Raw genomic sequence first — 111,969 nt, forward strand, 5'->3', positions numbered from 1 at the left:
ATAGCGTCCGGGCGCTCCGTCGAGGCTGCGATACCAGGTCGCGCCCTGCAGCCGCCGAGCGGCGATGGCGGCCTCGAACGCGGCGGGATCGTCCGCGGCAATCGCATAGACGTGCAGATATGCTCCCGGTCGCCGCTGTTCGAGCGGAGTCGTGCGGCTCGCTTCGCGCCACAATTCCCAACCTTCGTCGCCGATCGCGGAGACATAGGGCCCGGCATTGGCGCGGAAGTCGGCGCCGTCGCCCTCGGGATCGGGACGACCCGCCAGCCCGTCGGGTGTCGTCCCGAACGTCCCATCGACAAAGGCGCCGGCGCGATCGCCGTTCGTCACATACCAGGCGAACCAGGCGAGCTTGTCGGTATGAGCCGCATGCCAGCGCAAATGCTGACGATAGCCGGCTTCGAACGCGGCTCGGTCCTTGACCGTGTAAGCGTAGAGATGGGCGGTGCCGCCCGATTGCGCGGCCGCGACGGCGGGGACGGCAATCGGCAGACAGGCGAGCGACAGTCGGACGAGCATCGGATTTCTCCTTCACTCGCAATGTAGACTTGTCCCGGTAATTCCGTAATTCGAAAGCTAGGAGATAATCGTTAGGTTAGACAGAATGTTTGAGGGTGCGGACTTGCGGCGGGCGGCAATATTCCACGCGGTCGCGCGGGCCGGCGGGATCGCCGCAGCGGCACGGGCGATCGGGAAATCGGCGCCCGCGGTCCATGCCGACCTTCGCCGATTCGAGCGCGATGTCGGCGTGACGCTGATGGAGCGATCGGGCCGAGCACTTCGGCTGACTCCACAGGGAAGGGTGCTGTTCGATACGATTGGCCGCGCGCTCGACGAGATCGACAGGGTGCGCGTCTATCTCAACCGCGACGACGGGTTCGTCACACCGCTCAGGGTCGGTGCGGTGACTGGGTTCGGCCGCTACCGGCTCGCGCCACTTCTGTTCGCGAGCATGCCGGATGCGCGGCCGATCCTGTTTCGCACCGGATCGCACGAAGACCTGCTCGCGGTGTTGCTGGCAGGGGAGATCGATCTGGCCGTGACCTATCGCGCGGTGACTGCGGTACCGGTCGAATCGGTCGAATTGGCGGGCGAAGAAGCGGTGCTGGTGGGCGCCATCGGCGATGTCGGCAGTCTCCATGCGATCGAGCGGCTGCGTTTCATCACCTATGACGAATATGACTATGTGTTCGGCCATTGGTTCGACCGCGTGTTCGGCCGCCAACCGGCGTCGCTGATCCGTCACGACCATTGCACCGAACTCGAAGAGGCGCTGATCAGCGTCCGCGCCGGGCGCGGTGCGACGATCGCGCCGCTCGATGCCTGCCTTGCGGCCGGGCTTGAGCCGGCAAAAGCGGGACGGGCGCCCAACACGCTATACCTTTGCGGGATCGGAGGCGCGCTGACTTCGCCTGAGGCAGCGCAGATCCGGGAATTGCTCGCCTAACGGCGTTTCTTGCGCCTAACGGGTTCTTGCGTGCGGACTGGCGGTGCCGGCGGTCGTAGCGCGATGCCTTCGACCGGCGCGCAGCGCGCCATCACTGTGCCGATCATCGCCAGCAGCCGCGACCGCGCATTGCCGAGCCCGATGGGGTCGGTGCCGCGATCCTGCGTCTCCAGATTCACGTAAGGCAGGCCGCGGAACAGCGCATAATTCGACAGCGATCCGTCGCTGGTCACGACGTGCTCGTACATGATGTTCATGTCGGCGTCGGACAGCGGCCGCGCGCAGAACCCGCTCGCCGGGCTGCGGTCGCCAAGATAGGAGACGATCGCCACGCTGTCGGTGTCATCATACGGCCAAGCCGCACGGATCGATGGACGCGGCGAATAGAGGTCGCTGCACAACAGCACCGAAATCTCGCCCTTGCCGGTGTAGCCCGCATCGGGTGGCGTGCAGGTCGACTCCGAGGCGCTATAGCCGGGCTCGTTGGTGTGCAGCGCCACGATCAGCCGCGTCGGACTGCCGAGATCCGCCAGCACCGTCGCGGCGTAACTGGGCGTATCGTCGCGGAAATTGCGGTTGGGGTCGATCGACCGGCCATAAGCGACGTCGGGATTCATCCGGCTGTCCGGCCCATCGATCGAGCGCGCTTCTTCGATCGCAATCACCACGCCGCCATAGGATCGCACGGCAAAGACCGCAGCCTGGAACGCGGCATTCTCGTTATCGTGCGGTACGAACCATAATGGCCCGCCGGGATGGCGCAGATTGACGATACGATAGAGCCGCCAAAAGGCGCGATCCTCACGGAATTCGATCCGATTGACCGACAGCCCGTCCCAGATCGCCGGATTGGCGAGCCGGGTGAAATCGTCGGTCGCCATCGTCATCGGATCGACCGGGGTGACGATCTTCTGCAGCGGTGCGGATACAATTTGCGCCGATGCGGCAGGCGCGATCAGCGCCACGACCAGCCCCAGAACGATCGCCCACATCTTCATGACGCCACTCTGTTAGGTGGCGCGCGGCGTCTGGCAATAGTGCTGTCCGAGATCGGGACAGATCAGGCGGGGACACCGAACAAATCGTGCTCGTCGGCGTCTTCGATGAGCACCGGCGTGATGTCGCCGACTGTCAGGTGACCGGCATCGCGCAGGAATACCTCTCCGTCGATCTCCGGCGCGTCGGCCTGGCTGCGCCCTGTGGCGCCGCCGTCCTCGTCGACCGCGTCGATGATCACCGGCAGTGTGCGGCCGATCTTGGCCTGAAGCTTGGCCGCGCTGATCGCCGCGGTCTTCTCCATGATTCGGGCGTAACGCTCTTCCTTGACCTCTTCCGGAACATGGTTTGGCAGGGCATTCGCCGCCGCGCCTTCGACCGGTTCGAAGCGGAACGCGCCGACGCGTTCGAGCTGGGCCTCGTCGAGCCAGTCGAGCAGATAGTCGAAATCTTCTTCGGTCTCGCCGGGAAAACCGACCACAAAGGTCGAGCGGATCGCGATGTCGGGCGCGATCTCCCTCCACGACTTGATCCGCTCGAGCACCTTCGCCTCGTTGGCCGGACGGCGCATCAGCTTGAGCACGTTGCGGCTGGCATGCTGGAACGGGATGTCGAGATAGGGGAGCACCAGTCCCTCGGCCATCAGCGGGATGACCTGGTCGACATGCGGATAGGGGTAGACATAGTGGAGCCGCACCCAGGGCGCGATCTTGCCGAGTTCGCGCGCCAGGTCGGTCATATGCGCACGGACTTCGTTGCCGTGCCACATCCGCGGATGGTGCTTGATGTCGACGCCATAGGCCGACGTATCCTGGCTAATGACCAGCAGCTCTTTGGTGCCTGCCTCGACCAGTTTCTCGGCCTCGCGCAGGATCGCGTCGGGGCGGCGGCTGACCAGGTCGCCGCGCAAGCTCGGGATGATACAGAAAGCGCAGCGGTGGTTGCAGCCCTCCGAAATCTTCAGATAGCTGTAATGGCGCGGGGTCAGCTTGAGCCCGCTTTCGGGCACAAGGTTGAGGAACGCGTTGGGCGGCATCGGCGCCGCCTCGTGCACCGCGCCGACGACCTGCTCATATTCATGCGCGCCGGTGATCGCGAGCACGGCCGGGAAGCGGTCGCGGATGACCTGGGCTTCCTTGCCCATGCAGCCAGTGACGATGACCCGGCCATTCTCGGCGATCGCCTCGCCGATAGCCTCCAGGCTTTCCTCCTTGGCGGAGTCGAGAAAGCCGCAGGTATTGACCAGCACGACGTCCGCGCCGGCATAATCGGGCGACAGCTGATAGCCGTCCGACCGCAGCTTGGTCAGGATGCGCTCGCTGTCGACCAGGTTCTTGGGACAGCCCAAGGACACCATACCCACGCGGGGCGGTTCGGGAAGTTTGGTTGCCATGATTGCGCGCGCACATAAGCGTTTTGACGCCGCTTGAACAGGGTAGGGCTGCGCGCCTATCCTTCGCCGTCGAGCGCTACTGAGCGAGAGAGGTCGATTTGCCCGATTATTGGCTGCGGCCGCATCCCGATTTCAAGAGCACGGCAGTCATCGCGATCAACGTCGCGATCGCCCGTGATGGCGCTCGTCTGTCCTTGCGCTACTCGGTTGAAGGTGCGCTGGATCGCGTCCTCTGGCCCGAGCCGATGGCATCGGCTCGGACCGATGAATTATGGACGCACACCTGTTTAGAAGCGTTCGTCCAGCCGACGGGGGAGGCGGGCTATACCGAGCTCAACCTGTCGCCCTCGGGGCGCTGGGCGACCTATCACTTCGATGGGCACCGCGTCGGCATGCGCAACGCTGCGGCGGTTCCCGATCTGTCATGGCGATCGCCCGCGCTCACCGCCAGGATTGACCTGGGCGATATCGCCGACATGGACTGGCGGCTCGGCCTTACCGCCGTGATCGAAGCGGTCGACGGGTCGAAGAGCTTTTGGGCGCTGGAACACCCCGCCGGGCCGCCCGATTTTCACAACGCGGATTGCTTTGTCGCGCGGCTCCCGGCACCTGATCGCGCATGAAATTCGGTATCGACCGGCTCCTCGACGAGCCAGACCTGAGGAAACCGCTCGAAGGCAAGCGCGTCGCGTTGCTCGCACACCCGGCCTCGGTCACCGCGGACCTGACGCATTCGATCGACGCATTGGTCGCGACGGGGCTCAACGTCTCTGCGGTGTTCGGTCCGCAGCACGGTGTGCGCGGCGATCTGCAGGATAATATGATGGAGTCGCCCGACTTCACCGATCCGAGCTACGGCATGCCGGTGTTCAGTCTGTACGGCGAAGTGCGGCGTCCGACCGGCCAGTCGATGGGCACGTTCGACACGATTCTGATCGACCTTCAGGACGTCGGCTGCCGCATCTATACCTTCGTCACGACATTGCTCTACGTGCTCGAAGCGGCGGCGGCGCACGGCAAGTCGGTGTGGGTGCTCGATCGACCCAACCCCGCGGGACGGCCGATCGAAGGGCTAACCTTGCGCCCCGGTTGGGAAAGCTTTGTCGGCGCGGGGCCGATGCCGATGCGGCACGGCATGACCCTGGGCGAGATGGGGCATTGGTTCATCGATCATTACAAGCTCGACGTCGATTATCGGGTGATCGCGATGGAGGGATGGCAACCCGACGCGGCGCCCGGCTTCGGCTGGCCGCCCGAACGCCCCTGGATCAATCCCAGTCCCAATGCCGCCAACATCAATATGGCGCGCGCTTATGCCGGGACGGTGATGCTCGAAGGCACGAATTTGAGCGAGGGACGCGGGACGACGCGCCCGCTCGAACTGTTCGGCGCCCCCGATATCGACGCGCGCGCGGTCATCGCCGAGATGAGGCGGATCGCGCCGCGATGGCTCGACGGCTGCACGCTGCGCGATCTCTGGTTCCAGCCGACCTTTCACAAGCATGTCGGGCGGTTGTGCAACGGCGTGTTCATCCATGCCGAGGGCGCTGCCTATGACCATGACGCGTTTCGCCCGTGGCGGCTTCAGGCGCTGGCGTTCAAGGCGGTTCGCACGATTTATGGCGACTACGACCTATGGCGCGATTTCGCCTATGAATATGTCTTCGACAAACTGGCGATCGACGTCATCAATGGCGGCACGGACCTGCGTGAATGGGTCGACGATGCGGCCGCCCTGCCGGGCGATCTCGATTCGCTGACCGTTCCCGATGAGGCTGTTTGGGCGGAGGTACGGCGGCCGCATTTGCTCTATTGACCGTTGGATTGGCCGAAAACGACGCGAAACCCGCATTCTATCGCGAGTCGCTCCCCTTTGATCCCAAAAGGGATGCATCGCGTCATCAGCGTGACATGGTCTGTGGATAACCGAATCGCGGGGATCGGGATCGCAGCTATGGAATCAGATATTCGTTTTTATGCGCGCCGGGTCGCCCAGGAGCGCATCGCCGCGAAGAACGCCGTGACAGCGGAAGCGCGCGCACGACGGCTCGAACTCGCCGAGAAGTTTCAGGAAAAACTCACGCAGTTAGAGGCGTGCTGAAGCTCGACTTCTTCTAGAGCTTGACCCTCACCTTTTGCGCGTCAGCTCGCGCATCGCGTCATCAAGCCCCGCCAGCGTCAGCGGGTACATGCGGTCGTTCATCAGCTCGCGGACGATCTTGATCGATTGCGAATAGCCCCATTGCTCTTCCTTGATCGGGTTGAGCCAGACCGCGGCGGGGTAAGTGGTCGTCATCCGGTGCAGCCACACCGCCCCCGATTCCTCGTTGAAATGTTCGACCGAACCGCCCGGGTGCGTGATCTCGTAGGGGCTCATCGATCCGTCACCGACGATCACCAGCTTATAATCGTGGCCAAACTTATGAAGCACGTCCCAGGTGGGCGTGCGCTCGGTGAAGCGGCGGCGATTGTCCTTCCACACGCCTTCATACGGGCAGTTGTGGAAATAGAAGAACTCCATGTTCTTGAACTCTGACGTCGCCGCCGAGAACAATTCTTCGCAGAGCTTGACCCAGGGATCCATCGATCCGCCGACGTCGAGGAACAGCAGCAATTTGACCGCATTATGCCGCTCGGGGCGCATATGGATGTCGAGCCAGCCCTGGCGCGCCGTGCCCTCGATCGTCGCGTCGAGATCGAGTTCGTCGGCCGAGCCTTCGCGCGCGAAGCGGCGCAGGCGGCGGAGCGCGATCTTGATGTTGCGGGTACCGAGCTCGCGCGTGCTGTCGAGATTCTTGAACTCGCGCTGATCCCACACCTTGATCGCGCGGCCATGCTTGGATTCGCCGCCGATCCGCACACCTTCGGGATTGTAGCCCGAATTGCCGTACGGACTCGTGCCGCCCGTGCCGATCCACTTGTTGCCGCCCTGATGGCGCTTTTCCTGCTCCTCCAGACGCTTCTTGAGCGTTTCCATGATCTCGTCCCACGAGCCGAGCGACTTGATCTGCTCCATTTCCTCGGGCGAGAGATATTTCTCGGCGATCGCCTTCAGCCAGTCTGCGGGGATTTCCGCAGGCTGGGTGCCATAAGTTGTGGCGATCCCCTTGAAGACCTTGGCGAACACCTGGTCGAAGCGATCGAGCAGGCCTTCGTCCTTCACGTACACGGCGCGGCTGAGATAATAGAAATCCTCCGGCGTGCGATCGATCACGTTCTTGTCGAGCGCCTCGAGCAGGATGAGATGCTCCTTCATGCTCGCAGGAATGCCAGCGGCACGAAGCTCGTCGAGGAAGTTCAGAAACATGGGTATGGTCTTAACGCAGCCAAGGGTCTGTACTCAATAGCACCGGGCCGTGACCAGGTTTCAGCGATAGGCGTCGATCAGCGCGCCGACATAATCCGGATCGCGGCCGGTCAATTCGGGCGCGGGCTTCGCCTTATGGCCGTCCAGCGCCAAGGGATAGATGAAGCCGTAAAGTGGGAAAGTGGTCGATCCGAGCCCTTCGGCGTCGCGATACCAGACGCGCACTTCACTCCAGTCATTGTCGGGGCTGACATCGGTCAGCGTGACGTCCTGCTCGGCATGGCCGCGCTCGCCGTTCATCCGCGACCAATTGGCGTGGGTGACCATCGCCACCCGGCTGTCGACCACCCGGCTGATCACCGCGACATGGCCGAGCGGCAGCCGCGCGGTCTTGCGGAAGACGACGACCGCTCCAGCGCGCGGGGTCTGGCCGCGGCGATATCGACCCTCGGCTTGATCCCACCAGGTCCAGGCGTCGCCATAGATCTGGATGCCGGACGCCGCTCGTGCGAACGGCACGCACTGCCCGACATAGTCGAGCAATGTTCCGGCGCGCGCTGGGGCGGCTATTCCCGCCAACAGGGAAAGAGCAGCCGCCAGCACGCGGAGATGGGGGGGATATCTCCTCATGCCCGCCTGCCATAGGGAGTGTGGACTGACCGGATGGTTGGCGGACGGGGTTAATTAGCTGGTGACCGTAAATTCATTTCGCGATCGTCGTGATGGATCAGCGACACCATCACGACCGAGATGATCATCAGCAGATACCAGGAACCGAGCTTGGCGGGGCTCACCATCGCCCAGCCGTGACGCTGGTTGGGGTAGGACCAGGCATGGGCGAAGGTAGCCAGATTCTCGGCAAACCAGATGAACAGGGCGACCAGAAAGAAGCCGAGCAGCACCGGCATCCAGCGTTCGCGGCGGAACGGCGTGAAATAGAAGCGCGAGCGCCAGAACATCAGCGCGATGATCGCAAACAAGAGCCAGCGGATATCGGGAAGCCAGTGATGGGAGAAGAAATTGACGTAGATCGCGACGGCAAGCGCGATCAGCGCGCGCCGGGACGGCCAATGATCGAAATGAATCCCGAAGATGCGCCAGATGCGCGCGATATAGCTGCCCACCGCGGCGTACATGAATCCGGAATAGAGCGGGACCAGCCCGATATGGAGCACGCCGCCGGCCGGATAATTCCACGAGCCGGCCTGTGTCTTAAACTGCTCCATGATCGTACCGGTGACGTGGAACGCCAGGATAACCCTAGCCTCTTCCCAATTCTCCAGCCGGAAGGCGAGCATGCCGATTTGGATCGCGATCGCCGTCAAGGTCACGAAGTCGTTACGAGCGAGTGGCGCGTCATCGGGGTAGAAGAGGTGCGCGCCGAGCAGCAGCACGAGCATCAGCGCGCCGAACAGACACGCCCAGCCTTGCTTGAAGCCGAACAGCAGGAATTCGTAGACCCACGACTTCCACCCGCTGCTCGGCTGCGCCGCCTCGAGCTTGGCGCGGACGCGGGCGAAGCGGGTGGCGCCGGGCTGCAAGGGATGATCGCTCATCTACCCGTCATGCCAGCGAAAGAGCATCAGGTTAAGCATGCCCCGCATGCTTAAGGATCGTCCGGGGGACGATCCGACCAGATGCTCATCTCAAGAGGCTTGAGACCCCAGCTTGCGCTGGGGTGACGGTATTTGATCTGAGGCGCTTGTCGTTCAGAGCGGTAGGCGGGCCGCCATCTGCTGCCGCAATCAGCGCGGGGTGCCGCCTTGCTGGCGTTTAGCCATGAACGCCAGCCGTTCGAACAGCATCACGTCCTGTTCGTTCTTGAGCAATGCGCCATGGAGCGGGGGGATCGCCTTGGTCGGGTCGCGATTCTGCAGCACGTCGAGCGGCATGTCCTCGTGGAGCAGCAGCTTCAGCCAATCGAGCAATTCGCTGGTCGACGGCTTCTTCTTGAGGCCGGGGACGTCGCGGACGTCGTAGAAAATGTCCATCGCTTTCGACACCAGGATCTTCTGGATGCCGGGGAAGTGGACGTCGACGATCGCCTGCATCGTGTCGCGGTCGGGGAATTTGATATAATGGAAAAAGCAGCGGCGCAGGAATGCGTCGGGCAATTCCTTCTCGTTGTTCGAGGTGATGACGACGATCGGCCGCTCGGCCGCGCGCACCGTCTCCTTGGTCTCGTAGACATGGAATTCCATGCGATCGAGTTCCTGGAGCAGGTCGTTGGGGAATTCGATATCGGCCTTGTCGATCTCGTCGATCAGCAGGACGGGGACCTCGGGCGCTGTGAACGCCTCCCACAATTTGCCCTTGCGGATATAGTTGGAGATGTCGTGGACGCGCTCGTCGCCCAACTGGCCGTCGCGCAGGCGGGCGACTGCGTCATATTCGTACAAGCCCTGCTGCGCCTTGGTGGTCGATTTGACGTTCCACTCGATCAGCGGCGCGTTGACCGCCTTGGCGATCTCATAGGCCAGAACGGTCTTGCCGGTACCGGGCTCGCCCTTGACCAGTAGCGGACGGCGAAGGGTCACCGCGGCATTGACCGCGACCTTCAGGTCATCGGTCGCGACATAGCTCTGGGTGCCTTCGAAGCGAATCATTGCTGTCCCCGAATTTTTTCGAAACTCGGGTTTGCTTAGAACTGCCCAAAGGGAAAACGCAAGCTCAGCTCCGGTCGCGCGCGCTCTTGCGGGCTTCGGCCAGATCCCAAAGTGCGCGATGCTGGGCGAGCAGCTGTWGGGCGCCAAAGCTCATCGCGCGCTCGACCGGCGCTTCGGAGGCCAATGTCACCGCGATCGTCTGCGTCTCGGCATCGATCGGCAGGTTGGACGGCAGCGGCGCGAACCCCGCGCGATCGGCGGCGGCACTCATCAGCGCGCGCACCGCGTGCCAGTCGAGCACCAGGGCGATCGAGGCGCCTACCGCGCACCCGGCGCGGTCGGACTGCGCCAGCATGTCGAGCGCGTGGCGCTGCGCATTGACGGCGGCTTCCGATTCGGCCTGGCCCGGCGTGGAGGGGATCGGTCCGGCCGCGGCGGTCAGGCGCGCGAGCAAGGCGCGTTCGTCGGCGAATGATTCGGCCGCGGCTTCCAGCCACGGCTGGGCCGTCTGGCTGTGCCCATGGCCGACCGCATGATCGATTACCCCGGGATGGCGCCCGTGCAATGCGCACAGCAAGTGGATCGCGTCAGCGAGGTCGCGCGTCGCGGCACCCGGCGCACATATGGCGCGAATGAACGGGTGGCGCGCGCTGCCGTCGGCATCGGCGAGCGCGGCGAGCACGCTCCACCCGCCACCGCGACGATCAAATGATAGTGTTTCGACTGACATGGTTCCCCAATGCAATGTGGCTCCGCGCACTCTTGGGGCAGAGGGATATACCGAACCACGTAAAGACGCGGTTTATGTGCCCTTAAGTATGTCGCAACCGCCGCAGGAGCGGGGCACTTCGGCGCAGCCCCTTGGCAGCCCCTTTGCCGGCGCGCATTCTTGCCGGTCCCGCCGGTCGCCTGTAGCAATTGCATCGAGACGGGGGAGGAACGCCATGACGAGATGGTGGGCGGCGGTGATCGCGCTGGCCGGTGCGGTGATCCTGGCGATCGTGGCGACAACGCCGCCGAGGCCGGTGCCCGCCGATGCGCCCACCACACTTTTCTCGGCGATTCGGGCAATGACGGACGTTCGCGTGATCGGCCGCGCGCCGCATCCGACTGGCAGCGCCGAGGACGCGCAAGTCCGTGCCTATTTGGTCGCACGTCTCAAAGGCATGGGCCTGGAAGTCGCCACCGCCACCGGCACGATGAGCACCGCGGCCAAAAAGCGCCTCGATGGTTGGAGCAAGGCAGTCGCGCCCGCGCCGCCGCTTACCAATATCATCGCGATCCTGCCCGGTCGCGATCGCGCGCAACCCGCGGTCCTGTTGATGGCCCATCACGACAGCGTCTGGGGATCGCCCGCCGCTGCCGATGACGGCGCGGGCGTGGCATCGGTGCTGGAGACGATTCGTGCGATCAAGGCGGGCGGCCAGCCGCGCCGAGACGTGATGGTGCTGCTGACCGACGGCGAGGAACTCGGGCTGGAAGGCGCGAAAGCGTTCTTCGCCACCGATTCGCGCCGCGCGCATGTCGGCGTGATCGTCAATCTCGAGACGCGCGGAGGCGGCGGGCGCGCATCGATGTTCGAGACGGGCAGCGACAATGGCGCGATGATGGACCTGTTCGGACAGGCTGTGCGCCGGCCGGTGGCGACGTCGCTCAGCGTGTTCATCTACAAGAAACTGCCCAATTCGACCGACCTGACCGTGGCCAAGAAACTCGGCTATCCGGGATTCAATTTCGCGTTCATCGGCCGCGCGGGTCTCTATCATTCGCCGCTGGCAACTCCCGACGCGCTTGACCAGGGTGCGTTGCAGGACATGGGACGCCAGACGCTCGATTTGACGCGCGCGCTGGCCGATGCGCCGGTGCTGCCGGGCAGGGCGGCCGACCGCACGTTCTTCGACGCTTACGGCCTGTTCTTCGTCAGCTATCCGGCGGCGCTGGGCTGGGTGTTCCTGGGGATCGGCGGGCTGGGTTATGGCGCGGCAGCGTGGCGGCGTGCGACGATCGGAGAGGTCGCCAAGGGGACGGGTATGCTGCTCGCGCTGATCGTTATCGCGATGGCGTGGTTGTATCTCGTCAACATGGTGTCGATCGGGTTCGGCGCAAACAACCATTATTACGACAGGCTCGCGGCGATTCCCCGGCTTCAGGTTCAGGCCTTGCTCGTCTGTCTCGCCACATTCCTGACAATCCGCCATTGGCTTCCGTCGGGGGTGGGGAGCATCGCCGGGGCGGCGATTCCGTTGCTGGCGCTCGGCGTCGTCATGCAGGCGTTGGCGCCCACGGCATCCTACCCCTTCGCGATGCCCTTGATGCTTGGCGGGATGGCGCTGGCGATCGATCGTTACGCTGGAAGGAGCGTTGGCATCGCTGCGACGATCGTCGCGGCGACGCTGGGTGTCGGCTATATGCTCGGGTTCGGATTCTTCCTGCTGCAGGCGGTGGGTCCTGGCATGCCGATGGTTGCCGCGATTCCGCTAGCGATCAGCGCGGTGTTGCTCTTGCCGCTGATGCCCGAACCGCGACGCGCGCTGACGATGGTGGCGGCATTGCTGGTCGTTGCGACCGGGATCGCTCTATGGATACTGCTCGACCCGGTGGCGCCAAGCGTCGCGGTGTACAGCGACGTGAAGACATAAGACCGGCAGAAAACAACAGCCTCCTGGCTTGGGCGGCGGCCGAGATTCGCCACCCAAATGGACGTTGACTCGCCACCGGCGAGGAATACGCTGCCGATCGTTCGCGGCGAGATCAACGTGCGCAGCGATGTTGCGTTTGGAGGGTTGTTCGACCGTGTCTCTGATCCATCGCGTTGGTGCCCTCGGCCTCGCGGCAAGCTGCCTGTTTCTCTCCACCGCTGCATCGGCGAAGCTCGGGGGCGCGATTTCCAGCGTCACCGAGGATCGCGGGCGAATGGCCGTCAGCATGAAGTCGGTCGCTATGGGTCGCTACACGCGCCATGAAATGACGCGTCCGAATGGCGGTTCGGTGCGCGAGTTCACCAATGCCGCCGGAACGGTCTTCGCGGTGACCTGGTCCGGCCCGGGCAAGCCCGATCTCAAGACTCTGTTCGGACCGTATTTCTCGACCTTCCAGTCTAATAGCGTCGCGACGGCGCGACAAATGCACTCGCTGCGCCGTCCTCCGCAGGTCGCGCAGCGCGATCTGCAGATCCAGGCCGGCGGCCATATGGGCTGGTTCCACGGAGTGGCGTTCGTGCCCTCGCTGGCGCCGGCCGGCTTCTCAATCGACGATCTGGCGACACAACCGTGAAGGTCCGCAAACATCTCGGCGGGCTGATGATCGCATTGGCGCTCGTCGGGTGCGGCGGGGGAGGCACCGGATCCTCGACGCCCATCGCCGCCGCGCCGACGCCGAGCCCCACGCCGTCACCCACACCAACGCCGACTCCCACGCCGACACCGACTCCCACGGCCAACACCGCCACGGTCACGCTGGATGCGGGTCCGGCCGCGCTCAATACTGGCGCCGGCGCCTATACCGCGTTCAACGAGCCCTATGTCTCGGTCACCATCTGTGCACCGGGCTCGACGATCAATTGCCAGACGATCGACCATGTCATCCTCGACACCGGCTCGGTCGGCTTGCGTATCATCAAGCCCGTGCTCAACTCGGGCCTGCTCGCCGCGCTGCCGACCGAAACCGACGCGTCGAGCAATCCGGTCGGCGAATGCTATCAGTACGTGAATTCCTATGCCTTCGGCTCGGTGCGAACGGCCGATTTCTCGATCGCGGGGGAGAAGGTCGCCAACATGCCGTTTCAGGCGATCGGCGACAGCGGGACCTTCGCCAGCGTGCCCTCGAGCTGCTCCTCGGGTGGCGGCACCGCGATCCAGACGGTGCAGGATTTCGGCGCCAACGGGATTATCGGCGTCGGTACGACCACCACCGATTGCGGCAGCTTTTGCACGGTCAATGGCGGCTCGTCGGGCGCGATCTATTATGGTTGCCCAAGCAGTGGCTGCAGCAGCGTGATCGCGCGCGCGGCGAACGCTGCCGCGCCGTTCCAGCAATTGCCCAATCCGGTCGCGGCTTTCGCCTCCGACAATAACGGAACGATCATATCGCTGCCGGCGGTGGCGCAGTCCGGCGCGACCTCGCTGACCGGCACTGTGACCTTCGGCATCGGAACGCAGGCCGATAACAGCTTGAGCGCGGCCAATGTGTTGCCGTTGACTACCTCGACGAGCCAGCTGGGGCCGGGGACGCTCGCCGCAACCTATAATGGCAAGAAGCTGACTCAGAGCTTCGTCGACAGCGGCAGCAACGATTATTATTTCATCGACACCAGCCTGAACCCCTGCACCGACGCTGGCCTGATCGCCTTTTACTGTCCGCCGATGCCGACGCCGCTGTCGCCTTTGCTGACCGCGACCAACGGCGTGACCGCGAGTGGGGCGTTCGAGCTGTACAGCCCGCTGAACGTGTCCGGGTCATCGACCGTCGCCCCGGGGCTCGGCGTCAATCCGACGCTGGTCAAACCGCCGCTCCCGTTCGCCAACAGCTTCGATTTCGGCGTGCCGTTCTTCTTTGGACGAACGGTCTATACGGCGATCGAGGGCCGGCCCGCCGGAGGCGTTGGCGGACCATACGTGGCGTTTTGAAGCGGGCGTGATCGCGAGCGCCCCGGGCGCGTTACGCACTTGCGATCGATCCATCCCGAACCGCAAGATCGGTCGAGCAAGCGAGAGCCATGAGCGACTAGCTGGTGCCGCCACGGAGGAAGGACGATGAAGGCGGCGCTTCAGAATTATCAGGACCGGATGCAGCGCGTGCTGGACTATATCGACCAGCATCTCGACGGGGATCTCGATCTGGAAACGGTGAGCCGCGTCGCGGCTTTCTCGAAATTCCATTTCCACCGTCAGTTCATGGCGACGTTCGAACTGTCCCTGCATCGCTATGTCCAGCTTGCCCGGATGAAGCGTGCATCGCACCAACTCGCCCATTGCAGTGCGGACAGCGTCACGGACATCGCGATGGACGCCGGCTATGACGCGCCCGACGCCTTTGCCCGCGCCTTTCGGCAACGGTTCGGGCAATCGCCATCGTCGTTCCGGAAATCTCCCGATTGGGAGCCGTGGCTTGCGGCCTTCGGGCCTCTCGACAATGCGAGGAGCAAGCTCATGCAACATAGTTTTACCCATGACGACGTGACGATCCGCGATGTGCCGCCGATGCCGGTGGCGATCATGGAGCACCGGGGCGACCGGGCGACGCTGGGCGACACCATCCAGCGGTTCATCGCCTGGCGTAAAGCCGCCGGCCTGTCGCCCGCGACCAGCCCGACCATCAACGTCTTCCGGTCCGAGCGAACGCCCGCGGTCGCGGCCGATTACAGCATGGATCTGTGTGTCGGAACCGACCAGCCGATCGCGCCGAATGATGAGGGGATGAAGGCCGGTGTGATCCCCGGCGGACGTTGCGCGGTGCTGCGCGTCGTCGGCGCCACGAACAATATGGAGCCCGCCGCGCTGTTCCTTTATCGCGATTGGTTGCCGGCGAGTGGCGAGGACGTGCGGGACTTTCCGATCTATTGCCGGCGGTATCTTACCTTTTCTCCGGACGAGCCGGTCCACGACGCGGTCGCGGAGCTGTTCCTGCCGTTGAAATAGTGGGGCTCATAGCCTTCTCCCGCTTTCGGGTGTACCGGGTCGGTCATGCCCCCGGCATGACCTGAACAGCGCGGGGCGCTGTTCACCCGGTGCAGGTTGGGTGAGGGTCTTCTTTCTTCTTCGAGGCGCGGGTGCCGGGACAGAAGAAGAAAGAAGACCCTCACCCTCCCGCCGCCTTCAGCGGCGGGCCCCTCCCTCTCCCGCGAGCGGGAGAGGGGTTTTGAGCGATAACGGCCAATAAAAAGGCCGCGGCGGTTTCCCGTCGCGGCCTCTTTTTCGTTCGGTGCTTGAACTTACTGGTCCAAGAAACTCCGCATCTTGCGCGACCGGCTCGGGTGCTTGAGCTTGCGCAGCGCCTTCGCCTCGATCTGGCGGATACGTTCGCGGGTCACGCTGAACTGCTGGCCGACTTCCTCGAGCGTGTGGTCGGTGTTCATCCCGATGCCGAAGCGCATGCGCAGCACGCGTTCCTCGCGCGGGGTGAGCGATGCGAGCACGCGGGTCACCGTTTCCTTGAGGTTGGCCTGGATCGCGGCATCGACCGGGATGACCGCATTCTTGTCCTCGATGAAATCGCCCAAATGCGAATCCTCTTCGTCGCCGATCGGCGTCTCGAGGCTGATCGGTTCCTTGGCGATCTTCATCACCTTGCGGACCTTTTCGAGCGGCATCGACAGGCGCTCGGCCATTTCCTCGGGCGTCGGCTCGCGGCCCTGCTCGTGGAGGAACTGGCGGCTGGTCCGCACCAGCTTGTTGATCGTCTCGATCATATGGACCGGGATGCGGATGGTCCGCGCCTGGTCGGCGATCGAGCGGGTGATCGCCTGGCGGATCCACCAGGTCGCATAGGTCGAGAATTTGTAACCACGGCGATATTCGAACTTATCGACCGCCTTCATCAGACCGATATTGCCTTCCTGGATCAAATCCAGGAATTGCAGCCCGCGGTTGGTGTATTTCTTGGCGATCGAGATCACGAGGCGGAGATTGGCCTCGACCATCTCCTTCTTCGCGATCCGCGCCTCGCGCTCGCCCTTTTGCACCATGTTGACGATGCGGCGGAACTCGGGAAGCGCCATGCCGGTCTGCTGCGAGATTTCCGAAATCTCGCCGCGGATGCGATCGACCGCGCCGACCTCGTTCGTAGCGAAGGCGGTCCACTTCTTGTCGAGGCTGCCCACCGTCGTCAGCCACGAATCGTCGAGCTCGTGACCCTGATAGCGATTGAGAAAATCGGCGCGGGCGACCTTGTGGCGCTCGGCCAGACGCAGCATCTGCCCGCCCAGCGCAGTCAGGCGCCGGTTGAAGCTGTAGAGCTGGTCGACCAGATATTCGATCTTCGCCTGGTGGAACTGGACGCTCTCGACTTCGGCGGTGAGGTCCTCGCGCAGCTTCTGGTACTTGCGCTCCTCGGCTGCCGACAGTTCGCCACCGGCGCCCATCGCGTCGAGGCGCTGCCCCTGCATCTTGGAGAATTTCTTGTAGATCGAGGTGATGTTGGCGAACCGCTCGAGCGCCAATGGCTTGAGCTGTTCTTCCATCTGGGCGAGGCTGAGCGTGTTGTCCTCTTCCTCGTCGTCCGAGATGCGCGGCGCACGACGCTCGGTCATGTCGTCCTCGTCCTCGTCGGCCGCCTGGACCTCCTCGGGCTCTTCCTCTTCCTTGAAGCTGGCGCCGGCGGTCTTCTCGCTGATCTCGCCCGAATCGTCGTCCTCGGCGCTTTCGACCTGCTCGGCCGACGGGCCCTTGGACAGCATCGCGTCGAGATCGAGGATCTCGCGCAACTGCATCGTGCCTTCGTTGAGCGCGGTCGACCAGTCGATGATCGCGTTGAACGTGATCGGCGATTCGCACAGGCCGAGAATCATCGTGTCGCGGCCGGCCTCGATCCGCTTGGCGATTGCGATCTCACCCTCACGGCTGAGCAATTCGACCGCGCCCATCTCGCGCAGGTACATCCGCACCGGGTCATCGGTGCGGTCGATCGTTTCCTTTTTCTTGGTCTCGAGCGCGGGGGCGTTTTCCTCGGACGAATCGACCGGATCGATATCTTCGTCCTCGTCCTTCTGATCCTCGCCGTCCTCGCCGCCCTCGTCATTCTCGACGACGTTGACGCCCATTTCGTTGAGCGCGGACATCACGTCCTCGATCTGCTCGGAGGACATCTGGTCCTGCGGCAACATCTCGTTGAGCTGGTCGACGGTTATGTACCCGCGCTTTTTCGCGCGGGCGACCAGCTTCTTGATTTCCGCATCGTTGAGATCGATCAGCGGAGCGTCGCCCGTCTCAGCCGGTTCTGCCGCTTCCGCCATAGTCGTCTTCACCATCAAATGCCCTCGGTTTTACGCTCGATGCGTAATTTTACGCGTCATTGTTCGCTTGTATCAGATTTGCAAGCCGCAGTTCCAAAGCTCGTTGCTCGCGCAACAGTTCCATTTGCCGTTGGAAAGCTTCATCCGACGCGGAAATTTCCAGTTCGGATGTCGCCTGCGCCAGCGCCGCATCGACTTCGGGCCGCGCCACCATGATCGCTATCGCCTCGTCAAGATCGGCGCTGGCCCGTTCGGGCTCTGCACCATCCTGGGTAAACGAATAGGGAGTGGCATCGGCTCTCAGCAGATCTGTGGTTATCTGACCAAGTCCTGATGAGCCCAATATGGTGATCAGGCGCTGGCTATCAAGCGCTCGGTCCTCGAGCGCCAGATCGACCACGGCTTCGAACAATCGTCCAAGTGCGCCGTCGGCCAGTTTCAGGCTGCCGAGCACTTCCATATGGCGAGCGATTTCCGTGGGATGGCGGATCAATCCCGCGAGTACGGCCTTGGCCAGCAGCCGGTCGATCCCGGCGGCACGCACCGCCTTGGCCTGGGATGTGGCCGGGGGCAAGGGAGGCACCCATTTGGTGCCTGGCTTGCGTGGCGTGAACTGGCGCGGGGTGAAATCGCGTTGCGGGCGGGCGAACAGGTCATCGATGCGGCGGCGGAATTCGGCCTGATATTCGTGGCGCACGTCGGGATCGGCGATCGTCTCGGCATGAGTCATCAGCCGGCGCTTGAGCCCTGCGCGTTGTTCGGGCGTGTCGAGCGGCTCGGCGGCATGTTCGTGCGCCCACAATCGGTCGACCAGCGACTCGGGTTTTTCCAGCAACGCCTCGAACGCCGCGGGACCGCGAGCGCGGACCAGGTCGTCCGGATCCTGTCCCTCGGGCAAGGTCACGAATCGCAGGCTGCGTCCGGGGGCGAGGCCGGGCAGGGCGCGCAACGCCGCGCGGATCGCGGCCTTCTGCCCGGCCGAATCGCCGTCGAAGCAGAGGATCGGCACGTCAGCCAGCCGCCACAGCCGCTCCAACTGGTGCTCGGTCAGCGCGGTGCCGAGCGGCGCCACCGCTTCGCCGAACCCGGCCTGGGCGAGCGCGATCACGTCCATATAGCCCTCGACCACGATGATCCGGCCGGACTTGCGGCTGGCGGGTGCGGCGCGGTCGAGATTGTAGAGCGTGCGGCCCTTGTCGAAGAGCGGCGTGTCGGGGGAATTGAGATATTTGGGCTCGCCCTGGCCAATCACGCGCCCGCCGAACGCGATCACGCGCCCGCGCGCGTCGCGGATCGGGATCATCAATCGCCCGCGGAAACGATCGTACGGCTCCTTGTCGTCGACCTTGATCAACATACCCGATTCGATCAGCGCGGGGTCGCCATAGCCTTTGAGTTCCTCGCGCAGCTTGCCCCGCGAATCGGGCGAATAGCCCATGCCGAAGGTGCGCGCGGTCTCCGCCTTGATGCCGCGCTTCTCCAATACCGACCGCGCTTCCGCACCGGCGATGCCGTTCAATTGGTCGGTGAAGAATTGCGCGGCGTCGGCCATCAGGTCGTGCAGGCCCTTGGCGCGCTCGGCGCGTTCGACCGACTGGCGGTCCTGCGCGGGCATTTCCATGCCGGCGGCCTGGGCGAGTTCCTTGACGGCATCGATGAACGGCAGCCCCTGCTGTTCGGTCATCCAGCGGATCGCATCGCCATGCGCCGAGCAGCCGAAGCAGTGATAGAAGCTCTTGTCGTCGTTGACGTAGAAGCTCGGCGTCTTTTCGCTGTGGAACGGGCAGCAGCCCTTGAACTCGCGACCCGCCTTGGTGAGCTTGACGGTCTTTCCGACCAGCGCGGACAGCAGGGTTCGCGCGCGGAGTTCGTCGAGAAAGGCGGGGGTAAGACTCACCCGCGCATTATATCACGCTATTGGCGCATAGCCGTGGGGTTTGGCAACTGCGGCGAAATCTCGATTTCGGCATTGCCAATCAGATAAGTATGCGCTTATCTGTCGACATGATTGAGAATGAGCTGTTCAAGGCTCTGGCCGACCCTACCCGCCGCGCGATCTTCGAGAAGCTGGCGAGCGGCAGCATGAACGCCAGCGCCTTGCGGGACGGCATGAAGATCAGCCAGCCGGCAATGTCCCAGCACCTTGCCGTGCTGCGTACCGCACGGCTCGTTCGCGAAGAGCGGCAGGGGCGTTTCGTGAACTATGAGGTCGACCCGGAGGGGCTGGCGCTGATCGCTACATGGTTGACCAAATACCGCGCTTATTGGCCCGCGCGGATCGATGCGTTGAAGATCTTGCTGAAGGACATGGATCAATGAGCGGTACCGAGCCCGAAAAGCAGGCCGAGATTCTGGTGTTCGAATACGAACTCGATGCTCCGCCCGAAAAGGTCTGGCGAGCGATCAGTATCCCCGGCTTTCGGGACAAATGGCTGCCCGAGGAGGATCTGGCCGATGCCGATCCGGTCTCCACCGCCCCTGGCGAGGAAATCCGCTATGCGATTCGCGACGGCGAACCGCCGTTCCTCGAAAGCATTGTCACCTTCCACGTCAGGCCCGGCACGGACGGCGGCTCGATCCTCAGGGTGGTTCACGGCCTGACGGATGCGCGGTTGGCGCCACGCAAGGTGCCGGCGGCGAACAATAACGGCCCTTTGATGATGCTCGCCGCCTGACGCCTCGGCCCGCCAGCAAAAAATTCCAGCATTTAGGAGTTCGCCGATGCGCGAAGCGATGCAACTCGTCCCCATGGTCATCGAGCAATCCAGTCGCGGCGAACGCTCGTTCGATATCTATTCACGCCTGCTGCGCGAGCGGATCATCTTCCTCAACGGGGAAGTGAACGACGCCGTGGCCGCGCTCGTCTGCGCGCAATTGCTGTTCCTGGAGGCCGAAAACCCCCGGAAGCCGATCCAGCTCTACATCAATTCACCCGGCGGCGTGGTGACCAGCGGCCTCGCGATGTACGATACCATGCAATATATCCGCGCACCGGTTCACACGCTCTGCATGGGGACGGCGCGATCGATGGGCTCGTTTCTGCTGATGGCCGGCGAACCCGGCGAACGCGCCGCCTTGCCCAATGCCAGTATCCTCATCCACCAGCCGTCGGGCGGCTTCCAGGGACAGGCGTCGGACATGCTGATCCACGCCGAGGAAATCTTTCGCACCAAGCAGCGCATGACCCGGCTCTATGCCGAGCATTGCGGTCGGACCTATGAGGAGTTCGAGGCCGCGATGGACCGAGATCGCTTCATGACGGCGGAAGAAGCGATGCAATGGGGCCTGATCGACCGCATCCTGACCGAACGGGAGGCGGGTACGATGGGGGGCGATGGAGGTGTCTGAATTGCGGGGACTGTCTCCAGATTGGGCGTTCCAGGACGGATCGCCATTCAGCGTTCGACAGTCGAGTCCTGAGCACTTCGCATTCAAGTGTCACCCCAGCGCACCCTCCCGTCACCCCAGCGAAAGAACATTGGGTTGAGCATGCCCCGCATGCTCAAGGATCGTCCGGGGGACGATCCGACCCGATGTTGGTCTCTGGCGGTGACGCGATGCCGCTTGAGATCCCAGCTTTCGCTGGGATGACGAATTTTGGAAATGGATCGCTTCAAGAACGACGGCTTATTGGGTTCTCAATCTGGGCTCAACTGCCCGGGTGGATGCCGGGACAAGCCCGGCATGACGAACCGGGTTGCGGTTTGTCGATCCGGCTTAGGACAACGCCGCCTTCACCAGCCCGCTCGCCTTGGACATATCCAAATTCTGCGCATGCCGAGCCTTTAGCTCCGCCATCACGCGCCCCATGTCCTTCATGCCCGACGCGCCAAGCTCGGCCTTGATCGACTCGATCGCCGCACTGGTCTCCGCTTCGCTCATCTGCGCGGGCAGAAACCGCTCGATCATGTCGATCTCGCTCTGCTCGACGTCGGCGAGTTCCTGGCGGTTGCCCTTCACATACATTTCGATCGATTCGCGGCGCTGCTTGACCATTTTTTGCAGCACTTCGGTGACGAGCGTGTCGTCCTCGGTCGGTTGCGCCTTGACGCGTTCCTCGATGTCGCGGTTCTTGATCGCGCTCTGGATCAGGCGGATCGCCGCTGTGCCCTGCTTGTCGCCGCTTTTCATGGCGGTGATCAGCGCTGTTTTGATGTCATCTCTTATCATGGAGCCCACATAGCGACGCGAGCCGGTTGACGCGAGGGGGTGGGGGGTCTAGCTGCCGGGCCTTAGCGACATCGCTGCCCAAACCAAACGGAGTGCCCGCCCGCAATGGCCGACGCCAAGCCTTTCGACGTGCCCGCAGGAGCGACTGGATGCCTAGTTCTGGCGTCCGGGGAAATAGTGTGGGGCCGCGGCTTCGGTGCCGAGGGACAGGCGGTCGGCGAAGTGTGTTTCCACACCGCGATGACCGGCTATCAGGAGATCATGACCGACCCGAGCTTCGCCGGTCAGATCATCACCTTCACCTTCCCGCATATCGGCAATGTCGGCGCCAATCCCGACGATATCGAGGCGGACATGCCCCACGCGCTCGGCATGATCGTGCGCGAGGATGTCACCGCGCCGTCGAACTTCCGCTCGGTCGAGCGGCTCGATGACTGGATGAAGCGCCATGCGCGGGTCGGTCTGTCGGGGATCGACACGCGCGCGCTGACCAAGCGGATCCGCACCGGTGGCGCGCCCAACGGCGTCATCGCGCATGCTGCCGACGGCAAGTTCGACGTGCCCTTGCTGCTCGACATGGCGCGCGCCTGGCCTGGGCTTGAGGGCATGGACCTCGCGATCGCGGTCACCACCGAGATGGATTACGGCTGGGAAGGCGGCGTCTGGCGGTTGGGATTCGGCTATGGCGACGAAGGACGCGAGGATGACCGCCCCCACGTCGTCGCGATCGATTACGGCGCCAAGCGCAACATCTACCGCAATTTGGTCAAGGCCGGCGCCAAGGTCAGCGTCGTCCCCGCCACCGCGACGTTCGATCAGGTGATGGCGCTCAAGCCCGACGGCCTGTTCCTGTCGAACGGCCCGGGCGATCCCGCCGCGACCGGCGAGTACGCCGTGCCGGTGATCCAGCAATTGCTCGAAACCAACATCCCGCTGTTCGGTATCTGCCTCGGCCACCAATTGCTCGGGCTAGCCGTGGGCGCGAGCACGACCAAGATGTTCCAGGGCCATCGCGGCGCCAACCATCCGGTCAAGCGCCTCATCGACGGCCGGGTCGAGATCACCAGCATGAACCACGGCTTCGCGGTCGAACGTGACAGCCTGCCGGCCAATGCCCGCGAGACGCATGTGTCGCTGTTCGACGGCTCGAATGCTGGGCTCGAACTGACCGACCACCCGGCGTTCAGCGTGCAATACCACCCCGAGGCGAGCCCGGGGCCGCAGGACAGCTTCTATCTGTTCGAGAAGTTTGTCGGGGGACTGAAGTGACCCTTGATGCCGCCCAGCACTCCAAAATTGAGCAGGAGCTGGCGGTGTCCTTGGAAAAACCGGATTTCTCCAGCGCAAGCTTGTGGTTGACCTATTATCTGAACGGTGCGCCTACGGCGTTGCGCGAACTCGCGGGCACTCTCGGCAAGCACGGATATGTCAACCTAGATGGCTGGGAGAGCGGCTTTCTCTACCCGAAGCAGCCGTGCATTCCGAAATCCGACGATATTGCTCGGAAGATCGAGGACCTCCGCTCCGTGTGCGAACCTAGATCGATCGAGATGCTCCACGTCGACCTGGACACAAGTTCGAACGTCGGCGGCACAGCCTTTCAGACCCTTATCGAGTTCGCTCACTAATGCCCAAACGCACTGACATCTCCTCGATCCTCGTCATCGGCGCTGGGCCGATTGTCATCGGCCAGGCGTGCGAGTTCGATTATTCGGGCACGCAGGCGATCAAGGCGCTGCGCGAAGAGGGCTATCGCATCGTCCTGGTCAATTCGAACCCGGCGACGATCATGACCGATCCCGATCTGGCCGATGCGACCTATATCGAGCCGATCACGCCTGGCGTCGTCGCCAAGATCATCGAGAAGGAGCGGCCCGACGCGGTGCTGCCGACGATGGGTGGGCAGACCGCGCTCAACACCGCGCTCGCGCTCGCGCAGGACGGCACGCTCGAGAAATTCGGCGTGATCATGATCGGCGCCGATGCCGAGGCGATCGACAAGGCCGAGGACCGGCTCAAGTTCAAGGATGCGATGACCAAGATCGGTCTCGAAAGCGCACGCTCGGCGATCGCGCATTCGGAGGCCGAGGCGCTGGAAGGGTTGGAGAAGGTCGGCCTGCCGGCCATCATTCGCCCGAGCTTCACGCTAGGCGGCACTGGCGGCGGCGTCGCCTACAACAAGGACGAGTTCATCGACATCGTCCGCAAGGGGCTCGACGCCAGCCCGACCACCGAGGTGCTGATCGAGGAATCATTGCTCGGTTGGAAAGAGTACGAGATGGAGGTCGTTCGCGACCGCAAGGACAATGCCATCATCGTCTGCTCGATCGAGAATATCGATCCGATGGGCGTCCATACCGGCGATTCGATCACCGTCGCGCCAGCGCTGACGCTGACCGACAAGGAATATCAGATCATGCGCAACGCGTCGATTGCGACGCTGCGTGAAATCGGCGTGGAAACAGGCGGTTCCAACGTTCAGTTCGCAGTCAATCCGAAGGATGGCCGCCTCGTCGTCATCGAGATGAATCCGCGCGTGTCGCGCTCGTCGGCGCTGGCGTCGAAGGCGACCGGCTTCCCGATCGCCAAGGTCGCGGCCAAGCTGGCGGTCGGCTACACGCTCGACGAGATCATCAACGACATCACCGGGGCGACCCCGGCCAGCTTCGAGCCGACGATCGACTATATCGTCACCAAGATCCCGCGTTTCGCCTTCGAGAAGTTCAAGGGCGCCGAAGCCGTGCTGTCGACCGCGATGAAGTCGGTCGGCGAAGTGATGGCAATCGGCCGCAACATCCACGAATCGCTGCAAAAGGCATTGCGTGGGCTCGAGACCGGGCTGTCGGGGTTCAACACCGTCGACCGGCTGGTCGGTGCGCCGCGCGACGAGATCGAGGCGGCGCTGGCGGTCGCGACTCCGGACCGGCTGCTGGTCGCGGCGCAGGCACTGCGCGAAGGCTTCACCGTCGCCGAGATCCACGCGATCGCCAAATACGATCCCTGGTTCCTCGAACGGATCGAAGAAATCATTGCCGCCGAAAGCGAAGTGATCGCCAACGGCCTACCGCAGGACGCGCCAGGCATGCGCCGGCTCAAGTCGATGGGCTTCAGCGACAAGCGGCTCGCCTATCTCGCTGTGCAGTCGGTGGGTTTACGCGACCGTTTCCCGGCGCGCAGCGGGCTGATCCACGAAGCAGTCAAGGCGATGGCCGGCGGGGTCAACGAAGACGAGGTGAGGGCGCTGCGCCATCGCTTGGGCGTGCGCCCGGTGTTCAAGCGCATCGACACTTGCGCGGCCGAATTCGACGCCAAGACACCCTACATGTACTCGACCTATGAGGCGCCGAGCTTCGGTGAGCCCGAGGATGAGAGCCAGCCGTCGACGCGGCGCAAGATCGTCATCCTGGGCGGCGGCCCGAACCGGATCGGGCAGGGGATCGAGTTCGACTATTGCTGCTGCCATGCCTGTTTCGCGCTGGCCGATGCCGGGTTCGAGACGATCATGATCAATTGCAACCCGGAGACGGTGTCGACCGACTACGACACCTCGGACCGGCTCTATTTCGAGCCGCTGACCGCCGAGGACGTGCTCGAGATCCTCTATACCGAGCAGCAGGTGGGCGAACTGGTCGGCGTGATCGTCCAGTTCGGCGGACAGACCCCGCTCAACCTGGCGCGTGCGCTGGAGAAAGCCGGCATCCCGATCCTCGGCACCAGCCCAGACGCGATCGACCTGGCCGAGGACCGCGAGCGCTTCGCCGCTTTGGTCAACAAGCTCGGCCTGCACCAGCCTGCCAACGGCATCGCGCGCAGCCGCGACGAGGCGGTCGCGGTGGCGGAACGCATTGGCTATCCGGTGCTCATGCGCCCGAGCTATGTGCTCGGCGGCCGCGCGATGGAGATCGTCGACGGCACCCAGCAGCTCGACGATTACATCCAGACCGCGGTCCAGGTATCGGGCGATTCGCCGGTGCTGATCGACCAATATCTGCGCGACGCGACCGAGGTCGATGTCGATGCGATTTGCGACGGCACCGACGTCGTGGTCGCCGGCGTGCTCCAGCATATCGAGGAAGCCGGGGTCCATTCGGGCGACAGCGCCTGCTCGATCCCGCCCTATAGCCTGCCCGCGGACATCATCGCCGAGATCGAGCGCCAGACCGACCTGCTGGCGCGCGCGCTCAACGTCGTCGGCCTGATGAATATCCAGTTCGCGGTCAAGGACGGCAAAGTCTATCTGATCGAGGTCAATCCGCGCGCCAGCCGCACCGTGCCGTTCGTCGCCAAGGCGATCGGATCGCCGATCGCCAAGATCGCCAGTCGGGTGATGGCGGGCGAGAAACTCAAGGACCTGCCGGTAATCGACCGCGACATCGGCTATTTCGCGGTCAAGGAAGCCGTGTTCCCGTTCAATCGCTTCCAGGGGATCGATCCAGTCCTCTCGCCGGAAATGAAGTCTACCGGCGAAGTCATGGGAATCGATCAGGATTTCACCGCGGCGTTCGGCAAGGCCGAGCTCGGCGCAGGAACCATCCTGCCCGAGAGCGGTACGGTGTTCATCAGCGTCAAGGACAGCGACAAGCCGGTCATCCTGCCGGGCGCCCGTGCGCTGGCCGATTTCGGCTTCACCGTCGTCGCGACCGGCGGCACTGCCGATTATCTCAGCGAGCATGGCGTGCCGGTCGAGCGCGTCAACAAAGTCGCGCAGGGACGTCCGCATATCGTCGACCGGATCAAGGACGGCGGGATCGACATGATCTTCAACACGACCGAGGGCTGGCAGTCGCTCAAGGACTCGCAGCCGATCCGCCAGGCGGCGGTCGCGCAGAAGATTCCGCACTTCACCACGGCCTCGGCATCGGTCGAAGCTGCGAAGGCTATTGTCGCGCTTGCAACACGGTCACTTGAAGTTCGGCCGTTGCAATCCTATCATTCGCACTCGCACAATTGATCCCCTCACAAGAGAAACAGGTGCGGGCGGTTCCGGGAAGGGGTCGCTTGGGGATGGATATTTGGAACGAGGGACCAGGGGTTATGGCGACTGTTGAGAAGATGCCGATGCTGCAAGAGGGCTATGAAAAGCTCACTGCGGATCTGCGCCGTCTCAAAGACGAACGCCCCCACATCGTGGATGCGATCGAGGAAGCGCGTGCGCACGGCGACCTGTCGGAAAACGCAGAATACCATGCCGCGAAGGAGCGTCAGGGCCAGATCGAGGCATCGATCGCCGATATCGAGGACAAGCTTAGCCGCGCGCAGATCATCGATCCGACCGAATTGTCGGGCGACAAGGTCGTGTTCGGCGCGACGGTGACGTTGCTCGACGACGACGAGAAGCCGGTAAAGTACCAGATCGTCGGCCAGACCGAAGCGGACGCCAAGAGCGGCCGCATCTCGTACAATTCGCCGCTCGGCCGCGCGCTGATCGGCCGCAAGGTCGATGACGAGGTCGAAGTATCGGTGCCGGCCGGCGACCGCTATTACGTCGTCGCCAAGATCGAGTTCATCTAAACCAGATGCAATTCCGCGAGGCGCCGGCGACGTACGGGATCGCGATCCTGACCGTCGCCGTGTCGGTGTGCGCGATCCTGTTCGTCGCGCCCGACGTGGCGGCGGTGACTGGCGGGTTCATTCCCGGCCGCGTTCCCGACGTGCCGATCGCCAATTATGCCGGCTGGCTCGTGCCCGTCTGGCTGACTCCGCTCAGCGCCACCTTGCTGCATGGCGGGTGGATGCATCTGTTCTTCAACATGGTGATGCTGGTCTATTGCGGACGCGAGGCTGAGCGTGCGCTCGGATCGGTCAGCGTTGCGGCGCTCTATGTGATCGGCGCCTATGCCGCAGCGGCGGGGCAATGGGCGCAGGATCCGGGCGCGGTCATGCCGATGATCGGCGCGAGCGGAGCAATCTCCGCGCTCGTGGCGGCCTATGCGATGCTGTACGGCGGGAGCCGCACGCCAGGCCTCGGTCCGCTCCCCGCGGGACTTATCCATGCTTTGTGGCTGGGTGTGGCCTGGACGGGCATCAATCTGCTGATCGGGTTCACCACCATGATGGGCCAGCCGGTTGCGATCGGCGCGCATATCGGCGGGTTCATCGTCGGCCTGATCCTGGCGCGCCCGTTGCTGCTATGGCGATATCGCAAGGCGTAAGGGGCAACCTCAGCCAGAAGCCGATAACATCTGGCAATCGCTCTTAAGCGTGCGGCGCCTGCAACTCTGGATCGGGCTCGAGCAAGCGGTGGAGGTGGACCACCACGAACTTCATTTCGGCATCGTCGACCGTCCGCTGCGCGGCGGCGCGCCAAGCTTTTTCGGCGCTGGCGTAATCGGGAAAGATGCCGACGACCTCGACGGTCGTTTGATCGAAGTCGAGCGTTCGCGGATCCTTGACGCGACCGCCGAACACGAGGTGGAGCTTGCTCATGGCTCCACCCCATAACGCGCTGCGCTGCAGCGTTGAAGCGCCTATTTGGACTTCTTCGCCGGCTTGATCTCCGCGGCCGCGACAGGGCTGCCGTTGAGCGCCGCTTCCCCCGCGCTCGACACCGCTTTGGCCACCTGGTCGATCAGCTTCGAAACCTGCGCTTTTGCCGCGTCCTTACTGAGCGGCAGCGAGCCGAGCTCTGCCTTGGCCGCGTCGCGCGCGGCTTCGGCGGCGCCGGCCGCGACACCGGTCAGGCGCTTGCCGACGGAGCCGAGCAACTCGGTCTCGCGTTTGGTCTTGGGCAGCAACGCGCCCGCCGCCAGGCCGATCGCGATCCCGCCGGCGATCACCGCCAGCGGGTTGGCCTCGATCGCCTTGCCGGCGCGTTCCGCGGCCTTGCGCGTTTCATGGAGCGCGTCGTTGGTCGCGCCACGTGCCGTCGCCAATGCATTTTCCATACGGCCACCTTGCTTGTTCACTGTGCCCTGCGGTTCTGCTGTCTCGGTCATAGTCATGTCCCTCTCAATGGGGTCGAACTCTTCATGCGTCGGTCGGTTGCCTTCGGAGCAGCCGTGCGAGCGGTTTGCGCGCGAAAAATGCGGTCAACAGCGCGGCGACGCCGACGGCGGGCAGGGGATTGCGCTTCACCGACTCGATTCCGGACCGCGCCATTTCGCCACCGACTTCTTTCAGTTCCTCGACCGCGTCGCGTGCAAGGGCGCTGGGCTTGAGTCTGGATTGCAGCGCGACGACCGTTTGGGCGAGCTGACGCCGCGCATCGATGGAATTGGCCTCCGCCTTCACCAGTTCGTCGTCGATCAAATTCACGGCCGCTCGTCCTTGTCCTTGATCTCGGTCGCCTTCTTGACCAGCAGCCAGGCGCTCCAGGCCATGATCGCGGTGACCAGCGCGCCGCCACCGACGACGATCAACGTCGCCCAGCCGGGGCCGACCAGCCAGCGCAGAGTCATCAGCAACCCGACCAGCGCTGCCACCAGCACCGCCTGGGCCAGCACCAGCGCGCCGATCCCGAGCAGGATCGCGTTGCGCGCCTCGTCCAGCCGCGAGAACAGCCGCGCGCGATAGAGTTTGACCTCCGCCCGAACGAAATTCTCGCCATCGTCGATCAGTCGGCTGACCAGCGACGTGATGCTGTCGTCGGGCTGCGGTTCCCCCTCCACGCGCGGCCGCTCGAATCAGGCTTTGGTGTCGTTCGACGGCTTGTCCGACGCTTTGTCGGCCTGGCCGTCGAGCCCTGCCTTGACCAACCGTGCCAGGACAAAACCGATCGCGGCGGCGGTGCCGATCGCGACCGCCGGGCTCTTCTTCACGAATTCGCGCGCATCGTCGATAATGTCGTCGACCTGCTTTTCCTTGAGCGCGCCGGAGAAATTGGCGACCGCGTCGGCGGCGGAGCGGGCATATTGGCCATATTGCTCGCCGACCTTCTCATCGACCGTGCCCGCGGCCTCCTGGAGCATCTTCGCCAGCTCGTCGAGCGCGGTGCCGGCGCGGCTTTTGCCATCCTCGGCATAGCCTTTCGCCTTTTCGCCCGCGTCGTTGGCGAACTTGATCACATTGTCCTTGAGTGCCTGGGTCGCGTTGGGCTTGTCACCAGTCGTCCCGCCGGCGGTCCCGTTCGGCGTCTCGTTCGATGCGGTATCGGCCATGGTACTCTTCCTTACTGGTTCGTTGTCGACGGACGTCGACAATCCTTGTTCCATATCGACAACCAAGGCGACGCTTGCCGGTTCCGTCAGGCGGGACAAGCGATTTGCCGCCCGCGCGCGAAGCCGTTAGAGCGCCGCCGCGACGCCCCAATCCAATTCCTATTACCCCCAATCTAGGAAGACCGTTCCATGACCGCAATCATCGACATTCACGGCCGCCAGATCATCGACAGCCGCGGCAATCCCACGGTCGAGGTCGAAGTGATGCTCGAGGACGGGTCGTTCGGTCGCGCGGCAGTGCCCTCGGGCGCCTCGACCGGCGCGCACGAGGCGGTCGAACTGCGCGACGGCGACAAGAGCCGCTGGTCGGGCAAGGGCGTCCAGAAAGCAGTCGACGCAGTCAATAACGAGATCGCCGACACGTTGCTCGGGTTCGATGCCGAGGATCAGGCCGAGGTCGACGCCGCGATGATCGCGCTCGACGGAACGCCCAACAAGGCCCGGCTCGGCGCCAACGCGATCCTGGGCGTCAGCCTGGCGACCGCCAAGGCCGCGGCCGATGCGCGCGGGCTGCCGCTCTATCGCTATGTCGGCGGCGTCAACGCGCATGTCCTGCCGGTGCCGATGATGAACATCATCAATGGCGGCGAGCATGCCGACAACCCGATCGACTTCCAGGAATTCATGATCATGCCGGTCGGCGCTTCGTCGCTGTTCGAGGCGGTGCGCACCGGGTCGGAAATCTTCCACACGCTCAAGAAGATGCTTCACGAAAAGGGCCTGTCGACCGGAGTCGGCGACGAAGGCGGCTTCGCGCCCGACATCGCCAACACGACCGACGCGCTCGACTTCATCATGCGGGCGATCGAAGGGGCAGGGTACACGCCCGGCGACGACGTCATGCTGGCGCTCGATCCGGCTTCGACCGAGTTCTTCAAGGACGGCAAATATCACATCTCGGCCGAGGGCAAGGTGCTGACCCCGGCGGAGATGGCCGGCTATTATGCCGACCTGGTCGCCAAATACCCGATCATCTCGATCGAGGACGGCATGGCCGAGGACGATTTCGAGGGCTGGAAGGCGCTGACCGACATGGTCGGCGACAAGGTCCAATTGGTTGGCGACGATCTGTTCGTGACCAATCCCAAGCGGCTGGCGGACGGGATCGAGCGCGGCCTCGCCAATTCGATCCTGGTCAAGGTCAACCAGATCGGCACGCTGACCGAAACCCTGGCGGCGGTGTCGATGGCGCAGCGCAATTCCTACACCGCGGTGATGTCGCACCGCTCGGGCGAGACCGAGGATTCGACGATCGCCGACCTCGCGGTCGCCACCAATTGCGGACAGATCAAGACCGGCAGCCTGGCGCGGTCGGACCGGTTGGCCAAGTACAACCAGCTGATCCGGATCGAAGAGGAACTGGGCGACGTCGCGGTGTTTGCGGGGCGGAGTGTGATCCGCGGGAAGTAAGACCTGCGTCGTCATGCCGGGCTCGTCGGCATCCAACTTGCGGCGACGGCTATGTTCCGTTGTGGGGTTGGAGCCGGAAAGAGCGGCGTGACGACTTGGCCTGTTGCTCGCCAGCCACTCGCGATTCAATTCATCGCCAATCCGATTCGATTCGGCGATTTATGGTTAAATACTAGCTTGATCCGCGAGTCGTGGTGAGCGACAAGGCTATCCCAAGATGTCGTCCCGCCGCCGCACCACCTTCGGTTCCGTTTTTCGTCGTGCCGCCTTTCCCGCGCTCGCGCTGGGGATCATGGCGTTTTTCGGCACCTATGCGGTCGTCGGCAGCAATGGCGCGCTGGCCTATGGCGACTACCAGCGCCTGCTCGCCAAGAAGCAGCAGCAGCTTGCCGAGCTCAAGCAGAAGCAGACGGTGCTCGCCAACCGCGTCCAGTTGCTCGACCCAAACAAGGTCGATCCGGACATGGCCGACGAACTGACGCGCAAGCAGCTTAACGTGGTTAATCCCAACGAGGTCGTCGTTCCGCTCAAATAAGCGCCCGCGGGGTTGATGTGGAGCAAGCGCACTGGCGTCGCGCCGCGCAATCTGGCAGCACTCCCACCGATAAGGTTCGGAGAGTCCAATGAAGTTCAAGCTGCTGGGCGCGGTCGCCTGCATCGCGCTGGCGTCGTGTCATTCGTCCACCAACTCCACCAATGTCAACGCGACCAACGTCAACGAAACCAGTGTCGTCAACACGACGGCAGTGCCTACGGCCCCCTCGCCGCAATGGGCGCAATTTCGCGACGGCTTCATCAACGGCTGGTTCAAACTCGACCCGGCGTTTGCGGTCTATCAGGGCAAGCATGAATTTGACGGCGTGATGCCCGATTGGAGCCCGTCCGGGCTGAAGGCGCAGGCGGACTTCCTGCACAAGGCGATCACCGACGCCCAGGCGTTCGACAAGGCCAAGCTGTCCAAGGAGGATGCGTTCGAGCGCGACTATCTGGTCCAGGTCGCGCGCGGCAAGCTGTTCTGGCTGGAGGATGCCGATCAGCCGCACACCAACCCGGCTTATTATGTCGGCAACGGCCTCGATCCCAACACCTATATCGCGCGGCCTTACGCGCCAGCGAAAGTGCGGATGGAAGCGCTGATCAAGTTCTTCCGCCAGGTGCCGTCGGCGGTGTGGAACATCCGAACCAATCTGCGCACGCCGATGCCCGAGAGCTTCATCAAATACGGCGTCGCGGCGTTCAGCGGATTCGCGGACTATTATCGCGGCGACGCGCGTAAAGCGTTTGCGAGCGTCCACGACAAGAAGATGCAGAAGGATCTGAAGGACGCCTCCGAAGCCGCCGCGGTGGTGACGGGCGACCTGGCCAAATGGCTCGGCAATCAGAAGAAGACCGCGACCAAGGATTTCGCGCTGGGGCCGGAGAAGTTCCAGCGCATGCTCGCCGAAACGGAGGGCGTCGATACCCCGCTCGATCAGCTCGAGGCCGCGGGCAAGGCGGACCTGGCCAAGAACCAGGAGGCGCTCAAGCAAGCCTGCGCCAAATATGCGCCGAAGAAGACAATCCAGGCGTGCATGGACAAGATGTCCGCCAACAAGCCCGCCGGCAACGATCCGGTCGCCGAGGCGCGGCGCCAGATCCCGATGCTGCGCCAGTTCGTGGTGTCGCACGACATCGTCTCGATCCCCGGCACCGAACAGGCTTTGGTCGAGGAAAGTCCGCCCTATAACCGGCAGAATTCGGCCTATATCGATCCGCCGGGGCCGTTCGATAAAGGCATCCCATCGGTCTATTACATCTCGCCGCCCGACCCGAGCTGGCCCAAGGCCAAGCAACTCGGCTTCGTGCCGGGCAAGATGGACCTGCTCTTCACTTCGGTGCACGAAGTGATGCCGGGGCATTTCGTCCAGTTCCTCCACGCCAACCGCTCGCCGTCGCTCTTCGGCCAGTTGTTCGTCGGCTATGCCTATGCCGAGGGCTGGGCGCATTATGCCGAGGAAATGATGTGGGATGCGGGGCTGGGGAACGGCGACCCCGAAACGCATATCGGGGAGCTGTCCAACGCCTTGCTGCGCGATTGCCGCTTCCTGTCCGCGATCGGCATGCATGCGCGCGGCATGACCCAGGCCGATTCGTTCAAGATGTTCCGCGAGCAATGCTATCAGGACGAAGGCAATTCGGACCAGCAGGCGGCGCGCGGGACCTATGATCCGGCCTATCTCAACTACACGCTGGGCAAGCTGATGATCCGCAAGCTGCGCGACGACTGGACCGCGACCCGCGGCGGACGCAAGGCGTGGAAGCAGTTCCACGACCAGTTCCTGTCCTATGGCGGCCCGCCGATCCCGCTGGTGCGTGGGGCTATGATGGGGACCGAGGCCAAGTCGGTGTTTTGAGCGATTATTCCCTCTCCCGCTTGCGGGAGAGGGAGGGGCCCGCCGCCGAAGGCGGTGGGAGAGTGAGGGTCTTCTTTCTTCTTCCGAACGGACGCATCCAAAAAGAAGAAAGAAGACCCTCACCCAACCCTCTCCCGCTTGCGGGAGAGGGCTAAAAACTACCGCGTCGTCTTGAGCGTCGGCACGTCCCCTTGAACCTCGGTCCGCGTGGGATTGCGGATCGACGGACGCAGGCGAGCGATGCTGCACAAGCCGGCGACGACCGCCAATCCAACCGACACCAGCGGCGGCACGCGCCCAGCGCCGATACCGAGCGCGAGCAACAGCGCGACGACGGTCGCACCGGTGGTCTGTCCCGTCAGGCGCACGGTCGAGATCAGCCCGCCCGCCGCCGCGGCACGGTCGCGCGGGGCGCTGCCGATGATCAGGCGGGCATTGGGCGGCAGGAAGGTGCCGAAGCCCGATCCGCACAGCGCCATCCGCCAGGCGATGTCGAAATAGCTCGGATGCTCGGGCAGGAACGCGATCAGCAGCAAGGCGATGATGCTGACGCACATGCCGATTCCGCCGAGTAGGCCCGCCGGAATGCGGTCGGACAGCCAGCCCGCCATCGGCGCGACGATCATATTGGTCAGCGGCCAGGGCGCGATCGCCGCGCCAACCATCGCCGCGCTGAAGCCGAATTCCTGGGTCAAGCGGAACGGTGTCGACAACAACAGGGTCATCGACGCGATGAACGCGGTGTAGGCGCCGATCACAGACAGCGCGATCACCGGGCGTTCGAGCAGATCGAGCGGCAGGATCGGATTGGCGTCGCCCCGTTCGCGACGGACGAAATAATAGCCGATCAGCGCGCCGGTCGCGACGATCGCCGCCGAGACCACCGGGCTGTTGCCATGGACCGCGCTTTCCGCGCCGCCGATCACCAGCCCGAACATCGCCGCGCACATGACTGCGCCGAGCAGGTCGAAGTGCGCATGGCGCGGCTTGGGATCGGGCAGCGCCCGGCCGAGTATCAGGCTTAACAAGGCAAACGGGATCGCGCAGGCGAACACCCAGGGCCAGGGCGCGATCGCCAGCACCAGGCCGCCGATCGTCGGCGCGGCGGCGGCCGAGCTCGACACGATCACCGAATTGATGCCCAGCCCGCGGCCCAATTGCTTCGACGGATAGGTCGAGCGGATCAGCGCCGACGACACGCTGAGCGCCCCCGCTGCGCCGATAGCCTGCGCCGCGCGGACGACGAGCAGGAAGGGCAGGCTCTTGGCGAAGAAGCACAATAGGGTCGAGACCGTGAAGATCAGCTGCCCGACCTGGTACATGCGCTTCAGCCCGATCCGCTCGCCGAGCCCGGCAAAGGGCAGGAGCAGCATGACGAGCATCAACTGATAGACAGTAACGATCGCGACGACCGAGCTCGAATCGACCTTCAAATCGCGGGCGATCGAGGGCAACGCGACATTGGCGATGCCGCCGTCGATGATGACCAGCGCCGTGCCCGCGCACAGCGCACCGATCGCGAGGTAGCGTTGCGGCAGCGGCAGGCCATCGCTGCGCGCCGGTTCGATTTCCGGTTCGAGGTGATGGTCGGCGCTCATGCCGGGCTCCATCCTGGCGCCGCCAGTTCGAACCCGGCGAAATCGAAGCCCGGCGTCACCACGCAACTGACCAAGGCCCAGCCGTCGCGCGGTTCGGCCGCTTGCCAGGCGCCCGCCGGGACCAGCACCTGCGGGTTGTCCGGACCCAGGCGATGGTCGCGCGTCTCGCCGTCTTCATGGATCAGCAAGGTGAGCGGGTGGCCCTGGTTCCAGATCCACAATTCGGCGGCATCGACGCGGTGCCAATGCGATCGTTCGCCGGCATCGAGCAGGAACAGGATCGCGGTGGCGAGATCGCGGCCGCCGCGCGGGTCGGGGGTGCGCATCGTTTCCCTGAACCACCCGCCCTCGGGATGCGGGGCGAGGTTCAGGCGAGCGACGAGCGGATGCGGCATGGGGAGGCTCATGCTCCCGGGAATCAGGGGAGGACAACCCCAAAATAGGGACTTAGTCACGAACATCGCTAGCCCTCTCCCGCTTGCGGGAGAGGGAGGGACCCGCCGCGAAGCGGTGGGAGGGTGAGGGTCTTCTTCCTTCTTCCGAGCGGCCGAAGCCAAAAAGAAAAAAAGACCCTCACCCTCCCGCTGCGCGGGCCCCTCCCTCTCCCGCAAGCGGGAGAGGGGAGTTCTAATGAGCTGATTTCGCCGACAACCTTGGCGCAAGGCCCCCGCTGTGCTTGAAGCACAATATGCCGATCCTCCCCCCGCGCCGCCTTCCCGCCCTACTCGCCGTATGCGGGCTGGTCCTCTCGCCGATCGCCCAGGCCGCGCCGTCGGGCGCCGTCGCTTCGGTCGATCCGTTCATCGGCACCGGCGGAGAAGGGCATACTTTCCCCGGCGCGGTGTCGCCGTTCGGGATGATGCAGGTGTCACCCGACACCGACGCGACTTGCGTGATCCGCACCTGTTACGGCCATGCCGCCGGTTATCGCTATGACGATCCCACAATCCAGGGCTTCAGCCAGACGCATTTCTCGGGCTCGGGCCATTCGGACCTCGGCGATTTCCTGGTCATGCCGGTGGCGGGCGACGCGGTGCCGCTCGAGCCGGGCGATCCCGCCAAACCCGGCAGCGGCTACCGCTCGCGCTTCACCCATCAGGGCGAGGTCGCGTCGCCCGGCTATTATGCCGTCAACCTGACCGACGCCGGCGTCCGCGCCGAATTGACCGCGGGCACGCGGATCGGCGTCCATCGCTATACGTTCGCGGGCGGCAAGCCCGCGCATCTCGTGTTCGACCTACGGTCGAGCCTCTACAATTACCCAGGCAAGGTCTCCTGGTCGTCGGTCCGCCTGCGCGCGGACGGCACCCTGACCGGGGGTCGCGAGACGCGCGGCTGGGCGCCGGGGCGCAAATTGTTCTTCGCGATGCGCTTCTCGCGACCGCTCGCCGGCCATGAGTTCGTCAATCGCGAGACCGACATTCCGTACAAGGGCTTCAAGGGCCCGGGCCGCACCGGCAGCGACATCGCCGAGATCAAGGGCAGGGCATTGGTCGCGCGGCTCGATTTCGGCCGGCTCGACGCGCCGCTCGAGGTCAGGGTGGCGATATCCAGCGTCGACGAGGACGGCGCGATCCGCAACCTCGACAGCGAGCCCGGCGGGTTCGACGCGATCCGGGCAAAGACCGAGGCGGCCTGGGCGAAGGCGCTGGGCGCCATCGACATCCAGGCCGAGCCGGGGATCCGCAAGTCGGTCTATACCGCGCTCTATCATTCGATGATGGCGCCGAGCATCGCCGGCGATGCCGATGGCCGCTATCGCGGGCCCGACGATCAGGTTCACAAGGCGGAGGGCTTCACTTTCCGCTCGACCTTTTCGCTCTGGGACACGTTCCGCGCCGAACATCCGCTGCTGACGATCGTCCAGCCGCAACAGACCTCGACCGATGTCGTCCGCTCGCTGATGGTGAGCCGTGACCAGAGCCCATACGGTATTCTCCCGATCTGGCAGTTCCAGGGGCAGGAGACCTGGTGCATGATCGGCTATCACGCCGTGCCGGTCATCGCCGACGCGTATCTGAAGGGCATCAAGGGGTTCGACGCCAACAAGGCGCTCGACGCCATGGTCGCGAGCGCGACCTATGCGCCGTATGGCGGGCTCGGCGACTATATGAAGCTCGGCTACGTCCCGATCGACCGCGAGCCCGAGGCGGCATCGAAGACGGTCGAATATGCGTTCGACGACTGGACGATTGCGCGGATGGCGCGGAAGCTCGGCCGCAACGATGTCGCCGAGACGTTCGAGAAGCGCGCCGCCTTCTGGCGCAACAGCTTCGATACCCGGACCGGCTGGCTGCGCGCGCGCAAGGCCGACGGCAGCTATCGTACCCCGTTCGACCCGACCGCGATCAACTACGGATCGGATTATACCGAGGGCAATGCCTGGCAATATTCGTGGTTCATGCCGCACGACCAGGGCGGGCTGATCAAGCTGCTCGGCGGCGACACGGCGACCGTCAAGAAGCTCGACGCGATGTTCGATTTCGACAATTCGAAGGTCGATTACAGTCATGCCGAGGACATTGCCGGGCTGATCGGCCAATATATCCATGGCAACGAGCCAAGCCACCACGTCGCCTATCTCTATGCCTATGCCGGCGCGCCGTGGCGCACCCAGGAGCGGCTCAAGCAGATCGTCGACAGCCAGTATAAGCCGACGCCGGACGGCCTGGCGGGCAATGACGATCTCGGTCAGATGTCGGCCTGGCTGGGGTTCACGTCGCTCGGTTTCTATCCGGTCGCGCCGGGCAGCGGGCAATATGTCATCGGCCGGCCGTTCGTCGACCGCGCGACGCTCAACCTGCCCAATGGCAAGCGCTTCACCATCCTCGCCGACAGTCTGTCGGCCGCCAACCGCTATGTCGGTGCGGTGACGCTCAACGGCAAACCGCTCGACCGTGTGTGGATCGGGCATGACGAGATCATGCGCGGCGGCACGTTGCGGTTCACGATGACGGCGACGCCCAACAAGACGTGGGGGGCGAGCATCGCGTCGCGGCCTTATTCGATGAGCGGCTATTGAGTAGGGCAGGGGGCGGACCCATCTGACTGGCAGTCCCAAGGAGGATCGCCATGTCCGATACCGCCACCGCCCGCCCTACGCTGATACCGGGTCCCGACCATCCGATTACCGTGACGCCCAACRCCAAGCGCGTCGTTGTAATGGCGGGCGACAAGGTGCTCGCCGACACGCGCAGCGCTCTGATCTTGCAGGAAGCGAGCTACCCCGCGGTGCAATATATTCCGCGCGCCGATGCCGATCTGGCGGCGCTCGAGCGGACCGATCACCACAGCTGGTGCCCGTATAAAGGCGAGGCGTCCTATTTCTCGATTCCCGGGATCGAGCGCGGCGAGAATGGGATCTGGACCTATGAGCAGCCGCACGAGGCGGTCGCCGACATCCGCGATCACCTCGCTTTCTATCCAGACCGCGTGACGATCGAACAGCGCGACGACTGACGCGGCTGACCGATGGGCGAGCACATTTCGGCCCGACGTTCTTGCTGCAATGCAGCATATACGCTATAACCCGAGTCATGTACCTCGCTGAGAAAACCGATCCCGCGCCGAATGGCGGTGCCCCCGTCATCCTGGAAGGGATCGTCCGCAAGAAGTGCGTTGCGGCGACCTATAACCGCATGGCGGTGATCCTGGCGCCGCACGCCTTGTTCACCAAGAACGGCGCGCTTTACGTCGCCGCGGTGACGATCGAGCGCGACGGGCAGCGCCCGCGTGAGGAGAAAGTCGGGCTGTTCAAGCTCGACGGGCTGGTCGGGCTGCGGCTCGACGAGCGCGATTTCGTGACCAGCTCGGTCTACGAGCCCGAGGACGAGCGCTTCGTCGGCTCGACGCTGATGGCGGTAGAGGGCTGATCCACCGCATCGCCCGCGCCATCGCGCTGGCCTGAAACGCTTTTTCATGCTCAACTCCCCCGGTCGCCTGACAGGGGGTCGGCCATGGGGTTCTTCACGCTGCTGAAGTCGCTCGACGAGCTTCTCTACGAAGTGATGTCGTGGCTGATCTTCTATCCGGTCACCTTGTGGCGCTCGGTGGCGCGGCCGCAGGAGATGATGAACTACGCCGATATCGAGCTCGGCGACCGGCCCGACCAGCAATATACTGACACGCTCACGCCGCCGCTATTCCTGCTGCTGACCTTGATCCTCAGCCACGGCATCGAACTCGCGACCGTGGGGCAGAGCCCGATCGTCGCGAGCAAGGTCGGGCTCGATGCGGTGGTCGGCGACGATACCAATCTGCTGGTGCTGCGGCTGGCGACGTTCAGCGTCTTTCCGCTGATCATGGCGGCGCGGCTGGTGCGGCAGCAGAAGCAACGACTCGACCGCGATACGCTCAGGCCACCATTTTACAGCCAATGCTATGTCACCGCGCCGTTCGCCCTGGTGCTCGGCATTGCGGGGATCCTCCTCACCCTCAAGCCTTTATGGTGCGGGGTAGCGGGGCTCGTGCTCGGGGCGATTGCCTTGCTGTGGTATGGATTGCTGCAGACGCGCTGGTTCGCGCGACACCTCGGCGTTTCCCTGCTGCGCGGCTGGTGGGAAGCCAATATCGCGATGATCCAATCGCTGGCGCTGGTCACGCTCGTGGCGGCGCTGTTTTCCTGAGCGGTTGAGCGCGTCCGCGGGCGGAGGCAGCAACCTCCCACGCAGTCGAGCGTAGCTAGTATCGGAAGGGAGAGCATTGATGACACTGACCGGCCGATGCCATTGCGGGCGCAATGCGTTCGAGGTCGATGGCGACCTACCCGAAAAGCTGACCCGCTGCACCTGCTCGTTCTGCTCGAAGCGCGGGCATCTCTACGCCTATTATCCGCCCGAGCAGTTCAAGGTCACGCAGGCGGACAGCGATGCGATCTATCGCTGGAACAGCCGCATGGTGCACAATCACTTCTGCTCGGCGTGCGGGTGCGATCTCTACGCCGACAGCCCGGATTTCCAGCGCGACGGCAGCTGGGACGGCAAGACGCGGCGGATCGCGGTCAACGCGCGGCTGTTCGACGATTTCGAGGCGGCCGACTGGCCGGTGACGGTGTTGGACGGCAAGAATTTGTGGTGACATGAAAAGGGGCGACCGACCGGCCGCCCCTCTTTTGTTCGTTCAGCGCCAGTTGCGACCGCAGACGCGCACCCAACGGTGATGACGGCGCTCATTGTGGCAACGGCGGCTGTTCCAGCCCCAGCGATTGCCGCGACCGTTGTTCCAACGATCCTGGCGACCGTCGCGACGGCCATTGTCCCAGCGATCGCCACGACGATCGTCGCGACGGTCCATCCGGCGGTCGCCGCGATCATCGCGCCGATCCATCCCGCGATCATCGCGGCGATCGTCACGCACGTCGCCACGCGACTGCGGTGCTTCGATCCCCGGCGCGTTGCCGGCAACAGGCGCCGCGACCGCTGGCGTAACGCCCAGCATGGTGGCCATCAGGCCAGCCGCTATCAGGAACGTCTTCATGTAACCTCTCCTGGCCCGATATGAGCCGTTCCGAACGATACGATTCGCAGCCGTTATGGTTCCTGAACGACCCGTCTCTGGCAGGTTCACATTGGCTTCAGTGCTGGAGGCGCGATCGCGCAGATGTTCCCCTCCCGTAAAACGGGAGGGGAGCGGAGAGCACCCTTCGTCTGGTCCACAAGCCAGGACCGTGCGAGAGTTCGCGCGTTGGAGGAGCGATGGCCGAAGCGGACGATATCGAACGGGTAACCGCCCCCGCCCGGCGCGGCGGCTGGGCGTGGCCCGCGCTCGCCTTGTTCGCCGTCTCGCTGATATTGCTCGGCGTCCATCTTGCCGACGAGCTGATCGAGGGCGAGGGCTTCTCGTTCGACACCCGCTTGCTGCTCGCTCTCCGCGTGCCTGGCCATCCGCAGACGCCGATCGGGCCGTCCTGGCTGTTGCAGTCGGCGGTCGATATCAGCGCGCTCGGCGGCTACACCTTGCTGTGGCTGTTCGGCGTCGCCGGCATCGCCTGGCTGATCGGCGCGGGTAAAAGGTCGGAGGCGGCGGGGATCGCGCTGTCGCTGATCGGCAGCTCGGTGATCGACGGCATGCTCAAGAGCTGGATCGCCCGCCCGCGGCCCGATCTCGTCCCGCATCTGGTTCAGGTGACCAATGCCAGCTTCCCCAGCGGCCACGCGATGATCTCGTCCGCGGTGTACCTGACGCTGGCGCTGATGCTGGCCGAGGGCATGCCGCGCGACGGCTGGCGGGGCAGGGCGGGGCGCGTCGCGGTGGTCGCGTTCTTCAGCCTGCTCGCGGTGCTGATCGGGATGAGCCGGGTGTATCTCGGCGTGCATTGGCCGAGCGATGTGCTGGCTGGCTGGTGTTTCGGGACGGCCTGGGCGTTGTTGGTTTGGATGGGGGATCGGTGGTTGGGGCGACGGCGCCCTAGCAAAGAAGCAAGCGGCTAGACGTCACCAAATAGATAGCTATTCTGCAGACAGGGGTGGGGCAGAAAATGGCGCTATTTACTCTTAACTACACAGGACTAGATGCGAGTCGAGGTGAGATCGACTTCTACGATGTGTCGAAGGCGATGCTCGGATTCCAACGCTCGCTAGCGATGACAACACATTTAGTTCAAAATGGGGAGATTATCACGCAAGCGCCTGCGCTGAAGAATGCCAGGATACTTGTGAAGCCTCCACAGGAGGGAAGCTGGGAAATCGTCGCAGGAGTGATCTTCGCCGCGACTGGAACGCTGGCACTAGCGCCGGCGGATACGCCAGGGGGAAGGTTGACGAGGCGCATTTACGACTACGTCCTGCGATCAATACAGGGATATGATGTCGATTTTTCTGAGGAATTTGATGATGGAATAGAGGCTCAGCTTAATGACAATAAGATAACAGAGTCAAAGCTAGACAGTTTGATAGAAAAAGCGGAGCCAGGCGTCATTGACATGCATCGACCTGTCGTTTGGTCGCAATCTGCGCATCGAGGTCATGTATATTTCTCGGGGAGTAAGGATAAGCCAGTTGGGTTAGAGCTGTCCCCAGAAACCTATGCTTATGCATCTCACACCAATGAAATTAAATTCCCGATCACCCTTACCGGCATGATTTCCAGTTACAACAGTAACACGTATAAGGGTCGCGTATTTCTACCTAGTGAAGGAAGGCCGGTTCCGTTCGAATTAGCTGACACCATTAGAAATAGAGGGACGATAGAAAGAATTACATCTAGTCTGGCGGCTAATGCCTTAGACCGTAGAAACTGGGTTGGTCAAATCGGGATTAAGGCTTTTAGAAGAGAAAGTGCGACCGGCCGGCTAAAGTCGATATGGATCGTCGAAATCCAGGATGATATTTCCCTGATCTCAAGAAACTAATCCGATCTAATAATAGGAATTAGGACGTCTTCCAGTTCGGATATGCATAAATTTACTGTCTTGCTAATTTTATCTTCTTCAGACGCGTCCTTTTGGCGTCTTTCCCAGATCGTGATAGATATATCATTTGAAAATTGCTGATCGTTGCCGTCATCGTCTGGGTAATGCTGAGCAGCAACTTGGACAGCGGTTTTCTGACGCCAAAGCTCCCGCAAAATTTTGTCGACATCATTGCCTAATAAAGCGGTTCCAAGCGGAAGTGTTGCAGTGAAATCTCGCCATAATTCGGAGTTACTGTTTATCCGATCGAGAACAACCTGGCTTTCGACGATCTTTAGACGGCGATCGCTGGGAATTGATTCGAGATCAATCCCGCTATTAATAAGATTGAAGGTTGCTTCATCCGTGGCTGCCGCCGATCTTAAGGGGCTGCGGATCGCAGAAAAGGCATCCCTCAGGCGATAGGCGAGGGTAAGTATTTTTTCTGCAGCATCAATTTTTCGTTCTTCTAATTTCTGCTGCCTCCACGAACGGAAAGTGTTGGTCGCAAGAATGGCGGCTGCAACAATGGCAAATGCTTGAGCAAAGCCAGCCCAAGCCTGCATCCAGGCACCAGTAGCGGACCAATCAATACTCATTAGACTTGAGCGCCTATCCTATCGTTACAAAACTATCCATCACCCGCTTGCGGCCAGCTTGCTCGAAATCGATCTCGAGTTTGTTACCTTCGATCTCCGCAATCACTCCGTAACCGAACTTCTGATGGAATACTCGCATTCCTAGGTTCAAATCGGACCGACCTTTATTCCCCAAACTCACCGCACTCGCGCGGCTCTCCACCACCCGAGCCGGCTCTCGTGTGAACGTCCGGCTCTGCCACTCCCCACCTGGCTTCGCCGCGTTGAGCGTCCCCGCCGCCCGCTGCCAGCCCGGCCCGCGCCCAGTCCCGCGCCCGACATCTGCGAACGGATCCGCGCGTTCGCTCCAGTTTGCGCGCCACAGGCTTTCGCCCCCCGACATGCTGCTTTCGCTCTCGATATTGGCATCGGGCAGTTCGGCGACGAAGCGGCTGGGGATGCTCGAGGTCCATTGACCGTAGATGCGGCGGTTGGCGGCGTGGATGATGATCGCGCGGCGCCGCGCGCGGGTGATCGCGACATAAGCGAGGCGGCGTTCCTCCTCGAGGCTGGTCAGCCCGCCTTCGTCGAGCGCGCGTTGCGAGGGGAACAGGCCTTCTTCCCAGCCGACCAGGAACACGGTGTCGAACTCCAGTCCCTTGGCGGCGTGAATGGTCATGATCGTGACCTTGGCCTCGTCGGCCTGCGCCTCATTGTCCATGACGAGGCTGACATGTTCGAGGAACGCGCCGAGCGTTTCATATTCCTCCATCGCGCGGACGAGTTCGCTCAGGTTTTCCAGGCGGCCGGCGGCGTCGGCGGATTTCTCGGCCTGCCACATGGCGGTGTAGCCGGATTCGTCGAGGATGATGCGGGCTAGGTCCGCATGCGGCACGCCCCCTCCACCAGTTAGCTCCGCTAACTGGTCGCCCTCGCCGCGAAGCGCGGAGGAGTTCAGCATGTCTCGCCATCGGGCGATGTCGATGACGAGGTTGCCGAGCGCGCGGCGGGCTTGCGGGGTGAGTTCGTCGGTGTCGAGGATGCGCGCTGCCGCGGTCGTCAGCGGCACCTGTTCGGCGCGGGCGAGCTGGTGGACCTTGGCCAGCGCCTTGTCGCCCAGGCCGCGCTTGGGGGTGTTGACGATGCGCTCGAACGCCAGATCGTCGGCCGGCTGGGCGACGACGCGGAGATAGGCGAGCGCGTCGCGGATTTCCTGCCGCTCGTAGAAGCGAAAACCGCCGACGATGCGATAGGGCATGCCGATCGAGATGAAGCGGTCTTCGAACTCGCGCGTCTGGTGCTGCGCGCGGACCAGGATGGCGATGTCGTCCAGGCTGGCCTTGCGGATCTGTTGCGCGGCCTCGATCTCGTCGCCGACGCGGCGCGCTTCCTCCGGCCCGTCCCAGACGCCGAGCACCTTCACCTTCTCGCCGTCATTATGCTCGGTCCATAGAGTCTTGCCGAGCCGGCCCGAATTGTTGGCGATCACCCCTGACGCCGCGGCCAGGATGTGCGGGGTCGAGCGGTAATTCTGTTCGAGCCGGATCACCTTGGCGCCGGGAAAATCCTTCTCGAATTTCAGGATATTCTCGACCTGCGCGCCGCGCCACGAATAGATCGACTGATCGTCGTCGCCGACGCAGCAGATGTTCTTGCGCTCCTGCGCCAGCAGCCGCAGCCAGAGATATTGGACGCTGTTGGTGTCCTGATATTCGTCGACCATGATGTAGCGGAAGCGCTGCTGATAAAGCTGCAGCACCTCGCGATCGGTCTTCAGGATGGTCAGCATGTGGAGCAGCAAGTCGCCGAAATCGCAGGCGTTGAGCGCGCGCAACCGGTCCTGATAGGCGGCATAAAGCTGCGCGCCGCGGCCATTGGCGTAGCGCTCGCCCTCGCCGGCATCGACGTCCTTGGGGGTCAGGCCCTTATTCTTCCACTCGTCGATCAGGCCGCCCAATTGGCGCGCCGGCCAGCGTTTCTCGTCGAGATCCTCGGCCTGGATCAATTGCTTGAGCAGGCGGAGCTGGTCGTCGGTGTCGAGGATGGTGAAATTGGGATGCAATCCGACCAGTTCGGCATGGCGCCGCAGCATCTTGGCGCCGATCGCGTGGAAGGTGCCGAGCCACGGCATCCCCTCGACCGCGTCGCCGACCAGCCGGCCGACGCGCTCCTTCATCTCGCGCGCGGCGCGGTTGGTGAAAGTGACGCTGAGGATCTCCGACGGATAGGCTTTGCGCGTCCACAACAGATGCGCGAGCCGCGCGGTCAGCGCCGCGGTCTTGCCGGTGCCCGCACCGGCCAGCACCAACACCGGGCCGTCGGTGGTCAGCACCGCTTCACGCTGCGGCGGATTGAGGCCGCGCAGATAGGGCGGATCGTCGGGAAGAGAGGCGGGGGCAGGGTCGGTCACGCGTGAACACTTAGGGAACGGCGCCCGGCGGGGCAACCGTCAGGACGCGCGGGCGAGCGTCATCTTGTACATAGCCGCGAAGGTCGACGGATTGCGCATTTCATAAGCATGCCAGGCAGCGAGATCGCGGTGCAGCGGGTCGTGCGGCGCCATTTTGCGATACCGCGTAGCGTCCTCCGGCGCCGGCAGCCCGAAGCGCAGCAATTTCAGCCTCAGCGCATCGATCGCCCGCTCGATCCTCGGCACGTCGAAGCAATCCTCATGAACGTGGAACAGCAAATCGTGGACGCCCGCTGTGCTGAAGAAATCGCGCGAGTTGGTGACGCCGGGCACCGGCGCGGCGATCAGCCGGCGCCGTGCCTCGCGGATCAGGTCGTCGCTGACCGGCTCGCGCATCAGCGCGCCGAGCCGCATCCGCGCGGCGGCGACCGACAACCGCGCGATCCGGCTGTACAGCGCGACCTGCATCGCGCCGCTGGGCGCCAATACGCCGACCAGCGCCGCCCAGCCGGCTTCAGGATCGGGCAGATGATGAAGCACGCCGGAGCAGACGATATAGTCGAACCGCTGGCCAAGCTCGGCGACGGCATGGAGATCGTGGCGCAGCAACCGCAAATTGGCTTGCCCGGCGCAACGCGCCCGCGCGACGGCCAGCGAGGTCTCACTGAGCTCGATCGCCGTCACCGCCGCATCGGGCGCCAGGCGAGCGAGACTCATCGCTTCGCGTCCCGTGCCGCACCCGGCGACCAGGATATTGGGCCGCTCGGGCAGGATCGGTGCGTCCGGGCCGCACGTGCGCAACGTGTCGGCAAGCGATCGTAGCGTGACGGCGTTCGGTCGTTGCCACACCGGATAGGGCCAGCGACCATATTGCGCCGCCACCGCGCGCGTCACTGGCGCGGCGAAGTCCGCGCCGATGGCGGCCGGTGGTTCGGGCAAATAGGCGGAGCGGAAATCGGGCGCCGTGGAGAGCGCCGCTCGCTCTTCGGCATCGAACGGCCAGGCACCACCATTGATCGTCGCTTGCCGGAGCAACGCCGCCGTGAGGCGAGGAAAAGCGGCAGTCTTGCGGTCGAGCAGCAGCCAGCGGCGCACCGCGCTCAACACGCGCTCGGCGGCGGCATCGGCGACCTGGGTTTCCTCGACCAGCGCGATCGCGAGATCGTCGCGGTCGAGCCAGCGCGCAGCGGCCTGCGGATCGCCGGGGTCGGGCAGGGCGGAGCCTAGCGCAATCCAGCCTGAACGTTCGAACTGGGCGGGATCGATCCCCGGATCGCGGATCATCGCTGCAATTGCCGTCAGGTGCGACGCATCGGCCAGATCGGGCCGGCGCGACAGCTGCGCCGCCAGTCGGGTACGCGCGGCCGCATCATCGGGGGACGCTCGCCAGGCGCTGGCCGCGGCGGCGAGGCGCTTGACGGAGGGTGTATCGGTCATCGCCGCGACCATGGCGTGGCGGCCGCGGAGCGGCAAGCCGGCGGAGCGGCGCTATGACCTGGCCGCGATATCGCCGCCGAAAAATCGGGGCGGTTCGGGGAAGAACCGCCCCGCAGTTCGGGAAGAGCCGGCACATGGGGATGGACCGGCGCTCGCGGCACGCAAGGGGCCTACCGCGAGCGGCGCTCTGAGCGCCATTTGTCGCACGCGCGTGTCACGGCTGTATCAAAATGTCGCAAGCGACTGATTTTTCGGCAAACGGTTTTCCTCCACTACCGTGCCCGATAGGATGCGGCGAGAAGCGGGGAATCAGGCATGGTCGAGTTTGACAGGCGGACTGCGATCGCGACGGTGGCCGGCGGAATCATGGTCGGATCGCTGCCCGCATTCGCAGCGCAAGGGCGGGTGTTCAAGGCGAGCATCTCGCTCGAGGGTAACCGCGTGCTGATCGCCGTGGGGATGAACGGGCAGGGGCCGTTCATCTTCATGATCGATACCGGCACGTATGTGAGCATTGTCCGCCCCGATCTTGCCAAGAAACTCAACTTGCCGGTTCAGGGCTATGAAGCCTCGCGCGGGATCGGCGGTAAGGGCGACCGGTACGCAATCTATCTCGCGCGCGATTTCATTATCGGCGGCGGGATTCGCCAATCGTCGGTGGTGCTCGAGGATTCGTTCAGGTTCGGCTATCAGCAGGACATATACGGGGCGCTGGCCGCGGGGATCTTGACTGCGAGCGACACCGATCTCGATTTCGATGCGGGCGAGTTGCGCATCTATCCCGATGGCCGCGGCGACCGGGCCGGCTATGTCGCGGTCGACTCGGAAATTCCCCGCGCGAACCAGCCCGACCGAGGTTCGCGCAAGATAGTCGCGACGATCCTCGTTAACGGCCGTCCGCTGCGTTGCGCGCTCGACACCGGGTCTCCCAACACGCTGTCGCTCTACCAAGCGGCGGCGCGACGCCTCGGGTTGTGGGACAATCGCCCGTTCGCTCCCAGCCGCCCCAACGGCATCGGCGGGGCCGGGCCGATCGCGCGGACGGTGCGGGTCGACGAGATGACGCTCGGCGACGTGCGGCTCGATCGCCCGCTGATTTCGTTGCTCGGCAACGATCTTGACAGCGATCTGGACGGCATTGTCGGCTTGTCGTTCATCCGGCTGTTCAACACGTCGATCGATTCCCGCGGTCGCAGATTGTGGATCAAGCCCAGCCGCCAGGTTTCGCCGCCCGACCGCTATGGCCCGTCGGGTCTCTGGCTCGATCGCGCCGGTTCGCGGATCCTTGTCGCGTCGGTGGGCAATGGCAGTCCCGCGGCCAAAGCAGGCATCCAGCCGGGCGACCGCGTCGTCGGAGAATGGAGCGATGTACTGAGGACGATCAGTTCATCGGTCGGCAGTCGCGTTGTGCTGAAGATAGAGCGAGGCGTGCAATCGCTGGATGTTGCGTTCACGCTCAGCGATTTTCTGTGAGCGGCCGGCAGCCGCGCATGAGGAGCGTGGCGAAGCTTCCCTAGGCAAAAAAGGGGGCGGTTCGCAGGTGGAACCGCCCCGTAGTTCAGGGAGGACCGGCCGACAGGGGAGGCGACCGGTACAAACCGCGGCAAGCAAGGGGAAGAACTCTCCGCGGCAACGCATAGGTAGGCGCACTTTGTCGCAGCGCAATGTCGCAATTGTTGCAAATTGTCTCAGGCTGCGTGCAGTGGGCGCATGCACCCGATCATTGCCAATCGCCGTATCCTGCTCGCCGCGCTCGTCGGCACCTCGGTCGAGTTTTACGATTTCTATATCTACGCGACCGCCGCCGCCCTGGTGCTCGGGCCGCTGTTTTTTCCGTCGACCTCCGACACCGCGCAATTGCTGTCGGCTTATGCCAGTTTCGGGCTCGCCTTCGTCGCGCGCCCGGTAGGGGCCGCTGTGTTCGGCCATTTCGGCGATCGCATCGGCCGCAAGTCGACGCTGGTCGCCAGCCTGATGCTGATGGGCGCGTCGACATTGCTGATCGCGTTCCTGCCGACCTATCAGCAGATCGGCTGGTGGGCGCCGTTATTGCTGTGCGTGCTGCGGTTCGGCCAGGGGTTCGGGCTGGGCGGCGAGTGGGGCGGAGCGGCCTTGCTCGCGGTCGAGAATGCGCCGGAGGGATGGCGTGGCAGGTTCGGCACCGCGCCGCAAATGGGCGCGCCGATCGGGTTCATCGCGGCGAACGGCCTGTTCCTGATCCTCGGCGTGACGTTGACGCCCGAGCAGTTTCGCGACTGGGGATGGCGGCTGCCGTTCTTGGCGAGCGCGATCCTGGTCGGGCTCGGGCTGTGGGTGCGGCTCAAGGTGAGCGAGACGCCGGCGTTCAAGCGCGTCCTCGCGGAAGGGCCGCCGCCGAGCGTTCCGCTGGGCGAAATGGCACGCGAGCATCTCGGCGCGGTGGCGCGCGGGACGCTCGCGGTGGTGGCGTGTTTCGCGATCTTCTACATCGCGACCGCTTTCGCATTGGGCTACGGCACGACCAAGCTCGGCCACCCCAAACAGGCGTTTCTCGGCGTCCAGCTCGTCGCGATCCTGTTCATGGCCGCGGGCATCGCGATCGCCGGCTGGTGGAGCGACCGGTCGAGCCCGCGCGCAGTGTTGATGTGGGGATGCGCCGGGACGGTCGTCGCGGGAATATTGCTCGCGCCGCTGATGGCGGGGCCGCTGCTACTGGCAGGTGTGTTTCTCGCCTTGGCGCTGTTCGTGATGGGGTTCGTCTATGGGCCCGTCGGCGCATGGCTGCCCGATCAATTCCCGGCGCGCGTGCGCTATACCGGGGCGTCGATCGCGTTCAATGTCGGCGGCGTGATTGGAGGCGCGCTGACCCCATTTGCGGCGCAGGCATTGTCGGCGCGCGGGCTCGGTTGGGTCGGTCTGTATCTGGCGGCGGCGGGAGTGCTGAGCTGGATCGGGCTGGCCGCGTCGCGCCGCCGCTGATCACAACAAGACGGGGCGGCGGACCGGAGACTCTTGCGTCGGCGTCGCTGCGGGAGTGCCGCCGGCATTGGGATCGTCATATTGGACCGGCGCCATCGATTCGGGCGTAGGGCTCGAAGGCGAAGGCGCCGAAGGCGCCGCGCTGGCGTTGACATTGGCATCCGGGGAGGCCTCTATCGCGGGGGCCGGCTGAGCGCCCTTGCCGCTAACGCCGAACGCGAACAATCCGATCATCGCGCCCGACATTATCGCAAGCGCCAGCGTGATCACGAATGACCTATTCTCCTTCATGCGCGTCCCTTGGCGAATCGATGTCGATCGGAGGCGGCTTAGCCGCGCGACTATGAAGAAATCGGCAATGCCGCCCCGCGTTGGGACAGGGCTGTAACAAGCCTGTCACACGATCCGTGCAGGGCGGCGGCATGGCTACCGATTTGACGGCTGATTCAGGCCAAGTGCTTCTCGCGGCCGAGTCCGGCCAGGATGCGCGAGGCCCACGACTCGATCAGCCGAACCATCCGATCGCGAAATTCGTGTTCGTCGCGCTGATCATCGGCGCGCTGGGCTATGCCGGCTATTCGATCCTGGTCGACACTAACCATGTCGGCGAACAGATGGCGACGCACGTCTTTGCGTTCCTGATCGTTGCCTTGGTGATCGCGCTAGGCTTCGAATTCGTGAATGGCTTTCACGACACCGCCAATGCGGTGGCGACGGTCATCTATACCAATTCGATGCCGGCGCCGCTCGCGGTGATGTGGTCGGGGGCGTTCAACTTCCTCGGCGTGCTGCTGTCTTCGGGCGCGGTTGCCTATACGATCGTTACATTGTTGCCGGTCGACCTGGTCCTGCATGTCGGATCCAATGCCGGCTATGCGATGATCTTCGCCTTGTTGCTGGCGGCGGTGCTGTGGAACCTGGCGACCTGGTATGTCGGGCTGCCCAATTCGTCGAGCCACACGCTGATCGGGTCGGTGCTCGGCGTCGGTCTCGCCAATCAGTTGATCTCCTCGGGCTCGAAGGGCGGCACCGCGGGGGTGGATTGGAGCCAGGCCTATGGCGTGCTGTCCGGCCTGTTCTGGAGCCCGTTGATCGGATTCGCCTGCGCGTTCCTTCTGCTCTCGCTGATGAAAAAGGTGATCCGTACGCCCAGCCTCTACGAGGCGCCCCAGGGTGACGCGCCGCCGCCGGGGCCGATCCGCGCGTTGCTGATCTTTACCTGTACGCTCGTCAGCTTCTTCCACGGCTCGAATGACGGGCAAAAGGGCATGGGCCTGATCATGCTCATCCTGATCGGCTGCGCGCCGACCGCTTATGCGCTCAATCGGACGATGCCGGCCAGCGCCAGCGCGGCGTTCATCGAGACGGCAAAGAGCGGAGTGGCGCCGTTCGCGGCGCGCGCCGGCGCCGCCGATCCCAGCACGGACCATGCCCGCGCGACATTGGTCGCCGCGCTGCAACAGCGCAAGGCAGACGATGCTCGCGTCTATGGCGCAATCACCACGCTGTCGGGCGACATCAGCCAGCGCATCCAGGGCTATGGCACGATTTCCAACGTTCCCGCGGCGGCGACCGGAAACCTGCGCAACGACATGTACCTCGTGCTCGACACGTCGAAGCTGATCACCAAGGCGAAGGACGCCGGCTCGCGGTTCCGCCCAGACGAACTCAAGGCGATCGACGGTTATCAGAAGAATCTCGAACAGGGCACGCGCTATATCCCGATCTGGGTGAAGCTGGCGGTGGCGATCGCGCTCGGGCTTGGCACGATGGTCGGCTGGCGGCGCATCGTGAAGACGGTGGGCGAGCGGATCGGCAAGACGCATCTGACCTATGGCATGGGCGCGGCGGCGGAACTGGTCGCTGGCGTGACAATCGCGTTCGCGGACAGAATGGCGGTGCCGGTGTCGACCACGCACATTCTGACGTCGGGCGTCGCCGGAGCCAGCCTCGCCAATCGCGCCGGGCTGCAGTTCCGCACGATACGGAACATGGTGCTTGCTTGGGTGTTGACGCTGCCGGCGGCAATGATCCTGTCGGGCGGCCTATATTGGATCCTGTTGCAATTCGTCAGCTGACGACCATCTGATCGCGGGGAGGGGAGAGCGGATTTTGCTCTCTCCTTTCATTTAAAGGTTGCTTGTTCGTTCGAACGAACTAATGGGCGGCACATGGTCCAGCAGCGACTCCTTGATATCGCGGTCGATGCCTTCGGAAGGCATGGGCTGGAAGGGGCCAGCACGCGCGAAATCGCTGCGGCCGCCGGGACGGCCATGTCTTCGATCACCTATCATTACGGTGGCAAGGAGGGGCTTTATCTGGCCGCCGCCGATTATATCGCGCAGCAAATGGGTGAGACGATGTCGCCCGCGTTCGCGATAGAAGTGGCCGACGGAGATCAGGTCGCGGCGCGCGAGGCCATTCACCGTGTGCTGGGCGCGTTGCTCGACAAGATGCTCGACCAGCAGGTCCGGAACTGGAGCCTGTTCATCGTGCGGGAGCAGATGCACCCAACCGCCGCCTTTGCCCGGCTGTTCGACGGACCGATGGGCCAGATGCTGCGGAGGCTGGTGCGGTTCGTCTGCACCGCGGCCGGGATCGACGACAGCGAGGCGGCACGAATCGCGACGATGACGTTGTTCGGCCAGGTGTTGGTCGTGCGATCGGCACGCGCCTCAGTGCTGCGTGTGCTCGACGTCGAGGTGATCGATGCAGCGCTCGCCGAACGAATCCGCGCGCGAATCCGGATCAACACCAACGCCATTCTCGATGCCCTGACGGCGGAAGCAAAGGAAAGCCGATGAGCGACGATACCAAGCCCGAGCCCGCAGCCGATCAGCCCGATGCCGGCGCGCACGACGATGGCAAGAACGCTAAGGACACGACCCCGATCTATCGCCGGCCGTTCTTCTGGGTATTGATTCTGGTGGCGGGGGTCGCGGTGGTTGGCGGTACGCTCTATTATTTGCACTCGCGCCAGTTCGAAGCGACCGACGACGCGTTCGTCGACGCGCACATCGTCCGCATCGCACCCGAAGTGGCCGGAACGCTGATCGATGTCGCCGATTTAGACAATCGCCACGTCAATGCCGGCCAGTTGCTGGCGGTGATCAAGCCCACGGGTCCCGAAGCGCAGCTCGACGAAGCCCGCGCCGGGGTCGATCAGGCCCTCGCGCAGCTGCAACAGGCGCAGGCGCAGGTCAGCAGCGCGATCGCCACGCGCAACCAGTCGGCGGCGGAAGCGCAAGCCCCAATGGCCGCCGCGGTCAAGGCGGCACAGGATCTCGCCCGCTATCAGAATTTGGCGAGGATCGATCGCTCGGCGGTCGCCTCGACCCAGCTCGACCAGGCGCGCGCCAACGCCAATTCGACCCGCGCGCAGGCCGACGCGGCGCAGCGCCAGATCGCGAGCTCGGACGCGCAGATCGCCGTCGCGCGCAGGCAGGTCGATGCCGCCGGCGCGGTCATCGCCGCCAAGCGTGCGCAGGTCGCGCAGGCCAATGTCACCTTGGGCAATCTCCGCCTCGTCGCGCCGGTCTCGGGCCAGGTGGTCAATCGCCAGGTCAACAAGGGCTCGTACGTCGCGCCGGGCAGCCAGTTGCTGGCGATCGTGCCCGATACGATGTGGGTCACCGCGAACTTCAAGGAAACCCAGCTCAAGAACATGCGGATCGGGCAGCCGGTGACGATCAAGGTCGACGCCTATCCTGATGTCGAGTTCAAGGGGCGGGTCGATTCGATCCAGCGCGGCGCCGGTCAGGCCTTCGCCATCCTGCCGCCGCAGAACGCGACCGGCAATTACGTCAAAGTGGTCCAGCGCGTGCCGGTGCGGATCAACTTCATCACCGGCAACGGCAATCCAGATCCGCGCAATTACCCGATCGGCCCCGGCATGTCGGTGACGCCGTCGGTCAAGGTCCGCTGAGATGGCGAGTGCCGCGGCTCCGGCCGGCGCGGCGAAACCCGCGCCGAGCGAGGATGGCTGGGATGACGGCAGGTCGGCGGCGGGGCGGTTCAATCCCTGGCTGATCGTCGCGATCATCTCACTGCCGACCTTCATGGAGGTGCTCGACACCTCGATCGCCAACGTCAGCCTCGACCATATCGCCGGCGGCCTGTCGATCACCATTGATCAGGCGACCTGGGTGCTGACCAGCTATCTGGTCGCCAACGCCATCGTCATCCCGATCTCGGGCTGGCTGTCCGACGCGATCGGGCGCAAACGCTATTTCCTGATCTCGATCGCCTTGTTCACGATCTCGTCGTTCGTTTGCGGGATCGCGCCCAATCTTACGACCTTAGTCATTGCGCGCGTCTTCCAGGGGATAGGCGGCGGCGGGCTGGCGCCGGTCGAGCAATCGATGTTGGTCGACACTTTCCCGCCCAGGCAGCGCGGCATGGCGATGGCGGCCTTCGCTATCGTCGTCGTGGTCGGTCCGGTGCTTGGACCGACGCTCGGTGGTTGGATCACCGAAACGTCGAGCTGGCATTGGGTGTTCCTGATCAACGTCCCGATCGGTATTGGCGCTTGGATCCTGGCCGATTTGTTCGTCGACGAGCCCAAGCAAGTGAAGGACGATCGCGCCAAGCGGCTCGAGGGCGGGCTTCGCATCGACTATATCGGCGTGATCCTGGTCGCGCTTGGCCTCGGTTTTTTCGAACTGACGCTCGACCGCGGTGAACGCGAGGACTGGTTCGCCAGCGGGCTGATCGTCGCCACCGCGACGATATCGGCAGTATCGCTGGTCGCGCTGGTCTTCTGGGAACTCAACCACAAGGACCCAGTGGTCGACCTCAAATTGTTCAAGAATCGAAGTTTCGCGATCACCACGCTGATCATGGGCATCACCGGCCTGATCCTGTTCGGTACGACCCAGCTGATCCCGCAGATGTTGCAGCAGGTGATGGGCTACAGCTCGTTCGACGCCGGGCTGGCGCTGACGCTCGGCGGTCTCGCGACATTGGTCGCCGTGCCGTTCGCGGGCCGAATGGTCGGCAAGGTCGACGCCCGGATTCTGCTCGGCGGGGCCTTGCTCGTGCAAGCGGCGGCGCTGTGGAACATGTCGCATTTCAGTGTCGATATCAGCTTCGCCGATGCCGCGATGGGGCGGCTTTATCAGGCGATGGCGCTGCCATTCCTGTTCGTGCCGATCAACGCGGTCGCCTATCAGGGGCTGCCGCGCAACAAGACCGCGCAAGCGTCGAGCCTGCTCAACGTCGCGCGCAACCTTGGCGGGTCGATCGGTATCTCGGCGGCGCAATCGATGCTCGCCGGTTCGATGCAGCGGCACCAGACAGAGCTGGTCCAGAAACTCAATCCGCTCGATCCCAATTACACCGACTGGCTGGCTAGGGCGCAGGGCGCGTTCGCCGGCTTGGGCGATCCGACCACGCTGCCCCAGGCGATCCTCTATCAACAAGTGCAGCGGCAGGCGGCGATGCTCGGGTTCCTCGACGTCTTCCGGTCGCTGATGGTGCTGATCCTGATCTTGCTGCCGGTGATCATCTTCATGAGATCGGGCAAGGGCGCGAGCGGCGGAATGGGACATTGATGATGAAGAAACCGATTTTGCTCGTCTCCATGCTGGCGCTTGCCGCCTGCACCGTCGGTCCGAACTATACCAAGCCCGATCTGGCAGCCCCTGCGACCTATGCCGGCCCGCAAGGCGCGCCGCCTCCCGGCCAGGCGATCGATCCGGGGCATTGGTGGGAGGCGTTCAACGATCCCAAACTGACCGACTTGATCGATCGCGCGCTGAAGGACAATCCGGACATGGCGTCCGCGGCCAGCCGCGTGCGTCAGGCGCGGTTGGGCGAAATCCAGGCGCGCGCGCAGTACAAGCCGGTGGTCAACGCCGACGCCAACGCGACCGACGTCAAGTTCAGCAAGAATGCCGGCTTCGCGACGCTAGCGCGGGCCTTTTCGGGAGGCGGCAATAGCGGACCGCCTTCCGGCGTCGCTTTGCCCGGCGACAGTATCAAGACCTTCGCGGTCGGTTTCGACGCGAGCTGGGAGCTTGACGTGTTCGGTGGCGGCCGTCGCGGCGTCGAGGCGGCGCTGGCGCGAACGGAGGCAGCCGAGTGGAACGGGCGCGACGCCGCGGTGACGCTCGCGGCCGAAGTCGCCGACGCCTATTTCGCGCTTCGCCTCGATCAGGAACAGATCGCCGTGATTGAGAGCGAGGTCGAACGGCAGAGCAGGGCGCTACAGATCGCCTCGAACATCGCCAAGGTCGGGCTGACGCCATCGATCGACGTCACCCGGCAGAACGGCAACATCACTGCGACACGCGCGCGATTGGAACCGCTCAAGGCCGATCTCGACGTGCGCAAGCACGCGCTCGGTGTCCTCGTCGGACAACCGCCAGAGGCTTTGATGGCGGAACTGTCCGGGCCGTTGCCTGCGCTGGTTCCCACCCCGGAAATTCCAGCCGGATTGCCCAGCGACCTGCTACGCCGCCGCCCGGACATTCGCGCCGCCGAACGCAACCTTGCCGCGTCGACCGCCGATATCGGCGTTGCCGTCGCCGATCTCTACCCGAAGTTCAGCCTGACCGGGATGGCACAGCTCATTTCCACCTCGCTGGGCAGCCTGTTTGCGGGCGATAGCCTGCAGTTGACCGGCACCGGACAGGCGACCTTTCCGCTGTTGGATTGGGGAAAGCGCAAGGCGACGGTGAACATCCGCAAGGAGCAGCGCGAGCAAGCCTATCAGGATTATCGCCTGACGGTGCTGCGGGCGCTACGCGACGTCGAGGATCCGTTGAGCCGGATCGATGCCGAGCGCCGTCGCAATGCTCTGCTGCGTCAGGCGTTGGCCGACGCCGACCGCACCGCCGCCGCCGATCTGGCGCGGTACCAGGCAGGCTTGGTCGCTCAGGATACGGTCATCAACACGCAGGTTGACGTCTTACGCGCGCGAGAAAACCTGGCGGACAGCGATGCACAGCTGCGACAGCTGTCGGTTGCCTTGTTCAAGGCGATTGGTGGCGGATGGTCGGAAGGTGCGCCGAGCGCCGGCTAACGAGCGCGTTGCGCAACAGGCAGGCCATTTTTTTCGCGCAGGGGGTTGCCACGGCGCGTAATGGTTAGCGCCCGATTCGGAAAAGTTAATAAAAGGTTAATTTAGCGCGATTTTCGGTCGCGATGGCGGCGGCGCAAGAGAGCGAACCGGCCAGATACAGAGCGACCCGCTTCCACCGTCAACTTGTTGAATCAACAAATTAATCGGTGGGAAGCGGGCCGTCTAAAATCGCTTTACCAGGGACGAATGAGTTCGCCGTGGACGAGCGCAATGAGAAACGCGAGCATTGATTTACTCCTAATGCGCCCACCCCGGGCACGAGCGAATTCTTAATAGTTTTTTAACTCAAAAGCAATCGCGATTCCGGGCAGTTACGTGTTTTCCCTGAGCTTCAGGCTTGCGAGCTTAAGAGTTCTTTCAGGCCCTTGGGGTAGCAGGGCGATGATGGCGCGCGACCACACCCCGATCAGCCCGGTCGAAGAACCGGTTGGCCAAACCGGCCTTTCGTCGACATCGCGGAGCCGCATGCGCGGCGCCGCGACGCCGTTCGCGCAGGTTTCCCCCACGAAACCCTGGGCCGTTCAAGCGCTTGCGCAAATGACCAATCAGGCATTCCTGCGCCGGCACCTTGGCGTCGCGCGGTCGAACGACATCGCTTTCGACATCGCCGACCGAATCGCGGGCGCGATGCCCGGCGTCGTGGCGACGGTGATCGGCCGCTGGACGGTCGAAGTGGAAACCTGCGTTGCCGACGCGGCCGAACTTCAGCAATTCTCGGACAGCCTCACCGCGGCGCTGGCGGACCCGTTCGACCTGGACGGCGAACGGCATCACATCGATCTCGCGATCGGTATCGCCGCCGGGCCGCCAGGGACGCTGGACGATGTCCGTCTGGCGGAGGAGGCCGAGGACGCGTTGGTCCAGTCGCGTAATGAGAGCCAGTTAGTATTGCGCGATTTGTCGCTGGTCGATCCGATGGTCGACAAAATCACGCTGAAGCGCGAGCTGAAGGGCGCGATCGATCGCGGCGAGCTGTTCCTGCAATATCAACCCAAGGTGCATGTCCGCCGCCAGGAGATTGCGAGCGCGGAGGCGTTGGTGCGCTGGCGTCACCCCACGCGCGGATTGATCCTGCCGAGCGACTTCATCCCTCTGGCCGAAACGTCGCGCGACATCGACCGGCTGACGCTGTGGACGATCGAACAGGTCATCACCGACCAGCATTATCTCCGGGCCGATGGGCAGGAGATCACGATTTTCGTCAACATCTCCGGCCAATTGCTGAGCAATGCCTCGTTCGTGAAACGCGCGTGCGAGATGGTCAGCAAGGGGGGCGTCCCGCTCGGCTTCGAGATCACCGAGACCTCGGTGATTCGCGACCCGGTCAGCGCGATCGCCAATTTGAATATCTTTGCCGACCACGGCATTGCGATCGCGATCGACGATTACGGCGCCGGCCTGTCGAGCCTCGCCTATCTCAAGCAGCTTCCGGCGCGAGAGCTCAAGATCGATAAAATGTTTGTCCTCCAGCTGACCAGCAGCAACCGCGACCCGCTGATCGTTCGGTCGACCATCGACCTCGCGCACGCGCTGGAGATGGAGGTGACTGCTGAGGGGGTCGAGACGCCGGCAGCGTTGGCGCTGCTCAGCGTGATGGGATGCGACATCATCCAGGGCTATCTGATCAGCCGTCCCATCGAGATCGAGGCGTTCCGCCAGTTCCTGCGGGACCATAAGGATGCCGCCTTGGTCGATTCGGCGCGCGCCAGTTTCCGCGCGACCGCGTTCCGCCGCCTGGCGTGACGCGCTTAAAGCCGTTTTAACGCTGCGGAGGTCATTACTGCCGCGTCATGACTCGTCGGTTTGCCGCACTTTTGTTGGTCATCGTCGCCTTTCTGGCGATGCCCGTCTCCGCGTTCGCGCAAGGAGATCCGGCCGCACAATTCGACAGCGCTATCGGCGACGCCAAGGCGACGATGCTCACCGATCCGGCGAAGACCATCGCCAAAGCCAAGCAAGCGCGGGCGATAGCCGAACGGCTCACCGGGCAGGATCGTGTGATCGATATCGCCACCGCGCAATGGCTGGAAGGCGAGGCGCACCTTCGCCTGAATGATATCGTCACGGCGGGGCCGTTGCTCGACGCCGCGTTCGCCGCGCTCAAAGACGCGAAGGCCAGCAAGCTCAAGGGCGACGTGTTGCGGTCGCGCGCAGGCTATCACGCCGCGTCGGCTAGCGTGGCCACGGCGTTGGCTGACTATCAATCGGCGTTCCTGATCTATCGCACGATCGACGACACGCGCAGCCAATCGATCGCACTGCTGAGCATCGCCGCGCTCTATCAGGAGGCGAACGACTATAATACGGCGCTCAAATATTACGGGCAGGCGCTCGATATCTATCAGGGCGATCCGCAACTGCTGGTATCGATCTACAACAATCGCGCCGACGCGTTGATGGAATTGGCGCGCTATCCCGATGCCGAACGCGATTTCCGCGCCGCCTACAAGCTTGCCGAGACGATGGACAGCCCGGTGCTCGAAGCACAGATCCTCCGCAACGCGGCGCGCAACGAATTGCTCGCCGGCGACCTGGATGCCGCCGATCGCACGATCGCACAGGGATTTCAGTTGTTGCGCAAGGGCGATAGCGACGGGTCCGCCGCACAATTCTGGGCGGTGGCGGCGCAAGCAGCGCTGCAACGCGGCAAAGTCGATCAGGCGCGAACGATGATCGAGCGTGCCTTTGCCGGGGTTGATATCGGCAACCCGACCATGGTCTGGTGGCGCGCGCATAAAACCGCGTTTGCGATCTACGAGCGCTTGGGCGATTCGCAGCACGCGCTGATCCACCTGGTGGCGTTGAAGAAGCTCGACGACGATAATGCCAAGCTGGTGTCGTCGCACTCAACGGCGCTGATGGCGGCGCGATTCGATTCGGCCAATCAAAGCCTCAAGATCGCCAAGCTGCAGCGTGACGAAGCCAACCGGCGCGCGGAATACGAAAAGGCGCGGGCCAATACACAATTCTGGATTTTCATCGGATCGGGCGTGACCGCGGTGGTGATCGTTGGGATGCTCGGCTTTGGCCTCGTCACGATCCGTCGCAGTCGGAACGAGGTTCGCGCGGCGAACATCGATCTCGAAGCGAGCAATGCGGCCTTGGGCAAGGCGCTGGCCGCCAAGACCGAATTCCTGGCCACCACCAGTCATGAGATTCGCACCCCGCTCAATGGCATTTTGGGGATGACTCAGGTGATGCTGGCCGACCGACGGCTCGATCCCGCGATGCGCGACCGGATCGGCGTGGTGCACGGTGCCGGAGTGTCGATGCGCGCACTGGTCGACGACATTCTCGACGTCGCCAAGATGGAGACGGGCAATCTGACGATCGAACGCGCACCCGTCGATCTGGCGGCGATGCTGCGCGACGTGTCTCGCATGTGGCAGGATCAGGCCGCCGCGAAGGGTGTCGAATTCGAACTCGACGTCAGCGAGGCACCACCACTGATCGAAAGCGATCCGGCGCGTTTGCGACAAATTGTATTCAACCTACTTTCCAATGCACTGAAATTCACCCAGAATGGACATATTCACGTCCGGTCGGGGGTGATTCAGGGGGCCGGCGACGAACTCGTGACCATCGAAATCCACGATACTGGGATTGGCATCCCGCCGGACAAGCTCGAACTCATCTTCGAGTCGTTCCGTCAGGCTGACGCCGGCACCACGCGTCAGTTCGGCGGCACCGGTCTGGGCTTGGCGATCTGCCGCAACATCGCACGGGCGATGGGCGGCGACGTCACGGTGGCGAGTGTTCCGGGTGAGGGATCGACCTTTACCCTGGCCGTCCCGCTGGTTCGCGTCGAGGAGGATCAAGCCGCGGCGGTCGAGCACGAGCATGGCAAGGCACTGCTCATCGTCGACAAGAACCCAATCAGCCGCGCGATGCTGAAGACCTTGTTCGCGCCGCGTTTCCCGACGCTGATCGCGGCCGGCTCGATCGACGAAGCGGCGGAGATGATCGCAGCGGGCGGCGTCCAGCGGATCGTCACCGATGAAGCGACGATTGCCATGGACGGGGACGTGGACGCCGCGATCGGGCGCCTCGCCGGCGCGCCGGTGTCGTTGCTATGGACAAACCCGGATGCGGCTGACCGCACCCGGTTAACCGCGGCGGGTGTAGATCAACTGATTGCCAAGCCGATTGCCGGGGCGACACTGGTCCAGACGATCGTTTCGGTAGCGCAAAATGAAGATGTTGATAGTCGGGCTGCATAGGCGGATAGGGGGACCAACCATGCTATCTGATATGCTTTGCCCGACGGTCCGGATGGGGTCGCTGCGATGAATGTGCTTTTCATCGAGGACGATCCGATGAATCGGCGGGTCGTCGCCGACATGCTCGACGTGGCCGGGGCGACAATGACCGAGGCGGAAAGCGCCGAGATCGGTCTCAAACTGATCGAAGAGCGCGATTTCGACATGGCGTTGGTCGACCTGCGCATGCCGGGGATGGACGGCATCACCGCGATTCGGCGCATTCGCGCACGTCCCGATGCCAAGGCCAAGCTGCCGATCATCGTGGTCACCGCCGATACCGCGATCGACCTTCGCGAACGCTGCATCGCAGCGGGCGCCAACGAGGTATTGTTCAAGCCGGTGGCGATGGACGCTCTGTTCGAGGCGATGGGGCGCATTCTCGCCGGCGGCGAAGGCGACGTGATCCTTTAGCCATTTCAGCTGGCCCATAGCCGTGGCAAGAGCGCTGCCATGATCGAACATCTTTCCGTTGAATCACGCCCGCTTGGTAAAAGTGGCATCCTTGTCTCACCCATTGCCTGGGGCATGTGGCGGCTGCGTGGCGCCGACGTCATCGGCGCCCGGGCGCTGATCGAGGCGGCGCTCGACAGCGGGATCACGTTGTTCGATACAGCCGATATCTATGGCTTCAACGGCGCCGACGGATTTGGCGATGCCGAAGCGGCGCTCGGCCGCGTGTTGGGCGAGGCGCCCGAATTGCGCGCGCATATGGTGGTGGCAACCAAGGGAGGGATCATCCCTGGCGTGCCGTACGATTCGAGCCCCGGCTATCTCGATCGCGCGCTCGATGCGTCGCTACGACGTCTGGGCGTCGAACAGGTCGATCTCTGGCAGGTCCATCGTCCCGATTTGCTCGCACATCCGCAGGAGCTCGCGGCGACGCTCGAGAAGATGATCGCCAGCGGGAAGACGCGCGCGATCGGTGTGTCCAACTTCACGCCGGCGCAGGTCGCGGCGTTGGAAAGCTTCCTCACGGTTCCGTTGGCAAGCACGCAGCCCGAATTCTCGCCGCTCCACACCGATCCCCTGTGGGACGGCACGCTCGACCTGGCGATGGCACGCGATCACGCGGTCCTTGCCTGGTCGCCGCTGGGCGGAGGGCGGCTGGGCCAGGATGGGCCGGTTGCCGCGCTGCTGGCGGGGAAGGGCGCTCACTACGGTGTCTCCGCAGCGGCGGCGGCCTATGCGTGGCTGATGGCGCATCCTGCGCGGGTCATCCCGATCGTCGGCAGTCAGCGCGTCGAGCGAATTCGCGAGGCGCGCGATGCCTTCAAGGTCGAATGGACGCGCGCCGAATGGTACGCCGTCCTGCAGGCATCGATGGGAAAAAAACTACCCTGACCGCGCGGCCGCAAAGGCGCGACGATGGAGGCCCGTGCCGGAATCGAACCGGCGTAAACGGATTTGCAGTCCGGTGCGTAACCACTCCGCCAACGGGCCTCGTAGGCGTGGTAAGGCGCGGGGCTTTGCGCATCGGACAGCCCCAAGTCAACAGCGGCTTTATATGATGCATATAATTTAATGCGCTATTGCGGGTTGGCGTGCGGCGCGGCGCACCATATAGCAGCCGAGCGGCACGAAGTGTGTTGCATACGTAAAACAGTTATGCGATTGGGCGGGCTATGAACAACTTGGCGCCAGAAACGATCGGCGACGACATCAACTTCGAGGCGATGCGCCATGCCATGGTGCAGAGCCAGCTGCGCACCAACGCGGTCAACGACCCGCGGGTGGTGACCGCAATGGCCAGGGTCCCACGCGAGCAGTTCGTTCCCGAAGGCGCGCGTCGCCTGGCTTATCGCGACACCGCCGTGGCGATCGGCAATGGCCGCTATCTCAACCTGCCGATCGCGACCGGCAAGCTATTGACCGAGGCCTATCTGGAGCCGACCGACAAGGTACTGCTGATCGGCGCCGCCGGCGGCTATACAGCGGCGGTGCTGTCCGGTTTGGTTCGCTCGGTCGTCGCGGTCGAAAGCGATACCGACCTTGCCGCGCACGCCAGCGCGGCGCTGGTGGGTTACGGCAATGTCGAGCTGGTGGAGGGACCGCTCGATCAGGGCCATCAAGCGGGCGCGCCTTACGACGTGCTGGTCGTCGATGGCTGCGTCGAAGCGCTGTCCGAATCGCTGGTCGGCCAAATTGCTTCTGGAGGGCGTGTCGTGACGGGGCTGCGCGAACGTGGCGTATCGCGCCTCGCGTCGGGGCGCACGATCAAGGGTGCGTTCGGGCTGCGCGCTTTCGCCGACGTGGATTGCGTCGCGCTGCCAGGTTTCTCGGCGCCGCGGAGCTTCGTCTTTTGAAAGCAATGGGCGTTTTAAAAGAAATGGGGATTTGATGCGCGTTTCCGTCCTACTCGCTGGTGTCGCCATGGTCGCCGTCGCGGCCGTGCCGGCTGCGGCCGACACACTGCGCGACGCGCTCGTCAAAGCGTACAACACCAATCCGGGATTGGCCGCCGAGCGCGCCAATGTCCGCGCGTCCGACGAGAACGTTCCGATCGCCAAGGCGCAGGGTCGTCCCAATGTCGGCGTCACCGGCAATTATACCGAGAACGCACTCAACAGCAGCCAGAACAGCTTGCTGTCGCCTGACCGCCAGCTTCAGGCGAGCGCGCAACTCGCGGTTCCGGTGTATAGCGGCGGTCGCGTCCGCAACTCGATCAAGGGCGCCGAAACGCGGGTCGATGCGAGCCGGATGCAATTGCGCGGCACCGAATCGGATACCTTCGTTGGTGTGGTCGGTGCCTATATGGACGTGATCCGCGACGAGGCGATCGTCGGGCTGAACAAGGAAAACGTTAAGGTGCTGGAGGTCAATCTCCAGGCCGCCAAGGATCGTTTCCAGGTCGGCGACCTGACGCGCACCGACGTCGCGCAGTCCGACGCGCGTCTGTCGGTCGCGCGCGGCCAGCTCGAACAGGCCCAGGCGCAGCTCATCTCGAGCAAGGAAAGCTACATCCGGGTGGTCGGTTCGCCTCCGGGGCAGTTGGAAGATCCGCCCGCTTTGCCGAACCTGCCCAATGCGCCCGACGACGCGGTCGACGTTGCGCTCAAGAACAACCCGGTGCTGCTCGCGGCGCAGCGGAACAGCGACGCGACGCGTTTCGACATCGATGCGGCCAAGGGCGCGCGGCTGCCGACATTGAGCGGCGTCGTCGGCGGCAATTACTTCAACTATCTCGGTTCCTACGGCACCGGTACCAGCCCCAAGCCGGGCCAGACCGGGTCGGCCGGCACCGTCGGTCTGCAATTCTCGGTCCCGCTCTATCAGGGCGGCGGCCCGTCGGCGCAGGTGCGCCAGGCGCAGGCACGCCGCGCCCAGGCGCTCGAACAGACGACGGATACCGAACGCGGCGTGATCGCGCAGACGCGCTCGGCTTATGCCATCTGGAAGTCCTCGCTCGAGGTGATCGCCTCGTCGCAGCGCGCGGTCGAGGCCAACAAACTGAGCCTCGAGGGCGTGCGCGCCGAGAATAGCGTCGGCAACCGCACGATTCTCGACATCCTCAACGCCGAGCAGGAATTGCTCAACAGCCAGGTGACCTTGGTGACCGCGCAGCGCGACGCTTATGTCGCCGGTTTCGCGCTGCTCGCGGCGATGGGGCAGGCCGAGGCCCGCGACCTCGGACTTGAGGGCGGCGCGCTCTACGATCCGTTGACCAATTACAACCGCGTCAAGGGCAAGTGGAGCGATTGGGATGTGGATCCGGCCTACAAACCGACCGGTACCAGCACGCGCGATACGCCCCCGCAGGACTCGTCGCAGAAGCGTCCGCTCGACCCTCAGTTGAACGCCCCGGTTGACACGGCCCCCGATCGTCCCGCAAACGAGACCAAATAACTCGCGATTTGCGCGGGTTCGTGCGTCGTCAGGAAGCAGGCCGCCTATGGGGGATGTAAGCGCCGAACCGTCGATGGAGGACATCCTGTCCTCGATCAAACGGATCATCGCCGAGGATGTCGAGACCGGCGGGGTATCGCGCGCGCGCCGTCGCCCGACGTCGCAGCCGACTCCGGCCCAGGTCGCCGAAGAGGACGACGTGCTCGAATTGAGCGAAGCCATGCCCGATTCGGAAGCACCGTCGATGGCGGCGCCCGCTGCCGCGGCATCTGCGCCGGCCACGCCCGCCGAAAAGATCATCTCCGATGAGGCCGCGGAAGCCAGCCGCGCGAGGCTCGCCAGCCTGTCGCGGCTCGTCATCAAGCCCGAAGTCGCGGGAAGCGACACGCTGGAAGGGCTGGTCCGCGAGATGCTGAAGCCGATGCTGCGCGACTGGCTCGACGCGAACCTGCCCGATCTGGTCGAAGCGATGGTCGCCAAGGAAATCGCGCGGATCACCGGCCAGCGCTGATCCGGGACGAAGCGAGTTTTCGGTGCGACGGGTAGTTGCTCGGGCAACCACCTTCTGCTCTATCTCGCTGCATGAAGAAGCTCCTCCTCGCGAGCGTCGCGCTCGTTTCATTCGCCTTTCCTGCTACCGCGCGCCAACTGACCATCGAGGATGTGACGATGCTCAGCCGCGTCTCGTCGCCGGCCGTGTCGCCCGACGGGCATTGGTTGGTCTGGCAGCAGCGTGAGACCGATCTGGCGGGCGACAAGGGCCGCTACGATCTGTGGCGGCTCGACCTGACCACCAAGGGCGCCAAACCCGAAAAGCTGATCGGCGAATGGGCGGTCAACGAGACCAGCCCGCAATTCTCGCATGACGGCAAGACCATCTGGTTCCAGTCGGACAAGGGCGGCGAGGACAATGTCTGGGCGATCGCCGTCACCGGCGGCGCCCCGACCCAGGTCACCGACCTCAAGGGCGGGATCGGTGGGTTCAAGGTCGCGCCGACCGAGGACAAAATGCTGATCTGGGCCGATCGCCTGCCCGGCGCGCCGTCAAGCGAGCCGGCGATGATCAAGAAGCGCGACGACGCCGGCAGCGGCCGCACCTTCGACCAGATGTTCATCCGCCATTGGGCAAGCTGGTCCGATGGGACGCGATCGCAGCTGTTCGTGCTGCCGATGGCGAACGGCAAGGCCGCCGGCTACGGCAAGGCGATCGAAGGCGCGCTGGTCGGCGACTCCCCATCCAAGCCGTTCGGCGGTGGCGAGGAAGTGTCGTGGTCGGCCGACGGCAAGACGGTGTTCTTCGCGCTGCGTGAGGCGGGTCGGATCGAACCGCTATCGACCAATCTCGACATCTTCGCGGCGCCCGCCGACGGGTCAGCCGCGCCGACCAACCTTACCGATGCCAATGACGGCATGGACAATCTGCCCACCGCGTCGCCCGACGGCAAATACCTCGCCTGGTTCGCTATGAAACGCCCCGGTTACGAAGCCGACCGCCAAGTGTTGATGGTGCGCGACCTCGCAAGCGGCCAGGTGAGGGCGCTGACCGAAGGTTGGGACCGCTCGGTCGGCTCGATCGCGTGGAGCGAGGACAGCAAGACGGTCTACGTCACTGCCGAGGATACGCAGGAAGTGCCGATCTTCGCGGTCGACCTCAAGTCGGGCAAGCCGACTCGGCTGACCCAGGAAGGGTCGGTCTCCGCGGTGGTGCCGACCGCCAAGGGCTTGGTCTATGCGATGAACTCGCTGACCGCGCCCGACGATTTCTACTGGCTGGCGGGCAAGAAGAGCGCCCGGCTGACCAGCGTCAATGCCGACAAGTTCGCCGGGATCGACATGCCGACGGTCACGCGCTTCAGCTTCACCGGCGCCAATAACGACAAGGTGTGGGGCTATGCGGTCAAGCCAGCCGGGCTCGCTACGGGCGCCAAGGCGCCGATCGCCTTCATGGTCCATGGTGGGCCGCAGGGATCGAGCAACAACAGCTGGTCGTATCGCTGGAACCCCGCTTTGTTCGCCGGGGCGGGTTATGGCCTGGTCGCGGTCGATTTCCATGGGTCGACCGGGTACGGCCAGGGCTTCAGCGACGCGATCCGCAACAATTGGGGTGGCTGGCCGCTCGAGGACCTGAAGAAAGGCCTCGACGCTGCGACGACCAAGTTCACCTGGCTCGACGGCAACAATGCCTGCGCGCTTGGCGCGTCCTATGGCGGCTATATGATGAACTGGATCGAGGGCAATTGGCCGGATCGCTTCAAGTGCATCGTCCAGCATGACGGCGTGTTCGACGCCCGCGCCATGGCGTATGAAACCGAGGAGCTATGGTTCGACGAATGGGAGCATGGCGGGCATCCTTATTACGAGGATCCGGCCGCGTTCGAGAAATGGAACCCGGTCAATTTGGTCGACAAGTGGAAGACGCCGCAACTCGTAATCACTAGCGAGGGCGATTACCGCATTCCCTATACCCAGGGTATCGCCGCCTTCACCGCGCTCCAGCGCCGCGACATCCCGTCGCGCCTGATCGTCTTCCCGGGCGGCAGCCATTGGGTGCTCAACCCCAAGGAAAGTCGCCAATGGTATCGCGAGGTGCTTGGCTGGATGGGCAAGTGGACGGGGAAGGGCGCGAACTAGGCCCCTTTCTATCCTCCCTAGCGGCGGATCAAGACCGAGTTGCGCTATCGCTTCATCGCCAGCAACGCTTGCGCGCGCTTCAGATGCGGCATGTCGAGCATCGCACCGTCGAGGCCCACCGTGCCGGCGCCGGGATTGGCATCGAATGCGGCCAGGACTTTCTCCGCATGGGCGATTTCGTCGGGCGAAGGGGTGAAGGCAGCGTTGATCACCGGGACCTGGTCGGGGTGGATCGCGAGCATGCCGCGAAAGCCGGCGCGGCGCGCGCGGCGGGCCATCTTGTCGAGTCCTTCGGCATCGCGGAAATCGCCATGGATCGTCTCGATCGCGCTGACCGAGGCGGCGGCGGCGCCGGTCAGGCAGAGCGCGCGGAATAGCTGATAAGGAAAGTCGTAATCGCCATTGTCGTCACGATTGCTGGTTGCGCCGAGGGCCGTGGCGCTGTCCTCCGCGCCCCAACTCAATGCGGCAAGGCGCGGACAACCGGCGTAATTGCCGACGTCAAACACGCCCGCCGCGGTCTCGGTCGCGAGCACGAACACCGGAATATCGCCGAGCGGAAGGCCGGCGGCGGTCTCCAGCGCCGACAGATAATTGTTCAGCCGCTCGGCGTCGGCGCGCGTCGCCTTGGGTAAGACAATGCCGTCGGGACGGGCGGGCACGATCGCGGCGAGATCGGGCAGCGCGTGGGGCGTATCGAGCGGATTGATCCGTACCCAATGCGGTTGGCGGCGATGCGTCGTCTTGAGGTGGCTGGCGACTGCCTTGCGCGCATCGGGCTTGGCGCTTTCGGCGACCGCGTCCTCCAGGTCGATAATCACCAGGTCGGCGGCGCTCAGACCGGCTTTCTCAAGCTTGCGGGGCGAATCGCCCGGGGCGAACAGCAAGGAGCGTGCGGCAAGCGGGATAATATTCATGGCGGCGTTCTGGCGCAGGTGAGGGGCGTGCGCCAGCCCTCTCGCTTTTCGCGCGCGGCGAGATTAAGCGCCATACCCGATATTCGATAAATGAGAGGGTAGCCCATGCGCGAAGCCGTCATCGTCTCCACCGCCCGCACCGGCATCGGCAAGGCCAATCGTGGCTATTTCAACATCACCGAGGCGCCGGTGATCGGCGCGCACGTGATGAACGCCGTGGTCGAGCGTGCCGGGATCGACCCGGCGCGGATCGATGACGTATTTTACGGCGCTGGCAACGAATGGGGGACGCAGGGCTATAACGTCGCGCGCAACACGGTCTTCGCCGCCGGCCTGCCGACCAGCATTCCCGCCTTCACGCTCGATCGCAAATGCGGATCGGGCCTGACCGCGATCGCCCTCGCCGCGCGTGGGATCATGTGCGACGAACTCGATGTCGCGCTTGCCGGCGGGATGGAATCGATCACCTTGACCGCCAAACAGGCCGGCAAGCCGTATCAGAACCAATCGGTGATCGCGAAGAAGCCCTACGCTTATATGCCGATGATCGAGACCGCCGAGGTCGTTGCCGAACGTTATGGCATCTCTCGCCAGGCGCAGGACGAGTTCGGCGCGATGAGCCAGCAGCGTGCCTATGATGGCCTGCAGAAAGGCGCGTTCGCCGAAGAGATCGTGCCGATCACGGTCGAAAAGGCCACCTTCGACAAGGAAGGCAACCAGACCGGCACCGAACAGGTCACGGTGACGCAGGACGAGGGCATTCGCGGCGGCACGACGGCGGAAATCCTGTCGGGCCTGCGCACCGTGTTCAAGGACGGCATGGTGATCAAGGAAGGCAAGTACATTACTGCCGGCAATGCCTCGCAGCTCTCGGATGGCGCGGCGGCGCAGATCCTGATGGAGCGCCAGGCGGCCGAGGCCGAAGGCAAGGACATTCTCGGCATCTATCGCGGCTTCCAGGTCGCGGGGTGCGAGCCCGACGAAATGGGCATCGGCCCCGTCTTCGCAATCCCCAAGCTGTTGAAGCGCGCGGGGCTCAGGATCGAGGATATCGGCCTGTGGGAGATCAACGAGGCGTTCGCGTCGCAATGCCTCTATTGCCGCGACACGCTGGGGATCGATCCCGACAAGCTCAACGTCAATGGCGGCGCCATCGCGGTCGGGCATCCGTTCGGGATGACGGGGTCGCGCCTGACCGGCCATGCCCTGATCGAGGGGCGTAAGCGCGGCGTGAAATATGTCGTCGTGTCGATGTGCACCGCCGGCGGCATGGGCGCGGCGGGGCTGTTCGAGATTCCGTGAAGCTACCTCCGTCATGCCGGCCTTGTGCCGGCATCCACGGAGCCGCTGGCGCGTCAGCTTGGGGGACGGTAGACCCCGGCACAAGGCCGGGGTGAAAGTACGGGTTGGATGCTCGCCTAGAGCATCCCGATCTGCGTCATCCAGCGTTCGACTAGTTGCGGCCAGACGCCGACTGGCTCATTCTTCTTACGCAGTCCGAAAGCGTGTCCGCCTTTGGCGAACAGGTGCATTTCGGTCGACACGCCGGCTTTGTCGAGCGCGGCGGCGTACATCAAGCTGTTGCAGATCGGGTCGATCGGGTCGTTCCAGGCCTGGGCGATAAAGGTCGGTGGCGCATTCTTGATGGTCGGCAGCGTGCGGTCGAACTTGCCGTCGCGGCAGATATGGCCGGGATAGAGTGCGACGGCGAAGTCGGGCCGGCTGCTGATGCGATCGATCGCATCGACCGGCTTGTACGCGGGCGTCAGAATATTGCTGGTCTGCGCGACCAGATAGCCGCCCGCCGAAAAGCCCATCACGCCGATCTTGTTGGGGTCGATGTGCAGCTCTTTCGCCTTGGAGCGAACCAGCCGGATCGTCCGCTGCGCGTCCTGCAACGCGCGCATGATCTTGGGCGTGATGTGACGTTGAAGCCCGTCGTCCCAATATTCATTGCCACCGGGCGCGCGATATTTCGAGACGATGCAGGTGATGCCTTTGGTGACCAGCCAGTCGCAGATCTCGGTGCCCTCGAGCGTGACGAACACCATCTGAAACCCGCCGCCGGGGAAGACGATGACGGCGGTGCCGTTGCTGCGTCCTTTGGGCGGGATGATCGTCATCGTCGGGATCGCGATGTCGAGCACCGCTTCGGACTTGCCGCCGAATTCGGGCGATTCCTTGTAGGTATTCACGCTTTCGGGCGGCTGTGGCCGGAGCGTGCCGTCGGGCGGGCTGCCGGGCCAAATCGGCAACTGGGTCTGCCCTGCCGCGGGTTGCCAGACTCCGATGGTGCGCACCGGCGGCACGCTCTTGGCGGGGGCGGGCTGTTTGTCCGACTGCGATATACTCTGCGCGCTACAAGCGAGGCTGGTCAGGGTCAGCGCACAGAGAATCGGCGATCCGAGACGTCGCACCATCGCATTCCTTGCTCGCAAATTGATCGGCCCAGCATCCTGCCGCACTTGGGCAGGTGCAAGCTTTTCTCCGTCTCCACGCAGCTTGTTGTGGATAAATCTCAACCCATGTTTGCGCGAAAGGGCCCTTCGCCCTTAGGACGTCCCGCATGACTACGCATACCACTCGCATGCTCATCCTCGGCTCGGGCCCGGCCGGCCTGTCTGCCGCGATCTATGGCGCGCGCGCCGGGATGGAGCCGATCGTCGTCCAGGGCATCCAGCCTGGCGGCCAGTTGACCACCACCACCGATGTCGAGAATTATCCCGGCTTTCGCGAGGTGATCCAGGGCCCCTGGCTGATGCAGGAGATGCAGGCGCAGGCCGAGCATGTCGGCACGCGGATGATGTGGGACACGATCGTCGAGGTCGACCTGACCCGGCGCCCGTTCCGACTGATCGGCGATAGCGGCGATGTCTATGTCGGCGATGTGCTGGTGATCGCGACCGGCGCGCAGGCCAAATGGCTTGGGCTCGACAGTGAAGAAGCGTTGAAGGGCAAGGGGGTCAGCGCCTGCGCCACGTGCGACGGCTTCTTCTATCGCGGCAAGAAGGTCGCGGTGATCGGCGGCGGCAACACCGCGGTCGAGGAAGCGCTCTACCTGACCAACCACTCGCCCGACGTGACCTTGATCCACCGCCGCGATTCTTTTCGGGCGGAGAAAATTCTCCAGCAACGGCTATTCGCCAACGAGCGGATCAAGGTGTTGTGGAACAAGGAAGTCGAGACTTTCGTCGACGGCGGCGGCACATCCGGGCTGGTTGCGCTCGAATTGCGCGATACGGTGACCGGCGAATTGTCGCGGCTCGATGTCGAGGGCGGGTTTGTCGCGATCGGGCATCATCCGGCGACCGAATTGTTCCGCGGACATCTCGAACTCGACGCCGACCATTATATTAAGGTCGAAACCGGCACGACGCGGACCAGCGTCCCCGGCGTGTTCGCTTGCGGCGACGTGATGGACAAGGTCTATCGCCAGGCGGTCACCGCCGCGGGGACCGGCTGCATGGCCGCGCTCGACGCCGAGCGGTTCCTGGCAGAGGCGGATTTCGAGAAGGTCGCCGAAGCGGCCGAGTGAGGTCAGGCGGTTGCCGGCTCGGCCTTCGGGTCGGCATGCTCGCCTTCGGCGACGTCATGGGGGACGTTCCAGCCGAAATAGACCTCGACCTCGACGATCTTGCTGTCGCGTACGGTATGGACTTCGGTGTTGCGGAAACGCCTGCCGCTGACCGTGCCGATATAGGTGACGAACACCGCGTCCCCGTCGGTCGCCATGCGCACGATCTTGAAATCCTCCATGTTGCCGCTGTTGGGCCAGCAGAGGCGAAAATAGGTGTCGCGGTCGATCCGGTTGTCGAGCGGGCTGGAGAAGTGGAAGTCTTCAGCGATCAACTGCTCGATCGCCTCGCGGTCCTTGTCGACATAAGCTTGCAGCGCTCCGCGGACGACATCTTGGTTGGAAAACATGCGGTAGCTCCCGTCACGTCACGGCTAAACGCGAAGGCGAGCGGGGCGTTCCCGCGTCAGGCGCTCCGGATCGCCACCAGAATCTGCTCGCGCAGCCAGTCGCCATCGCCCGGCCGCGCGAAACTGTGGCTGTCGGTTTCGCGGCGACGGATCGTATCCGACTCGCGCCACGCATGCTGGAAGCGGATCGCGGTATTGTCGCGCTGGGCGAGCAGGATGGTGCGTGGCGTATCGACCATCGCCACCGCCATCCGTGCGGCGATCGGATTTGTAGCTTCTTTCGATTTGGAAGAAGCCTTGCGTAACCCCTTGATCGCTTTTCCTATATTGATCCCTCCCGACAAGGCGCGAAGCCATGCGCGCGGATCGCGCACGCGATCGGCATAATGCGACCGGATGGCGGCGGCGGGGGGCAAAGAATCGTCTTCGTCGCCGACCCAGGGGTTGGCGAGCACCAGCGCATCGATCCCGGCACCGCGATGGAACAAGGCGAGCGCGGTGGCGGCATCGCAATTGCCGAAGCCGACGACGCGAGTCAGTTGCGGTGCCAGCGTGCGGAAAGCGCGAACTGCGGCAGCGATGTCCGGCCCGCTATCCTGATAGCCGTGATTAGTACCGTCCGAATCGCCGATCCCGCGCCGGTCGAAGCGGAACACCGGAATGCTGGCGGCGGCGAGATCGGCGGCCAGCAGCGCCATGCCGCGATGCGCGCCGCAGCGCAGTTCGTTGCCGCCCGATACGATCAACAGGCCGGTCGTCCCCGGCGCGTCATCGAGCGTGCCGATCAGCGCGTCGCCATCGCAGGGAAAATTGGTCAGCTCGCGCATCGCGCGATCCAGTCGGCGATATCGTCCGCGAGCACGTCGGCGAGCGCGGGATCGTCGCCTGGTTCACTCTGGCGCCAGAGCGGTGCGCCGGCGACCTTGCGATCGGCGACAGCGGGGTCGGTCTCGAGCCGGACGACGCGGACGGCGCCGTCGCGCACGCAATCGGCGGCGTTGAGATCGCGGAGCAACGTGCGCGACAATGCATTGCCGGCGATCGTCACCGGATTGCCCTCGTCGTTGTAATTGCCGAGGTCGATTTCGATCCGCTCGCCCGCGGCAGCGCTGGTGCGGAGCAGCTCGCGGACCAGCGCCTCGCCTTTGGCGGGCGCGAGTTGCCAGCGCGATACCGCCTTGACGTCATGATCGACTAACGCCCCGCCGCGACAGGATAAAATATGAATAGGACGCTCGCCCGCGGCAGCGCTTGCGGCGGACGCCAGCGCGGTGCGCCAGCCGGCGAGCATGGCATTTTCGGTCGGCACCAGGCTCTCGCCTTGACCGGGAAGGTCGGGGAGTGCGCTTGCGATATGGCGCTCGGCAAGCCGGCGCAACACGCCGCTCAGGAACGTGCGCGTGCGATTGGCTTCCTCGAACAGCGGCAGCACCGCGACCACGACCGGGCCGGTGGCGGGGCCGAAGCGCATCATCGCCTCGCGCCCACCGGCCCAGTCGTAGTGATCGATCATGCGGAATCCCTTGCCGCGACCTTGGCCTCGGCAAAGCGGCGAAGCGCGCCGAAGCTTTCGAGCATCTCGCCATCCACCTCGTCATCCTCGATCAGGATGTGCAGCCGATCCTCGATCTCGGTCAGCACGCCGGCGACCGCCATCGAATCGAGTTCGGGCAGGGCGCCGAACAGCGCCGTATCGTCGTCGAACGCGGCGACGCGATCGGCGTCGAGCGCCAGGATATCCTTGAGAACGGCGCGCACGGTCTGGCCGACCGTCGACGGAGCGTGGTGCGTGGTCATCGTTTCGGCGCGTTACCGATAGGGAAGCGCGTTGGGAAGGGTGTCGGGGCGGTGCGCTTCGCCGTTGTGGCTAAGCCGATGCCTCAGCACGATACATTCAGTTCGTCATGCCGGGCGCGTCCGCCGCGTAACGGGTCACGGCTTCCGTCGTCGCAAGGCGGACTCCGGCACGAGGCCGGAGTGATGTTGGGAGTTGAGCTTCAGCTGCGAGGGTAGTCCAGTCTTGGGGGAAGCGTCGCGCCTCGCTATCAAGGTCCCATGATCCCACTCGATCCAGTGCCGCGGCCGCTCGATCACCTGACGTTGCGTGGGCGCGCTGGCGATCCGGCGCTGGCGACGCGCGATGGCATGCTCGATTTCGCTGGCCTGGAAGCGGCGGTTGGAATGCTGGCCGGATGGCTTGCGGGGCAGGGGCTGGCCCTGGGTGATCGCGTCGCGACCTGGCTGCCCAAGACGCGCACCACGTGCCTGATGCCATTAGCGGCGGCGCGTGCTGGTTTCGTCCATGTTCCTGTAAATCCACAGCTCAAACATTTACAAGTGCAGCATATTCTTGCCGATAGCGGCGCGCGCTTGTTAATCACGCAAAGGGCGCGCGCCGAGACGCTCGATGCGGAGAGTGCGAGGATCGTGACCGACGATCCGCCGCTCGACGGACCGGTCCTGCCGCCCTCGGACGCCGACCCGGACGCCTTGGCGGCGCTGCTTTACACCTCGGGATCGACCGGGCGGCCCAAGGGGGTGATGCTCAGCCACGCCAATTTGTGGCTCGGCGCGATCAGCGTTGCGCATTATCTCTCGCTCGCTCCCGCCGACCGCGTGCTCGGCGTGCTGCCACTCAGCTTCGACTACGGCCAGAACCAACTCTTCTCGACCTGGGCAGCGGGGGCGTGTGTCGTGCCGTTCGACTATCTGCTGCCGCGCGACGTCTACCGCGCGATAGAGCGCGAGCGGATCACGACGTTGGCCGGCGTGCCGCCACTGTGGGCGCAGTTACTTGATATCGACCCTCAGGATATCGACACAAGCTCGTTGAAAAGAATTACGAATTCTGGTGGAACGCTGACCCGGCGGCTGATCGGCGGACTGCGCGAGCGTTTCCCGCAGGCCGATATCTATCCGATGTACGGGCTGACCGAAGCCTTCCGCTCGACCTATCTCGACCCCGCCTTGGTCGCCGACCACCCGGATTCTATCGGTCGAGCGATCCCCTTCGCCGAGATCATGATCGTGCGGCCCGACGGGACCGAGGCTGCCTCCGGTGAGCCGGGCGAGCTGGTTCACGCCGGCCCGCTCGTCGCCCAAGGTTATTGGCGGGATCCCGAACGGACCGCGGCGCGCTTCCGTCCGGCACCGGCTTGGTCGCAAGCGGGCGGCATGGCGGTATGGTCGGGCGATACGGCGGTACGCGACGCCGACGGGCTGCTGCGCTTCGTCGGCCGCGATGACGAGATGATCAAATCGGCCGGCAACCGCATCAGCCCCAACGAAATCGAGGAAGCGATCACCGCCGGTGGCGAGACCAGCGAGGCCGTCGCCATCGGCGTGCCCGACGAACGCCAGGGCCAGACGATCGTGGTGATGGCGAAGGGTGACGGCTCCGCCGAAACGGTCTTGCGGGAGCGTCTGCGCCGCGATCTACCCAATTTCATGCAACCGGCGCGCTACATCTGGCTGGCCGAGCTGCCGCGCAATGCCAACGGCAAGCTCGATCGCGCCGGGCTGAGAGGGATGACGTCATGAAGTCAATGGGCGCGATCCCTCTGGAATTTCAGTCACTTCCGCTGACGATCGGCGGCCGGTCGGTGGAAGAGTTGCTCAGCTCCTCGCCGCTATTCGTCTACGATTCAGCAGTGATCCGAAGCCGGATCACGCGGTTCCGCGCAGCTTTTCCGGGCATCGACCTCCATTACGCGGTTAAGGCCAATCCTTTCGCACCGTTGCTCGCCGCGATGGTTCCGCTGGTCGACGGGTTCGACGTCGCATCCGCAGGCGAGCTGGCGCGGGTTGCCACGCTTGGCAAAGCAGTCAGCTTCGCCGGGCCGGGAAAAACCGATGCCGAGCTCGACGCCGCCATTGCAGCCGAGGTCACGATCAATCTGGAGAGCGAAAACGAAGCCGATCGTGCGTTGGCTATCGCTGATCGGCGGGGTGCGGCACCGCGCCTCGCGGTGCGCGTAAACCCCGAATTCGAGTTGCGTGGGTCGGGGATGCGGATGGGTGGGCGCGCCTCGCCCTTCGGGGTCGATGCCGAACGCGTCCCGGCGCTGGTGAAACGACTGCAGAAGGCCGGCGCCGATTGGCGCGGATTCCACATCTTCGCGGGATCGCAGGCGCTCGATCCCGCGGCGATCATCGACAGCCAGGCGCATACGCTCGACCTTGCAGCCCGGCTGGCCGAGGCAGCGGGGGCAACGCCGCCACTCGTCAATCTCGGCGGCGGGTTCGGCATTCCCTATTTCCCGGGCGAGCAGGTGCTTGATATCGAAGCGATTGGTGCCGCGCTGACGCTCAGGCTAAAGGCGCTCCCCGACACGCGATTCGCGATCGAACTCGGGCGCTGGCTGGTGGGCGAAGCGGGCGTCTATCTGACCCGCATCATCGATCGCAAGGAAAGTCGGGGCGAGACCTTCCTGGTGTGCGACGGCGGCCTCAACCATCAACTCGCCGCCACCGGTAATCTCGGCACCGTCGTGCGTCGCAACTATCCCCTTGCCGTCGCCACGGCGTCGGCCGACGCGCCGCGCGAAACAGTGAGCGTGGTCGGTCCGCTGTGCACCCCGCTCGATCGCCTCGCCGACCAGGTCGAACTGCCGCGGGCCGGTCCGGGTGACGTCATCGCGATCTTCATGGCTGGAGCATATGGACTTACCGCCAGTCCCTGGGAATTCCTGGGCCACCCCAGACCCGGGGAAATACTGGTGTGACCGATTACTCCTAACGCAATCTTTACCCCCTCGACCCCATAGCCAAGCCCGAAGTCTGCGCGTGCCGGAGTGACGTCACCGGTCCAGCCGTGCGCAGACGGGAGGCTGATTATGAGTTTCGTGAAGTTTTCCAAGGCCTTGATGCTCGTCGGTGCGAGCACCAGCGTGCTCACGGGATGTGCCGGCGGCGGCGGTGCCCAATTGCCGCCCGCGTCGTTCGTCGGAACGCGCGAGCAGCCAAGCGAGGAATATGTGATCGGTCCGATGGACCAGCTCAACATCTTCGTGTGGCGCAACCCCGAATTGTCGGCGAAGGTCCAGGTGCGCCCCGATGGCCGCATCACCACGCCCCTGGTCAACGACATGCCCGCGGTCGGCAAGACCCCGGCGATGCTCGCCGACGACATGAAGATCGCGCTGAGCACCTATATCAAGGACCCGATCGTCTCGGTCATCGTCGAGAGCCCGCAGAGCACCTACAGCCAGTCGATCCGCATCGTCGGCGCGACCGAAAAGCCGGCATCGATCCCGTATCGCGCCAACATGACCCTGCTCGACGCGATGATCGCGGTCGGCGGGCTCAACCAATATGCCGCGGGGAACCGCGCGCGGCTGGTGCGCCAGGACCGCAATACCGGCCAGCAGCGCCAGTATAACGTCAAGCTCGGCAAGCTGCTCAAGGACGGCGACCCGTCGGCAAACGTCAAGCTCGAGCCGGGCGACGTGATCATCATCCCCGAATCGATGTTCTGACGGAGGCCTTGAAACCGTGAACGGCCTTTATGACGAATTTCGCGTCGCGCTCCACGCGATCTGGAACCGCCGCTGGATTGCTCTGGCGGCGGCCTGGATCGTCGCGATTCTGGGCTGGCTGGCGGTCAGCCAGATGCCCAATCGCTACGAATCGAAAGCGCGCGTGTTCGTCCAGATGGGCCAGGTGCTGCCGTCGAAGATCGGCATCAGCGCGGCCGAGCAGCAGAACGATGTCGATACGATCCGCCAGACGCTGACCAGCGCAGTCAATCTGGAAAAGGTCGTGCGGGGCACCGACCTGGCCAACACCGTCTCGACGCCGCAGGAGATCGCCGACCGCGTCGCCGGCCTGCAGCAGGCCGTCAAGATCGTCGCCCAACAGAACAATCTGTTCGAGATCAGCGTGACCTCGTCGAGCCCCAAGCTGGCCGCACAGATCAACCAGAAATTGATCTCGATCTTCGTCGACCAGAATCTGGCCGACTCCCGCAGCGACACCCAGACCACGTTGCGTTTCCTCGACAGCCAGGTCGAGGATCTGCAGCGCCGCCTGGGCGATGCCGATGCCAAGCGCGCGCAGTTCCAGACGCAATATCTCGGGTCGCTGCCAGGAACCGGTTCGCTGTCGGATCGCATGTCGGCGGCGCGCACGCAGATGGCGCAAATCGATGGCGATCTCGCCGCCGCGCAGACCAGCCTGGCGTCGATCAACGGCCAGATGTCGGGAACTGCCGTGAGCATTCCGGGGGTCGGCGGTGCCGGCAGCGCCGGGCCAGCGCGCGCGCGCCTTGCCGCGATCGAGGGCCAGCTCGCCGATGCGCGGGCCAAGGGCTATACGGACAATCATCCCGACGTGATCGCGCTCAACAGCCAGCTCGGCGCCGCGCGCGCCGCGGCGGCACGCGAACCGGCGGTCGGCAGCTTCGCCGGCAATGGCCAGCCCAATCCGCAATATCTCTCGCTCAAGTCGATGCAGGTCGACAAGCAGTCGCAAGTCGCGGCGCTGTCGGCGCGCAAGCAGCAGCTGCAGCACGACATGGACGCGATCACCAGCAAGCTGAACGGCGATCCCGCGGCGGCCAACGAGCAGAGCCAGATCGACCGCGATTACCAGGTGCTCAAGGACCAATATGACAAGTTGCTGAGCGACCGCGAGGACGTTCGCGTCCGGGCGCAGGCGCAGGCGCAGACCGACTCGATCAAGTTCAAGGTCATCGATCCGCCGGTGGCGCCGCGTGCGCCGACCGCGCCCAATCGGCCGCTGTTGCTGACCGGCGTGCTGCTCGCGGCGATCTTCGCCGGCGTCGGCGGTGCGTTCGCGCTGTCTCAGCTCAAGGCGACCTATGCCACCGCCGGCCGTCTCGAAAAGGCGACCGGACTGCCGGTGATCGGGTCGATCAGCGAGCGCGTGTCCAGGGTCGAAGTCGAATTCAGGAAACGCAAGCTGCGCATGTTCGCGGGCGCCGCGGCCGCATTGCCGGTCGCGTTCGTCGGTCTGCTCGGCGTCGAAATGCTGATGCGGGGGCTCGCGGCATGAACAAGCCGATCATCACCAATAAGGGATCGCTGCTCGAGCGCGCAGCCGAAGTCTACGACTTCTCGGCGCGGCTGAACGCGCGCGCGATTCCGGAAAGCGATTTACAGGCTCCGCCGGTGCTCAAACCGGTCGTGCCCGTACCTGCGGCCGCGCCTGTTGCCGAAGCGCTGAAACCCGTCGAGGCGCCCAAAGCAGTTGCGGTTCATGTGGACGCGCCCGTCGCCCCCGTCGCTCGGCCGGCGCCAGTACCGCCAGCGGCTCTGCCCGTGGCGGGCCGCCAGGCCAAAGTCGACCGCGATCTGCTTGTGGAAAACCAGTTGCTCATCCCAGGTGCGGCGATCGGCGTGTTGGCCGAGGAATTCCGCCTCGCCAAGCGCCATCTGCTGCTCACCGCGCGCCAGCTCAACAAGCATGAGCCCGACAAGGCACGGACGATCCTGGTCTGCTCGGCCAAGCCCGGCGACGGCAAGACCTATTGCGCGATCAACCTGGCGATCTCGATGGCGGCGGAGCGCGATACCCGCGTGCTGCTGGTCGATGCCGATTTCGCCCAGCCGGCGATCATGAGCCGGCTCGGCGTCGAGGATGGTCCGGGGCTGCTCGACGCGCTGAACGATCCCTCGATCGATATCGAGAAATGCGTGGTCGGCACCGATATTCCCAATCTCAGCCTGCTGCCCGCCGGCACCCAGACCATTTCGGATACCGAACTGGTCGCCAGCGGCCGCACCCCCGATCTGATCGCGCGGCTGCTTGCTGCCGATCCGGACCGGATGGTGATCTTCGATTCTCCGCCTGCTTTGTCGGCGTCGCCCGCTTCGGTGCTGGCGCTGCATGTCGGCCAGGTCATGCTCGTGGTCCGCGCCGACAAGACGACGGAAGGCGAGATCCGTGACACCGTGCAGCGCCTTGAGGGCTGCGAGCACATCCAGCTTTTGTTGAACAGCGTTGCGTTTGCCCCGGGGGGGGCTCGTTTCGGCAGTTATTACGGCCAGGAGGACGAGGGCCAATGATCCGCAGCATTTCCGCGGGGGTCGCGCTTGCGACGCTGCTGGCAGCAATGCCGGCAGCGTCGCAGGACGACCGCGACGGCGGGGGCAGGGGCCGCAAGGTCACTATCGCGCCCTATATCGAGCTCAGCCAGGTGCTGACCGCCGACGTCCAGTCGGGCGATGTGCTGACCTATAGCTCGGCCGCGGCCGGGGTCGACGCCTCGGTCGAAACACGGCGCGTGTCGGTCAATCTGTCGGCGCGCTACGAGCATCAGTTCGCCTGGGACAAGAATAGCGGCGACGCCGATGTCGTCACCGGTCTTGCCAACGCACAGGTGCGTGTGGCGCGCGGCCTGTCGCTGGACGCGGGCGGCATCGCCACGCGCTCGCGCAACGACATTCGCGGCGCTGCGCCGGTGTTCTTCGGTAACGACCGCGACAATGTCAGCAACGTCTATTCGGGCTATATCGGCCCGACGCTGACTACCGGCAGCGGGCCGGTCGCTATCAACGCTGCCTATCGCTTTGCTTATACCAAGGTGACCGAGCCGGGTCCGACCGGGGTCGCCCCGGGCAGCCCGCGGCTCGATTATTTCGATGATTCGAAGACGCAGATAGCGACCGCCTCGATCGGCTTCAAATCGGGCACCGTGCTCCCGGTCGGCCTGACCGCGAGCGGCGGCTGGACGCGCGACGACCAGAGCCAGCTCGGCAACCGCTTCGACGATCTCTATGGCCGCGTCGACGCGGTGATGCCGCTGTCGGGCAATGTCGCGGTCGTCGGCGGCGTCGGTTATGAAAAGCTGACCTCGAGCGCACGCGATCCGTTGCTCGACACGGCCGGCGTGCCGGTCACCGACAGCCGTGGGCGGTTCGTGACCGATCCCAATTCGCCGCGCCGCATCGCCTATCAGACCGACGGCATCTATTGGGATGCCGGCGTCATTTGGCGTCCGAGCCCGCGCACTGCGGTCGAGGCGCATGTCGGCCGCCGTTACGGGTCGTGGAGCTATACCGGCTCGCTCAGCTACGCCCCGAGCAGAAGCGTCGGCGTTCAGGTCGGCGTCTATGATACGGTCGAGACCTTCGGCGGCCAGTTGCAGCGCAGCTTGCGCGGGCTCCCCGCCCAGTTCACCGCGACGCGCGACTTGCTCGCTCAGCAATTCTCCGGATGCACCTTCGGCACGACCGGCGGCGGCGCCGCGGGCGCGTGCATGAATTCGGTGTTCCAGTCGGTGTCGACCGCGACCTATCGCTCACGCGGCGTCGATGCGGTGGCCACGCTGACTCGCGGCACGTCAACGCTCGGCTTCGGCGTGGGTTATTCGAATCGCAAATTCTATGCGCCCAACAGCCCGGGCGTGGTGATCATCGGCACCAGCGACGAGAGCTATTACGCACAGCTCTTCTACTCGACCTCGATCGGCGAGCACACGTCGTTCAACGCCGACCTGTTCGCCAATTATTACGACAGCGGCCTTGCGCCGGGCATCTACAGCTTGGGCGCGACCGGGTCGGTCTCGCGCAGCTTTGGCCGCCTCGGCACGACCGTCTCGGTGGGCGCCTATACCTTCAGCCAGAAGGGACAAGAGGACCAGACGAGCGCGCAGGCGTCGCTGGGAGCACGCTACCAGTTCTGACCGGAGAGGCGGGGTACCCGCCCGGAGACGAAGACGATGTATGACGACCATTACGGATTGAGCGGACGCCCGTTCGCGCTGACGCCCGATCCGAAATTCTGGTTCGATACCGCCACCCACCGCAAGGCGATGGCGTATCTCGGCTATGGCCTGAGCCAGGGCGAGGGCTTCATCGTCATCACCGGCGATGTCGGCGCGGGCAAGACCACGCTTGTCGGCCATCTGATGGCGACGATCGACCGCGAGCGGCTGCACGTGATCAAATTGGTGTCGAGCCAGGTCGATGGCGACGATTTGTTGCGCATCGTCGCGACTGGCCTGGGGGTCGAGACCGCGGGCCTGATGAAGGCGCAATTGCTCGTCGCGATCGAACGCGGCCTGCATTCGATCGCACGCGCGGGTCGCCGCACCTTGCTGATCGTCGACGAGGCGCAGGCACTGCACACTGGCGCGCTCGAAGAATTGCGCATGTTGTCCAATTTCCAGGCCGGCGGCCACGCACTGCTGCAGATATTCCTGCTCGGCCAGCCCGAATTCCGCGCTGCGCTGCATGGCAGCGACCGGCTCGAACAGCTCCGCCAGCGCGTGATCGCGATGCATCATCTCGATCCGATGGGCGCCGAAGAGGTCGAGCCCTATGTGCTGCACCGCATGTCGCTGGTCGGCTGGAACGGCCGTCCCAAATTCACGCCCGACGCCTTTGCTGCGCTCTATCGCGGGTCGGACGGCGTGCCGCGCCGGCTCAACCAGCTGGCGGGACGCGTGTTGCTGTTCGGCGCGATCGAGCAGGTCGACGTGATCGACGCCAAGGTGGTCGATGCGGTGATCGCCGATATCACCGGCGACATGCCCGCCCCAAGCGCGCCCGCGCCGCGGCCGGTCGTTGCTGCGCCCGAACCCAAGCCCGAGCCCGAGCCCGAAATCTTCGCGGTGCCGGAGCCGATCAAGGCCCCTGAGCCGGTCGCAACGCGCGAACCGCTCGCGGTGGTGGAACCTGCGGCACCGGCGAACGACCCCAGGCCCGCGCCGATCGAGATTGCGCATGATCGCTTCGCGGCGATCGAGGCGCGGCTCGAGGAACAAGATGCGGCGTTGCGCCGCGTGCTGGCATTGCTGGTCGATTGGGTCGAAGGTAACGAGGCCGCGGCAGCGCGCGGTGGCCGTGCGGCCTGACGCGCGACGGGAGCGGCATCATGCGCAACGGCCTGTCGGTCGACGTCGAGGAGTGGTTCCAGGTCGGCGCCTTTGAACGCGTGATCGCCAAGGCCGATTGGGACGGCCTGGACAGCCGCGTCGCTTACAATACCGGCAAGGTGCTCGACCTGTTCGGGGAGACAGGGGTCAAGGCGACCTTCTTCACCTTGGGTTGGGTGGCCGAGCGAAACCCTGCGCTGATCCGCCGCATCGCCGATGAGGGCCATGAGGTCGCGAGCCATGGCTGGGACCATGATCGCGTCTTCACGATGACCCCCGACGCGTTCCGCGCCGACCTCAAGCGAGCGCGCATCGCGCTGGAGGATGCATCGGGCCGGCGCGTGACCGGTTATCGTGCGCCGAGCTTTTCGATCGACCAGCGCACACCCTGGGCACACCTGGTGTTGGCCGAGGAAGGCTATGCCTATTCGTCGAGCGTCGCGCCGCTTGTCCACGACCATTATGGCTGGGCCGATGCGCCCAAATACGCTTATCGCCCGGTCGCGGGATCGGACCTGATCGAACTGCCGATCACGCTCGCCGATGTCGCGGGACGCAAGATCACCACCGGCGGTGGGTTCTTCCGGTTGTTTCCTGCGGCGATCACCGATCGTGCGGTTGCGCGCGCCAATCGCGACGAGCATCGCCCGGCGGTGTTCTATTTCCATCCCTGGGAAGTCGATCCCGAGCAGCCGCGCGTCGCGCGCGCGCCGCTCAAGTCGCGGCTGCGCCATTATAGCCGGCTCGGCGCGATGGCGGGCAAATTGCGCGGGCTGGTCAAGCGCCACGATTGGGGCCGCGTCGACGCCGTCGTCGCCATCGAAGCGGAGCGCCTGCAGTGACGATGCCTTTGGTCTCGACCCCGGTGGCGATCAACGCCGCAGACTTGGGCAATCCGAGCGAGCGCGCGCGGATCGATTCCTATGTCCGCGCGCATCCTGATGCCACGCCGTTCCACCTGACCGGCTGGAACGTCGCGGTCGCGCTCGCCTGCGGTCAGACCGCGCATTGCCTGATCGCCGAGCACGCCGATGGCACGCTCGCCGGCGTGTTGCCACTGACCGAAATCCGCTCACCGCTGTTCGGCAAGGCTTTGGTCTCGGCCGGGTTCGCCGTCGATGGCGGTATCCTGACGAGCCGCGACGCGATTGCCGACGCTCTCGCCGCGTCGGCCTGGGCGATGGCCGAACGGCTGGGCTGTCCCAGCCTCGAACTGCGTGGCGGACCGGCGCCGGGCGAGGGATGGATCGTCGACGAGACGACCTATCTCGGTTTCTCGCGCGATCTCGCCAAGGACGACGAAGCCGAACTGCTCGCGATCCCGCGCAAGCAGCGCGCCGATGTCCGCAAGTCGCTCGACGCCGATTTGGACATCGCGATCGGCAGCACGCCGCAAGATCTGGCGATGCATTACGCGGTGTTCTCGGAGTCCGTCCGCAACCTCGGCACGCCGGTATTCCCCGCCAAGCTGTTTCGCGCGGTCGCCACCGAGTTGGGCGAGCATGCCGACGTCGTGACGGTATCCAAAGACGGCAAGCCGCATGCCAGCGTGTTCAGCCTCTACCTCAACGGCACCGTCTATCCGTTCTGGGGCGGCGGCACGCGGGAGGCGAGGGCGCTCAAGGCCAATGACCGGCTTTATTACGAACTGATGCGCCATGCGCGTGGACGCGGGTGCACGCGCTACGATTTTGGCCGCTCGAAAGCGGGGACGGGAGTCGCCGCGTTCAAGAAGAATTGGGGATTCGAGGGCGTCCCGCTGCGCTACGCCAAGCGTGTCGCCGCTGGCGAAACGCCGCGCGAGATGAACCCGATGAGCCCGAAATATCGGCTGCAAGTAGCGGTGTGGAAGAAACTGCCCTTGTGGCTCGCCAATGCGATGGGACCGGTGATCGCCAAAGGCCTCGGCTGATGGCGGATATCCTGTTCCTCGCGCATCGATCGCCCTTTCCACCCGATCGCGGCGACAAGATCCGCGCGTTCAACGTGCTTAAACATCTTGCCGCGCGACATCGCGTGCATCTCGTCGCCTTCGCCGACGATCCCCGCGACCTCAAGGCGAAGAAGGGGCTAGTGCCATTCACCGCCAGCCGGTCGATCCTGTGGCGCGGCAAATCGCGACGGCGCGCGCTCGTCGAGGCGCTGGTCCAGCGCAGGCCGGCATCGCTGACCGCGTTCGACAATCACGCGATGCGCGAGGTCATCGCCGACCTGTTGGAGCGCCGCTCGATCGACACGATCTACGTCTTTTCGGGTCAGATGGCGCAATATCTGCCCGCCAAGACTCGCGCTCGCGTGATCATGGACTTTTGCGATATGGATTCGCTCAAGTTCGCGGATTACGCAAAGGGCTCGCGCGGACCGATGCGCTGGCTGATGCGGCGCGAGGCGAATCTGTTGTTCCAATTCGAACGGCAAATCGCGCGGCGCGTCGATGCCAGCGTGTTCGTCAGCGAGGCCGAAGCCGATCTGTTCCGCAAGCGCACCGGCTCCGTCAATGTGCAGGTGGTCGAGAATGGAATCGATACCGACTTCTTCGATCCCGCCGCGTCGTTTCGTCGCATCGATACGACCGGCAAGCTGATCGTGTTCACCGGCCAGATGGACTATCGTCCCAATGTCGAGGCGGTGACCTGGTTCGCCGAAACGGTGCTGCCGCATATCCGCGTCGTTCATCCCGATGCGGTCTTCGTCATCGTCGGACGCAACCCGACCGACGCGGTTACCGCACTGGCGAAGCAGGATGGCGTGCGGGTGACTGGCGAAGTCGCGGACGTACGGCCGTGGATCGAGGCGGCGGCCTGCGTGGTCGCACCGCTGAAGATCGCGCGCGGTATCCAGAACAAAGTGCTCGAAGCCATGGCGATGGCGCGTCCGGTCGTGGCGAGTAGGCCTGCCGTCGAGGGAATCGACCATGACGGCACGATCCTGAGCGGCGATACCGTGGCCGAAGTCTCCAATGCGGTGAACGGGCTGTTGTCGGACTCGCAAGGCGCGGCAGCGATGGGGCGCAAGGCGCGCGAGCGGGTTCAGGCGCGCTATGGCTGGAACGCCAGGCTTGCGCCGCTCGATGCCTTGATCGGCTGGGGCGCGAAGGGTGTGCCGGCAAAGGCGAAGGGACGGGCCGCGGCATGACCAGCGTCGCCGGTTCCGCACCTCGTCCCGGGCTTGTGATCGCCGCCGCCTGGCGCCGCCCGCTGGTCGCGCTCGTCGCGACGATGGCGGTGATCCTGCTGATGTTCCGGCGGGACGTTGCGGCATTGGCCGAACTCTATTGGACCAACACTACCTTCGGGCATTGCCTGTTCATCGCTCCGGTGATCGGCTGGCTGGTATGGATTAGGCGGAGCGAGTTGGCGCAACTGACTCCCCAAGCCTGGGCGCCCGGGCTCACGCTGGTTGCGGCGGGCGGATTCGGCTGGCTGCTCGGCGATGCCGGGGGGGTATCGTTCGCGCGGCATCTCGGCGTGGTGATGATGCTGCAGGGCGCGGTGGTGACGATATTCGGGCCCAATGTCGCGCGCGGGCTGCTCTTCCCGATCGCCTATGCGCTGTTCCTGGTGCCGTTCGGAGAATTCCTCGAGCCGCCACTCCAGACGATCACCGTATGGATCACGATGCATCTGCTCCACTTGGTCGGCGTCGCGGCGACGGTCGACGGCGTGCTGATCACAGCGGGCGACAAATATTTCGAAGTGGCGGAAGCGTGCTCGGGCTCCAAGTTCGTGATTGCGATGATCGCTTACGGCGTTCTGGTCGCCAACCTCTGCTACCGCACTTGGCCGCGGCGCATCGCCTTCATGACGATGGCGATCATCGTGCCGGTGCTGGCCAATGGCGTTCGCGCGTTCGGGACCATCTATGCCGCCGTCCTGACCAGCGTCGAACAGGCCACCGGATACGATCACATCGTATTCGGCTGGGTGTTCTTCGGGCTGGTGATGGCGGCGGTGCTGGCGATCGGCTGGAAATGGTTCGACCGCGCGCCCGATGCGCCGGCATTCGATCCGGCGCGGTTGCAAGGCCCGGTCCGCTGGCCGCTCGATACGATCGTCGCCGCGTTGCTGGTGCTCGCTGTCGCGGCGGCGTTCCCCGGATGGTCGGCGGCGATTGCCGGTCGCGCGCAGGCATTGCCGCAGCGTATCGACTTGCCACAAGTTGCCGGCTGGACCCGCGCGCCGGTCAGCACGCGTGCGCCCTGGATGCCGACCTATCCTGGCGCCGATCATCAATTGTTCGGCCGCTATGTCGATGGGAGCGGAAACGCCGTGGACCTGGCCATCGCGGTCTATGGCAGCCAGCATCAGGGCAAGGAGATGGTGGGCTTCGGGATCGGCGTCATGCAACAGGATGACCGCTGGGTGCGGGTCGAGGATCTCGATGATCTCGACGGCGGTACGGTCATGCGCATCACCGCGCCGGGGCCGGTGGAGCGTCGGGTCGCGACGTGGTACCGGATCGGCAATGTCCTCACGTCCGACCCCAAAATCGTGAAGCTCGAAACGCTCAAGGCCAAGCTGCTGGGCGGGCCGCAGCGTGCGGTTGCGATCCATGTTTCAGCTGAAACGCTGCCCGGCCACGACTCGCGCGCGGCGATGGCGAAATTCCTCGCGGCTTTGGGGTCGCTCGACGTTTTGGCCGATCGTTCGGCGGGGATGATCCGGTGACAACTCCCGTCATCCCAGCGAAAGCTGGGATCTCTAGAGTTATGGCGACATTGCCTGAGACCCCGGCTTGCGCTGGGGTGACGAGCACGAACACGGGGGTTGGTCAATAATATGTGCGGCATCGCCGGGATCTATCATCCCGGAACTCCCAAGCCGGTCGATCGCGCCCGCGTGCTGGCGATGGCCGATGCCCAGGCGCATCGCGGCCCCGACGGCGCCGGCGTGTGGACCGCGTCGGGTGTCGGCCTGTCGCATCGCCGCCTGGCGATCATCGACGTCGCGGGCAGCCCGCAGCCGATGCACGATGGCGACCTGACGGTCACCTATAATGGCGAGATTTACAATTTCGCCGAGGTCCGCGCCGAGCTTCAAGCGATGGGCGCGAAGTTCGTCACCAATGGCGATACCGAAGTGCTGCTCCATGGCTGGCGGCAATGGGGTCCAGCGATGCTCGATCGCCTCAACGGCATGTTCGCCTTCGCGCTGCACGATGCGGGGCGGCAATGCCTGTTCCTGGCGCGCGACCGGCTGGGGGTGAAGCCGCTCCATTACGTCGTGCTCTCGGACGGATCGGTCGCCTTCGCTTCCGAGCTGAAAGGGCTGCTCGCGCATCCGCTGCTCCGCCGCGCGCCCGATCTCGCCGCGATCGAGGATTTCATGGGGCTGGGCTACGTGCCCGACGATGCCAGTATTGTGGCCGGCGTGAAGAAGCTGCCCGCCGCGCATTATCTGATGCTCGAGCGTGGGCGGCCGGTGCCGATGCCGCGCCGCTGGTGGGATCTCGACTTCACCAACCGCGCGAGCGGCTCCCTCAAGGATCTCGAGGCCGAATTGGTCGACCGCATGCGTGCCGCGGTGAAGCTGCGCATGGTGTCCGATGTGCCGCTCGGCGCGTTCCTGTCGGGTGGCGTCGATAGCTCGGCGGTGGTTGCGCTGATGGCCGAATTGTCGAAGGGGGCCGTCAAAACCTGCACGATCGGCTTCCAGGAAGCCGGGCATGACGAGCGCGCTTATGCCGACGCGATCGCCGCGCGCTATCACACCGATCATCGCGAGCGCGTCGTCGCCGCCGACGATTTCGCCTTGATCGACCGGCTGACTAGCGCGTTCGACGAACCCTTCGCCGATGCGTCGGCGCTGGCGACGTTCCGCGTCTGCGAGCTGGCGCGCGAACAGGTGACAGTGGCCTTGTCCGGCGATGGCGCGGATGAGGCGTTTGCGGGCTATCGCCGCTACAAGTTCCAGGCGGCCGAGGAGCGCATCCGTTCGCTCTTGCCGCGCGAGATGTCGGCCAATGTGTTCGGAACACTGGGGCGGCTCTATCCCAAGGCCGATTGGGCGCCGCGCCCGCTGCGCGCCAAGACGACCTTGCTTGCGCTCGCCGAGGATGGCGCAACTGCCTATGCGCGCTCGGTCGGGGTGACTACACCCGGGTTGCGCGAAAAATTGTTCACCGCCGGGGCCTGGCGCCAGCTCGGCGGCCATCGCGCTGAGAATCGCTATATCGCCACGATGCACGACGCGCCGGCGCGCGATGCGCTCGACCGCGCGCAATATGCCGATATCCAGCATTGGCTGACCGGCGACATCCTGACCAAGGTCGACCGCACCAGCATGGCCGTCAGTCTGGAAGCACGCGAACCGCTGCTCGACTATAAGCTGATGGAATTCGCCGCGACTTTGCCGGTGTCGATGCGGTTGCGGCGCGGCCAGGGCAAGTGGCTGATGAAGAAGGCGATGCAGCGCTATCTGCCCGACGACATCCTTTATCGGCCGAAAATGGGATTCGTGACCCCGATCAGCGCGTGGTTCCGCGGCGCGCTGGCCGATCAGGCGGCCGACTTGGCGCGATCGCCGCGGCTGCTGCAATGGTTCGACGGGCCGGTGATCGAGCGCATCGCGGCCGAGCATAAAGCGGGTCGGGCGGAGCACGGCCGGACCTTGTGGCAGCTGGTGACGCTGGATCGGAGTTTGGCGAGGTTGTTTGGGTAGGCAATTCCCCTCCCGCGTGCGGGAGGGGTTAGGGGAGGGCGTGTCGAATAAGCGCCCTCACAATAACAGACCCTCCCCCAGCCCCTCCCGCAAGCGGGAGGGGAGCCCGATCACCGCAATTTCGCGATCGACAGGCCGTCTTCCTTCGCCCGCTGCTTCACCGACTCCTCACTCCGCGTCAGCGCCTTGGCGATCGCCTTCAGCGCCATGCCCTTCTTGGCCAGCGTGTGGAGCTTCTGGATTTCGTCCTGCCGCCAGGGCTGGCGGTGGCGCTCGAATTTCTCAGCCATGGTGCCAGCCGAACACCGCCATCGCGGCATGCAAGGTCAGAGCGATCAGGCACAAGGTCGCCAGGATGAAGATCGTGAAGCGGATCGAGACCTTGTTAACCGTCGCCTGCCACAGGCTGTGTACGATGCGCAGCGCGACATAGGCCCAGGCGATCCAGGCATTGATCCCGTCGCCGGTGCCGGTGAACGCGATCACGAACGATACCGCGTAAAAGCACGTCGGCTGTTCGAGCAAGTGATTGTAATTGTGCGCCTTCCATTGCGCCTTGGCAGGAAGAACGCCGTCGGCGTCGCTGCCCTTGCCGCCCCTCAGCTTGGTTATGTCGATCCCGGCGGCCTTCATCGCGGGCAACCGCACCGCGATCATCCAGACGAACATCACCAATGTCCAGGCGATCAGGACGACGACCGGCTTTAGGATTTCACTATGCATGAAAAAAGCTTCCCCCCGATTTGTATCGGGCGAGGCTGCATCATTTGACTACATCACACAACGAGGGATCGGCGCTTAACGCGATCCGTTGATGGCGCCATAAGACGCGAATATCCGCGTCCCGGCCCCATCCTTGCCTTCGACGGAATAGGTAAGCCCGAATTCCTGCGCTTGAGGTCCGAAAAAGCTGCCTGCGAAATTGCCATGGGCATCGCGATCCGTGCTCGACCAAGTGCCTGAAAAGCGGCCGGTCGTGGCATTGATCGTGCCGTTACCGGTCACCGTTCCGAGATCCACGTCGGTATGGGGACTCGGTCCCGAAGTGGTAGCAATCAGGTGCAGCGTGGCGGTCACCGTCTTTCCCGCGAAATCGGCCTGGAAGGTGACGAGCGTCTTCGCCAGCGAGTAATGAGTGACCGTGCCGCCATTCAGAGTAAAGGCGCCAGCATCCATCCCTGCCTTTGGGAAAGCCGCCGTTCCCGACGTCGGCACGTCGAATGCGAACGTCGGTACCCCGGTGATGCAGGCATAGGTAATGGGAGCGCCAGCCTTGCTGGTCTCCAGATAGGAGACGCGGTTGTATGCCATCCGCGTGCCGCTCCAGGTCAGTGCCTCGAGCGTGAGGTCTTCACTGCCCTTTATCCAGACATCAGCATTGGCTGTGGAATTCAGCGCAGAATGGTCGCCGGGGCCGAAGCTGACCGAGATTCCGTCCCCGCTCAGCGCATGGATCTGCGTTGCTGCCGTATAGGTGAATTGCAGGCCGCTGCCGAAATCCGTTGCCGCTCCGACCGTCGGCAGGCCGGCGGGAAATTGTGCCGAAACGCAGCCGGTCGGATAGTTCTGGTCTCCGGTAAGCGCGTCGAATGTCGAATAGCTCGCCGTCGGCGTCGGCGTCGGCGTCGGAGAGGGGGATGGGGACGGAGAGGGCGATGGCGATGGACTGGGCGATGGTGTGGGTGTCCCGGTGCCGGCCGTGCCCGACCCGTCGGAGCCACAGGATACGAGGATCAACGCGCTCGAAAGAGCGAAAAGAATACGCCGCAAGAATCCCCCTATCGATAAACCCCTTAGCCCAGAGAATTACCGACACTGGTCGCTATTCACAAGCAGCATGTCGGCGGGTAGCGGTGTATCCCTCAGGCGAATAGTTTCGCCCGGCGACACCCGGACTGGTTGCAGCGGGAAGCCGCATCAACCGGTAGAATATTGCAACGGATTGCGCGGCGTTCAGCCCGGCCGTCGGGAATCGAAGGACGCGCGCGCGGCGTCGATCCGCTCGAGATTGTCCTTCGCCCAGATCCACACGCCGCAAAACGCTTCGCCGAGCGAGAAGCCGAGATCGGTCAGGCGATACTCGACTCGTGGCGGGATCACCGGATGGACAGTGCGCACGACCAACCCGTCGCGTTCCATCTGGCGCAGCGTCTGGGTCAGCATCTTCTGGCTGATCCCGGGTACCTCACGGCCGACCTGGGTGAAGCGCAACTCGCCCCGTTCGGCGAGGACATCGAGGATCAGCATCGTCCATTTGTCCGCCACCCGGCCAATCACTTCGGTCACCAGCGCCTCGACGCGCGGATCGACGTCGGTCGGCCAAGGCAGATGATTGGGGGTAGGGGCGTTCATGCCGTCACTCTCTTTTGGGTAAGTATAAATCTTTCCGGTGCCTTCTTTCCTCTGGAGAGTGGGAGCGTACATCGCGGTCATCAACCCCAAGCAGGAGCGATCCGATGAAAAGCAGCGGCAACACCATCCTCATCACCGGCGGCGGGTCGGGTATCGGCGAAGCGCTGGCGCACCGGTTCCACGACGCCGGCAACGTCGTGATTATCGCGGGCCGGCGTCAGGATGCGCTCGACGCGGCTGCGGCGGGCCGGCCGAATATCCATACGGTGACGCTCGATGTCGAAAGCGCCGAAGGCGTGGCCGATTTCGCGGCGCGCGTCCTCGCGAGTTTCCCGGCGCTCAACGTGCTGATCAACAACGCCGGAATCATGCGGTTCGAGGCGCTCGATCATGCCCGCGATCTGTCGGATGCCGAGGCGACGATCACCACCAACCTGCTCGGCCCGATCCGGCTGACCAATGCGCTGATCGACCATCTGGTCGCGCAGCCCAACGCCGCGATCGTCAACGTGACCTCGGGCCTCGCCTTCGTGCCGCTGGTCGATACGCCGACCTACAATGCGACCAAGGCGGCGATCCATTCCTACACCGTCGCGATGCGCGACGCGCTCAACGGCAAGGTCGAGGTGATCGAGCTGGCGCCGCCGGCGGTGCAGACGGGGCTGACCCCCGGGCAGGAATCGCGTGAAGGCTATCAACCGCTCGACGAATTCGCCGACGAAGTGATGGCATTGTTCGCCCAGCAGCCCACGCCGCCGGAGATCCTGGTCCAGCGCGTGGCCTTCCTTCGCAATGCCGAGCGCGAAGGCCGGTTCGATGAGACTTTCCAACAACTCAACCAGTTCGCCCGCCAGGCGCGCGGCAATCAGAATTAAGGACGCCAACATGCCATTCGCGAATTTCAAGCTCCCCGAAGCCGCGCTCTCGAAGGCGCAAAAGGCCGACCTCGCACACCGTACGACCGACCTGCTCGTCGAATATTTCGGCGAAGGCGCGCGGGCGCATACGATGGTGCTGATCGAGGAGGTGCGGGATGGCGGCTATGCCCGAGCCGATGAGGTGTTCGTCGTGCCCGAGGCTTATCGGGCGAAGGATTGATGCTAATTCCCTCTCCCTCTGGGAGAGGGATGGAGCCGACGTAAGTCGGCGGAAGGGTGAGGGCAGGTGATCCGATCTGTCCTCATCCTTCCCACTCGCTGCGCGAGTAGGCCCCTTCCTTCTCCCACAAGGGGAGAAGGAGAAAAGAAAAGCGGCGCCCGATGGACCGGACGCCGCTTTGTTATCTCGACAGGCTTCAGCGCTTACGCGAAAAGCTTCGCCCAGCGGCGTTCCGGCCGGTCTTTCCACAGGCCACGATGATAGGCGTCGCTGGCCAGCAACGGCATCACCGAACCGGCCTCGGCGAACACCATCTGCTCGATACCGGTGTTGACCTTGCCCCAGCTGGCCGCCTCTTGCAGCGTCGAGGACGAGCAGGCGCCGTCGCGCACGTCGGCAACCGTGATCTGCACCGCATATTTGTGCACCTCGACATCCTCGTGACCGAGGATTTCGGCGCAGACGACGGTGTCCTGGACGAAATTCTTGGGCACGCCGCCGCCGATCATCAGCAGGCCGGTGGTCCCGGCCTGGATCTTGATCTCGGTCAGCTCGCGGAAATCGGCGATGGCGTCGAGCACCATATAGGGTTGGCCGGCCTTGGCGCGGTCGACCTGATGCTTGACCAGGCCGAATCCCGCCGACGAGTCGACGAACGCCGGGCAGAAGATCGGCACGTCATGCTCGTAAGCGAGCTTGACCAGGCTGTTGTCCTTCTTGCCGTGCTCGGCGAGATATTTGCCCATCTCGCGGATGAAGGCGCGGCTCGAATAGGGCTTGGCCTCCAGGCTGTCGGCGATCTGCAGGATCGTGTGGTCGCAATCCTGAAGCTGCTCCTCGTCGATATAGGTGTCGTAGATGCGGTCGATATAGAGCGAGCGCAGCGTATCGTCGTCAGGAATTTCAAGCGCTTGATAGTGCTTGTGGCCAAGACCTTCGAAGAAATCCATGTCGACGATCGTCGCGCCGGTCGCGACGACCACGTCGACCATGTTGTTGCGGATCAGCTCAGCATAGAGGTCCATGCAGCCGCCGGCCGAGGTCGAGCCGGCGATCACCAGGACGACGGTGCAATCCTTGTCCGCCAACATCTGGTTGTAGATCTTGGTCGCGCGGCCGAGGTCGCGGCTGGTGAAGCTCATGTCGCTCATCGCATCGACGATCGGGCGCGCGTCGAACGACTTGATGTCGATATGCTTGACCGTCTTCGACAGCAATTCCGCCTTGCGGGTGTCGTTGATCGGCGCGTTGGCGGCCGCGGTCTTGGTCAGGGTGTCGGTCATGGGTCTGTTCCCGTTTTCTCATGCCGCCGTCGTTATGGGGACGCGGATACCCGTAAATTCCCCTCCCGCTTGCGGGAGGGGTTAGGGGAGGGCGTGTCCTGAGGGACGGCGCTCTCCATAACAAGCCCTCCCCCAGCCCCTCCCGCAAGCGGGAGGGGAGAGGAGAGCCGTTAGCTCTAAGCCGTTACAGCTTTACGACGTTCGACGCGACCTCGCGGTCCTCGCTCATATAAAGCGATGCCATCGGCTCGTCGTCGACGGTCACCGTCTCGTCCGATCCGAAGCCGTTGAACGCGGTCCGCATCGCCGAACCATAAGCGCCGAGCATCCCGATTTCGAGATAGTCGCCCGCCCGCACATCCGCCGGCAACATGAACGGCCCGCGCATATGGTCGAGATCATCGCAAGTCGGGCCGTAGAAGCTGTAGCCCATATCCCTGGCGTGGCTGTCGGGCTCGCGCAGCAAGGTGACCGGAAACCGCCAGGCGATATGCGCGGCGTCGAACAGCGCGCCATAGGCACCGTCGTTGATGTACAATTCGTCGCCGCGGCGCTTTTCGACGCGCACGATGATCGAGCTGTACTCGGCGCACAGCGCGCGACCCGGTTCGGCCCAGAGTTCGGCCGAATAGGAAATCGGCAGGCTCTCGAACGCGCGATGGATCGTCTCGAAATAATGTTCGAGCGGCGGGGGCTCCATGCCGGGATAGGTCGACGGAAAGCCGCCACCGACATCGACCACATCGACGGTCACGCCGGCCTCGACGATCGCCTGCCGCACGCGCTCCATCGCCTCGGCATAAGCCGCGGGCGTCATCGCCTGGCTGCCGACATGGAAGCAGATGCCCAAAGCGTCGGCGATCTGCCGCGCCTGGAACAGGAGTTCCTTCGATTCGCCCGGCGCCACACCGAATTTCGACGCGAGGCTGAGCTTGGAATGCTCTGACGACACGCGCAGGCGGACGCACAACGTCAGGTCGCTCGCGCCGTGCGTGGCGCGGACGATCTTGTCCAGTTCCTCGATCGAATCGAGGCTGAACGTCTTGCAGCCGTGCTTGAAATACGCCTCGTGGATCGCTTCCTCGGCCTTGACCGGGTGCATGAAGCACAGGGTCGCGTCGGGCAACGTGCGCCGCACCAGCCGCACCTCGGCGATCGAGGCGACGTCGTAATGCGTGATGCCGTTGTCCCAGAGGATCTGGATCAACTCGGGCGATGGATTCGCTTTGACGGCATACATCGAGCGGCCCGGAAACTTCTCGACGAAGAATCGGGCGGCGCGGGCTGCCGCATGCGGGCGAATGAGCGTGACCGGAGCAACCGGCCGCTGATCAAGAGCAATTCCGCGGGCGGAATTACCAGGGGCTTTCGCTAGCCCCAGCGCGCTATGATGCTTGTGCAACTCAAGGGACCTCCAAGTGGCTTGCGCCGTACGGTGAAATGCTGCCTTGCGGTTGGAAGTCCCATGGGGCAGCGGGAAGCGGGCAGATAAGGTCCAAAGGTTACCAAGTAAAGACTTTTTGGAACCGAATTTGGTGAGCGGAGGCGAAAAGTGACGATCGTAAGACAGCCGACACGGGCAGGGGTCAGGGACGCAGCGGCGAAGATCACGGCGATCCTGGCGCCATCGCCGCTTTTCACTCACGAAATCAATGGCGTGACGATCGCCTTCAAGGCCGAATCGCTGCAGCCGATCGGCGCGTTCAAGCTGCGCGGCGCGTGGCATCGGCTGACCGCATTGGACGATCATCAGCGCACGAAAGGCGTGGTCGCTTTCTCATCGGGTAATCACGCCCAGGGAGTCGCCTGGGCGGCGAAGCGGTTGGGCATTCCGGCGACGATCGTAATGCCGTCGGATGCACCCAAGGCGAAGCGCGACGGCACGCTCGCGCTGGGGGCGGAAGTCGTTCCCTATGATCGCATGACCGAGGACCGGGTGCGAATCGCCGCCGAGCTGGCCGAAGCGCGCGGCGCGGTGCTGGTGCCGAGCTTCGACGACCCCTGGATCATCGAGGGTCAGGGCAGCGCGGGAATCGAGGCGCGGCGGCAGATGGAGGCGATCGGGCTGGGCGAACCTACGCACGTCGTGATTCCCTGCGGCGGTGGCGGGCTCGCAGCGGGAATCGCGCTTGGCCTGACCGAAGCCAGAATCACCGTGGTCGAGCCCGAGGGCTGGGACGATATGCGCCGCAGTCTCGAGGCGAGCTGGATCGAGCCGGTCGGCCCGAACCCACCGCCGACCGCCTGTGATGCGCTGCAAACGCCGGTCGTCTCGCCGCTGACCTTCGAGGTGCTGGCGCGGCGCGATGCCAAGGGCGTGGCGGTGAGCGAGGCCGAGGTCCGCGCGGCGCAACGTTGGGCCGCGGCGAAACTGCATCTCGTGGTCGAGCCGGGCGGTGCGGTCGGGTTGGCGGCGCTGCTCGCGGGCAAGGTGGCCGCCGAGGCGGGAATGCTGGTCATCTTGTCGGGCGGCAATGTCGATATCGACGCTTATGCCAGGGCGCTGGCCCCCGAACCGGCCGAGGCGCCGGCTTTCCCGGCGCTGAGCGAAAGCGAGTCCTGAACGCGATGCTGGAGATGATTTATGCCGTAGCGATGATCGCGGCGGCGATCCTCGTCTATTTCGGGGCGCGGCTATGCCGCCGGCCGGATACGCGGCTCAAGGGCGTATTGATGGTCGTCATGGCCGCTGTCCTCGTCGGGAACGTGCTCATCGCGACGACGCTATAGAGCGCGTCTGAGACGGACAACGCTCAAGCCGAGCCAAGCGAGCTGGGTCGCAAGCTCAGCCGACTTCCCGCCTGAGTGCATCGATCATGCCCGGAACCGCGGTCAGCCGCGCTTCCTCCTCGTCCAGGATTGCGTGGAACGCATTGCGCTTGATCGTCGCGACGCGCCCGGGCTTCATCCGCACCCGCGGCGGGAGCGCCGACACGATGATGTCGATCATCCGTTCGGCGCCGTGCAGGCGGCCCCAGAGATAATCGTTCTCGCGATAGGCGCGACTGAAGAACGCGCCGAAGCTGTTGAACTGAATGCCTTTCAACGTCGCTTCAGCGCCGCCGGTGCGGATCGCTGTGGCGTCTTCCGGTGCGATGCGGTCGACCTTGATCGGGTCGAATTCGTCGAGTCCTTCGCCCTGGAGCAGCGGCAAGGTCGCGACGTCGAAGAAGGGAAAGCCGAGATAGCTGAGCAAGAGCGGTCGCTTCACATCCTTCGCCATGCCGGCAAAGGCGTCGGCGAGCTTGGCGTCGGTGTCGTCGTCGAGTTCTTTAAGGTTGAGCGATGCCGCCAGCTTTTCGAGCAATGGCGCGGCGTCATTGTACAAACTGCGCACATCGCGGCGCAAGGCGAGATGGGTGTCCGTTCGCTTGGCCTCGAGATAAGCGGCCAGCGCATCGTAGATCGCATCGCGTGCGGCGGTGAGCTGCTCCTCTGACAGAACGTCTTCCAGCTCGGCGAGCCGGCGGGCGACTAGCCGCAGCCTGCGGATACGGAAGCCGAGGTCGAACGAGCGCAGGAACAGGATCGCCGATTCGCTAGCCTTGCCGGCGAAGGTCAGTCCGCCGTCGCTGGCCTGCACCGCGGCTTCGACGGCCTGGCGGATGCGCGTCAGTCGATCGGCCCCGGGCTCTCCGCCGACCGCTTGGAGCAGGTTACTGATCAGGTCGATGACGCCCGCCACCTTGAGATGACCGTAGGCCGCATTAGCGTAGCCCGATTTCGCCGCGGCGGCATTCTGCGCCTTGGCGCGCCAGTTCTTGAGTCGGGTCGCGGTCGGCGAGTCCATGAACAACGTATAGTCGAACAGGCTTTCGATCTGCGTCTCGACCTCCGGTCGGATCGATCGCGTGATCGCGCGCATATTCTCGATCCGCTGGCTGCGTTCCTGGATTTCCTCGAGATTGTCGCGGATCGGTTGCTGCCGGGGGATTTCGGAGATCGCGCCGATGATCGTCTGGAAAAAGCCCGGCGAGGGCGCCGCGGTCGTGCCGAAATGGAAACCGGCGCCGGGCGAGGGGTCGATATAGATGAACCGCCGGTCGATCTCGCGCCGCGCCGGGCGTTCGCGCAGCGCGTCGATCGCCGGTCGGAACGGCGCGTTGACCAGCACTGACCCGTCGATCAGCACGGCGCTGTCGATCGCATTCACGGCATATTGCCGCGGCAACGCGCGTTCGAGGAATGTTTCGCGCGTCGGCCATGTCATTTCCCTATCGGCCAGCACCTTGTCGAGCTCGGCAACGGTGAAGGGCGGGAACGCGCCGGGAAAGCTCGACGTGGCGCGTGCCGCGAAGACGAGCTCGGCGGGATCGGCGAACCAGCCCGTGCCATGGTCGGTGAACGGGATGACCAGGCGATGCTCGGTTTCCAGCACTTCGGGCGGGGAATTGAGTTCGAGCCGTTCGGGATGGCCGCGGAAATCGGTGACGGTGACGAACAGGTCGAGCGGTTGCCCAGCGGGGAGCAATCGCCCGTCGCCGCCGCCCGCGGCCATCGCCGCCAGCGCGTCGAGCACCAGATTGGTGAAACGCTCTCCCCCGAACGGCGGCTCGAACCAGCGCGAGCGGACGAAATGCGACAATTTCCGCTCGACCTCGGCGCGTGCTCCGGCCTCGACCAATTCGTCGACCCGCACCGCGCCGCGCCGTTGCGCCATCCAGGCGATCGGCAATGCCCAGGCCTTGGCGAACCGATGCGACGGGGCTGCCTTCGGATCGAGCAACGCTTCGATATCGGCGACGTCGAGCCACAATTGGGTCAAGGGCTCCAGGCTCTGCCCGGTCGCAATCGCCTGCGCCAGGAACACGCCGTTGATCCCGCCCGCGCTGGCGCCCGCGATGATATCCGGCAGCACGCGCAGCCGCACCTCGGCTTCCTTCTCGATCTCGCTCAACAGGCCGCAATAAATGTGTTCGGTCGACTCGACACTTGGCGCCTGCCCGGAATGATAAGCGCGGCTGGCGCGGGCCAGGCGCCAGATCTCCTTGGTGATGCCGTGCATATAGACCGCCAGGCTGATCCCGCCGTAGCAGACCAGCGCCATGCGCAGTTCCTTTTCGCGCGTCATGCCGTCGCGACCTTGGCCCAGATCGGCAGATGGTCGGATGCCCAGCGCGATGCGTGGCTGACATGCACACCGCAATCGGTGATCGCGAGGTCGGGCGAGGCCATGATGCGGTCGAGCCGCCCGACCGGTCGTCGCGCGTGAAAGCTCGGTCCGGTCGCCGCGAAGTGGAAGCGCGCGCCGAAGTCCTTGAGACAACCCGAGGCGCGGGTCCATTCGTTGAGGTCGCCCATCATTACCGTCGGCAATTGCTGCGTGCTGGCGTCGAGATGCGCCAGGATCGCGTCGGCCTGGCGCCGCCGCATCAGTCCCGACAGATCGAGATGCATGCCCACCACGCGGATCGCCTGGCCGCGGATGCGCAGATCGGCCATCACCGCGCCGCGCGGCTCCAGCGTCGGCAAATGGATCGCCTCGCAATCGACCACTTGCACGTCGCGCCGGACCAGCAGGACATTGCCATGCCATCCGCTCGACAACGGCCGCGATCCGAATGGCAGCGCCTTCCACGCGCCGTGATCGGACAAATGATCGGGTCCCAGGATCGCCGCGCGCCGGCCGAACCGGCGATCTGCCTCTTGCAAGGCGATCACATCGGCATCGATTTCGTGCAGCACCGCCATGATCCGCTCCGGGCTGCGGATGCGATCGGTGCCGACCCCTTTGCGGATATTGTAGCTCGCGACCTTGATCATTGAGGTTCCGCAACGCCCCTGACATGGTGCGAGTTGCAGCGGACTAGCCCAATTGACCGGTGCGTGTCATCCCGAAGGCGTCATGATCGACCAGAGCTCCGCCAATTCGATCGCCGATGTCGCCCGCGTCCGCGCGCTGCTGATCGAGGCGGCGAAGGCGGGCGAGGCGATCAGCTATTCGCACCTGCTGGCACAATTGGGCCACCGCTTCACCCGGCCCAAGATGCGCGCGGTATGCAAGACGCTCGATATCATCGACGAAGCCGCGATCGCGGCAGGTGAACCCGAACTCGCGGTGCTTGTCGTACGCGAATCGGATGGCCTGCCCGGGCAAGGATGGTGGGGCGGGGCGCGGGCGTTCGTGCTCGGCTATGATGGCCCGTGGACGGGGCCGCGAGCGATGAAGCTGGTGAAGGAACAGCAGCAGATCGCGTTCGATTATTGGCAGCGGTGGGACTGATTTAGTTACACGAGGGCAGGGGCAGCTACCGCGAAAACCTATTCAATCGAGGCAACTTTAAATGAGCGATCAATTCGATAAGGACTTCTCCGTGCTGGTGATCGCTTCCGCCATGAGGGCGATCCGCGAGCTACAGAGCATCATCGACATCGCTGGCACCAGCGATGAAACGAAAGAAAGACATAAAGATGTGGCCCAAGTGGCGGCGGCCGTCATCTTCGATATAATGGATACGCTGGTGACTCCGATCGAAGCAGCTCAGCCAGCGTTAAAAGAGGAGATGCATCGAAGAATTTCGCTTTTCGGACGATGTTTCTAGACTTCGATCCGGGGCCTAATTTCCGCCCCAGAACCCCGCCGCGGCGCGCTTACCATGCCATCGGCAAAATCGACGCCACGCTCCGGATCGTGTCCACCCGCGCGGGCGCGCCGGTCGAGTGAAGCATCTGGTGGAGTGGACCAGAAAGATTTCCGGCAACCGGCACTTCGATCCGACTGCATGTCCGATCACATGTGGCGCGATGATGCTCTCGGAGATGTACGGATGAACATTCGCGCCCCACTGGCCTTCGGTTTAGCCTTGACCCTCGCGTTCGGTCTGCCGGTCGGCATCGGCCGCGCCGCCGACACCAATGCTGTGCCTCAGATGCTGCATGACGGGTCGCATGATTTCGATTTCGCGCGCGGCGTCTGGCACACGCATATCACCCGTGTGCTCGATCCGTTCGACGGCGGAACCCATATCACCACTTCCGACGGCACCAAGACCGCTACGCCGATCTGGGGTGGCCGCGGCTGGATCGAGGAGCTCGATGTCGATGGCCAGGACGGACATTGGCAAGGAGCGACGGTCTTTCTCTACAACGCGAAGGCCCGCCAATGGAGCCAGTCATATATCGACAGCGAAACCGGCGAGGTAGACACGCCAGGCATTGGTGAATTCAAGGACGGGCGGGGTGAGTTTTACGCGACCCAGAAATACAAGGGGCGCAGCGTCATGGTGCGTGGGGTTTGGTCGGACATCACGGCAGATTCGCACCGCTATGAAATCTTTTACTCGCAGGACGGCGGGCGCACTTGGGCTGCCGTCTTCAAGGCCTATCTGACCCGCGTGAAGTAGGTCGACTGGGGTTTACGGGGACGGGCGCATCAACCCCGAAGCTAAATTCCGGAGTTGTTGCAGCGGTCACCATAATTCCATGGCCGCCGATCCGAGCCACCGTTCCTTGTGATCAACGACGCCCGGAGGGCTGGGGTTCGCTACGCTCTATCCAATGTTGCCGTGCTGCTCACTGCTTTCCTGACCAACGCGACGAAGCTCTTTCCGTGGCGTACCAACTGAGCCTTGTCGAAGCACGCCTTGGCGCCGCGCTCGATCGCCTCGGTCTCGGCGGCCGATCCCCATGTGGTGTGCGACGATACCACAAGTACGGGTGCGTGCGGATGGCCAGCCAGCTCATCAAGGAAGGTGAAGCCGTCAACACCTGGCATAGCGAGGTCAAGTATGATGACGCTCGGCACGAACTTCTCGATCATCTCTCGCGCCGCAATCACGCTGTCGGCGGATCCCACGACCCGGAAATCTTTCTCGCCTTCCAGTAATTGCTCGATGATCGCCCTCACAGTGAGCGAGTCGTCGATGACAAGTACATTGAACATGACCTTCTCCCTTGACCGGCATGGAAGGGACAACGCTTTAGTTCGGAATGAGTGGCGCACTGTCGCGCCTTCTGCGGCATCTGCCGTGGGGTACGGTGATGGATCGACCGAAAACTATTCTAGGTGCATCGCCGCCGTAGCGATAATAGTCACCTTTTCAGACTTGATCGCGCGCGCCTCTAGCGGTCGCCCCAAAATCCCCGCCGTGGCGCGCTCAGCATCCCGCCGACGCATTCGACTCCGCCTTCCCGATCATTCGCCAGCCATAAGGGGCCATCGAGATCGGCGAAAATGCTGTCGACGGCGACCATCAGGGCTGGCGCGATCGACAGCGAAGAGCAGATCATGCAGCCAGTCATCACGCCCAGCCCGCGCCGGCGCGCTTCCTGCGCCAGGTCGTGCGCGGCGGTCAGGCCGCCGGCCTTGTCGAGCTTGATGTTCACCACGGCATAGCCGTCGGGCAACGCCGCGAGATTCGATGCTTCATGCACCGATTCATCGGCGGCGATGGGAATCGCCGAGACGAACCCAGCCAACGCGGCATCGTCGGCCGCCGGTAGCGGTTGCTCGAGCAGGTCGACCCTCAGCTCGATCAGCAATTGCTGGAGCGAGCTCACCTCGTCGATCGTCCAGCTCTCATTGGGATCGACGATCAGGCGAGGCAGGGGCGCCGTGTCGCGAACGGCGCGCAATTGCGCGGCGGGATCGGTGCGGTCGACCTTGACCTTGATCACCGGCACATCGGCCAGCGCCGCCGCCGCCACGCGCATGCGGTCGGGCGTGTCGAGTCCGACGGTCATGGCCGTCGCGATCGGGCCGATCGGTTGCTTCAACCCGATCATCGTGGCGACGTCGCTGCCCGCGAGCCGCGCCTCCAGATCCCACAAGGCGCAATCCACGGCGTTGCGCGCGGCGCCTGCCGGCATCAGCCGCAACAGCTCTTCGCGCCCCGCTCCGCTTTCGAGTGCGTCGCGTGCCGCGCCGATTGCGGCGATCGTGCTGTCGATCGTCTCGCCATAGCGCGGATAGGGAACGCATTCGCCGCGCCCGGCCACGCCATCCTGTTCGATCCGGACGGTCACGACCTCGGCGGCGGTCTTGGTCCCTCGCGAGATGCGGAACGGCGTGCTGAGCGGAAAGGTTTCGGGCTGGATCGATATCGTGCGGCGCATGGCGGCGATCAGGCGACTTGTCTGGCGCCGGCGCGGGCGGGCTCGCCGAGCAATGTGTCGAGAATGGCGTCGGCTCCAAACCGGAACGGATCGGAGCAGGGCAGGCCCATTTCGTCCGAAGTCCGGGTGCAGAGCGCGCGTGCCTCATCCTCGGGCATGGCGGAGGTGTTGAGCGCGATGCCGACTGCCCGCACCTTGGGATTGGTCAGCCGGGCTACCTGGAGATTGGCTTCCAGACATTCGGCGATCCCAGGCAGGCCGAAATGCGGCAGACCGCGCATGTGCTTGCGCACCGGGTCATGGCACATCACGATCGCGTCGGGCTGGGCGCCGTGCAGTAAGCCGGTGGAAACCCCGGCGAAGGACGGGTGGAACAAGGATCCCTGACCTTCGATCAGATCCCAGCCGTCGTCGCTCCGCGCGGGCGACAATTGCTCGATCGCGCCCGAGATGAAGTCGGCGATCACCGCATCGAGCGGCACGCCGCTTCCCGCTACCAGGATGCCGGTCTGGCCGGTCGCGCGGAAATCCGCCTTGACGCCGCGCTGGGTCAGCCCGCGTGTCAGGCACAAGGTGGTGTACATCTTGCCGACCGAGCAATCGGTGCCGACGGTCAGCAGGCGATTGCCCGCGCGCGGCTTGCCGTTGCCGACCGGGATGCCCGGTTGCGGGTCGCGCACGTCGTGCAATGCGCGGCCGAGCAGGCTCGCCGCCTCGACCAGCCGCGGTTCGTCCTTCAAGCGCTGGTGCAGACCCGAGGCGATGTCGAGCCCCGCTTCCATCGCCGCGATCGCGTCGGCGACCATGTCCTTGCCCAGCGTGCCGCCGGCATTGGCGACGCCCAGGATCAGCGTCCTGGCGCCGGCCGCCACCGCGGTCGCGAAATCCATCCGCGGCAAGTCGAGCGTGAGCTTGCAATCGTCGTGGCGGAATTCACCGACGCACACTTCCGGCCGGAACACGGCCAGCCCGCGCGACGTCTTGATGCCGGCATGGTCGTTCGAGTGACCGAGATACAGAAGATAAGGCGTGGCGATCATGTCGGTTCGGCTGCAAATTTCCAGGGAAGCCAAACTGTATCGCCGCGCCCGGAGGAGCCCCAATATTTAACACCACGGCCCCTATAGCGTAAGGCTATAGCTTATCGATCACGTCCGCCAGAAGGTCGAGAAACTCGGAGGCGGTATGGGTTGGCGGGCGGTCCTGCATATAGACCGCGTTGATGTCGAAGGTGATCGCCGGCTGGAGTGGGCGTGACGCCAGCCCCGTTGCTACCGATGCCTGCGCGGTGAAATTGTCGACGATCGCCATGCCGACGCCGGCGCGGACCAACGCGGCGGCGACATAGTAAGTGCGCGCCGACACCACTTCGTCGAGCACCACGCCCAATTGGTTGAGTTCGCTCGACAACATGCGCCCGATCGGCCCCGATTGGACCGGGCTGATGAATTTGTGCTCGCGCAAATCGGTAAGATGGATACGCGATGGCGCGTCGGGGAAATCCTGTTCGCGATAGAGCACGACCAGTTCGCCTTCGCCGATCACCTGATGCCCGACCGGCGCGGCCGGCGGGACTTCGTAGCTGATCGCGAGGTCGGTCTCGCGCTCGTACAATTTGCGCACCATCTCGTCGTGATGCAGCGTCTGCAGGTCGAACAATATGTCCTCATGCCCGCGCAAGAACTCGGCGACCGCGTCGGGAATGGCGCCGAGCCCGAGCGAGGGTAGCGCCGAGATGCGCAACAGGCTGCCCCGGCCGAGCCGCATGTTGTGGCACGCCTGGCGCAGCGACCGAACGCGGTCCTGGATCTCCGACACTTCGCCGAACAGCGCGCGGGCGTCCTGTGTAGGGATCAGTCGGCCGCGGGCGCGCTCGAACAGTGGCAGACCGATCGAATCTTCGGCGTGCCGGAGCACCTTGGTGACAGAGGGTTGCGAGACATTGAGCGAGCGCGCCGCGGCGCTGACGGTGCCGTGCAGATAGACAGCGTGGAAGACTTCGAGCTGGCGCAGGTTCATGTCTTGGCCCTCTTGATAGCCGCGCCGAAACGCCCGGTCATCGAACGGCGCTCTGAATTGCCCATCATGGCGTCGATGACGGACGCTAACGAGCTGGGAATGGAGCGGTTTCCCGTACCTATTCCCTAAAGCTATGGATTGCAAAGTCCGCTCGGAAGTCCGGCCCGAAAAGGGGAGGGCGCCGCACGGCTTTCGGCCACGCGACGCCCCAGGGGAGGGACTCTGGATCAGCGCAGCTTGATGCGAACGCCGACGCGGAAAGTACGTCCGAGCATGTCGGAATAGGTGGTGTTGGCGGCAAGCCCGGTTTCGGGGACCAGCAGCGGCCAACGATTGAAGATGTTAGTCACGTTGACGAAGAACTCGGCGTCGGACGTGTTGTTGATCTTCACCCGCTGCGTCAGGTTGAGATCGACGTAGAACAGCCCCGACACATGGTTGTTGTCGTAGGTCGGGAAATTCGTGGTCGAGACCGGACAACTGGTCGAGCACTCGATGCCGTTGGAGGCGTATTTGCCCGAGCTCACGCCACGCGCCACCGCGGTGATCGACGTGGTCGGGAAATCGAGCGTGCCGCTGAAGTGGAATATCCAGCTCGGCGTGCTGCCCTGGCCACCGTTCACGCCCGCGGTGTTGACGGCGACCGATCCCTGGACGCCTGCGTAAAGCAAATTGTCGAGATAGTTGGTCGCTGTGCCACGCAGGGTGAAGCTGCTCGCATTGCCCAGAGGCACGCGATATGCGGCTTCGAAATCGATGCCGCGGACGAGTTGCCGCGAGAAGTTGAACGGCTGGCTGCGGAATAACAGCTTCGAAGCATTTGTCGGATCGACCGTATAGCTCGAGCAGAAGTCCTGATTGCCGAGCGAGCACAGGTTGATGATGTCCTGCGCGCCGAACGATCCGATCGCATCCTTGATCTCGATTCGGAAGTAATCGATCGAGGCGTTGAAACCCGGGAGGAACCGAGGCGTGATGACCGCGCCGATATTCCACGAATCCGACTTTTCGGGCTTCAGATTGGGATTGCCGATGACCGTTGCCGAATAGGAATAGGAGGCCGGCCCCTTCGACGGGTCGTTGGCATCGTAGAACGGGTTACGCACCGAATCGCTGTTCGAGCCGCCAGCCTGGTAGAGGTCGCTGAGGTTGGGTGCCCGGATATCGCGCGACCGCGTCACGCGGAAACGGATGTCCCTGATCGGTTGCCAGGTCGCGCCTGCCTTCCAGGTCGTGACGTAGCCTGCGGTCGAATAATCGGTCGCCCGCACCGCGCCGTTGAATTCGAGCCCCAGCCCGAGCGGCACGACGGTTTCGAGATAGGCTTCCTTCACGTTGTACCGGCCGTTGGTCGGCAGGTAATTGCCGACGGACCAGCGGTTCGTCGTGGAGATTGCGTGCCCGTTCGCGTCGAGGTTGATGATCGGCTGGAATTGTGCCGGCACGGATCCCTTGATGCTTTCTTCCCGCCATTCGGCGCCGACCGACACGCTGACATCACCCGCCCAAGTGGCGAACGGGGTCAGCGCCAGGTTGGCGCCAGCGACCTTCTGCTCGGCGATTTCGTTGCGCTCGGGATTGCCGAGCACATAAGCGAAGGCGGCCGGGTTGGCGACACCAATACCCAGGCGGTTGAGCGGGATGCAGCCGTTGGTCGGACTGGTCAGCGATGAACGGCACACGATCGTGCCCGCCGCTACGCCGAGCGCGTTGCCGGCGGGTGCGAACACCGCATCGGTCGCATTCAGCATGTTCTGCGTGTTCATGATGTTGGTCAGCTGTTCACGCATGTCGGTGCGGCCGTACTGGGCGTAGACATCCCAGTGCGCGTCCTTGCCGAATGCCTGGAACTTGCCGTCAGCGCCGATCACGTAACGCTGGACCTTCCGCTCGTTGTTGACGCCGCGATAGGGCAAGTCGACAGCGGTCGTAGCGACCGTCACGCTGGTGATGCCCGCAAGCTGTGCCGCGCCGAGTGCCTGGATCAGATAGGCGTTATCCGGCTTATAGTTGATGCCGGTGGACAGGTTCGGGCCGGCGTTGAATACCGACTTGCCGCGATTGTACGATCCCTCGAAGTAGATCTCGGCATTGTCCGTGATGTCGTAGCTCAACCGGCCGAAGACGCCGTACCGGTTCTCTTCGGGCATCAGGCCGATGCGGCGGCCCGAATCGTTGACCCGCCAGTCTCCGCCCTGGGTGAGCGAAGGCCCGGACGCCCCCGTTACCGCCGGGAAAGTGTACGTGCCGAAGTTGAAGTGGTTCACCGACCCACCCTGGCCGAAATAGATGCCACGGAGAGTGTTCGTCGCGACGCCGCCGAAGGACGACCCGGTAATTAGGCCACCCGGCGTCGAGTTCGAGGCGCCGACCTGCCGCAACGTGGTGAGAAATTGCGGTGCCGTGGTGCTGTTGGTCGACCAAGCAGGGTTGGTGATGCGGACATAGCCGGTGGCGTTCCAGGCGCGATCGACGCTGAAGATGCCATCCTGGTGAGCGAGCTCGCCGTTTACGACGACATGGCCGCGGCCGCCCGCGAACGACGTGCCGGCGGTGATGGTGAACCTGTAATTGCTGCCGTCGCCATAAGTCGTGACGCCGCTATCGGCCGAGACCTTGAGGCCTTCATACTTCTTGTCGAGGATGAAGTTGACCACGCCGGCGACCGCGTCGGAGCCATAGGCCGCCGAGGCGCCGCCGGTGACGATTTCGACGCTCTTCACCAGACCTTGCGGGATGGTGTTGATATCGACGATGTCGTTGACCGTCGAGCCGACCGAGCGATGGCCGTCGATCAGCACCAACGTTCGCGTGCCGGTCGACTGGTTATCGAGATTGCGCAGGTTGAGCGCGTTGATGCCCGCCTGGCCGCTCGAAAGGTTGAGCCGCGAATTCGCAGGCCGGGTCGAGCCCGCAAGCGCGGGGAGGCTGTTGACGAAGTCGGCCAGGTTGTTGGTCGGCGACTGCGTCTCGATCTCTTTCTGCGTCAGTACCGTCAGCGGCTGCGGCGATTGGAACCCGCTGCGCACGATGCGCGAACCGGTGACCACGATGTCCGAATCGTCGATCGGCGCCGCGGCCGGCGCATTTTGCGGCGTCGCCTGGGCGTCCTGTGGCGTGGCCGCTTGCGCAAAGGCCGGCGCGCAATGGACGACGGCCAGCGCCGTCATGGCGATGCCAGCCGCGTAACGGCGGTCGATCCGCGGATTAATACGCCCGAAAATAGACATTCAAACAACCCCTTTGGCTTGCGATCGGGCCGATATGGAGGAACTCCTCCGACGTGCATGGCGCGTCGAGACCCGATTTCGTAGCTTGGACCATGTGGCTGCCGACCAGCCCATGTGTCCCACCTGCAATGTCGGCGGAACGTACCGGAGTGCCGATTGGCTTGCTCCCGCCATCCCTGCCTTTTTGGAAGGGCGACTGCCCGCTGTGTTGCGGAAACATGTCACTTCCGAGACGGGAGGTTACAGGGCGCCTAAAGGGGGTCAATAGAAGCGGGGTTACTATGATTTTGCTTGGGTATAGCCTGAGGGAATAGGGTTCGCGGTGAGGGTATCGGCGCTCAGTTGCGCATGCGCCGATAACTCATGGCTATAGGGGACGCCCGGCTTGCTATGCAGCCTTGCTCAACCCACTGCGATAGGGTCTCGATTCATTGGGATGACGATTGGGTGATAACGATTGGGGCCCTTGATGATTCAGCGTCGCGCGTTCCTGTTGAGCTCGGTCGCGATGCTCGCCTTGCCGGGCACGAGTTTGGCCGCGGAGGTGAGTAGGTCCAGCCCCGGCCGGGGCCGCACCATTCGCCTGGCAGGGGCGCGGGCGCCGATCGAGATTCTCGAGGACGCCATGGGCGTCCCGCATATCCGCGCGAAATCCAAGCATGACGCGTTCTTTGGCCAGGGTTACGTCGTCGCGCGCGACCGGATGTTCCAGATCGATTGGGACTATCGCCGCGAGCTAGGACGCATGGCGGAAGTGTTCGGCTCGCGCTTCGTGTCTGCCGATAGCGCGGCGCGGCTGTTCCTCTATCGCGGCGATGTGGACGCCGAACTCAGCTCGCTGCCGCCCGAAGTGCTCGATTGCGCGCGCGGTTATGTCGCCGGGATCAACGCGCGGATCGACGAGCTCGAGGCTGATCCCAGCCAGTTGCCGCTCGAATATGGCATATTGGGCATCACACCGCTGCGCTGGGATGTGCGCGATCTCGTCCGCATGCGCGGCGGCGGGATCGGGGATGCCGATGACGAAGTGCGCCACGCTCAGCTCCAGGCGCGCGGGCTGCTCGAATTCGACCGGTTCATGGATCCGCTGCGCCCGGCGTGGCAATTCACCGTACCCGACGGGCTCGATTGCGCGGCGGTCAGCGATGCCGATCTCGGCATCCTGCTCGAAGGATCGACGCCACTGCCGTTCGGCCAGAAGATCGCGGCCTATGACCGCGACCTCGATCGTATCGATCGCATCGCGCAAGGCAGCAACGCCTGGACCGTCGCCGGCAGTCGTACAGCAACCGGCCGCCCGATCCTGGCCAACGATCCGCATCTCGGGATCGGCGGGCTCAGCCCGCGGCACATCGCGCACCTGACCGCGCCGGGCCTCGACGTGATTGGCGGCGGCGATCCCGGACTGCCCGGGATCATGCAAGGCCATACCGACCGCTTCGCGTTCGGCCGGACCAACTTCCATATCGACCAGACCGACTTGTTCATCCTCAAGACGCGCGAGGACGATCCCGAGCAATATTGGCATAACGGCCAGTGGAAGCGCTTTGAGACGGTCGAGGAGGAGATCGCGGTCAAGGACGGCCCCTCCGAGCGTGTGACTTTGCGTTATTCGCAAGGCCGGCCCGTCATCTCGCAGGATCCGGCGCGTCACCGCGCAGTCGTCCAGGCCAGCGTGGCGCTGTTGCCCGGCGCGAACATGCGGTTCGCGATCATCGCGATTAATCTGGCGCACGATTGGGCGTCGCTGCGTCAGGCGCTCAAGATCCACGTCTCGCCGACCAATCATCATTACGCCGACGTGCATGGCAATACCGGGTGGCAAGCAAGCGGGTTCACCCCCAAGCGACCCAAGCATGACGGTCTGTTCCCGGCACCGGGCGACGGCAGCTACGACTGGACGGGCATCCTCAAGGTCGAGGAAATGCCCAACAGCTATAACCCCAAAGCGGGCTGGTTCGCCTCGGCTAACCAGATGAATCTGCCATCCGACTACCCATACAAGGATCGCAAGATCAGCTTCAGCTGGAGCGATTCCTATCGCTACGATCGCATCGCCGAGGTGCTGAGCAGCCAGTCCAAACACCGCGTCGAGGACAGCGTCGCGCTCCAGCATGATGTGCAATCGCTCCCGGCGCGCGCGCTGGTGAAACTGTTGCCCGCGGCCCTTTCACCCGAAGCGGCGCCTGCGGCGGCGCTGTTGCGGCAATGGAATTGCGGGATCGCGGCGGATAGCGCGGCGGCCTTGCTGTACGAACAGATCATGCCGGAACTGTCTTCGGCGTTCCGCGATCTCGTCATTCCCAAGGCGGCGCGCGATCTTCTCAAGACGATGAATCTGTCGGAGATGCTGCGCCTGCTGGCCAATCCCGACCATTATCTCGGCCCCGATCCCGCCGCGGCGCGTGACGCATTGCTCGACAAGGCGTTGGCGGCGGGATGGGCCAAAGCGGTGAAGCTTGCGGGCCCCGATCCCGCGCAATGGCGTTGGGGCGACCTGCACCAGGTATCGATCACGCACCCGCTATCGGCCTCGCCGGCGATCGCCGCCGCTTTCCCCAGGATCGATGGCGGTCGGT

General features: G+C 64.2%; 105 protein-coding genes and 1 tRNA gene (2 of these 106 running past the window's edge). 63 read left to right on the forward strand and 43 right to left on the reverse strand.

From position 1 onward, the window contains the following. A protein-coding gene (locus AC1DQQ_RS07140) for a hypothetical protein (RefSeq protein WP_478044705.1) crosses the window boundary here: on the reverse strand, positions 1-519 show its 5' portion. It extends 141 nt beyond the left edge of the window; only the first 519 of its 660 coding nucleotides appear in the window; its start codon is at positions 517-519; its stop codon lies off the left edge, out of view. A gap of 85 nt (positions 520-604) precedes the next feature. Between AC1DQQ_RS07140 and AC1DQQ_RS07145 the strand changes: the two genes are divergently transcribed. Then, positions 605-1,447, forward strand: coding sequence for a LysR family transcriptional regulator (locus tag AC1DQQ_RS07145; protein ID WP_478044706.1), 843 nt, complete (start codon positions 605-607; stop codon positions 1,445-1,447). Here AC1DQQ_RS07145 and AC1DQQ_RS07150 read toward each other — a convergent pair. Continuing rightward, complete coding sequence (locus AC1DQQ_RS07150; RefSeq protein ID WP_478044707.1) at positions 1,444-2,445, reverse strand: hypothetical protein; 1,002 nt, start codon at positions 2,443-2,445, stop codon at positions 1,444-1,446. The genes AC1DQQ_RS07145 and AC1DQQ_RS07150 overlap by 4 nt on opposite strands. Positions 2,446-2,507: 62 nt before the next feature. Beyond that, a complete protein-coding gene (gene rimO / locus AC1DQQ_RS07155; RefSeq protein ID WP_478044708.1) occupies positions 2,508-3,836 on the reverse strand; it encodes a 30S ribosomal protein S12 methylthiotransferase RimO in 1,329 nt (442 codons plus the stop codon). A gap of 98 nt (positions 3,837-3,934) precedes the next feature. Between rimO and AC1DQQ_RS07160 the strand changes: the two genes are divergently transcribed. The 3 genes from AC1DQQ_RS07160 (at position 3,935) to AC1DQQ_RS07170 (ending at position 5,937) form a co-directional block, all read left to right on the forward strand. Next, positions 3,935-4,459, forward strand: a complete 525-nt coding sequence (locus AC1DQQ_RS07160) for a DOMON-like domain-containing protein (RefSeq protein WP_478029217.1) — start codon at positions 3,935-3,937, stop codon at positions 4,457-4,459. Next, positions 4,456-5,652 (forward strand): exo-beta-N-acetylmuramidase NamZ family protein, encoded by a 1,197-nt coding sequence (locus AC1DQQ_RS07165; protein ID WP_478044709.1) that lies wholly within the window; start codon positions 4,456-4,458, stop codon positions 5,650-5,652. Before AC1DQQ_RS07160 ends, AC1DQQ_RS07165 begins: the two co-directional genes overlap by 4 nt. 72 nt (positions 5,653-5,724) lie before the next feature. Further along, positions 5,725-5,937, forward strand: a complete 213-nt coding sequence (locus AC1DQQ_RS07170; RefSeq protein ID WP_478029215.1) for a hypothetical protein — start codon at positions 5,725-5,727, stop codon at positions 5,935-5,937. A gap of 27 nt (positions 5,938-5,964) precedes the next feature. Here AC1DQQ_RS07170 and AC1DQQ_RS07175 read toward each other — a convergent pair whose 3' ends face one another. The 5 genes from AC1DQQ_RS07175 to AC1DQQ_RS07195 form a co-directional block, all read right to left on the reverse strand. Further along, positions 5,965-7,143 (reverse strand): vWA domain-containing protein, encoded by a 1,179-nt coding sequence (locus AC1DQQ_RS07175; protein ID WP_478044710.1) that lies wholly within the window; start codon positions 7,141-7,143, stop codon positions 5,965-5,967. A gap of 60 nt (positions 7,144-7,203) precedes the next feature. Continuing rightward, positions 7,204-7,773, reverse strand: coding sequence for a CHAP domain-containing protein (locus AC1DQQ_RS07180; protein ID WP_478041716.1), 570 nt, complete (start codon positions 7,771-7,773; stop codon positions 7,204-7,206). 50 nt (positions 7,774-7,823) lie between these two features. Further along, positions 7,824-8,699 carry a DUF817 domain-containing protein gene (locus AC1DQQ_RS07185; RefSeq protein WP_478041715.1) on the reverse strand — a complete coding sequence of 292 codons (876 nt, stop codon included), beginning with the start codon at positions 8,697-8,699 and terminating at the stop codon, positions 7,824-7,826. Positions 8,700-8,888: 189 nt separating this feature from the next. Beyond that, positions 8,889-9,746, reverse strand: a complete 858-nt coding sequence (locus tag AC1DQQ_RS07190; RefSeq protein ID WP_478029529.1) for an AAA family ATPase — start codon at positions 9,744-9,746, stop codon at positions 8,889-8,891. Positions 9,747-9,813: 67 nt separating this feature from the next. After that, positions 9,814-10,479: a DUF6975 family protein gene (locus AC1DQQ_RS07195; RefSeq protein WP_478044711.1), complete on the reverse strand. Its 666-nt coding sequence runs from the start codon at positions 10,477-10,479 to the stop codon at positions 9,814-9,816. 214 nt (positions 10,480-10,693) lie between these two features. Here AC1DQQ_RS07195 and AC1DQQ_RS07200 point away from each other — a divergent pair, with 214 nt between their 5' ends. The 4 genes from AC1DQQ_RS07200 to AC1DQQ_RS07215 all read left to right on the forward strand — a co-directional run bounded on the left by AC1DQQ_RS07200 (position 10,694) and on the right by AC1DQQ_RS07215 (position 15,385). Next, complete coding sequence (locus tag AC1DQQ_RS07200) at positions 10,694-12,388, forward strand: M28 family peptidase (protein WP_478044712.1); 1,695 nt, start codon at positions 10,694-10,696, stop codon at positions 12,386-12,388. Positions 12,389-12,542: 154 nt separating this feature from the next. Further along, a complete protein-coding gene (locus tag AC1DQQ_RS07205) occupies positions 12,543-13,022 on the forward strand; it encodes a DUF2844 domain-containing protein (protein WP_478044713.1) in 480 nt (159 codons plus the stop codon). Then, positions 13,019-14,374, forward strand: coding sequence for a DUF3443 family protein (locus tag AC1DQQ_RS07210; protein WP_478044714.1), 1,356 nt, complete (start codon positions 13,019-13,021; stop codon positions 14,372-14,374). The genes AC1DQQ_RS07205 and AC1DQQ_RS07210 overlap by 4 nt, the downstream gene beginning before the upstream one ends. 126 nt (positions 14,375-14,500) lie before the next feature. Then, positions 14,501-15,385, forward strand: a complete 885-nt coding sequence (locus AC1DQQ_RS07215) for an AraC family transcriptional regulator (protein WP_478041712.1) — start codon at positions 14,501-14,503, stop codon at positions 15,383-15,385. A gap of 293 nt (positions 15,386-15,678) precedes the next feature. Here AC1DQQ_RS07215 and rpoD read toward each other — a convergent pair whose 3' ends face one another. Then, positions 15,679-17,712, reverse strand: coding sequence for an RNA polymerase sigma factor RpoD (gene rpoD / locus AC1DQQ_RS07220; protein WP_478029206.1), 2,034 nt, complete (start codon positions 17,710-17,712; stop codon positions 15,679-15,681). A 34-nt stretch (positions 17,713-17,746) separates the two neighbouring features. After that, a complete protein-coding gene (dnaG, locus tag AC1DQQ_RS07225) occupies positions 17,747-19,594 on the reverse strand; it encodes a DNA primase (protein ID WP_478029205.1) in 1,848 nt (615 codons plus the stop codon). Between the two features lie 89 nt (positions 19,595-19,683). Between dnaG and AC1DQQ_RS07230 the strand changes: the two genes are divergently transcribed. From AC1DQQ_RS07230 to AC1DQQ_RS07240, 3 genes are read left to right on the forward strand one after another with little or no spacing between them, the layout of a single operon-like run. Continuing rightward, entirely contained in the window at positions 19,684-20,016 is a 333-nt protein-coding gene (locus AC1DQQ_RS07230; RefSeq protein WP_478044715.1) for an ArsR/SmtB family transcription factor, read from the forward strand. Further along, entirely contained in the window at positions 20,013-20,372 is a 360-nt protein-coding gene (locus AC1DQQ_RS07235; protein ID WP_478041709.1) for an SRPBCC family protein, read from the forward strand. The genes AC1DQQ_RS07230 and AC1DQQ_RS07235 overlap by 4 nt, the downstream gene beginning before the upstream one ends. A gap of 46 nt (positions 20,373-20,418) precedes the next feature. Further along, positions 20,419-21,045: an ATP-dependent Clp protease proteolytic subunit gene (locus AC1DQQ_RS07240; protein WP_478041708.1), complete on the forward strand. Its 627-nt coding sequence runs from the start codon at positions 20,419-20,421 to the stop codon at positions 21,043-21,045. A 369-nt stretch (positions 21,046-21,414) separates the two neighbouring features. Here the strand turns inward: AC1DQQ_RS07240 and AC1DQQ_RS07245 are convergent, their stop codons facing one another. Continuing rightward, positions 21,415-21,867: a GatB/YqeY domain-containing protein gene (locus AC1DQQ_RS07245; protein WP_478044716.1), complete on the reverse strand. Its 453-nt coding sequence runs from the start codon at positions 21,865-21,867 to the stop codon at positions 21,415-21,417. A 105-nt stretch (positions 21,868-21,972) separates the two neighbouring features. Here AC1DQQ_RS07245 and carA point away from each other — a divergent pair, with 105 nt between their 5' ends. The 5 genes from carA (at position 21,973) to AC1DQQ_RS07270 (ending at position 28,019) form a co-directional block, all read left to right on the forward strand. Further along, positions 21,973-23,136, forward strand: a complete 1,164-nt coding sequence (gene carA / locus AC1DQQ_RS07250; RefSeq protein ID WP_478044717.1) for a glutamine-hydrolyzing carbamoyl-phosphate synthase small subunit — start codon at positions 21,973-21,975, stop codon at positions 23,134-23,136. Next, positions 23,133-23,495, forward strand: a complete 363-nt coding sequence (locus tag AC1DQQ_RS07255; RefSeq protein ID WP_478044718.1) for a hypothetical protein — start codon at positions 23,133-23,135, stop codon at positions 23,493-23,495. The genes carA and AC1DQQ_RS07255 overlap by 4 nt, the downstream gene beginning before the upstream one ends. Next, complete coding sequence (carB, locus tag AC1DQQ_RS07260) at positions 23,495-26,818, forward strand: carbamoyl-phosphate synthase large subunit (protein ID WP_478044719.1); 3,324 nt, start codon at positions 23,495-23,497, stop codon at positions 26,816-26,818. The genes AC1DQQ_RS07255 and carB overlap by 1 nt, the downstream gene beginning before the upstream one ends. 83 nt (positions 26,819-26,901) lie before the next feature. Beyond that, positions 26,902-27,378: a transcription elongation factor GreA gene (gene greA, locus AC1DQQ_RS07265; RefSeq protein WP_478029196.1), complete on the forward strand. Its 477-nt coding sequence runs from the start codon at positions 26,902-26,904 to the stop codon at positions 27,376-27,378. A gap of 5 nt (positions 27,379-27,383) precedes the next feature. Continuing rightward, positions 27,384-28,019 (forward strand): rhomboid family intramembrane serine protease, encoded by a 636-nt coding sequence (locus AC1DQQ_RS07270; protein ID WP_478044720.1) that lies wholly within the window; start codon positions 27,384-27,386, stop codon positions 28,017-28,019. A gap of 43 nt (positions 28,020-28,062) precedes the next feature. Here AC1DQQ_RS07270 and AC1DQQ_RS07275 read toward each other — a convergent pair whose 3' ends face one another. Genes AC1DQQ_RS07275 through AC1DQQ_RS07295 form a run of 5 tightly spaced genes read right to left on the reverse strand, consistent with a single transcriptional unit; the run spans position 28,063 to position 29,963 of the window. After that, positions 28,063-28,293 (reverse strand): DUF4170 domain-containing protein, encoded by a 231-nt coding sequence (locus AC1DQQ_RS07275; protein WP_066810542.1) that lies wholly within the window; start codon positions 28,291-28,293, stop codon positions 28,063-28,065. Between the two features lie 41 nt (positions 28,294-28,334). Further along, positions 28,335-28,802, reverse strand: coding sequence for a hypothetical protein (locus tag AC1DQQ_RS07280; RefSeq protein ID WP_478029194.1), 468 nt, complete (start codon positions 28,800-28,802; stop codon positions 28,335-28,337). A 31-nt stretch (positions 28,803-28,833) separates the two neighbouring features. Further along, on the reverse strand, positions 28,834-29,121 hold the full coding sequence (locus tag AC1DQQ_RS07285) for a DUF3618 domain-containing protein (RefSeq protein ID WP_478041703.1): 288 nt from the start codon (positions 29,119-29,121) through the stop codon (positions 28,834-28,836). After that, a complete protein-coding gene (locus tag AC1DQQ_RS07290; RefSeq protein WP_478041701.1) occupies positions 29,118-29,474 on the reverse strand; it encodes a phage holin family protein in 357 nt (118 codons plus the stop codon). The genes AC1DQQ_RS07285 and AC1DQQ_RS07290 overlap by 4 nt, the downstream gene beginning before the upstream one ends. Before the next feature lie 15 nt (positions 29,475-29,489). Then, positions 29,490-29,963, reverse strand: coding sequence for a hypothetical protein (locus AC1DQQ_RS07295; RefSeq protein WP_478041699.1), 474 nt, complete (start codon positions 29,961-29,963; stop codon positions 29,490-29,492). A 189-nt stretch (positions 29,964-30,152) separates the two neighbouring features. Here AC1DQQ_RS07295 and eno point away from each other — a divergent pair, with 189 nt between their 5' ends. From eno to AC1DQQ_RS07310, 3 genes are all read left to right on the forward strand, one after another. Next, positions 30,153-31,433: a phosphopyruvate hydratase gene (gene eno / locus AC1DQQ_RS07300; protein ID WP_478044721.1), complete on the forward strand. Its 1,281-nt coding sequence runs from the start codon at positions 30,153-30,155 to the stop codon at positions 31,431-31,433. Between the two features lie 217 nt (positions 31,434-31,650). Then, a complete protein-coding gene (locus AC1DQQ_RS07305; protein WP_066827655.1) occupies positions 31,651-31,968 on the forward strand; it encodes an FtsB family cell division protein in 318 nt (105 codons plus the stop codon). 88 nt (positions 31,969-32,056) lie between these two features. Beyond that, complete coding sequence (locus AC1DQQ_RS07310; protein ID WP_478044722.1) at positions 32,057-33,826, forward strand: DUF885 domain-containing protein; 1,770 nt, start codon at positions 32,057-32,059, stop codon at positions 33,824-33,826. Positions 33,827-33,984: 158 nt separating this feature from the next. On the opposite strand, the gene AC1DQQ_RS07315 is transcribed toward AC1DQQ_RS07310, so the two are convergent. Then, on the reverse strand, positions 33,985-35,424 hold the full coding sequence (locus AC1DQQ_RS07315) for an MFS transporter (protein ID WP_478044723.1): 1,440 nt from the start codon (positions 35,422-35,424) through the stop codon (positions 33,985-33,987). Beyond that, positions 35,421-35,819, reverse strand: a complete 399-nt coding sequence (locus AC1DQQ_RS07320; RefSeq protein WP_478044724.1) for a cupin domain-containing protein — start codon at positions 35,817-35,819, stop codon at positions 35,421-35,423. Before AC1DQQ_RS07320 ends, AC1DQQ_RS07315 begins: the two co-directional genes overlap by 4 nt. A gap of 293 nt (positions 35,820-36,112) precedes the next feature. Between AC1DQQ_RS07320 and AC1DQQ_RS07325 the strand changes: the two genes are divergently transcribed. The 5 genes from AC1DQQ_RS07325 (at position 36,113) to AC1DQQ_RS07345 (ending at position 40,500) form a co-directional block, all read left to right on the forward strand. Next, positions 36,113-38,446 (forward strand): GH92 family glycosyl hydrolase, encoded by a 2,334-nt coding sequence (locus AC1DQQ_RS07325; protein ID WP_478041689.1) that lies wholly within the window; start codon positions 36,113-36,115, stop codon positions 38,444-38,446. A 50-nt stretch (positions 38,447-38,496) separates the two neighbouring features. Further along, a complete protein-coding gene (locus AC1DQQ_RS07330; protein ID WP_478044725.1) occupies positions 38,497-38,883 on the forward strand; it encodes a DUF427 domain-containing protein in 387 nt (128 codons plus the stop codon). A 77-nt stretch (positions 38,884-38,960) separates the two neighbouring features. Continuing rightward, positions 38,961-39,296, forward strand: a complete 336-nt coding sequence (locus tag AC1DQQ_RS07335) for a WYL domain-containing protein (protein ID WP_478041686.1) — start codon at positions 38,961-38,963, stop codon at positions 39,294-39,296. 84 nt (positions 39,297-39,380) lie between these two features. Beyond that, entirely contained in the window at positions 39,381-40,049 is a 669-nt protein-coding gene (locus AC1DQQ_RS07340; protein ID WP_478041685.1) for a hypothetical protein, read from the forward strand. A 79-nt stretch (positions 40,050-40,128) separates the two neighbouring features. After that, positions 40,129-40,500, forward strand: coding sequence for a GFA family protein (locus AC1DQQ_RS07345; protein ID WP_478044726.1), 372 nt, complete (start codon positions 40,129-40,131; stop codon positions 40,498-40,500). 42 nt (positions 40,501-40,542) lie between these two features. On the opposite strand, the gene AC1DQQ_RS07350 is transcribed toward AC1DQQ_RS07345, so the two are convergent. After that, positions 40,543-40,899, reverse strand: a complete 357-nt coding sequence (locus tag AC1DQQ_RS07350) for a hypothetical protein (RefSeq protein ID WP_478029181.1) — start codon at positions 40,897-40,899, stop codon at positions 40,543-40,545. 218 nt (positions 40,900-41,117) lie between these two features. On the opposite strand from AC1DQQ_RS07350, the gene AC1DQQ_RS07355 reads away from it, so the two are divergent. Both AC1DQQ_RS07355 and AC1DQQ_RS07360 read left to right on the forward strand, forming a co-directional pair. After that, positions 41,118-41,852 carry a phosphatase PAP2 family protein gene (locus AC1DQQ_RS07355; protein ID WP_478044727.1) on the forward strand — a complete coding sequence of 245 codons (735 nt, stop codon included), beginning with the start codon at positions 41,118-41,120 and terminating at the stop codon, positions 41,850-41,852. 47 nt (positions 41,853-41,899) lie between these two features. Beyond that, positions 41,900-42,772, forward strand: a complete 873-nt coding sequence (locus AC1DQQ_RS07360) for a DUF7946 domain-containing protein (protein WP_478044728.1) — start codon at positions 41,900-41,902, stop codon at positions 42,770-42,772. Here the strand turns inward: AC1DQQ_RS07360 and AC1DQQ_RS07365 are convergent. From AC1DQQ_RS07365 to AC1DQQ_RS07375, 3 genes are read right to left on the reverse strand one after another with little or no spacing between them, the layout of a single operon-like run. After that, complete coding sequence (locus tag AC1DQQ_RS07365; RefSeq protein ID WP_478044729.1) at positions 42,769-43,410, reverse strand: hypothetical protein; 642 nt, start codon at positions 43,408-43,410, stop codon at positions 42,769-42,771. The two genes, AC1DQQ_RS07360 and AC1DQQ_RS07365, sit on opposite strands and share 4 nt — an antisense overlap. A 13-nt stretch (positions 43,411-43,423) precedes the next feature. Further along, positions 43,424-45,799, reverse strand: coding sequence for an ATP-dependent helicase (locus tag AC1DQQ_RS07370; protein WP_478044730.1), 2,376 nt, complete (start codon positions 45,797-45,799; stop codon positions 43,424-43,426). A 39-nt stretch (positions 45,800-45,838) separates the two neighbouring features. Then, positions 45,839-47,236: a class I SAM-dependent methyltransferase gene (locus AC1DQQ_RS07375; protein ID WP_478041680.1), complete on the reverse strand. Its 1,398-nt coding sequence runs from the start codon at positions 47,234-47,236 to the stop codon at positions 45,839-45,841. Positions 47,237-47,551: 315 nt separating this feature from the next. Here AC1DQQ_RS07375 and AC1DQQ_RS07380 point away from each other — a divergent pair, with 315 nt between their 5' ends. Both AC1DQQ_RS07380 and AC1DQQ_RS07385 read left to right on the forward strand, forming a co-directional pair. Beyond that, a complete protein-coding gene (locus AC1DQQ_RS07380) occupies positions 47,552-48,709 on the forward strand; it encodes an aspartyl protease family protein (protein WP_478044731.1) in 1,158 nt (385 codons plus the stop codon). 237 nt (positions 48,710-48,946) lie between these two features. Beyond that, positions 48,947-50,194 carry an MFS transporter gene (locus tag AC1DQQ_RS07385; protein ID WP_478041678.1) on the forward strand — a complete coding sequence of 416 codons (1,248 nt, stop codon included), beginning with the start codon at positions 48,947-48,949 and terminating at the stop codon, positions 50,192-50,194. Here the strand turns inward: AC1DQQ_RS07385 and AC1DQQ_RS07390 are convergent, their stop codons facing one another. Then, entirely contained in the window at positions 50,195-50,485 is a 291-nt protein-coding gene (locus AC1DQQ_RS07390) for a hypothetical protein (protein WP_478029174.1), read from the reverse strand. It lies immediately after the preceding gene. Between the two features lie 131 nt (positions 50,486-50,616). On the opposite strand from AC1DQQ_RS07390, the gene AC1DQQ_RS07395 reads away from it, so the two are divergent. From AC1DQQ_RS07395 to AC1DQQ_RS07435, 9 genes are all read left to right on the forward strand, one after another. Further along, positions 50,617-52,272 carry an inorganic phosphate transporter gene (locus AC1DQQ_RS07395; RefSeq protein ID WP_478044732.1) on the forward strand — a complete coding sequence of 552 codons (1,656 nt, stop codon included), beginning with the start codon at positions 50,617-50,619 and terminating at the stop codon, positions 52,270-52,272. A 93-nt stretch (positions 52,273-52,365) separates the two neighbouring features. Next, positions 52,366-52,998: a CerR family C-terminal domain-containing protein gene (locus tag AC1DQQ_RS07400; RefSeq protein WP_478029172.1), complete on the forward strand. Its 633-nt coding sequence runs from the start codon at positions 52,366-52,368 to the stop codon at positions 52,996-52,998. Further along, positions 52,995-54,119 carry an HlyD family secretion protein gene (locus AC1DQQ_RS07405; RefSeq protein ID WP_478044733.1) on the forward strand — a complete coding sequence of 375 codons (1,125 nt, stop codon included), beginning with the start codon at positions 52,995-52,997 and terminating at the stop codon, positions 54,117-54,119. The genes AC1DQQ_RS07400 and AC1DQQ_RS07405 overlap by 4 nt, the downstream gene beginning before the upstream one ends. 1 nt (position 54,120) lies before the next feature. Further along, the gene (locus AC1DQQ_RS07410; protein WP_478044734.1) at positions 54,121-55,746 is read left to right on the forward strand and encodes a DHA2 family efflux MFS transporter permease subunit; all 1,626 of its coding nucleotides are present in this window, start codon (positions 54,121-54,123) and stop codon (positions 55,744-55,746) included. Between the two features lie 2 nt (positions 55,747-55,748). Continuing rightward, positions 55,749-57,218 (forward strand): efflux transporter outer membrane subunit, encoded by a 1,470-nt coding sequence (locus AC1DQQ_RS07415; RefSeq protein ID WP_478029169.1) that lies wholly within the window; start codon positions 55,749-55,751, stop codon positions 57,216-57,218. A 597-nt stretch (positions 57,219-57,815) separates the two neighbouring features. Next, a complete protein-coding gene (locus AC1DQQ_RS07420; protein ID WP_478029168.1) occupies positions 57,816-59,021 on the forward strand; it encodes an EAL domain-containing protein in 1,206 nt (401 codons plus the stop codon). Between the two features lie 47 nt (positions 59,022-59,068). Next, positions 59,069-61,498, forward strand: coding sequence for an ATP-binding protein (locus tag AC1DQQ_RS07425; RefSeq protein WP_478029167.1), 2,430 nt, complete (start codon positions 59,069-59,071; stop codon positions 61,496-61,498). A 66-nt stretch (positions 61,499-61,564) separates the two neighbouring features. Next, a complete protein-coding gene (locus tag AC1DQQ_RS07430; RefSeq protein WP_478044735.1) occupies positions 61,565-61,951 on the forward strand; it encodes a response regulator in 387 nt (128 codons plus the stop codon). Positions 61,952-62,065: 114 nt separating this feature from the next. Further along, a complete protein-coding gene (locus tag AC1DQQ_RS07435; RefSeq protein ID WP_478044736.1) occupies positions 62,066-62,881 on the forward strand; it encodes an aldo/keto reductase in 816 nt (271 codons plus the stop codon). A gap of 25 nt (positions 62,882-62,906) precedes the next feature. Here AC1DQQ_RS07435 and AC1DQQ_RS07440 read toward each other — a convergent pair. Next, positions 62,907-62,980 (reverse strand) — tRNA-Cys (locus AC1DQQ_RS07440). Positions 62,981-63,162: 182 nt separating this feature from the next. On the opposite strand from AC1DQQ_RS07440, the gene AC1DQQ_RS07445 reads away from it, so the two are divergent. From AC1DQQ_RS07445 to AC1DQQ_RS07460, 4 genes are all read left to right on the forward strand, one after another. Beyond that, the gene (locus AC1DQQ_RS07445; protein ID WP_478029164.1) at positions 63,163-63,843 is read left to right on the forward strand and encodes a protein-L-isoaspartate O-methyltransferase family protein; all 681 of its coding nucleotides are present in this window, start codon (positions 63,163-63,165) and stop codon (positions 63,841-63,843) included. A 34-nt stretch (positions 63,844-63,877) separates the two neighbouring features. Then, positions 63,878-65,383 carry a TolC family outer membrane protein gene (locus tag AC1DQQ_RS07450; protein WP_478044737.1) on the forward strand — a complete coding sequence of 502 codons (1,506 nt, stop codon included), beginning with the start codon at positions 63,878-63,880 and terminating at the stop codon, positions 65,381-65,383. Positions 65,384-65,429: 46 nt separating this feature from the next. Next, positions 65,430-65,894, forward strand: coding sequence for a DUF2497 domain-containing protein (locus AC1DQQ_RS07455; protein WP_478044738.1), 465 nt, complete (start codon positions 65,430-65,432; stop codon positions 65,892-65,894). Between the two features lie 71 nt (positions 65,895-65,965). Then, on the forward strand, positions 65,966-68,014 hold the full coding sequence (locus AC1DQQ_RS07460; protein ID WP_478044739.1) for a S9 family peptidase: 2,049 nt from the start codon (positions 65,966-65,968) through the stop codon (positions 68,012-68,014). Positions 68,015-68,058: 44 nt separating this feature from the next. On the opposite strand, the gene AC1DQQ_RS07465 is transcribed toward AC1DQQ_RS07460, so the two are convergent. Beyond that, complete coding sequence (locus tag AC1DQQ_RS07465) at positions 68,059-68,931, reverse strand: HpcH/HpaI aldolase/citrate lyase family protein (RefSeq protein WP_478044740.1); 873 nt, start codon at positions 68,929-68,931, stop codon at positions 68,059-68,061. A gap of 105 nt (positions 68,932-69,036) precedes the next feature. Here AC1DQQ_RS07465 and AC1DQQ_RS07470 point away from each other — a divergent pair, with 105 nt between their 5' ends. Further along, positions 69,037-70,233: an acetyl-CoA C-acyltransferase gene (locus AC1DQQ_RS07470; protein ID WP_478029158.1), complete on the forward strand. Its 1,197-nt coding sequence runs from the start codon at positions 69,037-69,039 to the stop codon at positions 70,231-70,233. A 116-nt stretch (positions 70,234-70,349) separates the two neighbouring features. Here AC1DQQ_RS07470 and AC1DQQ_RS07475 read toward each other — a convergent pair whose 3' ends face one another. Then, the gene (locus AC1DQQ_RS07475; protein WP_478044741.1) at positions 70,350-71,351 is read right to left on the reverse strand and encodes an alpha/beta hydrolase; all 1,002 of its coding nucleotides are present in this window, start codon (positions 71,349-71,351) and stop codon (positions 70,350-70,352) included. 146 nt (positions 71,352-71,497) lie between these two features. Between AC1DQQ_RS07475 and trxB the strand changes: the two genes are divergently transcribed. Further along, the gene (gene trxB / locus AC1DQQ_RS07480) at positions 71,498-72,466 is read left to right on the forward strand and encodes a thioredoxin-disulfide reductase (RefSeq protein ID WP_478029156.1); all 969 of its coding nucleotides are present in this window, start codon (positions 71,498-71,500) and stop codon (positions 72,464-72,466) included. A 2-nt stretch (positions 72,467-72,468) separates the two neighbouring features. Here trxB and AC1DQQ_RS07485 read toward each other — a convergent pair whose 3' ends face one another. From AC1DQQ_RS07485 to AC1DQQ_RS07500, 4 genes are read right to left on the reverse strand one after another with little or no spacing between them, the layout of a single operon-like run. Beyond that, positions 72,469-72,855, reverse strand: a complete 387-nt coding sequence (locus AC1DQQ_RS07485) for a nuclear transport factor 2 family protein (protein WP_478029155.1) — start codon at positions 72,853-72,855, stop codon at positions 72,469-72,471. Between the two features lie 56 nt (positions 72,856-72,911). Then, complete coding sequence (locus tag AC1DQQ_RS07490) at positions 72,912-73,682, reverse strand: hydrolase 1, exosortase A system-associated (RefSeq protein ID WP_478041664.1); 771 nt, start codon at positions 73,680-73,682, stop codon at positions 72,912-72,914. After that, positions 73,670-74,368: a hypothetical protein gene (locus AC1DQQ_RS07495; RefSeq protein ID WP_478029153.1), complete on the reverse strand. Its 699-nt coding sequence runs from the start codon at positions 74,366-74,368 to the stop codon at positions 73,670-73,672. The genes AC1DQQ_RS07490 and AC1DQQ_RS07495 overlap by 13 nt, the downstream gene beginning before the upstream one ends. Continuing rightward, positions 74,365-74,652 (reverse strand): acyl carrier protein, encoded by a 288-nt coding sequence (locus AC1DQQ_RS07500; RefSeq protein ID WP_478041661.1) that lies wholly within the window; start codon positions 74,650-74,652, stop codon positions 74,365-74,367. Before AC1DQQ_RS07500 ends, AC1DQQ_RS07495 begins: the two co-directional genes overlap by 4 nt. Positions 74,653-74,910: 258 nt before the next feature. On the opposite strand from AC1DQQ_RS07500, the gene AC1DQQ_RS07505 reads away from it, so the two are divergent. The 12 genes from AC1DQQ_RS07505 to AC1DQQ_RS07560 all read left to right on the forward strand — a co-directional run bounded on the left by AC1DQQ_RS07505 (position 74,911) and on the right by AC1DQQ_RS07560 (position 90,354). Then, complete coding sequence (locus tag AC1DQQ_RS07505; protein ID WP_478044742.1) at positions 74,911-76,395, forward strand: acyl-CoA ligase (AMP-forming), exosortase A system-associated; 1,485 nt, start codon at positions 74,911-74,913, stop codon at positions 76,393-76,395. Further along, a complete protein-coding gene (locus tag AC1DQQ_RS07510; protein WP_478044743.1) occupies positions 76,392-77,579 on the forward strand; it encodes a pyridoxal-dependent decarboxylase, exosortase A system-associated in 1,188 nt (395 codons plus the stop codon). Before AC1DQQ_RS07505 ends, AC1DQQ_RS07510 begins: the two co-directional genes overlap by 4 nt. Before the next feature lie 111 nt (positions 77,580-77,690). Next, complete coding sequence (locus AC1DQQ_RS07515) at positions 77,691-78,332, forward strand: XrtA/PEP-CTERM system exopolysaccharide export protein (RefSeq protein WP_478044744.1); 642 nt, start codon at positions 77,691-77,693, stop codon at positions 78,330-78,332. A 16-nt stretch (positions 78,333-78,348) separates the two neighbouring features. Beyond that, a complete protein-coding gene (locus AC1DQQ_RS07520; RefSeq protein WP_478044745.1) occupies positions 78,349-79,869 on the forward strand; it encodes an XrtA system polysaccharide chain length determinant in 1,521 nt (506 codons plus the stop codon). Beyond that, complete coding sequence (locus tag AC1DQQ_RS07525; protein WP_478044746.1) at positions 79,866-80,882, forward strand: AAA family ATPase; 1,017 nt, start codon at positions 79,866-79,868, stop codon at positions 80,880-80,882. The genes AC1DQQ_RS07520 and AC1DQQ_RS07525 overlap by 4 nt, the downstream gene beginning before the upstream one ends. Next, entirely contained in the window at positions 80,879-82,501 is a 1,623-nt protein-coding gene (locus tag AC1DQQ_RS07530) for a hypothetical protein (protein ID WP_478044747.1), read from the forward strand. Before AC1DQQ_RS07525 ends, AC1DQQ_RS07530 begins: the two co-directional genes overlap by 4 nt. 36 nt (positions 82,502-82,537) lie before the next feature. Beyond that, positions 82,538-83,674, forward strand: a complete 1,137-nt coding sequence (locus AC1DQQ_RS07535; protein ID WP_478044748.1) for an AAA family ATPase — start codon at positions 82,538-82,540, stop codon at positions 83,672-83,674. 20 nt (positions 83,675-83,694) lie between these two features. Next, complete coding sequence (locus AC1DQQ_RS07540; protein WP_478044749.1) at positions 83,695-84,537, forward strand: XrtA system polysaccharide deacetylase; 843 nt, start codon at positions 83,695-83,697, stop codon at positions 84,535-84,537. 2 nt (positions 84,538-84,539) lie between these two features. After that, a complete protein-coding gene (locus AC1DQQ_RS07545) occupies positions 84,540-85,607 on the forward strand; it encodes a FemAB family XrtA/PEP-CTERM system-associated protein (RefSeq protein WP_478041892.1) in 1,068 nt (355 codons plus the stop codon). Beyond that, positions 85,607-86,830, forward strand: a complete 1,224-nt coding sequence (locus tag AC1DQQ_RS07550) for a TIGR03087 family PEP-CTERM/XrtA system glycosyltransferase (RefSeq protein WP_478044750.1) — start codon at positions 85,607-85,609, stop codon at positions 86,828-86,830. The genes AC1DQQ_RS07545 and AC1DQQ_RS07550 overlap by 1 nt, the downstream gene beginning before the upstream one ends. Beyond that, complete coding sequence (gene xrtA / locus AC1DQQ_RS07555; RefSeq protein WP_478044751.1) at positions 86,827-88,362, forward strand: exosortase A; 1,536 nt, start codon at positions 86,827-86,829, stop codon at positions 88,360-88,362. The genes AC1DQQ_RS07550 and xrtA overlap by 4 nt, the downstream gene beginning before the upstream one ends. A 111-nt stretch (positions 88,363-88,473) precedes the next feature. Continuing rightward, positions 88,474-90,354 (forward strand): XrtA/PEP-CTERM system amidotransferase, encoded by a 1,881-nt coding sequence (locus tag AC1DQQ_RS07560; protein WP_478044814.1) that lies wholly within the window; start codon positions 88,474-88,476, stop codon positions 90,352-90,354. Positions 90,355-90,464: 110 nt separating this feature from the next. Here AC1DQQ_RS07560 and AC1DQQ_RS07565 read toward each other — a convergent pair whose 3' ends face one another. From AC1DQQ_RS07565 to AC1DQQ_RS07580, 4 genes are all read right to left on the reverse strand, one after another. Beyond that, positions 90,465-90,644 (reverse strand): hypothetical protein, encoded by a 180-nt coding sequence (locus AC1DQQ_RS07565; protein WP_066820566.1) that lies wholly within the window; start codon positions 90,642-90,644, stop codon positions 90,465-90,467. Beyond that, positions 90,637-91,077, reverse strand: a complete 441-nt coding sequence (locus AC1DQQ_RS07570; protein WP_478044752.1) for an MAPEG family protein — start codon at positions 91,075-91,077, stop codon at positions 90,637-90,639. The genes AC1DQQ_RS07565 and AC1DQQ_RS07570 overlap by 8 nt, the downstream gene beginning before the upstream one ends. 75 nt (positions 91,078-91,152) lie before the next feature. Then, a complete protein-coding gene (locus AC1DQQ_RS07575; RefSeq protein ID WP_478044753.1) occupies positions 91,153-92,124 on the reverse strand; it encodes a transferrin-binding protein-like solute binding protein in 972 nt (323 codons plus the stop codon). A gap of 183 nt (positions 92,125-92,307) precedes the next feature. Continuing rightward, positions 92,308-92,706, reverse strand: coding sequence for a winged helix-turn-helix transcriptional regulator (locus AC1DQQ_RS07580; protein ID WP_478044754.1), 399 nt, complete (start codon positions 92,704-92,706; stop codon positions 92,308-92,310). A 104-nt stretch (positions 92,707-92,810) separates the two neighbouring features. Here AC1DQQ_RS07580 and AC1DQQ_RS07585 point away from each other — a divergent pair, with 104 nt between their 5' ends. Together AC1DQQ_RS07585 and AC1DQQ_RS07590 are read left to right on the forward strand one after the other, a co-directional pair. Further along, positions 92,811-93,581 (forward strand): SDR family oxidoreductase, encoded by a 771-nt coding sequence (locus AC1DQQ_RS07585; protein ID WP_478044755.1) that lies wholly within the window; start codon positions 92,811-92,813, stop codon positions 93,579-93,581. Between the two features lie 10 nt (positions 93,582-93,591). After that, complete coding sequence (locus AC1DQQ_RS07590; protein ID WP_478044756.1) at positions 93,592-93,804, forward strand: tautomerase family protein; 213 nt, start codon at positions 93,592-93,594, stop codon at positions 93,802-93,804. A gap of 203 nt (positions 93,805-94,007) precedes the next feature. On the opposite strand, the gene AC1DQQ_RS07595 is transcribed toward AC1DQQ_RS07590, so the two are convergent. Both AC1DQQ_RS07595 and AC1DQQ_RS07600 read right to left on the reverse strand, forming a co-directional pair. Continuing rightward, the gene (locus AC1DQQ_RS07595) at positions 94,008-95,087 is read right to left on the reverse strand and encodes a 1,9-bis(guanidino)-5-aza-nonane synthase (RefSeq protein WP_478041644.1); all 1,080 of its coding nucleotides are present in this window, start codon (positions 95,085-95,087) and stop codon (positions 94,008-94,010) included. A gap of 184 nt (positions 95,088-95,271) precedes the next feature. Further along, positions 95,272-96,489 carry a type III PLP-dependent enzyme domain-containing protein gene (locus AC1DQQ_RS07600; protein ID WP_478044757.1) on the reverse strand — a complete coding sequence of 406 codons (1,218 nt, stop codon included), beginning with the start codon at positions 96,487-96,489 and terminating at the stop codon, positions 95,272-95,274. A gap of 150 nt (positions 96,490-96,639) precedes the next feature. Here AC1DQQ_RS07600 and AC1DQQ_RS07605 point away from each other — a divergent pair, with 150 nt between their 5' ends. Both AC1DQQ_RS07605 and AC1DQQ_RS07610 read left to right on the forward strand, forming a co-directional pair. After that, on the forward strand, positions 96,640-97,650 hold the full coding sequence (locus AC1DQQ_RS07605; RefSeq protein WP_478029134.1) for a threonine ammonia-lyase: 1,011 nt from the start codon (positions 96,640-96,642) through the stop codon (positions 97,648-97,650). Positions 97,651-97,655: 5 nt separating this feature from the next. Further along, entirely contained in the window at positions 97,656-97,817 is a 162-nt protein-coding gene (locus AC1DQQ_RS07610; protein WP_478029133.1) for a hypothetical protein, read from the forward strand. A gap of 55 nt (positions 97,818-97,872) precedes the next feature. Here AC1DQQ_RS07610 and AC1DQQ_RS07615 read toward each other — a convergent pair whose 3' ends face one another. Then, complete coding sequence (locus AC1DQQ_RS07615; protein ID WP_478029132.1) at positions 97,873-100,158, reverse strand: patatin-like protein; 2,286 nt, start codon at positions 100,156-100,158, stop codon at positions 97,873-97,875. Continuing rightward, positions 100,155-100,850, reverse strand: a complete 696-nt coding sequence (locus AC1DQQ_RS07620) for an endonuclease/exonuclease/phosphatase family protein (protein WP_478029131.1) — start codon at positions 100,848-100,850, stop codon at positions 100,155-100,157. The genes AC1DQQ_RS07615 and AC1DQQ_RS07620 overlap by 4 nt, the downstream gene beginning before the upstream one ends. Before the next feature lie 82 nt (positions 100,851-100,932). Between AC1DQQ_RS07620 and AC1DQQ_RS07625 the strand changes: the two genes are divergently transcribed. The 3 genes from AC1DQQ_RS07625 (at position 100,933) to AC1DQQ_RS07635 (ending at position 102,430) form a co-directional block, all read left to right on the forward strand. After that, positions 100,933-101,310 (forward strand): ribose-phosphate pyrophosphokinase, encoded by a 378-nt coding sequence (locus AC1DQQ_RS07625; RefSeq protein WP_478044758.1) that lies wholly within the window; start codon positions 100,933-100,935, stop codon positions 101,308-101,310. A gap of 61 nt (positions 101,311-101,371) precedes the next feature. Next, positions 101,372-101,629: a hypothetical protein gene (locus AC1DQQ_RS07630; protein WP_478044759.1), complete on the forward strand. Its 258-nt coding sequence runs from the start codon at positions 101,372-101,374 to the stop codon at positions 101,627-101,629. 225 nt (positions 101,630-101,854) lie between these two features. Then, positions 101,855-102,430 (forward strand): hypothetical protein, encoded by a 576-nt coding sequence (locus AC1DQQ_RS07635; RefSeq protein WP_478041634.1) that lies wholly within the window; start codon positions 101,855-101,857, stop codon positions 102,428-102,430. A 140-nt stretch (positions 102,431-102,570) separates the two neighbouring features. Here AC1DQQ_RS07635 and AC1DQQ_RS07640 read toward each other — a convergent pair whose 3' ends face one another. The 5 genes from AC1DQQ_RS07640 to AC1DQQ_RS07660 all read right to left on the reverse strand — a co-directional run bounded on the left by AC1DQQ_RS07640 (position 102,571) and on the right by AC1DQQ_RS07660 (position 109,390). Further along, on the reverse strand, positions 102,571-102,969 hold the full coding sequence (locus AC1DQQ_RS07640) for a response regulator (protein ID WP_478041633.1): 399 nt from the start codon (positions 102,967-102,969) through the stop codon (positions 102,571-102,573). Positions 102,970-103,148: 179 nt separating this feature from the next. Beyond that, on the reverse strand, positions 103,149-104,141 hold the full coding sequence (dgcA, locus tag AC1DQQ_RS07645; RefSeq protein ID WP_478044760.1) for an N-acetyl-D-Glu racemase DgcA: 993 nt from the start codon (positions 104,139-104,141) through the stop codon (positions 103,149-103,151). Between the two features lie 8 nt (positions 104,142-104,149). Continuing rightward, positions 104,150-105,181 (reverse strand): N-acetyltransferase DgcN, encoded by a 1,032-nt coding sequence (gene dgcN / locus AC1DQQ_RS07650; protein WP_478044761.1) that lies wholly within the window; start codon positions 105,179-105,181, stop codon positions 104,150-104,152. A 94-nt stretch (positions 105,182-105,275) separates the two neighbouring features. Further along, the gene (locus AC1DQQ_RS07655) at positions 105,276-106,160 is read right to left on the reverse strand and encodes a LysR family transcriptional regulator (RefSeq protein ID WP_478044762.1); all 885 of its coding nucleotides are present in this window, start codon (positions 106,158-106,160) and stop codon (positions 105,276-105,278) included. A 227-nt stretch (positions 106,161-106,387) separates the two neighbouring features. After that, positions 106,388-109,390, reverse strand: coding sequence for a TonB-dependent receptor plug domain-containing protein (locus AC1DQQ_RS07660; protein ID WP_478044763.1), 3,003 nt, complete (start codon positions 109,388-109,390; stop codon positions 106,388-106,390). A 469-nt stretch (positions 109,391-109,859) separates the two neighbouring features. Here AC1DQQ_RS07660 and AC1DQQ_RS07665 point away from each other — a divergent pair, with 469 nt between their 5' ends. Next, positions 109,860-111,969, forward strand: the 5' portion of a protein-coding gene (locus AC1DQQ_RS07665) for a penicillin acylase family protein (protein ID WP_478044764.1). Its footprint extends 284 nt past the window's final position; only the first 2,110 of its 2,394 coding nucleotides appear in the window; it begins with the start codon at positions 109,860-109,862; its stop codon lies beyond the right edge, outside the window.

The organism is Sphingomonas sp. P4_G3, assembly GCF_056401105.1.

Excerpts from the sequence above, each read along its gene's own strand:
- AC1DQQ_RS07145 (WP_478044706.1), top strand. The coding sequence starts at position 605 with ATGTTTGAGGGTGCGGACTTGCGGCGGGCGGCAATATTCCACGCGGTC.
- AC1DQQ_RS07150 (WP_478044707.1), bottom strand. The coding sequence starts at position 2,445 with ATGAAGATGTGGGCGATCGTTCTGGGGCTGGTCGTGGCGCTGATCGCG.
- rimO (WP_478044708.1), bottom strand. The coding sequence starts at position 3,836 with ATGGCAACCAAACTTCCCGAACCGCCCCGCGTGGGTATGGTGTCCTTG.
- AC1DQQ_RS07165 (WP_478044709.1), top strand. The coding sequence starts at position 4,456 with ATGAAATTCGGTATCGACCGGCTCCTCGACGAGCCAGACCTGAGGAAA.
- AC1DQQ_RS07170 (WP_478029215.1), top strand. The coding sequence starts at position 5,725 with ATGCATCGCGTCATCAGCGTGACATGGTCTGTGGATAACCGAATCGCG.
- AC1DQQ_RS07175 (WP_478044710.1), bottom strand. The coding sequence starts at position 7,143 with ATGTTTCTGAACTTCCTCGACGAGCTTCGTGCCGCTGGCATTCCTGCG.
- AC1DQQ_RS07180 (WP_478041716.1), bottom strand. The coding sequence starts at position 7,773 with ATGAGGAGATATCCCCCCCATCTCCGCGTGCTGGCGGCTGCTCTTTCC.
- AC1DQQ_RS07185 (WP_478041715.1), bottom strand. The coding sequence starts at position 8,699 with ATGAGCGATCATCCCTTGCAGCCCGGCGCCACCCGCTTCGCCCGCGTC.
- AC1DQQ_RS07200 (WP_478044712.1), top strand. The coding sequence starts at position 10,694 with ATGACGAGATGGTGGGCGGCGGTGATCGCGCTGGCCGGTGCGGTGATC.
- AC1DQQ_RS07215 (WP_478041712.1), top strand. The coding sequence starts at position 14,501 with ATGAAGGCGGCGCTTCAGAATTATCAGGACCGGATGCAGCGCGTGCTG.
- rpoD (WP_478029206.1), bottom strand. The coding sequence starts at position 17,712 with ATGGTGAAGACGACTATGGCGGAAGCGGCAGAACCGGCTGAGACGGGC.
- AC1DQQ_RS07230 (WP_478044715.1), top strand. The coding sequence starts at position 19,684 with ATGCGCTTATCTGTCGACATGATTGAGAATGAGCTGTTCAAGGCTCTG.
- AC1DQQ_RS07235 (WP_478041709.1), top strand. The coding sequence starts at position 20,013 with ATGAGCGGTACCGAGCCCGAAAAGCAGGCCGAGATTCTGGTGTTCGAA.
- AC1DQQ_RS07240 (WP_478041708.1), top strand. The coding sequence starts at position 20,419 with ATGCGCGAAGCGATGCAACTCGTCCCCATGGTCATCGAGCAATCCAGT.
- AC1DQQ_RS07245 (WP_478044716.1), bottom strand. The coding sequence starts at position 21,867 with ATGATAAGAGATGACATCAAAACAGCGCTGATCACCGCCATGAAAAGC.
- carA (WP_478044717.1), top strand. The coding sequence starts at position 21,973 with ATGGCCGACGCCAAGCCTTTCGACGTGCCCGCAGGAGCGACTGGATGC.
- carB (WP_478044719.1), top strand. The coding sequence starts at position 23,495 with ATGCCCAAACGCACTGACATCTCCTCGATCCTCGTCATCGGCGCTGGG.
- greA (WP_478029196.1), top strand. The coding sequence starts at position 26,902 with ATGGCGACTGTTGAGAAGATGCCGATGCTGCAAGAGGGCTATGAAAAG.
- AC1DQQ_RS07270 (WP_478044720.1), top strand. The coding sequence starts at position 27,384 with ATGCAATTCCGCGAGGCGCCGGCGACGTACGGGATCGCGATCCTGACC.
- AC1DQQ_RS07275 (WP_066810542.1), bottom strand. The coding sequence starts at position 28,293 with ATGAGCAAGCTCCACCTCGTGTTCGGCGGTCGCGTCAAGGATCCGCGA.
- AC1DQQ_RS07280 (WP_478029194.1), bottom strand. The coding sequence starts at position 28,802 with ATGACCGAGACAGCAGAACCGCAGGGCACAGTGAACAAGCAAGGTGGC.
- AC1DQQ_RS07295 (WP_478041699.1), bottom strand. The coding sequence starts at position 29,963 with ATGGCCGATACCGCATCGAACGAGACGCCGAACGGGACCGCCGGCGGG.
- eno (WP_478044721.1), top strand. The coding sequence starts at position 30,153 with ATGACCGCAATCATCGACATTCACGGCCGCCAGATCATCGACAGCCGC.
- AC1DQQ_RS07305 (WP_066827655.1), top strand. The coding sequence starts at position 31,651 with ATGTCGTCCCGCCGCCGCACCACCTTCGGTTCCGTTTTTCGTCGTGCC.
- AC1DQQ_RS07310 (WP_478044722.1), top strand. The coding sequence starts at position 32,057 with ATGAAGTTCAAGCTGCTGGGCGCGGTCGCCTGCATCGCGCTGGCGTCG.
- AC1DQQ_RS07315 (WP_478044723.1), bottom strand. The coding sequence starts at position 35,424 with ATGAGCGCCGACCATCACCTCGAACCGGAAATCGAACCGGCGCGCAGC.
- AC1DQQ_RS07320 (WP_478044724.1), bottom strand. The coding sequence starts at position 35,819 with ATGCCGCATCCGCTCGTCGCTCGCCTGAACCTCGCCCCGCATCCCGAG.
- AC1DQQ_RS07325 (WP_478041689.1), top strand. The coding sequence starts at position 36,113 with ATGCCGATCCTCCCCCCGCGCCGCCTTCCCGCCCTACTCGCCGTATGC.
- AC1DQQ_RS07335 (WP_478041686.1), top strand. The coding sequence starts at position 38,961 with ATGTACCTCGCTGAGAAAACCGATCCCGCGCCGAATGGCGGTGCCCCC.
- AC1DQQ_RS07340 (WP_478041685.1), top strand. The coding sequence starts at position 39,381 with ATGGGGTTCTTCACGCTGCTGAAGTCGCTCGACGAGCTTCTCTACGAA.
- AC1DQQ_RS07345 (WP_478044726.1), top strand. The coding sequence starts at position 40,129 with ATGACACTGACCGGCCGATGCCATTGCGGGCGCAATGCGTTCGAGGTC.
- AC1DQQ_RS07350 (WP_478029181.1), bottom strand. The coding sequence starts at position 40,899 with ATGAAGACGTTCCTGATAGCGGCTGGCCTGATGGCCACCATGCTGGGC.
- AC1DQQ_RS07355 (WP_478044727.1), top strand. The coding sequence starts at position 41,118 with ATGGCCGAAGCGGACGATATCGAACGGGTAACCGCCCCCGCCCGGCGC.
- AC1DQQ_RS07360 (WP_478044728.1), top strand. The coding sequence starts at position 41,900 with ATGGCGCTATTTACTCTTAACTACACAGGACTAGATGCGAGTCGAGGT.
- AC1DQQ_RS07365 (WP_478044729.1), bottom strand. The coding sequence starts at position 43,410 with ATGAGTATTGATTGGTCCGCTACTGGTGCCTGGATGCAGGCTTGGGCT.
- AC1DQQ_RS07375 (WP_478041680.1), bottom strand. The coding sequence starts at position 47,236 with ATGACCGATACACCCTCCGTCAAGCGCCTCGCCGCCGCGGCCAGCGCC.
- AC1DQQ_RS07380 (WP_478044731.1), top strand. The coding sequence starts at position 47,552 with ATGGTCGAGTTTGACAGGCGGACTGCGATCGCGACGGTGGCCGGCGGA.
- AC1DQQ_RS07385 (WP_478041678.1), top strand. The coding sequence starts at position 48,947 with ATGCACCCGATCATTGCCAATCGCCGTATCCTGCTCGCCGCGCTCGTC.
- AC1DQQ_RS07390 (WP_478029174.1), bottom strand. The coding sequence starts at position 50,485 with ATGAAGGAGAATAGGTCATTCGTGATCACGCTGGCGCTTGCGATAATG.
- AC1DQQ_RS07395 (WP_478044732.1), top strand. The coding sequence starts at position 50,617 with ATGGCTACCGATTTGACGGCTGATTCAGGCCAAGTGCTTCTCGCGGCC.
- AC1DQQ_RS07400 (WP_478029172.1), top strand. The coding sequence starts at position 52,366 with ATGGTCCAGCAGCGACTCCTTGATATCGCGGTCGATGCCTTCGGAAGG.
- AC1DQQ_RS07405 (WP_478044733.1), top strand. The coding sequence starts at position 52,995 with ATGAGCGACGATACCAAGCCCGAGCCCGCAGCCGATCAGCCCGATGCC.
- AC1DQQ_RS07410 (WP_478044734.1), top strand. The coding sequence starts at position 54,121 with ATGGCGAGTGCCGCGGCTCCGGCCGGCGCGGCGAAACCCGCGCCGAGC.
- AC1DQQ_RS07415 (WP_478029169.1), top strand. The coding sequence starts at position 55,749 with ATGAAGAAACCGATTTTGCTCGTCTCCATGCTGGCGCTTGCCGCCTGC.
- AC1DQQ_RS07420 (WP_478029168.1), top strand. The coding sequence starts at position 57,816 with ATGACCAATCAGGCATTCCTGCGCCGGCACCTTGGCGTCGCGCGGTCG.
- AC1DQQ_RS07425 (WP_478029167.1), top strand. The coding sequence starts at position 59,069 with ATGACTCGTCGGTTTGCCGCACTTTTGTTGGTCATCGTCGCCTTTCTG.
- AC1DQQ_RS07430 (WP_478044735.1), top strand. The coding sequence starts at position 61,565 with ATGAATGTGCTTTTCATCGAGGACGATCCGATGAATCGGCGGGTCGTC.
- AC1DQQ_RS07435 (WP_478044736.1), top strand. The coding sequence starts at position 62,066 with ATGTGGCGGCTGCGTGGCGCCGACGTCATCGGCGCCCGGGCGCTGATC.
- AC1DQQ_RS07445 (WP_478029164.1), top strand. The coding sequence starts at position 63,163 with ATGAACAACTTGGCGCCAGAAACGATCGGCGACGACATCAACTTCGAG.
- AC1DQQ_RS07450 (WP_478044737.1), top strand. The coding sequence starts at position 63,878 with ATGCGCGTTTCCGTCCTACTCGCTGGTGTCGCCATGGTCGCCGTCGCG.
- AC1DQQ_RS07455 (WP_478044738.1), top strand. The coding sequence starts at position 65,430 with ATGGGGGATGTAAGCGCCGAACCGTCGATGGAGGACATCCTGTCCTCG.
- AC1DQQ_RS07460 (WP_478044739.1), top strand. The coding sequence starts at position 65,966 with ATGAAGAAGCTCCTCCTCGCGAGCGTCGCGCTCGTTTCATTCGCCTTT.
- AC1DQQ_RS07465 (WP_478044740.1), bottom strand. The coding sequence starts at position 68,931 with ATGAATATTATCCCGCTTGCCGCACGCTCCTTGCTGTTCGCCCCGGGC.
- AC1DQQ_RS07470 (WP_478029158.1), top strand. The coding sequence starts at position 69,037 with ATGCGCGAAGCCGTCATCGTCTCCACCGCCCGCACCGGCATCGGCAAG.
- AC1DQQ_RS07475 (WP_478044741.1), bottom strand. The coding sequence starts at position 71,351 with ATGGTGCGACGTCTCGGATCGCCGATTCTCTGTGCGCTGACCCTGACC.
- trxB (WP_478029156.1), top strand. The coding sequence starts at position 71,498 with ATGACTACGCATACCACTCGCATGCTCATCCTCGGCTCGGGCCCGGCC.
- AC1DQQ_RS07485 (WP_478029155.1), bottom strand. The coding sequence starts at position 72,855 with ATGTTTTCCAACCAAGATGTCGTCCGCGGAGCGCTGCAAGCTTATGTC.
- AC1DQQ_RS07490 (WP_478041664.1), bottom strand. The coding sequence starts at position 73,682 with ATGCGCGAGCTGACCAATTTTCCCTGCGATGGCGACGCGCTGATCGGC.
- AC1DQQ_RS07495 (WP_478029153.1), bottom strand. The coding sequence starts at position 74,368 with ATGATCGATCACTACGACTGGGCCGGTGGGCGCGAGGCGATGATGCGC.
- AC1DQQ_RS07500 (WP_478041661.1), bottom strand. The coding sequence starts at position 74,652 with ATGACCACGCACCACGCTCCGTCGACGGTCGGCCAGACCGTGCGCGCC.
- AC1DQQ_RS07505 (WP_478044742.1), top strand. The coding sequence starts at position 74,911 with ATGATCCCACTCGATCCAGTGCCGCGGCCGCTCGATCACCTGACGTTG.
- AC1DQQ_RS07510 (WP_478044743.1), top strand. The coding sequence starts at position 76,392 with ATGAAGTCAATGGGCGCGATCCCTCTGGAATTTCAGTCACTTCCGCTG.
- AC1DQQ_RS07515 (WP_478044744.1), top strand. The coding sequence starts at position 77,691 with ATGAGTTTCGTGAAGTTTTCCAAGGCCTTGATGCTCGTCGGTGCGAGC.
- AC1DQQ_RS07525 (WP_478044746.1), top strand. The coding sequence starts at position 79,866 with ATGAACAAGCCGATCATCACCAATAAGGGATCGCTGCTCGAGCGCGCA.
- AC1DQQ_RS07530 (WP_478044747.1), top strand. The coding sequence starts at position 80,879 with ATGATCCGCAGCATTTCCGCGGGGGTCGCGCTTGCGACGCTGCTGGCA.
- AC1DQQ_RS07535 (WP_478044748.1), top strand. The coding sequence starts at position 82,538 with ATGTATGACGACCATTACGGATTGAGCGGACGCCCGTTCGCGCTGACG.
- AC1DQQ_RS07540 (WP_478044749.1), top strand. The coding sequence starts at position 83,695 with ATGCGCAACGGCCTGTCGGTCGACGTCGAGGAGTGGTTCCAGGTCGGC.
- AC1DQQ_RS07545 (WP_478041892.1), top strand. The coding sequence starts at position 84,540 with ATGCCTTTGGTCTCGACCCCGGTGGCGATCAACGCCGCAGACTTGGGC.
- AC1DQQ_RS07550 (WP_478044750.1), top strand. The coding sequence starts at position 85,607 with ATGGCGGATATCCTGTTCCTCGCGCATCGATCGCCCTTTCCACCCGAT.
- xrtA (WP_478044751.1), top strand. The coding sequence starts at position 86,827 with ATGACCAGCGTCGCCGGTTCCGCACCTCGTCCCGGGCTTGTGATCGCC.
- AC1DQQ_RS07560 (WP_478044814.1), top strand. The coding sequence starts at position 88,474 with ATGTGCGGCATCGCCGGGATCTATCATCCCGGAACTCCCAAGCCGGTC.
- AC1DQQ_RS07565 (WP_066820566.1), bottom strand. The coding sequence starts at position 90,644 with ATGGCTGAGAAATTCGAGCGCCACCGCCAGCCCTGGCGGCAGGACGAA.
- AC1DQQ_RS07570 (WP_478044752.1), bottom strand. The coding sequence starts at position 91,077 with ATGCATAGTGAAATCCTAAAGCCGGTCGTCGTCCTGATCGCCTGGACA.
- AC1DQQ_RS07580 (WP_478044754.1), bottom strand. The coding sequence starts at position 92,706 with ATGAACGCCCCTACCCCCAATCATCTGCCTTGGCCGACCGACGTCGAT.
- AC1DQQ_RS07585 (WP_478044755.1), top strand. The coding sequence starts at position 92,811 with ATGAAAAGCAGCGGCAACACCATCCTCATCACCGGCGGCGGGTCGGGT.
- AC1DQQ_RS07590 (WP_478044756.1), top strand. The coding sequence starts at position 93,592 with ATGCCATTCGCGAATTTCAAGCTCCCCGAAGCCGCGCTCTCGAAGGCG.
- AC1DQQ_RS07595 (WP_478041644.1), bottom strand. The coding sequence starts at position 95,087 with ATGACCGACACCCTGACCAAGACCGCGGCCGCCAACGCGCCGATCAAC.
- AC1DQQ_RS07610 (WP_478029133.1), top strand. The coding sequence starts at position 97,656 with ATGCTGGAGATGATTTATGCCGTAGCGATGATCGCGGCGGCGATCCTC.
- AC1DQQ_RS07615 (WP_478029132.1), bottom strand. The coding sequence starts at position 100,158 with ATGACGCGCGAAAAGGAACTGCGCATGGCGCTGGTCTGCTACGGCGGG.
- AC1DQQ_RS07620 (WP_478029131.1), bottom strand. The coding sequence starts at position 100,850 with ATGATCAAGGTCGCGAGCTACAATATCCGCAAAGGGGTCGGCACCGAT.
- AC1DQQ_RS07625 (WP_478044758.1), top strand. The coding sequence starts at position 100,933 with ATGATCGACCAGAGCTCCGCCAATTCGATCGCCGATGTCGCCCGCGTC.
- AC1DQQ_RS07630 (WP_478044759.1), top strand. The coding sequence starts at position 101,372 with ATGAGCGATCAATTCGATAAGGACTTCTCCGTGCTGGTGATCGCTTCC.
- AC1DQQ_RS07635 (WP_478041634.1), top strand. The coding sequence starts at position 101,855 with ATGAACATTCGCGCCCCACTGGCCTTCGGTTTAGCCTTGACCCTCGCG.
- AC1DQQ_RS07640 (WP_478041633.1), bottom strand. The coding sequence starts at position 102,969 with ATGTTCAATGTACTTGTCATCGACGACTCGCTCACTGTGAGGGCGATC.
- dgcA (WP_478044760.1), bottom strand. The coding sequence starts at position 104,141 with ATGCGCCGCACGATATCGATCCAGCCCGAAACCTTTCCGCTCAGCACG.
- dgcN (WP_478044761.1), bottom strand. The coding sequence starts at position 105,181 with ATGATCGCCACGCCTTATCTTCTGTATCTCGGTCACTCGAACGACCAT.
- AC1DQQ_RS07655 (WP_478044762.1), bottom strand. The coding sequence starts at position 106,160 with ATGAACCTGCGCCAGCTCGAAGTCTTCCACGCTGTCTATCTGCACGGC.
- AC1DQQ_RS07660 (WP_478044763.1), bottom strand. The coding sequence starts at position 109,390 with ATGTCTATTTTCGGGCGTATTAATCCGCGGATCGACCGCCGTTACGCG.